Source organism: Mesorhizobium sp. Root102, from assembly GCF_001425625.1.
Taxonomy (GTDB): Bacteria; Pseudomonadota; Alphaproteobacteria; order Rhizobiales; family Rhizobiaceae; genus Mesorhizobium.
In genome coordinates, this window is the sequence record NZ_LMCP01000006.1 from 1 (window position 1) to 110,779 (window position 110,779).

Annotated in this window: 112 protein-coding genes, 1 tRNA gene, 1 pseudogene and 1 riboswitch (1 of these 115 cut by a window edge); of the genes and pseudogenes, 56 read left to right on the forward strand and 58 right to left on the reverse strand. The window is 63.5% G+C overall.

All coding sequences use genetic code 11. The features are described from left to right. The first annotated feature begins 472 nt into the window (after positions 1-472). The gene (locus tag ASD12_RS07370) at positions 473-2,440 is read left to right on the forward strand and encodes a M23 family metallopeptidase (protein ID WP_056583870.1); all 1,968 of its coding nucleotides are present in this window, start codon (positions 473-475) and stop codon (positions 2,438-2,440) included. 12 nt (positions 2,441-2,452) lie between these two features. On the opposite strand, the gene ASD12_RS07375 is transcribed toward ASD12_RS07370, so the two are convergent. Continuing rightward, complete coding sequence (locus ASD12_RS07375; RefSeq protein WP_056583424.1) at positions 2,453-4,012, reverse strand: MFS transporter; 1,560 nt, start codon at positions 4,010-4,012, stop codon at positions 2,453-2,455. Positions 4,013-4,166: 154 nt separating this feature from the next. Between ASD12_RS07375 and ASD12_RS07380 the strand changes: the two genes are divergently transcribed. Next, positions 4,167-4,799 carry a TMEM175 family protein gene (locus ASD12_RS07380; RefSeq protein ID WP_056583426.1) on the forward strand — a complete coding sequence of 211 codons (633 nt, stop codon included), beginning with the start codon at positions 4,167-4,169 and terminating at the stop codon, positions 4,797-4,799. On the opposite strand, the gene ASD12_RS07385 is transcribed toward ASD12_RS07380, so the two are convergent. The 8 genes from ASD12_RS07385 to ASD12_RS07420 form a co-directional block, all read right to left on the reverse strand. After that, on the reverse strand, positions 4,773-6,290 hold the full coding sequence (locus ASD12_RS07385; RefSeq protein ID WP_056583436.1) for a L,D-transpeptidase family protein: 1,518 nt from the start codon (positions 6,288-6,290) through the stop codon (positions 4,773-4,775). The two genes, ASD12_RS07380 and ASD12_RS07385, sit on opposite strands and share 27 nt — an antisense overlap. 151 nt (positions 6,291-6,441) lie before the next feature. Beyond that, positions 6,442-6,807, reverse strand: a complete 366-nt coding sequence (locus tag ASD12_RS07390; protein WP_056583439.1) for an MmcQ/YjbR family DNA-binding protein — start codon at positions 6,805-6,807, stop codon at positions 6,442-6,444. Positions 6,808-6,864: 57 nt separating this feature from the next. Next, a complete protein-coding gene (clpB, locus tag ASD12_RS07395; RefSeq protein ID WP_056583442.1) occupies positions 6,865-9,471 on the reverse strand; it encodes an ATP-dependent chaperone ClpB in 2,607 nt (868 codons plus the stop codon). A gap of 221 nt (positions 9,472-9,692) precedes the next feature. Then, positions 9,693-10,652, reverse strand: coding sequence for a DUF4167 domain-containing protein (locus tag ASD12_RS07400; protein WP_056583444.1), 960 nt, complete (start codon positions 10,650-10,652; stop codon positions 9,693-9,695). A gap of 303 nt (positions 10,653-10,955) precedes the next feature. Next, entirely contained in the window at positions 10,956-11,834 is an 879-nt protein-coding gene (gene prmC, locus ASD12_RS07405; RefSeq protein ID WP_056583447.1) for a peptide chain release factor N(5)-glutamine methyltransferase, read from the reverse strand. Next, on the reverse strand, positions 11,827-12,906 hold the full coding sequence (gene prfA, locus ASD12_RS07410) for a peptide chain release factor 1 (protein ID WP_056583449.1): 1,080 nt from the start codon (positions 12,904-12,906) through the stop codon (positions 11,827-11,829). The genes prmC and prfA overlap by 8 nt, the downstream gene beginning before the upstream one ends. A 10-nt stretch (positions 12,907-12,916) precedes the next feature. After that, on the reverse strand, positions 12,917-15,187 hold the full coding sequence (ptsP, locus tag ASD12_RS07415) for a phosphoenolpyruvate--protein phosphotransferase (RefSeq protein WP_056583452.1): 2,271 nt from the start codon (positions 15,185-15,187) through the stop codon (positions 12,917-12,919). A gap of 83 nt (positions 15,188-15,270) precedes the next feature. Next, positions 15,271-16,524 (reverse strand): aspartate kinase, encoded by a 1,254-nt coding sequence (locus ASD12_RS07420; RefSeq protein WP_056583454.1) that lies wholly within the window; start codon positions 16,522-16,524, stop codon positions 15,271-15,273. Positions 16,525-16,825: 301 nt separating this feature from the next. Between ASD12_RS07420 and ASD12_RS35185 the strand changes: the two genes are divergently transcribed. After that, complete coding sequence (locus tag ASD12_RS35185; protein ID WP_244482776.1) at positions 16,826-17,026, forward strand: hypothetical protein; 201 nt, start codon at positions 16,826-16,828, stop codon at positions 17,024-17,026. Here the strand turns inward: ASD12_RS35185 and ASD12_RS35190 are convergent. After that, entirely contained in the window at positions 16,980-17,330 is a 351-nt protein-coding gene (locus ASD12_RS35190) for a putative glycolipid-binding domain-containing protein (protein WP_348271709.1), read from the reverse strand. The two genes, ASD12_RS35185 and ASD12_RS35190, sit on opposite strands and share 47 nt — an antisense overlap. 98 nt (positions 17,331-17,428) lie before the next feature. Between ASD12_RS35190 and ubiG the strand changes: the two genes are divergently transcribed. After that, the gene (gene ubiG, locus ASD12_RS07430; protein WP_056583457.1) at positions 17,429-18,178 is read left to right on the forward strand and encodes a bifunctional 2-polyprenyl-6-hydroxyphenol methylase/3-demethylubiquinol 3-O-methyltransferase UbiG; all 750 of its coding nucleotides are present in this window, start codon (positions 17,429-17,431) and stop codon (positions 18,176-18,178) included. A gap of 111 nt (positions 18,179-18,289) precedes the next feature. Here the strand turns inward: ubiG and ASD12_RS07435 are convergent, their stop codons facing one another. Continuing rightward, positions 18,290-19,204 carry a DMT family transporter gene (locus ASD12_RS07435; RefSeq protein ID WP_056583874.1) on the reverse strand — a complete coding sequence of 305 codons (915 nt, stop codon included), beginning with the start codon at positions 19,202-19,204 and terminating at the stop codon, positions 18,290-18,292. Positions 19,205-19,301: 97 nt separating this feature from the next. On the opposite strand from ASD12_RS07435, the gene ASD12_RS07440 reads away from it, so the two are divergent. After that, positions 19,302-19,787 carry a MarR family transcriptional regulator gene (locus tag ASD12_RS07440; protein ID WP_056583877.1) on the forward strand — a complete coding sequence of 162 codons (486 nt, stop codon included), beginning with the start codon at positions 19,302-19,304 and terminating at the stop codon, positions 19,785-19,787. Positions 19,788-19,791: 4 nt separating this feature from the next. Here ASD12_RS07440 and ASD12_RS07445 read toward each other — a convergent pair whose 3' ends face one another. Genes ASD12_RS07445 through ASD12_RS07460 form a run of 4 tightly spaced genes read right to left on the reverse strand, consistent with a single transcriptional unit; the run spans position 19,792 to position 22,188 of the window. After that, on the reverse strand, positions 19,792-20,217 hold the full coding sequence (locus ASD12_RS07445; protein ID WP_056583459.1) for a DUF1178 family protein: 426 nt from the start codon (positions 20,215-20,217) through the stop codon (positions 19,792-19,794). Continuing rightward, positions 20,214-21,080, reverse strand: coding sequence for a carbon-nitrogen hydrolase family protein (locus ASD12_RS07450; RefSeq protein WP_082525299.1), 867 nt, complete (start codon positions 21,078-21,080; stop codon positions 20,214-20,216). The genes ASD12_RS07445 and ASD12_RS07450 overlap by 4 nt, the downstream gene beginning before the upstream one ends. Positions 21,081-21,090: 10 nt before the next feature. Beyond that, positions 21,091-21,360, reverse strand: a complete 270-nt coding sequence (grxC, locus tag ASD12_RS07455; protein ID WP_056583465.1) for a glutaredoxin 3 — start codon at positions 21,358-21,360, stop codon at positions 21,091-21,093. Positions 21,361-21,387: 27 nt separating this feature from the next. Continuing rightward, a complete protein-coding gene (locus ASD12_RS07460; protein ID WP_056583468.1) occupies positions 21,388-22,188 on the reverse strand; it encodes a ComF family protein in 801 nt (266 codons plus the stop codon). Positions 22,189-22,252: 64 nt separating this feature from the next. Between ASD12_RS07460 and ASD12_RS07465 the strand changes: the two genes are divergently transcribed. Continuing rightward, entirely contained in the window at positions 22,253-23,128 is an 876-nt protein-coding gene (locus ASD12_RS07465) for a methyltransferase domain-containing protein (protein WP_056583471.1), read from the forward strand. A gap of 88 nt (positions 23,129-23,216) precedes the next feature. Here ASD12_RS07465 and ASD12_RS07470 read toward each other — a convergent pair whose 3' ends face one another. From ASD12_RS07470 to argJ, 5 genes are all read right to left on the reverse strand, one after another. Further along, on the reverse strand, positions 23,217-23,396 hold the full coding sequence (locus ASD12_RS07470) for a Flp family type IVb pilin (RefSeq protein WP_056583474.1): 180 nt from the start codon (positions 23,394-23,396) through the stop codon (positions 23,217-23,219). Between the two features lie 109 nt (positions 23,397-23,505). Then, the gene (locus tag ASD12_RS07475) at positions 23,506-23,820 is read right to left on the reverse strand and encodes a hypothetical protein (RefSeq protein WP_056583880.1); all 315 of its coding nucleotides are present in this window, start codon (positions 23,818-23,820) and stop codon (positions 23,506-23,508) included. Between the two features lie 131 nt (positions 23,821-23,951). Further along, positions 23,952-24,374: an 8-oxo-dGTP diphosphatase MutT gene (gene mutT, locus ASD12_RS07480; protein WP_056583476.1), complete on the reverse strand. Its 423-nt coding sequence runs from the start codon at positions 24,372-24,374 to the stop codon at positions 23,952-23,954. A gap of 26 nt (positions 24,375-24,400) precedes the next feature. Beyond that, the gene (locus ASD12_RS07485) at positions 24,401-25,153 is read right to left on the reverse strand and encodes a GNAT family N-acetyltransferase (RefSeq protein ID WP_056583884.1); all 753 of its coding nucleotides are present in this window, start codon (positions 25,151-25,153) and stop codon (positions 24,401-24,403) included. A 29-nt stretch (positions 25,154-25,182) separates the two neighbouring features. Further along, on the reverse strand, positions 25,183-26,424 hold the full coding sequence (argJ, locus tag ASD12_RS07490) for a bifunctional glutamate N-acetyltransferase/amino-acid acetyltransferase ArgJ (RefSeq protein WP_056583479.1): 1,242 nt from the start codon (positions 26,422-26,424) through the stop codon (positions 25,183-25,185). Between the two features lie 169 nt (positions 26,425-26,593). Between argJ and ASD12_RS07495 the strand changes: the two genes are divergently transcribed. Beyond that, entirely contained in the window at positions 26,594-27,823 is a 1,230-nt protein-coding gene (locus ASD12_RS07495; protein WP_056583481.1) for a caspase domain-containing protein, read from the forward strand. Positions 27,824-27,914: 91 nt separating this feature from the next. Next, on the forward strand, positions 27,915-28,514 hold the full coding sequence (locus ASD12_RS07500) for a TetR/AcrR family transcriptional regulator (protein ID WP_056583484.1): 600 nt from the start codon (positions 27,915-27,917) through the stop codon (positions 28,512-28,514). A 79-nt stretch (positions 28,515-28,593) separates the two neighbouring features. Here ASD12_RS07500 and ASD12_RS07505 read toward each other — a convergent pair whose 3' ends face one another. Then, positions 28,594-29,520, reverse strand: a complete 927-nt coding sequence (locus tag ASD12_RS07505) for a peptidylprolyl isomerase (protein ID WP_056583487.1) — start codon at positions 29,518-29,520, stop codon at positions 28,594-28,596. 248 nt (positions 29,521-29,768) lie between these two features. Here ASD12_RS07505 and secA point away from each other — a divergent pair, with 248 nt between their 5' ends. Next, positions 29,769-32,501 (forward strand): preprotein translocase subunit SecA, encoded by a 2,733-nt coding sequence (secA, locus tag ASD12_RS07510; protein WP_056583490.1) that lies wholly within the window; start codon positions 29,769-29,771, stop codon positions 32,499-32,501. Positions 32,502-32,565: 64 nt separating this feature from the next. Here the strand turns inward: secA and ASD12_RS07515 are convergent, their stop codons facing one another. Then, positions 32,566-35,151, reverse strand: coding sequence for an AAA family ATPase (locus ASD12_RS07515; RefSeq protein WP_056583493.1), 2,586 nt, complete (start codon positions 35,149-35,151; stop codon positions 32,566-32,568). Between the two features lie 244 nt (positions 35,152-35,395). On the opposite strand from ASD12_RS07515, the gene ASD12_RS07520 reads away from it, so the two are divergent. From ASD12_RS07520 to ASD12_RS07540, 5 genes are all read left to right on the forward strand, one after another. After that, entirely contained in the window at positions 35,396-35,668 is a 273-nt protein-coding gene (locus tag ASD12_RS07520) for a DUF4242 domain-containing protein (RefSeq protein WP_056583498.1), read from the forward strand. After that, on the forward strand, positions 35,646-35,954 hold the full coding sequence (locus ASD12_RS32860; protein WP_082525300.1) for a hypothetical protein: 309 nt from the start codon (positions 35,646-35,648) through the stop codon (positions 35,952-35,954). The genes ASD12_RS07520 and ASD12_RS32860 overlap by 23 nt, the downstream gene beginning before the upstream one ends. Before the next feature lie 192 nt (positions 35,955-36,146). Next, positions 36,147-36,647 carry a hypothetical protein gene (locus ASD12_RS07530; protein WP_056583502.1) on the forward strand — a complete coding sequence of 167 codons (501 nt, stop codon included), beginning with the start codon at positions 36,147-36,149 and terminating at the stop codon, positions 36,645-36,647. 396 nt (positions 36,648-37,043) lie between these two features. Continuing rightward, complete coding sequence (locus ASD12_RS07535) at positions 37,044-38,444, forward strand: lipopolysaccharide biosynthesis protein (protein ID WP_056583505.1); 1,401 nt, start codon at positions 37,044-37,046, stop codon at positions 38,442-38,444. Continuing rightward, positions 38,444-39,724 carry a GNAT family N-acetyltransferase gene (locus ASD12_RS07540; RefSeq protein WP_056583509.1) on the forward strand — a complete coding sequence of 427 codons (1,281 nt, stop codon included), beginning with the start codon at positions 38,444-38,446 and terminating at the stop codon, positions 39,722-39,724. Before ASD12_RS07535 ends, ASD12_RS07540 begins: the two co-directional genes overlap by 1 nt. Before the next feature lie 244 nt (positions 39,725-39,968). On the opposite strand, the gene ASD12_RS07545 is transcribed toward ASD12_RS07540, so the two are convergent. Continuing rightward, positions 39,969-40,763 carry an SDR family NAD(P)-dependent oxidoreductase gene (locus ASD12_RS07545; RefSeq protein ID WP_056583511.1) on the reverse strand — a complete coding sequence of 265 codons (795 nt, stop codon included), beginning with the start codon at positions 40,761-40,763 and terminating at the stop codon, positions 39,969-39,971. 248 nt (positions 40,764-41,011) lie between these two features. Here ASD12_RS07545 and ASD12_RS07550 point away from each other — a divergent pair, with 248 nt between their 5' ends. From ASD12_RS07550 to ASD12_RS35195, 4 genes and pseudogenes are all read left to right on the forward strand, one after another. Then, positions 41,012-41,908 (forward strand): LysR family transcriptional regulator, encoded by an 897-nt coding sequence (locus tag ASD12_RS07550; RefSeq protein ID WP_056583513.1) that lies wholly within the window; start codon positions 41,012-41,014, stop codon positions 41,906-41,908. 189 nt (positions 41,909-42,097) lie between these two features. After that, a complete protein-coding gene (locus ASD12_RS07555) occupies positions 42,098-42,700 on the forward strand; it encodes an NADPH-dependent F420 reductase (protein ID WP_056583516.1) in 603 nt (200 codons plus the stop codon). Between the two features lie 3 nt (positions 42,701-42,703). Beyond that, a complete protein-coding gene (locus ASD12_RS07560) occupies positions 42,704-43,207 on the forward strand; it encodes an SRPBCC domain-containing protein (RefSeq protein WP_056583518.1) in 504 nt (167 codons plus the stop codon). 21 nt (positions 43,208-43,228) lie between these two features. Then, a pseudogene (locus ASD12_RS35195) lies at positions 43,229-43,443 on the forward strand (LysR family transcriptional regulator); the annotation flags it as partial. Positions 43,444-43,528: 85 nt separating this feature from the next. Here the strand turns inward: ASD12_RS35195 and ASD12_RS07565 are convergent. Continuing rightward, a tRNA-Leu gene (locus ASD12_RS07565) sits at positions 43,529-43,613 on the reverse strand. A 458-nt stretch (positions 43,614-44,071) separates the two neighbouring features. On the opposite strand from ASD12_RS07565, the gene ASD12_RS07570 reads away from it, so the two are divergent. Together ASD12_RS07570 and ASD12_RS07575 are read left to right on the forward strand one after the other, a co-directional pair. Then, a complete protein-coding gene (locus tag ASD12_RS07570) occupies positions 44,072-44,659 on the forward strand; it encodes a YqaA family protein (protein WP_056583521.1) in 588 nt (195 codons plus the stop codon). Positions 44,660-44,749: 90 nt separating this feature from the next. After that, positions 44,750-45,268 (forward strand): disulfide bond formation protein B, encoded by a 519-nt coding sequence (locus tag ASD12_RS07575; protein ID WP_056583525.1) that lies wholly within the window; start codon positions 44,750-44,752, stop codon positions 45,266-45,268. Between the two features lie 224 nt (positions 45,269-45,492). Here ASD12_RS07575 and ASD12_RS07580 read toward each other — a convergent pair whose 3' ends face one another. After that, complete coding sequence (locus tag ASD12_RS07580) at positions 45,493-46,050, reverse strand: HNH endonuclease (protein ID WP_006328497.1); 558 nt, start codon at positions 46,048-46,050, stop codon at positions 45,493-45,495. 128 nt (positions 46,051-46,178) lie between these two features. Next, entirely contained in the window at positions 46,179-46,820 is a 642-nt protein-coding gene (locus ASD12_RS07585) for a DNA-3-methyladenine glycosylase (RefSeq protein ID WP_056583528.1), read from the reverse strand. A 73-nt stretch (positions 46,821-46,893) separates the two neighbouring features. Here ASD12_RS07585 and gluQRS point away from each other — a divergent pair, with 73 nt between their 5' ends. Together gluQRS and ASD12_RS07595 are read left to right on the forward strand one after the other, a co-directional pair. After that, positions 46,894-47,814 (forward strand): tRNA glutamyl-Q(34) synthetase GluQRS, encoded by a 921-nt coding sequence (gluQRS, locus tag ASD12_RS07590; protein WP_056583887.1) that lies wholly within the window; start codon positions 46,894-46,896, stop codon positions 47,812-47,814. Positions 47,815-47,917: 103 nt separating this feature from the next. Then, a complete protein-coding gene (locus ASD12_RS07595; RefSeq protein WP_056583531.1) occupies positions 47,918-48,814 on the forward strand; it encodes a DMT family transporter in 897 nt (298 codons plus the stop codon). Between the two features lie 60 nt (positions 48,815-48,874). On the opposite strand, the gene ASD12_RS07600 is transcribed toward ASD12_RS07595, so the two are convergent. After that, a complete protein-coding gene (locus ASD12_RS07600; protein WP_200950990.1) occupies positions 48,875-49,723 on the reverse strand; it encodes a YihY/virulence factor BrkB family protein in 849 nt (282 codons plus the stop codon). 58 nt (positions 49,724-49,781) lie between these two features. On the opposite strand from ASD12_RS07600, the gene ASD12_RS07605 reads away from it, so the two are divergent. From ASD12_RS07605 to ASD12_RS07635, 7 genes are all read left to right on the forward strand, one after another. Further along, positions 49,782-50,648 carry an SDR family oxidoreductase gene (locus tag ASD12_RS07605; RefSeq protein WP_082525301.1) on the forward strand — a complete coding sequence of 289 codons (867 nt, stop codon included), beginning with the start codon at positions 49,782-49,784 and terminating at the stop codon, positions 50,646-50,648. A 23-nt stretch (positions 50,649-50,671) separates the two neighbouring features. Beyond that, positions 50,672-50,863, forward strand: coding sequence for a twin transmembrane helix small protein (locus ASD12_RS07610; RefSeq protein ID WP_056583538.1), 192 nt, complete (start codon positions 50,672-50,674; stop codon positions 50,861-50,863). Positions 50,864-50,888: 25 nt separating this feature from the next. Continuing rightward, a complete protein-coding gene (locus ASD12_RS07615) occupies positions 50,889-51,470 on the forward strand; it encodes a cob(I)yrinic acid a,c-diamide adenosyltransferase (protein ID WP_056583543.1) in 582 nt (193 codons plus the stop codon). A gap of 29 nt (positions 51,471-51,499) precedes the next feature. Then, positions 51,500-52,300 carry a rhomboid family intramembrane serine protease gene (locus tag ASD12_RS07620; protein WP_056583546.1) on the forward strand — a complete coding sequence of 267 codons (801 nt, stop codon included), beginning with the start codon at positions 51,500-51,502 and terminating at the stop codon, positions 52,298-52,300. A 181-nt stretch (positions 52,301-52,481) separates the two neighbouring features. Next, a complete protein-coding gene (locus ASD12_RS07625) occupies positions 52,482-53,231 on the forward strand; it encodes an electron transfer flavoprotein subunit beta/FixA family protein (protein WP_056583551.1) in 750 nt (249 codons plus the stop codon). Between the two features lie 23 nt (positions 53,232-53,254). Next, entirely contained in the window at positions 53,255-54,184 is a 930-nt protein-coding gene (locus tag ASD12_RS07630) for an electron transfer flavoprotein subunit alpha/FixB family protein (RefSeq protein WP_056583554.1), read from the forward strand. Positions 54,185-54,300: 116 nt separating this feature from the next. Continuing rightward, positions 54,301-55,179 carry a 3-hydroxybutyryl-CoA dehydrogenase gene (locus tag ASD12_RS07635; protein WP_056583557.1) on the forward strand — a complete coding sequence of 293 codons (879 nt, stop codon included), beginning with the start codon at positions 54,301-54,303 and terminating at the stop codon, positions 55,177-55,179. 44 nt (positions 55,180-55,223) lie between these two features. Here ASD12_RS07635 and ASD12_RS07640 read toward each other — a convergent pair whose 3' ends face one another. From ASD12_RS07640 to ASD12_RS07655, 4 genes are all read right to left on the reverse strand, one after another. Continuing rightward, entirely contained in the window at positions 55,224-57,134 is a 1,911-nt protein-coding gene (locus ASD12_RS07640; protein WP_244482777.1) for a PAS domain S-box protein, read from the reverse strand. Between the two features lie 221 nt (positions 57,135-57,355). Beyond that, positions 57,356-57,994, reverse strand: a complete 639-nt coding sequence (locus ASD12_RS07645) for an NrsF family protein (RefSeq protein ID WP_056583563.1) — start codon at positions 57,992-57,994, stop codon at positions 57,356-57,358. Between the two features lies 1 nt (position 57,995). Further along, the gene (locus tag ASD12_RS07650; RefSeq protein WP_056583565.1) at positions 57,996-58,547 is read right to left on the reverse strand and encodes a sigma-70 family RNA polymerase sigma factor; all 552 of its coding nucleotides are present in this window, start codon (positions 58,545-58,547) and stop codon (positions 57,996-57,998) included. Between the two features lie 111 nt (positions 58,548-58,658). Continuing rightward, positions 58,659-59,675: a hypothetical protein gene (locus tag ASD12_RS07655; RefSeq protein WP_056583569.1), complete on the reverse strand. Its 1,017-nt coding sequence runs from the start codon at positions 59,673-59,675 to the stop codon at positions 58,659-58,661. Between the two features lie 218 nt (positions 59,676-59,893). Here ASD12_RS07655 and ASD12_RS07660 point away from each other — a divergent pair, with 218 nt between their 5' ends. The 5 genes from ASD12_RS07660 (at position 59,894) to ASD12_RS07680 (ending at position 65,628) form a co-directional block, all read left to right on the forward strand. Beyond that, positions 59,894-60,400, forward strand: coding sequence for a GNAT family N-acetyltransferase (locus tag ASD12_RS07660; protein WP_210173852.1), 507 nt, complete (start codon positions 59,894-59,896; stop codon positions 60,398-60,400). Further along, a complete protein-coding gene (locus ASD12_RS07665) occupies positions 60,400-61,626 on the forward strand; it encodes a cytochrome P450 (protein ID WP_056583576.1) in 1,227 nt (408 codons plus the stop codon). Before ASD12_RS07660 ends, ASD12_RS07665 begins: the two co-directional genes overlap by 1 nt. 160 nt (positions 61,627-61,786) lie before the next feature. Continuing rightward, entirely contained in the window at positions 61,787-62,794 is a 1,008-nt protein-coding gene (locus ASD12_RS07670) for an iron ABC transporter substrate-binding protein (RefSeq protein WP_056583577.1), read from the forward strand. Positions 62,795-62,968: 174 nt separating this feature from the next. Further along, the gene (locus ASD12_RS07675; RefSeq protein ID WP_056583578.1) at positions 62,969-64,549 is read left to right on the forward strand and encodes an iron ABC transporter permease; all 1,581 of its coding nucleotides are present in this window, start codon (positions 62,969-62,971) and stop codon (positions 64,547-64,549) included. Further along, positions 64,546-65,628, forward strand: a complete 1,083-nt coding sequence (locus tag ASD12_RS07680; protein WP_056583581.1) for an ABC transporter ATP-binding protein — start codon at positions 64,546-64,548, stop codon at positions 65,626-65,628. The genes ASD12_RS07675 and ASD12_RS07680 overlap by 4 nt, the downstream gene beginning before the upstream one ends. A 47-nt stretch (positions 65,629-65,675) precedes the next feature. On the opposite strand, the gene ASD12_RS07685 is transcribed toward ASD12_RS07680, so the two are convergent. The 5 genes from ASD12_RS07685 to ASD12_RS07705 all read right to left on the reverse strand — a co-directional run bounded on the left by ASD12_RS07685 (position 65,676) and on the right by ASD12_RS07705 (position 71,006). Then, a complete protein-coding gene (locus ASD12_RS07685; RefSeq protein WP_056583583.1) occupies positions 65,676-66,485 on the reverse strand; it encodes a phosphodiesterase in 810 nt (269 codons plus the stop codon). 66 nt (positions 66,486-66,551) lie between these two features. Continuing rightward, positions 66,552-67,652 (reverse strand): sn-glycerol-3-phosphate import ATP-binding protein UgpC, encoded by a 1,101-nt coding sequence (locus ASD12_RS07690; protein ID WP_056583585.1) that lies wholly within the window; start codon positions 67,650-67,652, stop codon positions 66,552-66,554. Between the two features lie 19 nt (positions 67,653-67,671). Further along, the gene (locus ASD12_RS07695) at positions 67,672-68,586 is read right to left on the reverse strand and encodes an ABC transporter permease subunit (protein ID WP_056583588.1); all 915 of its coding nucleotides are present in this window, start codon (positions 68,584-68,586) and stop codon (positions 67,672-67,674) included. A 7-nt stretch (positions 68,587-68,593) separates the two neighbouring features. Beyond that, entirely contained in the window at positions 68,594-69,478 is an 885-nt protein-coding gene (locus ASD12_RS07700; protein WP_056583591.1) for a sugar ABC transporter permease, read from the reverse strand. A gap of 175 nt (positions 69,479-69,653) precedes the next feature. Next, positions 69,654-71,006 carry an extracellular solute-binding protein gene (locus ASD12_RS07705; RefSeq protein ID WP_056583593.1) on the reverse strand — a complete coding sequence of 451 codons (1,353 nt, stop codon included), beginning with the start codon at positions 71,004-71,006 and terminating at the stop codon, positions 69,654-69,656. Between the two features lie 246 nt (positions 71,007-71,252). Here ASD12_RS07705 and ASD12_RS07710 point away from each other — a divergent pair, with 246 nt between their 5' ends. Then, positions 71,253-71,690: a hypothetical protein gene (locus ASD12_RS07710; RefSeq protein ID WP_244482778.1), complete on the forward strand. Its 438-nt coding sequence runs from the start codon at positions 71,253-71,255 to the stop codon at positions 71,688-71,690. Between the two features lie 213 nt (positions 71,691-71,903). Here ASD12_RS07710 and ASD12_RS07715 read toward each other — a convergent pair whose 3' ends face one another. Next, the gene (locus tag ASD12_RS07715; protein WP_056583596.1) at positions 71,904-72,593 is read right to left on the reverse strand and encodes a TlpA disulfide reductase family protein; all 690 of its coding nucleotides are present in this window, start codon (positions 72,591-72,593) and stop codon (positions 71,904-71,906) included. A 35-nt stretch (positions 72,594-72,628) separates the two neighbouring features. On the opposite strand from ASD12_RS07715, the gene argH reads away from it, so the two are divergent. From argH to lysA, 3 genes are all read left to right on the forward strand, one after another. Beyond that, a complete protein-coding gene (gene argH / locus ASD12_RS07720) occupies positions 72,629-74,029 on the forward strand; it encodes an argininosuccinate lyase (protein WP_056583598.1) in 1,401 nt (466 codons plus the stop codon). Between the two features lie 119 nt (positions 74,030-74,148). Beyond that, positions 74,149-74,355: a lipoprotein gene (locus tag ASD12_RS07725; protein WP_056583600.1), complete on the forward strand. Its 207-nt coding sequence runs from the start codon at positions 74,149-74,151 to the stop codon at positions 74,353-74,355. A gap of 68 nt (positions 74,356-74,423) precedes the next feature. Continuing rightward, positions 74,424-75,692 (forward strand): diaminopimelate decarboxylase, encoded by a 1,269-nt coding sequence (gene lysA / locus ASD12_RS07730; protein ID WP_056583602.1) that lies wholly within the window; start codon positions 74,424-74,426, stop codon positions 75,690-75,692. Between the two features lie 32 nt (positions 75,693-75,724). Here the strand turns inward: lysA and ASD12_RS07735 are convergent, their stop codons facing one another. Further along, a complete protein-coding gene (locus tag ASD12_RS07735; protein WP_056583603.1) occupies positions 75,725-76,027 on the reverse strand; it encodes a metalloregulator ArsR/SmtB family transcription factor in 303 nt (100 codons plus the stop codon). A 50-nt stretch (positions 76,028-76,077) separates the two neighbouring features. Here ASD12_RS07735 and ASD12_RS07740 point away from each other — a divergent pair, with 50 nt between their 5' ends. The 3 genes from ASD12_RS07740 (at position 76,078) to ASD12_RS07750 (ending at position 80,158) form a co-directional block, all read left to right on the forward strand. Next, positions 76,078-77,019, forward strand: coding sequence for a threonine/serine dehydratase (locus ASD12_RS07740; protein WP_056583605.1), 942 nt, complete (start codon positions 76,078-76,080; stop codon positions 77,017-77,019). Positions 77,020-77,143: 124 nt separating this feature from the next. After that, positions 77,144-79,735 (forward strand): TIGR02302 family protein, encoded by a 2,592-nt coding sequence (locus ASD12_RS07745; RefSeq protein ID WP_056583608.1) that lies wholly within the window; start codon positions 77,144-77,146, stop codon positions 79,733-79,735. Positions 79,736-79,738: 3 nt separating this feature from the next. After that, a complete protein-coding gene (locus tag ASD12_RS07750) occupies positions 79,739-80,158 on the forward strand; it encodes a glyoxalase superfamily protein (RefSeq protein WP_348271710.1) in 420 nt (139 codons plus the stop codon). Here the strand turns inward: ASD12_RS07750 and ASD12_RS07755 are convergent. Next, a complete protein-coding gene (locus ASD12_RS07755) occupies positions 80,133-81,014 on the reverse strand; it encodes a LysR family transcriptional regulator (RefSeq protein ID WP_056583896.1) in 882 nt (293 codons plus the stop codon). The two genes, ASD12_RS07750 and ASD12_RS07755, sit on opposite strands and share 26 nt — an antisense overlap. A 223-nt stretch (positions 81,015-81,237) precedes the next feature. On the opposite strand from ASD12_RS07755, the gene ASD12_RS07760 reads away from it, so the two are divergent. Further along, on the forward strand, positions 81,238-82,185 hold the full coding sequence (locus ASD12_RS07760; RefSeq protein ID WP_056583610.1) for a DMT family transporter: 948 nt from the start codon (positions 81,238-81,240) through the stop codon (positions 82,183-82,185). Here the strand turns inward: ASD12_RS07760 and ASD12_RS07765 are convergent, their stop codons facing one another. The 3 genes from ASD12_RS07765 to ASD12_RS07775 all read right to left on the reverse strand — a co-directional run bounded on the left by ASD12_RS07765 (position 82,186) and on the right by ASD12_RS07775 (position 83,843). Next, entirely contained in the window at positions 82,186-82,557 is a 372-nt protein-coding gene (locus tag ASD12_RS07765) for a response regulator (protein ID WP_056583899.1), read from the reverse strand. A 74-nt stretch (positions 82,558-82,631) separates the two neighbouring features. Further along, complete coding sequence (gene hpt, locus ASD12_RS07770; protein WP_056583612.1) at positions 82,632-83,174, reverse strand: hypoxanthine phosphoribosyltransferase; 543 nt, start codon at positions 83,172-83,174, stop codon at positions 82,632-82,634. A 24-nt stretch (positions 83,175-83,198) separates the two neighbouring features. After that, the gene (locus ASD12_RS07775) at positions 83,199-83,843 is read right to left on the reverse strand and encodes a hypothetical protein (protein WP_056583618.1); all 645 of its coding nucleotides are present in this window, start codon (positions 83,841-83,843) and stop codon (positions 83,199-83,201) included. Positions 83,844-84,035: 192 nt separating this feature from the next. Between ASD12_RS07775 and ftsE the strand changes: the two genes are divergently transcribed. The 3 genes from ftsE to ASD12_RS07790 all read left to right on the forward strand — a co-directional run bounded on the left by ftsE (position 84,036) and on the right by ASD12_RS07790 (position 86,482). Continuing rightward, on the forward strand, positions 84,036-84,695 hold the full coding sequence (gene ftsE, locus ASD12_RS07780) for a cell division ATP-binding protein FtsE (RefSeq protein ID WP_010911739.1): 660 nt from the start codon (positions 84,036-84,038) through the stop codon (positions 84,693-84,695). Then, positions 84,688-85,683: an ABC transporter permease gene (locus ASD12_RS07785; protein WP_056583622.1), complete on the forward strand. Its 996-nt coding sequence runs from the start codon at positions 84,688-84,690 to the stop codon at positions 85,681-85,683. The genes ftsE and ASD12_RS07785 overlap by 8 nt, the downstream gene beginning before the upstream one ends. 73 nt (positions 85,684-85,756) lie before the next feature. Further along, complete coding sequence (locus ASD12_RS07790; protein ID WP_056583625.1) at positions 85,757-86,482, forward strand: YdcF family protein; 726 nt, start codon at positions 85,757-85,759, stop codon at positions 86,480-86,482. 4 nt (positions 86,483-86,486) lie between these two features. Here the strand turns inward: ASD12_RS07790 and ASD12_RS07795 are convergent, their stop codons facing one another. Both ASD12_RS07795 and ASD12_RS07800 read right to left on the reverse strand, forming a co-directional pair. Further along, positions 86,487-87,137: a pyridoxamine 5'-phosphate oxidase family protein gene (locus tag ASD12_RS07795; protein ID WP_056583628.1), complete on the reverse strand. Its 651-nt coding sequence runs from the start codon at positions 87,135-87,137 to the stop codon at positions 86,487-86,489. Between the two features lie 86 nt (positions 87,138-87,223). After that, the gene (locus tag ASD12_RS07800; protein WP_056583639.1) at positions 87,224-87,694 is read right to left on the reverse strand and encodes a DUF1348 family protein; all 471 of its coding nucleotides are present in this window, start codon (positions 87,692-87,694) and stop codon (positions 87,224-87,226) included. A gap of 308 nt (positions 87,695-88,002) precedes the next feature. Between ASD12_RS07800 and ASD12_RS07805 the strand changes: the two genes are divergently transcribed. Further along, the gene (locus tag ASD12_RS07805; protein ID WP_056583650.1) at positions 88,003-88,803 is read left to right on the forward strand and encodes a 1-acyl-sn-glycerol-3-phosphate acyltransferase; all 801 of its coding nucleotides are present in this window, start codon (positions 88,003-88,005) and stop codon (positions 88,801-88,803) included. Positions 88,804-88,828: 25 nt separating this feature from the next. Here ASD12_RS07805 and ASD12_RS07810 read toward each other — a convergent pair whose 3' ends face one another. The 3 genes from ASD12_RS07810 to ASD12_RS07820 form a co-directional block, all read right to left on the reverse strand. Beyond that, positions 88,829-89,455 carry a LysE family translocator gene (locus tag ASD12_RS07810; protein ID WP_056583654.1) on the reverse strand — a complete coding sequence of 209 codons (627 nt, stop codon included), beginning with the start codon at positions 89,453-89,455 and terminating at the stop codon, positions 88,829-88,831. 92 nt (positions 89,456-89,547) lie between these two features. Continuing rightward, positions 89,548-90,495 (reverse strand): aldo/keto reductase, encoded by a 948-nt coding sequence (locus tag ASD12_RS07815; protein ID WP_056583658.1) that lies wholly within the window; start codon positions 90,493-90,495, stop codon positions 89,548-89,550. A 121-nt stretch (positions 90,496-90,616) separates the two neighbouring features. Next, complete coding sequence (locus ASD12_RS07820; RefSeq protein ID WP_056583661.1) at positions 90,617-91,138, reverse strand: gamma-glutamylcyclotransferase; 522 nt, start codon at positions 91,136-91,138, stop codon at positions 90,617-90,619. Positions 91,139-91,288: 150 nt separating this feature from the next. On the opposite strand from ASD12_RS07820, the gene ASD12_RS07825 reads away from it, so the two are divergent. Both ASD12_RS07825 and ASD12_RS07830 read left to right on the forward strand, forming a co-directional pair. Next, the gene (locus ASD12_RS07825) at positions 91,289-92,287 is read left to right on the forward strand and encodes a DUF2125 domain-containing protein (RefSeq protein WP_056583663.1); all 999 of its coding nucleotides are present in this window, start codon (positions 91,289-91,291) and stop codon (positions 92,285-92,287) included. A gap of 7 nt (positions 92,288-92,294) precedes the next feature. Next, positions 92,295-93,218 carry a sugar kinase gene (locus tag ASD12_RS07830; RefSeq protein WP_056583666.1) on the forward strand — a complete coding sequence of 308 codons (924 nt, stop codon included), beginning with the start codon at positions 92,295-92,297 and terminating at the stop codon, positions 93,216-93,218. A 6-nt stretch (positions 93,219-93,224) separates the two neighbouring features. Here ASD12_RS07830 and ASD12_RS07835 read toward each other — a convergent pair whose 3' ends face one another. Further along, positions 93,225-94,160: a prephenate/arogenate dehydrogenase family protein gene (locus tag ASD12_RS07835; RefSeq protein ID WP_200950992.1), complete on the reverse strand. Its 936-nt coding sequence runs from the start codon at positions 94,158-94,160 to the stop codon at positions 93,225-93,227. A 6-nt stretch (positions 94,161-94,166) separates the two neighbouring features. Then, the gene (hisC, locus tag ASD12_RS07840) at positions 94,167-95,276 is read right to left on the reverse strand and encodes a histidinol-phosphate transaminase (RefSeq protein WP_056583902.1); all 1,110 of its coding nucleotides are present in this window, start codon (positions 95,274-95,276) and stop codon (positions 94,167-94,169) included. Between the two features lie 138 nt (positions 95,277-95,414). Continuing rightward, positions 95,415-95,492: riboswitch (SAM riboswitch) on the forward strand. A 114-nt stretch (positions 95,493-95,606) separates the two neighbouring features. Between hisC and ASD12_RS07845 the strand changes: the two genes are divergently transcribed. Next, entirely contained in the window at positions 95,607-96,776 is a 1,170-nt protein-coding gene (locus ASD12_RS07845) for a homoserine O-acetyltransferase (protein ID WP_056583906.1), read from the forward strand. Next, the gene (gene metW, locus ASD12_RS07850) at positions 96,773-97,387 is read left to right on the forward strand and encodes a methionine biosynthesis protein MetW (RefSeq protein WP_023757246.1); all 615 of its coding nucleotides are present in this window, start codon (positions 96,773-96,775) and stop codon (positions 97,385-97,387) included. Before ASD12_RS07845 ends, metW begins: the two co-directional genes overlap by 4 nt. A 10-nt stretch (positions 97,388-97,397) precedes the next feature. Here the strand turns inward: metW and ASD12_RS07855 are convergent, their stop codons facing one another. Continuing rightward, a complete protein-coding gene (locus tag ASD12_RS07855; RefSeq protein WP_056583670.1) occupies positions 97,398-97,718 on the reverse strand; it encodes a DUF1330 domain-containing protein in 321 nt (106 codons plus the stop codon). A 370-nt stretch (positions 97,719-98,088) separates the two neighbouring features. On the opposite strand from ASD12_RS07855, the gene ASD12_RS07860 reads away from it, so the two are divergent. Further along, on the forward strand, positions 98,089-99,021 hold the full coding sequence (locus ASD12_RS07860; RefSeq protein WP_056583672.1) for a glycosyltransferase family 2 protein: 933 nt from the start codon (positions 98,089-98,091) through the stop codon (positions 99,019-99,021). 12 nt (positions 99,022-99,033) lie between these two features. On the opposite strand, the gene ASD12_RS07865 is transcribed toward ASD12_RS07860, so the two are convergent. From ASD12_RS07865 to ASD12_RS07875, 3 genes are all read right to left on the reverse strand, one after another. Continuing rightward, positions 99,034-99,831, reverse strand: a complete 798-nt coding sequence (locus ASD12_RS07865; RefSeq protein WP_056583909.1) for a DUF1194 domain-containing protein — start codon at positions 99,829-99,831, stop codon at positions 99,034-99,036. An 85-nt stretch (positions 99,832-99,916) separates the two neighbouring features. Next, positions 99,917-101,743, reverse strand: a complete 1,827-nt coding sequence (locus ASD12_RS07870) for an ABC transporter ATP-binding protein/permease (RefSeq protein WP_056583674.1) — start codon at positions 101,741-101,743, stop codon at positions 99,917-99,919. Positions 101,744-101,855: 112 nt separating this feature from the next. Further along, positions 101,856-102,644, reverse strand: coding sequence for a methyltransferase domain-containing protein (locus tag ASD12_RS07875; RefSeq protein WP_056583912.1), 789 nt, complete (start codon positions 102,642-102,644; stop codon positions 101,856-101,858). 176 nt (positions 102,645-102,820) lie between these two features. Here ASD12_RS07875 and gloB point away from each other — a divergent pair, with 176 nt between their 5' ends. Both gloB and ASD12_RS07885 read left to right on the forward strand, forming a co-directional pair. After that, on the forward strand, positions 102,821-103,588 hold the full coding sequence (gene gloB, locus ASD12_RS07880) for a hydroxyacylglutathione hydrolase (protein WP_056583684.1): 768 nt from the start codon (positions 102,821-102,823) through the stop codon (positions 103,586-103,588). Positions 103,589-103,610: 22 nt separating this feature from the next. Continuing rightward, positions 103,611-104,039: a cupin domain-containing protein gene (locus ASD12_RS07885; RefSeq protein WP_056583687.1), complete on the forward strand. Its 429-nt coding sequence runs from the start codon at positions 103,611-103,613 to the stop codon at positions 104,037-104,039. Between the two features lies 1 nt (position 104,040). Here the strand turns inward: ASD12_RS07885 and ASD12_RS07890 are convergent, their stop codons facing one another. The 3 genes from ASD12_RS07890 to ASD12_RS07900 are packed head-to-tail and all read right to left on the reverse strand — an operon-like array spanning position 104,041 to position 106,460. Next, positions 104,041-104,727: a lysoplasmalogenase family protein gene (locus ASD12_RS07890; protein WP_056583691.1), complete on the reverse strand. Its 687-nt coding sequence runs from the start codon at positions 104,725-104,727 to the stop codon at positions 104,041-104,043. Continuing rightward, complete coding sequence (locus ASD12_RS07895; protein ID WP_056583693.1) at positions 104,724-105,638, reverse strand: EamA family transporter; 915 nt, start codon at positions 105,636-105,638, stop codon at positions 104,724-104,726. Before ASD12_RS07895 ends, ASD12_RS07890 begins: the two co-directional genes overlap by 4 nt. A gap of 33 nt (positions 105,639-105,671) precedes the next feature. Next, the gene (locus tag ASD12_RS07900; RefSeq protein WP_056583696.1) at positions 105,672-106,460 is read right to left on the reverse strand and encodes a DUF3108 domain-containing protein; all 789 of its coding nucleotides are present in this window, start codon (positions 106,458-106,460) and stop codon (positions 105,672-105,674) included. Positions 106,461-106,717: 257 nt separating this feature from the next. On the opposite strand from ASD12_RS07900, the gene rpmB reads away from it, so the two are divergent. From rpmB to ASD12_RS07915, 3 genes are all read left to right on the forward strand, one after another. Next, positions 106,718-107,014 (forward strand): 50S ribosomal protein L28, encoded by a 297-nt coding sequence (gene rpmB, locus ASD12_RS07905; protein ID WP_056583698.1) that lies wholly within the window; start codon positions 106,718-106,720, stop codon positions 107,012-107,014. Between the two features lie 161 nt (positions 107,015-107,175). Then, complete coding sequence (locus tag ASD12_RS07910) at positions 107,176-107,856, forward strand: queuosine precursor transporter (protein ID WP_056583702.1); 681 nt, start codon at positions 107,176-107,178, stop codon at positions 107,854-107,856. Between the two features lie 59 nt (positions 107,857-107,915). Then, complete coding sequence (locus ASD12_RS07915) at positions 107,916-108,587, forward strand: hypothetical protein (RefSeq protein WP_056583705.1); 672 nt, start codon at positions 107,916-107,918, stop codon at positions 108,585-108,587. Positions 108,588-108,599: 12 nt separating this feature from the next. Here the strand turns inward: ASD12_RS07915 and ASD12_RS07920 are convergent, their stop codons facing one another. Together ASD12_RS07920 and cobT are read right to left on the reverse strand one after the other, a co-directional pair. Next, entirely contained in the window at positions 108,600-109,628 is a 1,029-nt protein-coding gene (locus ASD12_RS07920) for an esterase-like activity of phytase family protein (protein ID WP_056583707.1), read from the reverse strand. Then, positions 109,625-110,779, reverse strand: the 3' portion of a protein-coding gene (cobT, locus tag ASD12_RS07925) for a cobaltochelatase subunit CobT (protein WP_056583709.1). Its footprint extends 744 nt past the window's final position; the window shows 1,155 of its 1,899 coding nt (coding positions 745-1,899); its start codon lies beyond the right edge, outside the window; it ends in the stop codon at positions 109,625-109,627. The genes ASD12_RS07920 and cobT overlap by 4 nt, the downstream gene beginning before the upstream one ends.

A 110,779-nucleotide genomic window follows, 5' to 3' on the forward strand; every position in this document is an offset into this window, starting at 1 on the left:
AAGCAAACTTCTTCGTCGCCAGCGGCGAGCCGCCCTCGTTGGTGAGGCGTATATAGTCGCCACCAACGAGAACTGTCAACACCGATCAGCGATGTTTTTGAACTTTTTGCGACAGAAATTTCGGACTCGGTCTGTTGACAGCCGACTGCCCCAAGGGAACTCCGACAACACGGGCTGGACGGCCACGAAGGAGCCCTATTGCCGCCGCATTGCCGTTCGACACCAAGCCAACGAAAGCGGGCGCAGCGCCGGCGGCGCAGTGCCTCTTTCAGGAGCGTTATAGGAGTGCGCGATGAGCCTTGCAGAGAAGGTGAACCGCCCCTCCTAGTAGAGCGCTCCATAAGAAAAGTGCGCGAGGGGAATTCGGTCGAAACCTGGCGCTTCGTTGACTTCACCTGCCATGACAGGCAAATGTCACGGCCACAACAAAAGCGACAAGCCGTTCCGCCCGGGGAAGAAGCAGCCTTTCTGGATGCCAGACACGGAAGATGTCATAGCCGAACTCGGCAACGAGCCGCCGCTTATCGCGGACGGCCGCAGCGGCCCGCCCGACCGGCGCGAGGTTTCCGCACGCTGGCTGTCGGGAACCTTTCTCACCGGCGTGACCTCGAGCGTGTTGATGGGCGTGGCGTTGTTCGCCGCTCTTGACGGTCGCCAGCAGCTGGCCACCCCACCCGAGATCGCCGAGTTGATCAGTCTTGCCGGCAACGGCGATTCCGGCGAAGTCGCCAAGACGACCAGGCTGGTGGTGCCGCGCCAGATCGCCAAGGCCAAGGACCGCCGGCGCATGGAAGTGTCGATGGTCACCAAGGTCGGCGACCGCGACGTCATCCACACCATGCCTTTCGTGCAGATCAAGATGGCGCTGGCCGCCGGCCACACCACCAGCCGCGCCTACCCGCCCTTCGATCCGATGCAGGTGTTCGGCGACGATGGCGACGACAGTGCTCAGCCGGCGACAGCCTCTGCCGCTTCCGGCCAGATCTATGGCGCCAAGGTCGAAAGCGAGATGAGCCTGAAGACCGTCGATTTCCCGATCGAGACGGCTTCCTTCGACGAAAAGAGCGACCTGTCCGCCGATGAGGTGGAAAAGGTGGTGCGCGAAGCCGGCACCGACCTCAGCGACGGCGCCGTGCAGGTCGCTTCACTTCACTATGTCGACCCGCAGCGATTCGGCGAAGCCTTTGCCGAGAGCATGGCAGGCTCCTACGACGTCAAGATCGTGCCGGAGAACGTCTCGGTGGCGCCGCGCGCCACCGCCGATGACCAGGCGCCGGCTTTCGCCGAGGAAATCATTCCCTTCACCAAGGATCTCGACGTCACCGAGGCTTTTGCTGATTCGGGCTACACGGGTGAAGACGCTACCGGCATGGCCGAAGCCATCGCCAAGCTGTTGAACGCGACGGCGCTCAAGGCCGGAACCGTGCTGCGTGTCGGCCTCGAGGTTCACGGCGATACCGCCAAGGTCGTGCGCACCAGTGTCTACGACCGGACCCAGCACATCGTCACCATCGCGCTCGACGATCGCGGCCAGTATGTGCCCGCGCAGGAGCCGGATCCAAACCCCGAATTGCTGACGGCCTTCGATGATTCGTCGGCGCCGGTGGTGGTGCGCGGCAACCTGCCCAATGTCTATGACGGCATCTATCGCGCCGCCTATTCCTACGGCATGTCCAAGGCGATGACGAAGCGGCTGATCAAGCTGCTGGCGTCCGACGTCGACTTCCAGTCCCGCCTCAACCCCGCCGATCGCATCGAAGTCCTGTTCTCGCAGCCCGATGGCGACGACCAGACCTCGGACAGTTCCGAGCTTCTCTACGTCTCGGCGACGTTCGGCGGCCAGACGCGCAATTTCTACCGCTTTCAGATGCAGGACGGCGGCACCGACTATTTCGACGAGGACGGCTCGAGCGCCGAGCAGTTCCTGTTGCGCAATCCCCTGCCCGCCGGGAAATTCCGCTCCGGTTTCGGCGCACGCAAGCATCCGATCCTCGGCTATGTCCGCATGCACACCGGCGTCGACTGGTCCGCGCCGATCGGCACGCCGATCATCGCCGCCGGCAACGGCACTGTCGAGAAGGTTGGCTGGGCCGGCGGCTATGGCAAACAGATCATCATCCGTCATGCCAATGGCTATGAGACGTCCTACAATCACCAGAGCGCTTTTGCCAAAGGCATCGAACCGGGAGTGCACGTGCGCCAGGGCCAGACCATCGGCTTTCTCGGCCAGACCGGCCTCGCCACTGGTCCGCATCTTCACTACGAGCTGATCGTCAACGGCACCAAGGTCGATCCGATGCGGGTCCGCTTGCCGGTCGGCAAGGTGCTCAAGGGCGATGACCTCGTCGCCTTCAAGCGTGAACGCGAGCGGATCGACGAACTGCTGAAGCAGGAAGACAGCGATTCGCTGAAAGTTGCGAGCGCCAAGATAGACGGTTGATCGGTCGGCTTTTTAGCCCTGCGGATTCTCGACGCGCCGCGACCATGGCAGCCGCTCACCGGAAATGGTCATCCAGGCGATAACAGCCGCAAGCAGGCAAAGCAGCGTGGTCACCGAAGAGACGGCGGCAAACGCAGCGTCGCTGGCGGCGAGCCTTGCCGCATCGACGGTGGGCGCAAGTCCAACCGTCGCAGGCTCGCCAAAACCTGGAACGCCGGGCGTTGCATTGCCATCCAGTGCATTCGCGTAGACCCAGGCGGCGAGCGAACCCATCGCCGCCACCGCGATCAGACCACCAATGCGCGAGACGGCATTGTTGATGCCGGAAGCCGCACCCGTATCCTTGTCTTCCACCGCCGTCATGATCGCCGCCGACAATGGCGACACCACCAGCGCCATGCCGAGCCCCATCAGCGCCATCAGCGGGAATGTTCCTGTCCAGAAATTGTGGATGCCGGCACGGGTGAGCAAGGCAAGTCCGGCAAAGGCGAAAGCCACGACGAGGCTGCCGCAGGCAATCGGAAAACGCGGGCCGATCCGATCCGACAACTGGCCGACCGGTCCAGACAAAAGTGCGATCGACCCCGACAGCGGCAGGAAGATGAAGCCGACCTCGGCCGTGCTCAGTCCCCAGCCGGCGATCAGCAGCATCGGCAGATAGAAAAGATTGGCCGACAGCGCGAAATAAAGGAAGAACGTCGCGACATTGGCGCCGGCGAAAGCGCCGACGCGAAACAGGCTGAGGTCGATCATCGGCTCACGCTGCCGAAACTCGAAGACGATGAAGACCGCCAGCAATACGACGCCGGCGGCAATGCTCGGCCCGGCCATGTGGCCCTCGCCGCTGGCGCTCATCGAGGTCAGCCCATAGGCGAGCGCGCCGAAAGCCAATGTCGCGAGCGCGGCACCGCCGAGATCCAGGCTGCGTTTCTCCGTCGGCGCGTCGGCTGGAACCTTGGCCAGCAGAAGAGAGATCGAGATCAGGCCGAGCGGCAGGTTGATGGCAAAGATCGCCCGCCAGATGCCGTCGCCAAAAGCCGACAGCACGAAGCCGCCGAGCACCGGACCAAGTGCTGTGGTCAGCGCCGAAGCCGCCGCCCAGATGCCGATGGCGCGGCCGCGTTCCTTTTTCGGGTAGGCCTTGGCGATGATGGCGAGACTGCCGGGCACCATGATTGCCGCACCAATGCCCTGGACGGCACGAAATGCGATCAGCACCACCGCATTCGGCGCCAGCGCACAGGCAAGCGAAGCGACAATGAACAGCGCAATGCCTGCCACGAAGGCGCGGCGCAGGCCGAATCGATCGCCGGCAGCGCCGCCAGCGAGGATCAGCGCCGAGAGCGTCAACGCATAGGCATTGGAAATCCACTGTGCCTCGGCCAGGCTGGCGCCGAGGTTGACGCGGATCGCCGGCGTGGCGATGGCCAGGATCGAACCGTCGATGAAGCCGAGCGCCGAGGCCAGAATTGCCGCGATCAACACAAATCGCCGCTGCGATTGCGGACAGAACGTTCCATTCGTGACCGGGCTGGTCAGCGGGACGGCGGCACCTTCAGTGGGTGAATGCATGGAACCTTGCTTAGACCTCCAGCACACCGGCAACAACCGGCCAGTGGCTTGCTGTCCTTGAAACCAGCCAGTTGACCAGGGTCGCACCCTATCCGAATGCAAACCGCGGCGGCCGTGCTAGGTTTTCCGGAAAGGTGCAGGCGGGGAGACATCGATGAAGCGGCCACTTGAAGCATCGGCGGAGGGACGCGGCCGTATCGTCGGCATCACCGACGGCGTATTCGCCATCGCGCTCACTCTGATCGTTCTCGAAATCAGGGTGTCGGCGCACGAGGCGATCCATTCCGAACGCGAGCTGCTCGCCGCGATCGCTGCACTGGCGCCGCGCTTCCTGACTTATGCCTTGAGCTTCCTGACGCTGACCATCTTCTGGTTCGGCCAGCAGGCGCAGCATGGTCTGATCGCCAAGTCCGACAGACGGCTTGCCACGCTGAACCTCAGCTTTCTCGCCTTTATCGCCCTGCTGCCGTTCTCGACCGACCTGCTGGCCGACTTCCTCGAGTTCAGAACCGCGGTGCTGGTCTACTGGCTCAATCTGCTGATGCTCGGCGTCACGCTGTTCGCCAGCTGGCGCTATGCGGAGAAAAACGGCTTCCTGGCAGAGGATGTCGACGCGGATACCAAACGCACGGTCTATCTGCGCATCGTCAAGGCGCAGATCCTGTGGGCGCTCGGCGCCGCACTCTCACTCATCAGTCCCTTGCTGAGCATCGGCTTCATCCTGGTCGTGCAGTTGGTCTATGCCGCCGCACTTCGGAGTTCACTGCTGCGCAAGGTCATCGGCTGAAGGTCCCCCGACAAACTCCACCGTCACACCCGGCGAAACCAGTTTGGCTAGTTCCCGCGCATCCCAGTTGGTCAGGCGCACGCAGCCATGGCTTTCGGTCTTGCCGATCTTCGATGGGTCCGGGGTGCCGTGGATGCCGTAGGTCGGCTTGTCCAGGGCGATCCAGACCGATCCGACGGGGCCGTTCGGGCCCGGCGGAATGGTCAAGACCTTGTCGTTCTGGCCCTGCTTGAAATTGATGCTTGGGTTGTAGGTGTAGTTCGGATCGAGCGCGACGCGCGACACCGCGTGCGTGCCGGACGGCGACGGCGTATCCGACGAACCGATGGTGGCGGGATAGGCTGCCACCAGCTTACCGCCGGCATCATAGGCGAAAGCCTCTTTCTCGTCCTTGTCGGCGACGATGCGGGCAACCGGCGTCGAGACCAGCCTGCCGAAATTGGCAACCTTGATGATCGTGCCGGGGCGATTGAAGTTGACGTCCGGGTTGAGCGCCTTGAGGTAATTCTCGTCCATGTGGAAGCGCTCCGCCAGCGCCTCGGTCACCGACGTGTAGCCCATGCGATCGAGTTGCGCCTTCTGGCTGTAGTCTTCAGGGATCGAGGCGACATAGGGACCGGCCGCATCTTCCGGCGTGATGGTGTAGTTGGCGAAGGCATCGCCGCCGGATTGCGCAAGTGCCTCCTGGATGCCGACCGCATCGGTCGATCGCAGATTACTGCCGGTGATCTGGTTGTAGGCGGCGAGTGCCTTGTCGACATTCGAACCGAAACGCCCGTCGATGACGCCAGGCGAAGCGCCGCCGCGGTCGAGCAGCACCTGAAGTGCGGCGACATCCTGGCGCGCTCCCAGCGAAAGCGCCGGGGCAACAGTGGTCTTGTCGCCAGCCTTCGGCGGCAGCGCCGCCTGATCGGCTGGCGCGGCCTCTTCGGATTCCGGTTGGGCAGGGTCTATCGAAGCCTCGTTCAGCGGCTGGCGCTTGATCGTACCCGGCTTTGCCGGCTGCGGCGCGTCTGGATAATTGTTGTCGTAGCTGCCATCGTCCTGCGGTGCAGGCGGATAGGCTTCCACGGAATTGTCCCCATAGGGATCGTATTCGTCCGCCGGCGGCGGGATAACCCGGCCTTCCTCTTCCAACTGCTTGCGGCGGAACCGCGCCATGTCTTCCGGATCGTCGAGATAGTAGCGATCGTTGCCGTCGGGGGCGCGGCCCAACTCGCGCAGACGTGTCTCTCGACGCAACGCGCGACGGTCGAGCCGGGTCTGCGGCGGCTGGATGGCGATGACCTTGCCGGTATCGGCGTCGACGATGACGCGATTGCCCCTGGCGTCGTAGTAGATGTCCAGATTGCCGTCCTGGGCGAGCAGGATGCCGCCATCATTGGCGGCACGGACAATCGGCGGTGCGCTGTCCTGTGTCGGCGTGGCGAGCGCGCCTGAAAAGGGCATCCCGGCTGCAAGGGCCGAAAGGGTCAAGATCGTGCGGAACATGGTAGCCAAACTCTCCGGTCCGTAATTGCCGCCGCCCGGCAGTGTCCCTGCAAGGCGAACCCCATCGCCAGCAAACCAGTTACCCACCATATGGTTCCAACATGAACCGGGCATGAAGATGGCGCTTTTCCGGCGCCTCGAGGAATATTAGCTAGCTTGCGGCAAGTCCCAATTCCTTGCGCGCCTGCCTAGTCAACTTCAGGGCGACAAGGCGATGGCTCTCGCGCAGATAGTCCTTCAGCGCAGCATCATCCATGCTCTGGCTTGTCCGACGCTGGATCCACGTCATGCCGCGCGAGGCAAGGTAGGGCGCGGGCCGCAGGCCCGGCTGCTCCTTGAGCACATCATAGGCGATATCAGAGCATTTGAAGGTGACGAAGAGCTGCTGGCCCTGGTCCCAGCCGCCGATCGCGAAGACCTTGGCTCCGACCTTCCAGACATGAGCGCCGCCCCATTGGACGACGTGGCTCGTCGAGGGCAGCGAGGCGCAGAAGCTGTTGTAGTCGTCCAGCGTCATCCGCGCCCCACGTTTGTATGAAAAAGTCGCGCGTCCAGTTGGACGCGCGGCTTTGGATCAGGCTGCCGCTTCCGCCGCGACGATCGTCGGCTTCGAGCGGAAGTTGAGCCGGTCGGAGCCGGCGGTGACCTTGACGGTCGAGCCGTCGAGGATGTCGCCGAGCAGGATCTTCTCTGCCAGCGGATCCTGCAATTCCTTCTGCATCACCCGCTTCAGCGGCCGCGCGCCATAGGCCGGATCGTAGCCCTTGGCCGCCAGCCAGTCGACCGCCTCCTGATCCAGCGACAGCGTGATCTTGCGGTCGACAAGCAGGCTCTCCAGCCGCTTGAGCTGGATCTCGACGATGCGGCCCATATCCTGCCGGCGCAGCCGGTGGAACAGGATCACCTCGTCGACGCGGTTGAGGAACTCCGGCCGGAACGACGCCTTGACGACATTCATCACCTCGTCGCGAACCTGGTCGACATCCTGATCCTCGCCGAGATTGACGAGATATTCGGCGCCCAGGTTCGACGTCATGATGATCAGCGTGTTGCGGAAGTCGACGGTGCGGCCCTGACCGTCTGTCAGGCGGCCGTCATCGAGCACCTGCAACAGCACGTTGAACACATCGGGATGCGCCTTTTCGATCTCATCGAACAGCACGACCTGATAGGGCCTGCGCCGCACAGCCTCGGTCAACGCGCCGCCTTCCTCATAGCCGACATAGCCGGGAGGCGCGCCGATCAGCCGGGCGACCGAGTGCTTTTCCATGAACTCCGACATGTCGATGCGCACCATCGCGCTCTCGTCGTCGAACAGGAAGCTCGCCAGCGCCTTGGTCAGTTCGGTCTTGCCGACGCCCGTCGGTCCGAGGAACATGAACGAGCCGATCGGCCTGTTCGGGTCCTGCAGGCCCGCGCGGGCGCGCCGCACCGCTTTGGAAACGGCTTGCACCGCCTCGCCCTGGCCGACGACGCGCTTGCCGATCTCGTCTTCCATGCGCAGCAGCTTGTCGCGCTCGCCCTGCAGCATCTTGTCGACCGGAATGCCGGTCCAGCGCGAGACGATATGGGCGACGTGGTCTGGAGTGACCACCTCTTCGACCATGCCGACTTTGCCGTCCTGGGCCTCGGCCTCTTTCAGCTTCTTTTCCAGTTCCGGGATCTTGCCATAGGCAAGCTCGCCGGCGCGCTGAAATTCACCCTTGCGCTGGGCAATGGCGAGGTCGTTGCGCGCCTCGTCAAGCTGCTTCTTGAGATCGGCGGCCAACCCGAGCTTCTGCTTCTCGGCCTGCCACTTGGCGGTGATCTCGGTCGATTCCTCCTCGAGGCCGACGAGCTCCTTTTCCAGGCGGGCGAGCCGGTCCTTCGAGGCATCGTCAGTCTCGACCTTCAGCGCCTCGCGCTCGATCTTGAGCTGCATGATGCGGCGATCGATCTCGTCCAGCGCTTCGGGCTTGGAATCGACCTGCATGCGCAGCCGCGATGCGGCTTCGTCGACAAGGTCGATCGCCTTGTCCGGCAGGAAGCGGTCGGCGATGTAGCGATTGGACAGCGTCGCCGCCGCCACCAGCGCCGAATCCGAGATACGCACCTTGTGGTGCTGCTCGTATTTTTCCTTCAGGCCGCGCAGGATCGAAACGGTGTCTTCCACCGTCGGCTCGTCGACGAACACCGGCTGGAAGCGGCGGGCAAGGGCTGCATCTTTCTCGACATGCTTGCGATATTCATCGAGCGTGGTGGCGCCGACGCAGTGCAGTTCGCCGCGTGCCAGCGCCGGCTTCAGGAGGTTAGACGCATCCATGGCACCCTCGGCCTTGCCGGCGCCAACCAGCGTGTGCATCTCGTCGATGAAGAGGATGATCCCGCCAGCGGCAGAGGTGACTTCCGAAAGCACGGCCTTCAGCCGCTCCTCGAACTCGCCGCGGTATTTGGCGCCGGCAATCAGCGCGCCCATGTCGAGCGCCATCAATTGCTTGTCCTTCAACGATTCCGGCACGTCGCCATTGACGATGCGCAGCGCCAGGCCTTCGGCGATCGCCGTCTTGCCGACACCTGGCTCGCCGATCAGCACCGGATTGTTCTTGGTGCGGCGCGACAGCACCTGGATTGTGCGACGGATCTCGTCGTCCCGACCGATGACCGGATCGAGTTTGCCGGCACGGGCATCCGCAGTCAGGTCACGCGCGTATTTCTTCAACGCGTCATAGCCCTGTTCGGCGCTCGCCGAATCGGCGGTGCGGCCCTTGCGGAGGTCATTGATGACCTGGTTGAGCGCCTGCGCTGTGACGCCGCCCTTGGCCAGGATGTCGGCGGTCTTGGCCGACTTTTCCATGGCGAGCGCCTGCAAGAGCCTCTCGACCGTGACAAAGCTATCGCCGGCTTTTTTGGCCAGTTCCTCGGCGGTCGAAAACACTTTTGCCAGCGGCTGCGCCAGGTAGAGCTGGCCATTGCCGCCCTCGACCTTGGGCATCGCCTCGAGCGCCGTTTCGACGCCAAGCTTGACGTCACGGACGTTGCCGCCGGCGCGTTCGATCAGCGAAGCGGCCAGGCCCTCGTCGTCGTCGACGAGCACTTTCAAGATGTGTTCGGGGGTGAACTGCTGGTGGTTGCGGGAGAGCGCCATGGTCTGCGCGGACTGGATAAAGCCGCGCACGCGCTCGGAGTATTTCTCAAGGTTCATATCTGTCTCCTTCCATCACCGGCCCGCTTTGCGGCACCAGATCAGATTGCGGTGACGAATCCGCCCATTCGAGCCGGATCCTGTTCAGCCGAGATATGGTGCATAGGCCATGCTGTCTCAAGACGCCTTGATGTCGGTCAAAGCATAATATTCCATCGCAGCGCAAAATAAAAACGGCGGAGATTTCTCCCCGCCGCTCAACGTCTTGAAGTGTCGTTCTATCAGTTGTCGATATCGACAACGACCGGTTTAGCATTGCCGCTGTCGACCGGGGACGCAGCAGCCTCACCGGCCTCGGCATTATCGCCGCTGCCGTCAACCTGATCGGCATTGACGCGCGGACGGCGCGGGCGGCGCGGGCGACGGGCAGCACCGCTTTCGGCAGCCGCCTCGTTGAGCTCGGCCTGGGCGGCAAGACCTGCCGGCGACAGGATCTCGAACAACGGAGCCGGCTCGACCGCGGCAACGGACTCGGGCGGCGATGCGGCTTCGCCCTGGATCGGGGTCTCGTTGCTCTGGGGTTGACCACCTTGCTCGGCGGACGAACCGAAGTCGCGCTGGCCGTTCTGGCCGTAACCGGCATTGGGGCGACGATCGCGATGGCGTGCGCCATTGTTGTCGCGGCCACCATTGTTGCGCCCGCTATTGTCGCGCCCGGCGTTGTCGCGCCCGGCGTTGTCGCGATTGTCGCGGCCACCTTCCCGGTTGAGCGCAACCTCGGCCGGCACGCCTTCGATGACCGGCTGCGGGCCGGCGCCATGGTTGATCACCGGCACATGGGCGTCGGAAACAGTGCTGCTGTTGTTGCCAGCATTGTCGAAATCGTCGCGATCCTCGTCGCCGTCATCGTCGAAATCATCGCGATTCTGTTGCGCGTTCTGGATCGGCATCTGCGCCTGCGCGGCCGCGATGATGCGATTGTAATGCTCGGCGTGCTGGAGATAGTTCTCCGCCATGACCCGATCGCCGGAGCTGTGCGCATCACGGGCAAGGGTGGCGTATTTTTCGGCGATCTGCTGAGCCGAACCGCGGATCTTCACGTCCGGGCCATTGCTCTCGTAGTTACGCGTCAGGGGGTTTGGTCCCTTGCGATTGTTGTTGTTATTATTGTTATTGTTACCACCGCCGCCGCCACTGTTGTTGCGACCGCGCATGCGCCTGTTCTGCTGTTGTGGCCTCATCAAACTCTCTTCATTTTGAAATTTTCGTAAAACTCTTCACGAACGGAGGCGCTCATGCAGCCAGCCGTTTCGTCTCTTCACCGGCGTTCGCCCGCATCGATTGCGTTGGCGCCACGTGCCATCCTGTTCCGGTTACATCACTTGCCGGACGATTCCCGCACGAAGCTTGGGCATCGTTTGCGCAAGAAGGCAGCTATTTCCAAGGAAAACCGAATCGCTGAGAGCACTGCCTGCTTCGTCTCATCCGGTTAAGGCGACCCTAGCCGTATTCCCCGGCATTGCCAAGCGCTTTTTTGCACTGCGTCAAGGCTTTATCGCTTCAAAGACAATAACCCTGTCGTTTCCGCCGAGGTCACGAAAAGCGCCCCTCGGAACATAGCCGGCCGCAGCGAATATCTCGCGGACCTCATTGTGCTGCGTGTGGCCGATCTCGACCGCAATCCTGCCTTCAGTTTCCAAAAACCTCGCCGCCTCCGCGGCGATGATCCTGTAGGGGTTCAGACCGTCCGCGCCGCCATCCAAGGCCAAGCACGGGTCGAAATTGCGGACTTCGTCCTGCAGATTTCCAATGTCTTCGGAAGGTATATAGGGAGGGTTTGCGACAATTACATGGTACCGGCCGAAAACTTTTTCGAACCAGTCCGACTGAAGCGCCGTGAACCGGCCTGCAAGGCCCAGTTGCCCGGCATTGCGGGCCGCCGTCGCCAACGCGCCCGCGGACAGATCAACGCCGGTGGCCTTAGCTGTCGGCACGGCGCTGAGCAGCGTCAGTGCAATGGCGCCGGTGCCGGTGCCAAGATCGAGGATGCGGCATTCGCCTTCCTGGACTGCCACGGCCCTGACAAAAGGCAGCATCGCCTCGACCAGCGTTTCGGTATCCGGCCGCGGCTCCAGCGTTTCCGGCGACAGCGACAGGCGCAAACCGTAGAATTCACGATAGCCGAGGATACGGTGCACCGGCTCGCCGCCGGCGCGGCGTCGCAAGGCGGCATCGATTTCGGCAACAAGACCAGCGTCGACTTTGCGTTCGGGGTCCGCGATGGCTTGTGTGCGCGTCGTGCCGGAAAAATGCTCGACGATCAGCCTCGCATCGAGCGCCGGATCATCGACCGCGGCGGCGGCAAGCCGAGCCTGCGCTTCCCGCAGCAACTGCCCCAGCGCTTTGGGCAGTTGATCAGCCATCGATGCCGATGTCGGCGAGCAGCTTCGACTGGTGATCGGCGATCAGCGCGTTGATGATCTCGTCGAGTTCGCCCATCATCACCCGGTCGAGTTTGTAGAGCGTCAGGTTGATGCGGTGGTCGGTGACACGGCCTTGCGGGAAATTATAGGTGCGGATGCGTTCCGAGCGGTCACCGGAACCGACCTGTGACTTGCGCGATTCGGAGCGCTCCTCGTCCGCCTTGCCGCGCTCGAGGTCATAGAGCCGGGCACGCAGGATCTGCATCGCCTTGGCGCGGTTCTGATGCTGCGATTTCTCTGCCTGCACCACCATGATGCCGGTCGGCAAATGGGTGATGCGGACAGCGGAATCCGTCGTGTTGACGTGCTGGCCGCCCGAACCCGAGGCGCGCATCGTGTCGATGCGGATGTCTTCGGGCCTGATGTCGATGTCGACCTCTTCGGCTTCGGGCAGCACCGCGACGGTTGCCGCCGACGTGTGGATGCGCCCGCTCGCCTCGGTCGCCGGCACGCGCTGCACGCGGTGCACGCCCGATTCGAATTTCAGATGCGCAAAGACGCCCTTGCCCGACACCGTGGCGATGATTTCCTTGTAGCCGCCAGCATCGCCATCGCTGGCTGAGGCCGTCTCGAAACGCCAGCCGCGTCCGGCGGCGTAGCGCTCATACATGCGAAACAGGTCGCCGGCAAAAAGCGCCGCCTCATCGCCGCCGGTGCCAGCGCGGATTTCAAGAATGGCGTTCTTGTCGTCGGCGGCATCCTTGGGCAGCAGCAGGATCTGGATGTCCTTCTGCAGCGCCTCGATGCGTTCCTCGACCTCCGGCAGATCGGCCTCGGCGAGCGCCCGCATCTCGGCATCGGTACCCTTGTCGGCAAGCATGGCTTCGAGGTCGGCCTGCTCATGCTCGGCCAGGCGCAGTGCCCTGACCTTGGCCACCATGTCCTGGATTTCGGCATATTCGGACGCCATGCGCACATAGGCATCAGCCGCCGGGCCAGCCGACATCTGCGCTTCGAGCATCTCGAAACGCTTGACGACTTGATCCATACGATCGCGGGGCAGGTTGACCATGATGAGGCTGCTACAATGGAATCGAACGGTCGTCGGCAAAAGCCTGCAGCAGCGCCCGCATCGGCAAGCCCTGCGCCGGCGCCATCAGATTGTCGTCGAAGAACGCCTCCAACTCATCCAGCGGCAGTTCCGTCAGCATCGCCTTGACCGGGCCGATCGAGGCCGGCGACATCGAGATCGAGCGGAAGCCGAGGCCGATCAGCGCCATCGCCGAGATCGGCTTGCCGGCGAGCTCGCCGCACAGGGTCACCGGCGTGTGATTGCGGACGCCGGCATCGGCGATCTGCTTCAGGACGCGCAGGAACGGCGCCGACAGCGTGTCGAACCGGTTGGCCAGTTGCGTGTTGCCGCGGTCGACGGCCATGACGAACTGGAACAGATCGTTCGAACCGACCGAGACAAAGTCGACCGCCTTCATCAATTCATCGAGCTGGAACAGTAGCGATGGCACTTCAAGCATCGCCCCCAGCTTCAGGCTGGTCGGCAAATGATGGGCGAAGCGCGACAGATGCCGCACTTCGCGATCGATGATCTCGCGCGCCTGGGCGATCTCGCCAAGTTCGGTCACCATCGGCAGCATCAGCTTGAGCTCGCGCCCGCCACTGGCTTTGAGCAAGGCGCGGATCTGGGTGCGCAGCAACCCAGGCCGGTCAAGCGTCAGGCGAATCGCCCGCCAGCCGAGCGCCGGGTTCTCTTCCTGGATCGCGCCCTTGAAATAGGGCAGCACCTTGTCCCCGCCAATATCGATTGTGCGGAAGGTGACCGGCTTGCCGCGCGCCGCCTCGAGCACGTCACGGTAGAGCTTTTCCTGGGCCTCGGCACGGGGAAATGTCGAGGCGACCATGAATTGCAGTTCGGTGCGGAACAGGCCGATGCCGGCCGCGCCCGCTTCGGCCAGTTGCGGCAGGTCGACGGCAAGGCCGGCATTCATCAACAGGTCGACCTGGACACCGTCCCTGGTCATCGACGGTTTCTTGCGCAGTTCGCGATAGACCTCTTGCCGGCGCGCCCGGAAACGCACCTTTTCGGCATAGGCGGCTTCGAGATCGGGCTGCGGCCGCAAATGGATCACGCCCTCTTCGCCGTCGACGATGATGGCGTCGCCGTTTTCCGCCATGGAAACGGCCCCCTTCATCTGGCCAGCGACGGGGATGCCCATGGCGCGCGCGACGATGACGACATGGCTGGTCGCCGCACCATCCTCGAGCACCAGCCCGCGCATCTTGTCCCTGGGATAGTCGAGCAGCTCGGCGGCGCCCATGGAGCGGGCGACGATGATGGCGTCTTTCGGCAGCGATGCGGCAATATCCTCCGGCCCGCGCCCCATCAACTGGCGCAGCAGCCGGTTGGCGAGATCGTCGAAATCGCTCATCCGCTCACGCAGATAGGGATCGGTCATGTGCAGCATGCGGGCGCGCATGTCGCTCTGCACCTTTTCCACGGCTGCTTCCGCCGTCAGGCCGTTGCGGATCGCCTCTTCCAGCCGGCGCACCCAGCCGCGGTCGTTGGCGAACATGCGATAGGCTTCCAGAACCTGGCGATGCTCGCCCTCGAAGGCGACGTCGCGGCGTTCGAGCATGTCGTCGATCGAGAGCCTGAGCGAGCCGAGCGAGGTCTCAAGCCGGCGGACTTCTTCCTCGCTGTCCTCGTTGAACAGATTGGTGACGACGATGCGAGGCTCGTGCAGCACGACATGGCCAAGCCCGACGCCGTCATTGAAGGACAGGCCGGTGAAGCTGACCGGACGGCGCAAATCGAGTTCGAGGCCGGGCCTGGTCAGCCGCGCCAGATCGCCGGTGGCGATCATCTCGGCGATCACCATCGCCGTGGTTTCCAGCGCCTCGACCTCGTCGTCGCGGTAGTGGCGCATGGTCTTGTTCTGCACAACAAGCACGCCCAGCGTGCGCCCTGCCCGCAGCACCGGCACGCCGAGGAAGGAGTTGTAGATCTCTTCCCCGGTCTCCGGCAGATAGGCGAAAGCCGGATGTTCCTGGGCGTTGGAAAGGTTGAGCGGACGTGCACTGGCCGCGATGGTGCCGACCAGGCCTTGCCCCAGCCGCAACTGCGCCAGGTGGACGGCGTTCGGGTTCAGACCTTCGGTGGCGTAGAGTTCGAGCACCGAATCGGCGCGCAGCACATAGAGCGAGCACACTTCGGCGACCATGTTGGAGGCGATGTCGCGCACGATCCGGTCAAGCCGCTCCTGCGGCTCCAGCGGCTCCTGCATGAGCTCGCGGAGCCGTTTCAGCAAAACGCGCGGGCCACTGGCCTGATCACGCATCGCGGCTTCTTCTCCAATGGGCATCCTGCCCGCCGCAGTTTCCACTGCGACCGGCGCACACGCAACAACTCAAATCGTTCTCGCTACTGCTTATCCAGACCGTAGACGGAATGCAAAGTACGAACCGCAAGTTCGGTGTACGGACCGTCGATCAGGATCGAAATCTTGATCTCGGAGGTCGTGATGGCGCGGATATTGATCGACTTGTCGGCCAGCGCCTTGAAAGCGGTGGCGGCGACGCCGGCATGGCTCCTCATGCCGATGCCGATGACCGAAACCTTCGACATGCCGGCTTCCGACTGCACGACATCGTAGCCGATCGACGCCTTGAGGCGCTCGAGCACGGCCAGCGCCTTGTCGACATCGCCCGACGGCACGGTGAAGGTCATGTCGGTGAACTTGCCGTCCTCGGAAATGTTCTGGACGATCATGTCGACATTGATGTTGGCCTCGGCCAGCGGACCGAAGATGCCGGCGGCAACGCCCGGCCGGTCGCCGACCCGGCGCAGCGAAATCTGCGCCTCGTCCTTGGCATAGGCAATTCCGGTGACGACCTGCTGTTCCACGATCTCTTCCTCGTCGCAAATGAGCGTTCCGGGCGGATTGAGCAAATCCCCCATTCCGGGCGCGTCGGGATCGTCGAAGGACGACCGCACGAAGGTACGCACCCTGTGCACCATGGCAAGCTCGACCGAACGCACCTGCAGTACCTTGGCGCCGAGCGAGGCCATTTCAAGCATTTCCTCGAACGAGATCTTGGCCAGCCGCCGCGCCTTGGGCTCCATGCGCGGATCGGTGGTGTAGACCCCGTCGACGTCGGTGTAGATGTCGCAACGATCGGCCTTGACCGCCGCGGCGATGGCTACCGCACTGGTGTCGGAGCCGCCGCGGCCAAGCGTGGCGATGCGATTGTCCGGGCCGATGCCCTGGAAACCGGCGATCACCGCCACCTGGCCCTCGCCGAAGCGCTTGATCAGGAAGGCGCCATCGATGTCGAGGATGCGCGCCGCGCCATGCGCATTGTCGGTCTTGATCGGGATCTGCCAGCCCTGCCAGGAGCGTGCATGCACGCCCATGTTCTGCAAGGTGATCGCCAGAAGGCCGGCCGTGACCTGTTCGCCGGAAGCGACGACCGCGTCATATTCGCGTGCGTCGTGCATCGGCGAGGCTTCGCGTGTCCAGCCAACCAGTTCATTGGTCTTGCCGGCCATCGCCGAAACGACCACCGCCACCTCATGGCCGGCATCGACCTCGCGTTTGACGTGACGCGCCACATTGCGGATGCGGGCGATGTCGGCGACGGAGGTCCCGCCGAATTTCATCACGATGCGCGCCATGGAAGCGAAATGCCTTTGACTGAAGCCGAATCCCAGCCAAAACAGCGGGGACCCCGAATAGTGGAATGCCGGCTGACGCCGGCCGTTGAATGCGCGGCCTCCTTAGCCAAATGATGAAGGTTTCGCAAGGCTGGCGGCGGATTGCAGGCTTCAAGAAGGCGGCATATCGCGTACCGCCCTGCCGTCGCCTGCGAAATGCTGCCCGTGAGGAATTCCTTTTGGTCCGGTATTACAGATGATTGCTCGTCTTCGACGCGCCATGCGATGGCAATCGCTCCCGCTTGTCATTGGCTTCGTGGTGTTGGCGCTGATCGTTGGCAGCCGTGCCGTGCTGGTCGAAGGCCAGCGAGCCAACCGCGCCGCCGCGCGCGAGGCAATCGAATATCAGGAATTGCTTTCCGGCCGGCGTGAAACCAAGATTGACGTCGACAAGGCCGGCGACGTCCTGCTGTGGTTCACCATTCAGCATCTACAGGCCGTCGGAACTCCTTCGATCGCATAGCGCAACTAGCGCTGCTGAGAAAGCCGTCGATCCGCTCCGCTCGCGTGTGCCAGCCGGCATCGCAATCCACCTCGTAGGCAAGGCAGCACGGCTTGCCGTCCTGGATAACGATGGCTTGCCCCTTGAGCCTATGCCCGCCATCGGTCTGCCAAAGCACGCAGGCATCGTGACCCTCCACGTCCAGCCGACGCCAAAGGATCGAAGCCACCATAGCTGTCATCGTCACCTCCTCGAATTCAAAACGATGCTCTCTCTTTGGCCGGCCAGGCCAATTGTGTTTCACCGCGGCGTTGTCAGCTGACATGCCCTGACAGAATCCGGCTCCCTTCCGGCCGAGGAAAATTGTTGCCTTGACATTCGCGGCTCCACGCCCGACTTCCTAGCGCTCGAGGAGACCAACCGATGCCAGAGCCCCGACGATCGACGATCGATGCCGGAGAAGTGGAACGCTTTTCCGCCCTTGCCGCCGAATGGTGGAACCCGAACGGCAAGTTCCGCCCCCTGCACAAATTCAATCCGGTCCGGCTGTCCTATATCCGCGACCAGATAGCGACGCGCTTCGGCCGCGATCCGCGCGCTGCAAGGCCTTTCGAGGGCCTGCGCATCCTCGACATCGGCTGCGGTGGCGGCCTTTTGTGCGAGCCGATGGCGCGGCTTGGCGCCGACGTTGTGGGAGCGGATGCCTCCGAAACAAACATCGAAGTGGCCAAGCTCCACGCTGCCGAGGGCAATGTCAGCGTCGACTATCGCGCCACGACAGCCGAAGACCTTGCCGACGCTGGCGAAAAATTCGACGTCATCCTCAACATGGAAGTGGTCGAGCATGTCGCAGACATCGACCTGTTCGTCGCCAAATGCGGCGCGATGGTCCGGCCCGGCGGCATCATGTTCGTGGCCACGATCAACCGCACGCTGAAGGCGCTCGGGCTGGCCATCATCGGCGCCGAATATGTGCTGCGCTGGCTGCCGCGGGGCACCCACCAGTTCGGCAGGCTGGTGCGCCCGGAAGAGCTCGAAAAGGCGCTTGGCGGCGCCGGCCTGACCATCATCGACCGCACCGGAGTCACCTACAATCCGCTTGCCGACCGCTGGGCGCGGTCGAAGGACATGGACGTCAACTACATGGTCCTGGCGGAAAAAGGCTCGGTCTGATCCTGTTCAGAATCGAGCGGCTGATAGCCGCCGCGCCAGTAGATCACCTTGGGCGGCTCGGCCGACACCCGGTGGCGAAGAGAGCCGGCGCCGGCTGAGGCGCAAGCGCGCTCACGCTGCCTGGCTTTGTGCCTTCCTGCTGGGCTGACTTTGCGCCATGGTGGTGATGAACACACCGGCGATGATGATGAGTGCGCCCGCCCAGGTCAGCAGCTGATAGTGCTCGCCGAGGAAGATGGTGCCGGCAAACAGGCCGACGGCCGCCGCCACATAGCCGATCTGGCTGAGATAGACCGGACCGCCAACCGCCTGCAGCCTAAAGAAAAAGGCGAACATCGCCGATGCCGACGCAGCCTGCGCGACGACGACCAGCGGCACGCCACCGAGGGGAGCGAAGGCCTTGACGCCGAACAGGGCGAGAATGCCGACAAACAGCATCGCCGCCGACGCCAAATGGCTGCCTACGGCAAGCTCGATCGGGCCGGTGCCTTCCGGCCAGGCGACCGTGCGGTAGATGTTGCCGGCGGCCAGGCTGACCGGAATGAGCAGCCCCATCACCACCCAGAACAAATCGGCCGGTTGGCCGGCCTCGCCGCGAGTGACCGCCACCATGACGGCGCCGACAAAGCCGACGGCGATGCCGACAATCCCCAGAATGTTGGGGCGCCGGACACGCAACAGGATCGAGAACACCAGTGTGATGACAGGCGACAGTGTGAACATGATGCCGGTGTAGCCGGCGCCCAGATGCGGGATGGCCGAGAACATCAGCAGATTGGGGACGGCATAGGACACCGCCGCGGTGACGAAGAAATAGCGCAATTTGTGCGCGGTGAGCCGGACGCGCTGACCGCGAGCCAAGAGCACGCACAGCAAGACGCCGCCGGCGCCGAGCGAAATGACCAAGGCCCAGACCATGGCCGGAACGCCGGCAGCCGTGGCGAGCTTACCGAACGGCAGTGTCAGGCCGAGCAGGCCGCCGGTGACGACCAGCAGGCCGAGCGCCGAATCCCAGAGAAGTTTCATCATCGAACCCTGTCGCGCGCGGCCCTTGGCCAGCATTGCATCTTGCGATAAGATAACGAAAAGATTCTTAACGTCAAGATATATGATGGTGAGACAATTGGACAGGGCAGCAAGAGCGATTGAGCAATGGAAGCGGGAGCGGCCCGATCTGGATGTCTCGCCGATGGCCGTGCTCGGGCGGCTGAACGAGGCCTCCTCGCTGATCGCCCGCGAGCGCCTGGCGCCGTTGTTTGCCCGTTATGGATTGCAGTCGGGAGAGTTCGATGTGCTGGCGACACTGCGGCGCTCGGGATCACCTTACGCGCTGACGCCGACCGCTCTCTATGAAGCGACAATGGTCACATCGGGTGCGATGACCAACAGGCTCGACCGGCTCGAAACGTCCGGATTGATCCTGCGCGGGCCGCACCCCAACGATCGGCGCGGCATTGTCGTGCGGTTGACTGAAAAGGGTCTCGCTTTGATCGACGAGGCGATCACTGCCCACGTTGCCAATGAGCACGAGGTTCTCGCGGGCCTTACACAGGCGGAACGGGAAACGCTGTCCCGTCTGCTTGAGAAATTGATCGGCAGCGTGAGTTGACTTCTCAGTTGCGGTCGTCCGGAAACACCGGAATCGGCATGAACTCGACGCCGTCCTCGGCCAGGCTCTTGGCCTCGTCCAGCGTCGCTTCACCATAGATGCCGCGCGCGTCGCTTTCACCGAAATGGATTTTTCGCGCTTCCTCGGCGAACTTGTCGCCGACATAGTCGGCATTCTCGCGCACCTTCTCGGCCATCGCCTTCAGCTGCGCCAAAGCCTGCTTCTGCGCCTCGCCCATGGCGAGCGCTATCGTTTCCTGCTTGCGCGCCGTGGAAACCGCCGGCGCCATCAGCGCTTTCTGCACCTTGTGCGAGCCACAGGTCGGGCAGTCGACAAAGCCGCGCTTCTTCTGGGTGTCGAAATCGTCATTGCTACGAAACCAGCCTTCGAATTCGTGCTCGTGCTCGCAGATGAGGGCAAAACGGATCAAGAGGCTGCACCCCTGAGCCGCGGCGCCTCGCCCAAGCCGGCATTGACGGCGAAATCCCGCGCATTTTTGAGGTTGGGAATCTTCTTGCGCGCGGCAAGCGACTGCGTCGGGTCGATCTCGGCGACGATCACCGCCGGCTCGTCATGCGCGGCTTCGGCGATGATACGGCCCCACGGATCGACGATCAGCGAATGACCGTAGGTCTCGCGGCCATCTTCATGCAAGCCGCCTTGCGCGGCAGCGACGACATAGGCGCCGTTCTCGATGGCGCGGGCCCTGAGCAGCACGTGCCAGTGCGCCTCGCCCGTCTGGCGGGTGAAGGCAGCCGGCACCGAAAGCAGATCTGCGCCGGCCAGTGCCTCGGCGCGGAACAATTGCGGGAACCGCAAATCGTAGCAGACCGCGAAACCCAGTTTCGCGCCGTCGAGGTCGGTGACGACGGCCTCGGTGCCCGGTTCATAGGCGGCGGATTCACGCCACGACTCGCCATTGTCGAGATCGACGTCGAACATGTGGATCTTGTCGTAGGTGGCGAGCGTGGCGCCGTCCGGGCCGAACAGCAGTGCTCGGTTGGCGAGCTTGCCGTCCGCACGCAGGATGGCGGTCGAGCCTATATGCAGGAAGACGCCGAGCTCCTTGGCCAGCTTGCGCGCGGTCGAAACGACGATGTCCTTGTCCTCCGAGGTGAAGGAGGCGGCGCGCGCTTGCTTGTCGCGGATCAGCGCGCCGGTCATTTCCGGCGTCTGTATATAGATCGCGCCCAGGCTTGCGGCTTCACGCACCAGCCGTTCGAGATCGACCGCGTTGCGCTCGGGGCTCTCGCCTGAACGCATCTGGATCGCAGCCGCCTTGAAAACACCCATCGTCATATCCTCAAATAGTCGCGCCGTTGGCGAGCAGTTTGTCCAGCCGGCCTTCGGCCTCCAGCTCGTGGAGGTCGTCGCAGCCGCCGACATGCGTATCGCCGATGAAAATCTGCGGAAAGGTCGAGCGGCCGTGGGCGCGGGAGATCATCTCCTGGCGCAGTTCCGGCGAGAAGGAGGCATCGTGCTCGGTAAAGGCGACGCCCTTGCGCTCGAGCAGCCGCTTGGCTGCCGTGCAATAGCCGCACATCATGCGGGTGTAGATGGTGACATCGGCCATGACGAATTTCCGCTGTTCGTTACCGACTTATATAGTCGCGGACTCGTCCGCCCGAAAGTCCCCCGGCAACACACGGGCAAAGGTCAGCACGTCGACGGCGGCCGCACCTCCCCTTTTCAATGCCTTCGTGGCGGAACGCACGGTGGCGCCGGTGGTGTAGACGTCGTCGATCAAGAGCACCCTGCGGCCGGCAATCTCGATTTCCGCCTCGGCGGGCACCCGGAAGGCCGCCCGCACATTCTCCTCGCGTTCCTGCCGCTCCAGCCCAACCTGCTGGCGGGTGAGTTTTACGCGCCGCACCGCCGAGGGAGCGAAGGGCAATTCACTGAGCGCCGAGACCGCCCTCGCCAGTTCCGCCGATTGGTTGAACCGCCGCCTGAAAAAGCGCCGCCAGTGCAGCGGCACCGGCACCACCACCTCCGCCTCGGCGATGAGATCAGCACCCGCGCGCACCATCCAGCGCGCCATCCATGGCGCGAGATCAGTGCGGTCCTGGTATTTCAGCCCTTGCACCATCTGGCGGGCGACGCCGGAATAGGCCACCGCCGCCCGCGCGCGCTCGAAGGGCGGCGGATCGGCAATTGCCTCGGCCGACAGAAAGCCTTCGCCCATATGGTGGGTGAACGGCGTGCCCATCACCGGGCACCATGGCCGTTCCAGCAGTCTGAGCTTCGGCCAGCAGGCGCCGCAAAGCACGCCGGGCTGCGAGACATGCCGGCGGCAGCCGGCGCAGACCGGCGGAAACAGGATGCGCGCCGGCCAGCCGAGGGCCGATCGGGCGAAACGCTTGATCTCGATGGGCTTGATCTTGGACATCGGATCGGCCACGTGGTTGGTTCTCCGCGCCATCATACCAACTATATCAGGGCGTGGACAAACAAGGATCTGCCCGTTGCAGCCGATAATGGATACCTCCCTGTGGCTGGCGCACAAGCGGCGCGCGCTCACCCATCCGGTTGACGGCGCGGACTTCCTCATGCGTCGCACCGCCGAGGATCTTGCCGACCGGCTGGGTGCCGTCGAGCGCCGGTTCGGCAAGGCGGCTGTGCTGTTTTGCCAGACGCCGGCGGCAGCCGAAACGCTCGCCGAAAGCGGCAAGGTCGCCGACATTGTCCGCGTCGAGACCGATACGGCTTTCCTGAGTGGTGGCGGCGCCGGCTTGATCGCACCGCTCGAAACCGTGCCGTTCGAGCCGGAGAGCCTCGATCTGGCGGTTTCGCTTCTGTCGTTGCAGGCGATGAACGACATTCCCGGCATGCTGATCCAAATCCGCCGCGCGTTGCGGCCGGACGGGCTTTTCCTCGGCGCCTTTGCCGGCGCTGGCACGCTTTTCGAGCTACGCGAAAGCCTGCTTGCGGCCGAGACCGAGCTTTACGGCGGCGCCAGCCCGCGCGTCATCCCGTTCACCGACGTGCGCGATGCCGGTACGCTTCTGCAGCGCGCCGGTCTCGCTCTGCCGGTCGCCGACGTCGAGACGGTGACGGTGCGCTACGCCAGCCTGTTTAACCTGATGGCGGATCTGCGAGCCATGGGCGAGACCAATGCGCTCACCGATCGTAGCCGGCGGCCGGGCTCACGCAAGCTGTTTGCGCGCGCGGCGGAAATCTACGCCGAGCGATTTTCCGACCCCGACGGCCGCATGAGGGCAAGTTTCTCGATCGTCTGGATGTCAGGCTGGGCGCCCGACGCATCGCAGCAAAAACCGCTTAAGCCGGGTTCAGCCAAGGTCTCGTTGAAGGCAATCCTGGAGGCTCCCGGCGGGCAATGATCCTGTCCGCAGGCGCGGAAAGCTAATGCATACCGCCCAGAAGTGGCCCCGGTTTTGGGAGAACGACATGCATGAAAAAACCTACATCTCAGGGTGTGAAGGCGTTCGCAAGCCTGCTGTTGTTGTCGCTGAACAGCCAGATGATCGAGTTGGAGACCTGGCCGATACCGCCGACGATGGCCAGCGACAGCACGGCGACGATCAGGCCATATTCGACGGCCGTCGCACCCTTCTCGTCCTTCAGAAAACGCCGCAGCACTGCTTTCATGACCTCAACCCCTCTGACCAGAACCTTACCGCCGATCTGTTAAGAAAGGTTAACGGCAAAGGCTTAACAGGCGGTGAAGCCGCCGCCTTGCCGAAATCTCTTAACCATGTCAGCAGTCGCCGCTGCTTCTGCCATTGGACCTGATGATGCAGACAGAACTGGGTTGCGGCTGCAGCACGCTACGGCGCAGCGTATAGGTTTCGCGATGGACCGAGCCGGTGGCCGTCATGTCCAGCCCGCCAGCAAAATCATCGCGGGACGACAGCGAGCGTGTCTGGCTGTCGAGGAACGGGGTTGCGATCAGCGCCAGCGCCACCGCGGCCGAACCGAACAGCAGCGTGATGCGCAATATGCCCATGCCCGCGTCGGCGGCGCGAAAGCTGCGCTCGGGCCGGATCGAGTCCCAATCCCTGTCTAGGCTCATGCTATCGCTCCCCAGCGAATCGGCGGCGCGGCCGCGAACGGCCATGCTTCAACTTTTCATGATGAGATAAATCTTCCATTAACGCTGGCTGATACGTCGCCACGGCCAGGAAGCGGCCGGACGGTAGCCCCTCAAAGAAGATCGATGAGGAAGGGGATCAGCGGCGCATCGGCCGGCGGCATTTGGTAGTCGCGCATCTGCTTTGGCCGCACCCATTTCAACGCCTGCCCTTCCCTGGGCTGTGCGATGCCGCGAAAGCGGCGGCAGATGAACAGCGGCATCAGCAGGTGGAAATCGTCATAGGAATGACTGGCAAAGGTAAGCGGCGCCAGGCACGGAATGTCGGTTTCGATGCCGATCTCCTCGTGCAGCTCGCGAATAATGCATTGTTCGGGCGTTTCCCCGGGCTCGACCTTGCCACCGGGAAACTCCCACAGCCCGGCAAGCTGCTTGCCCTCGGGCCGCTGCGCCAGCAGCACGCGGCCGTCGGCATCGACCAGCGCGCAGGCGGCGACCAGGAGCAGGCGCTTGCCGGCGGTCGTCCCGCCACTCATGCCATCACATCATTCATGCCATCACTTCATTCTTGACCCGGCGGCCGGCGGTAGTGGTAGCGATAGACTTCCTCGAAGCCGAGCGAATGGTAGAGCGCCAACGCCGCCACATTGCCGGCCTCAACCTGCAGCCAGGCTTCCCGCGCGCCACGCAGCCGCGCCCATTTCAGCGCCGACAGGATCAGGTTGCGGCCGTGGCCCTTGTTGCGCGCCGACTTGTCGGTGGCGACCTCGAACAGGCCGGCAAGATCGCCGTCGTGCACGCAGATCAGCGTCGCCAGCGCTTCGGCGCCATCCTCGAGCGCGAACAGTCCGGCCTCCGGCTGGATGGCACCGATGATCTCGGACAGGCCGGGCCGCAGCGAAACATCCGAACCGCTGACCTTGAGCGACGCGCCGATGAAGCGGCTGATGTCCTTCAGCGGAATCTGGTCCATGGCGGCATCGAGTTGTGCGTCGGCCAGCGGCAGCCGCATGACCAGCGACTCGTCGAACCGGCTCCAGCCCTCGCGGTCGAGATGGCTGGCGAGGTCCGGACCCGACAGTGGCGACATGCGGAACGTCAGCGGCCTGCCATAGGCATCGAAACGGCGGCTGGCCCGGCCGATACGGTCGGCCATGTGCTGGGTGTCGCCGGGATCGAGCGGGTTGACCGAGTTCAGACGCTTGGCCGGATGGCCGGCGGTCAGCCGCACCACCCAGGTGCCGTCATAGTGGACGGCGGCTGCCGGCCAGGCACGAAAGCCGGCCGCCTCGTAGCGGCGCACGATCGCCAGCATGCTTGCCGGATGCCTGGAGCCCAAAACCATCAGCTCCGATAATCGCCATTGATGGCGACATATTCCTTGGTGAGATCGCAGGTCCACACCGTCGCCTTGCCGCGGCCGATGCCGATATCGGCTCGGATACGGATGTCGTCGCGCTTCATGTAGGCCGACGTCGCCTGCTCGGAGTAGCCGGGGTCGCGCTCGCCTTCATGCGCGAGCCGGTTGTCGCCGAACCAGATCGACAGCCGGTCGCGATCGGCGGGTTCGCCGGCCTTGCCGACGGCCATGACGACGCGGCCCCAATTGGCATCCTCGCCGGCGACCGCCGTCTTGACCAGCGGCGAATTGGCGATCGACAGCGCGATGCGCTTGGCCGAACGCGCCGATTTGGCGCCGGTGACGGTGACTTCGACCTGCTTGCGGGCGCCCTCGCCGTCGCGCACCACTTGCAGCGCCAGCGATTTCAGCACCTTGCCGAGCGCCCGGCGGAACGCGCCGAGACGGGCATCCTTGGGGTCGGTTATCTCGGGCGCGCCGCGCTTGGCGGCCTTGCCGGTGGCGAAGATCAGCAGCGTGTCGCTGGTCGAGGTGTCGCTGTCGACGGTGACCGCGTTGAAGGTCTTGGCCGTGCCGCGCGACAACAGGTCCTGCAGGACGGGTGCGGCGATCGGCGCGTCGGTGGCAATGAAGGAAAGCATCGTTGCCATGTCGGGCGCGATCATGCCGGCGCCCTTGGAAATGCCGTTGATGGTGACATCGGTATCGCCGAGCTTGACGGTCGCTGTCGCCACTTTCGGATAGGTATCCGTGGTCATGATCGCCTTTGCCGCTTCGGTCCACAGCTCAGGCTTGCCATTGCTGACCAGCCCCGCGAGCAGATGGCTGAATTTGCTGGTGTCGAGCGGCTCGCCGATGACACCGGTCGAGGCCAGGAAAACCTCGCCTGCCTTGCAGCCGGCCGCCTTCGCCGCCGCCTCGCCGGTCAGGGCGGTCGACTCGCGGCCCTTCTTGCCGGTGAAGGCGTTGGCGTTGCCGGAATTGACGACCAGCACCCGCGCCTTGCCGGCACCGAGATTCTGCCGGCAGAAATCGACCGGCGCCGAGGGACATTTCGATTTCGTGAACACGCCGGCGACCGTAGTGCCTTCATCGAAAACCATGGTCAGCAGATCGGTGCGGTTCTTATACTTTATCCCCGCCTCGGCGGTGGCGATGCGCACCCCCTCGATTTCTGGCATCTTGGGGTATTTCTTCGGCGCAAGCGGCGAAATCGTCGTGGACATAGGGGCCTCGGGCGGGAAAATCGCAAGGGAAGGCCGGTTTGCCCGATACGCCGCGCCGGCGCAAGGGCGTTTTCGTCGCTCTTGCCGGAGGCGGGAGCCCACTCGGGATTAAGCTTGCATTTCAAATCTGTTGGCGCCGCCGGGGCCGATGGCGTTATGATCCTGCCCCATGGGCAGGCTTGCGATCCTCGCATGGGCATTTCTGGGACTTTTGCTGCTGAGCGCGAATGCACAGCCGCAGCGGCGCGTGGCGCTTGTCATCGGCAACGGCACTTACGCCGAAGCCGGCACGCTGGCCAATCCGGTCAACGACGCGCTCGACATCGCCGACAAGCTGCGTTCCATCGGCTTCGAGGTCATCGAAGGCAATGATCTCGGCAAGCGTGAGCTCGAACGCAGCATCGGCGAGTTCTCCGACGCGCTCGAAGGCGCCGGCGTCGGGCTTTTCTATTATGCCGGCCACGGCTTGCAGGTCGACGGGCGCAACTACATCGTGCCGGTCGACGCCAAGTTGGACGTGCCGGTCAAGCTCCAGCTCGAGGCCGTTCCGATCGACGAAATCCTCGACATCATGGAACAGCAAACCAAGGTCAGCCTGGTGTTTCTCGATGCCTGCCGCAACAATCCGTTTGCCCGCAGCTTGAGCCGCACCGCAACCACACGCTCGGCGACGGCGCTGGCCGGGCTGGTGCAGTTCGATTCGACGCGCGGCTCGTTCATTGCCTTCTCGACGGCACCTGGCGCCGTTGCCATGGACGGAAGCGGGCGCAACTCGCCTTTTGCCGCCGCCCTGCTGCGCCACATCGCCGAACCTGGCCAGAGCATCAACGACATGATGATCGCGGTACGCCGCGACGTGGTTTCGCAAACCCGCGAGGCCCAACGCCCCTGGGAGCAGGGCTCGCTGCTCGAACGCTTCGAATTCGTCTCCGAGGGACAACCTGCAGAGCCGCAAAAGCCGGCCGCCGCTCCGATGCCCGCGACCGAAGTTGCCGTGCTCGATCGCTCGGTGGGCGACGACAAGGGATCGATCGAAAAGTTCCTGCGCCAGGATTATCTGACGCCGGACACCAAGGCGATGAGCGAGACCGTCAAGCGGCTCTACGGCCCGTCGGCCACCATTTTCGGCACAAGCTACGACGCCGAGGCCATCGCCAAGGTCAAGGCCGACTGGTTCGCGCAATGGGCCTCCTGGTCGCTTGGCCTGGAGCCCGGCAGCCTGGAGGTCACTCCACATGGCGAGGATGGCGCCGAGGCTGTCTTTGCGATGCGCTACGACTATCTTCCAAAGGACAAGTCGGCGGCACGCCTGATCGGCAGGGCGCGCGTCACGCTTGGACTGGTCAAGGCAGAGGGCGGCTGGCGCATCGAATCCGAGACATCGCAAGCGATGCAGTAAGCATCATCTTTGATCCGTCAAAAACGGTCCGTTTCGTTTCACCGCGACCTCGCCTATATTGCCGGCGAAATTGTTGGCGAGGATGACAGAAATGGCCGAGGACGCCGACCCGGCGCGCAAATCGATCGGTGCGCGGCGCAACCCCGCCAGCGCCGATGCCATTCTCGAAGCAGCCGAGGCTGTGCTGGTCGAGGCCGGTTATGCCGGTTTCTCGATCGAGGCGGTGGCGCGGCGGGCCCGCGCCGGCAAACCCACCATCTATCGCTGGTGGCCGAGCAAGGCCGCATTGCTGCTCGAAGTCTACCAGCGCCAGAAACGCGTCGATGTTCCCGATACCGGGCGACTGGAAGAGGATCTCGTCGGCTTCCTGAAAAACCTGTTCGCCCACTGGCGAGAGACATCGTCGGGCAGCGTGTTCAGGTCGCTGATCGCCGAGGCGCAGTCGGATGATACGGCGGCCGCGGCCCTTGCCGACTATGCGCTGGGCCGACGCTCCCATACCGGCCGGATGGTCGAACGTGCCAGGGCAAGGGGCGAAATCGGCGCCGGCATCGATTCGGCTGTTGTCGCCGACCTGATCGCCTCCTTCGCCTGGAAGCATCTGTTGACCAACCGGCTCGACGAGGACGAAGCGACCATACGCAAGGCAGTCAACTACGTGATGCGCGGCATAGCGGCGCCGGCTGGGTAAAACCGGTCGGCACCGGCAGATAAAAAAGAGGCACGGCAACCCTGGCTGCCGCGCCCCTTTCAAAAAAGTTCTTTCAGGCCTACTTGGCGCTTTCCAGCGTATCGACCGCCTTTTTCAGGTTCGCGTCGGGGATCTCGACCTTGGCGCCGGCGCGCAGCGACTTGACCAGCGCGAAATACTTGTCGCGGATGACCGCCTGCTTGGCCTGGTCCTTGACGTCGTTGAAGGCCGGCGGCTGCTTGGTGCGCTTGTCCTCGAGCTTGATGACATGCCAGCCGAACTGCGACTGCACCGGCTGCTCGGTGTATTTACCGACTTCGAGCGCGAAGGCCGCCTTGTCGAATTCCGGCACCATCTGGCCAGGTCCGAACCAGCCGAGATCGCCGCCGCTGGTCTTGCCTGAGGGATCGCTGGTGTGCTCGTTGGCGAGCTTCTGGAAGTCGGCGCCGCCGTCGAGCTGCTTGATGATGGCCTCGGCCTCTTCCTTCGTCTTCACGAGGATGTGACGGGCATGCACCTCGTTGGTGGGCGGCGTGTTGGCGATTTCCTGGTCGTAGCGAGCGCGAACCTCGGCGTCGGTGACCTTGTCGACGACGCCCTTCTCGACCATCTCGCCATGCAGCGCACGCTGCTGCAGGAAGGCCATGCGGCGCTGGAAGTCGGGGTCCTTATCGAGCCCGGTGGTAATGGCCTGGGCGGCCATGACGCGGATTTCGATGGCAGCAGAAAGCGCCGCTGCACGGCGCTGCTCGGGCGGCAGTTGCGAGAACTGCTGCGATAGCTCGCCTTCGGCAAGCACGAGGTCGGCCTCGGTCAAGGGCTGGCCGTTGACCGTGGCGATCACGGTATTCGGATCGACAGGTGCCGCGGGCGCCGCGGCTGGTGCTGCTGCATCCGCTGAAGCGGGAGCGGTTTGTTGCGCCATCAGCGGCGACAGCGAAAGGGCCGACAGGCCGAAGGCCAGACCAAGGCTGGCGAGCGACGCGCGGCGGAACAACAAGGACATAAGATGACTCCGGTGGGGATTGTAAGGAGGGGGTGGCTTCCAGATCAGCCAGATTGTGGCGGAATTTGGCGCGCCCGGCAGGGCCAGCGCGGCGTTGACATCAGTTGAGCCCCCTCTTATCTGTCCAACGACTTTGCGTCCAGAACCGTTTTCCGGGCGCTTTTTGTGTTTGTCCACGTTCACGTGGAATTGATGGGGCCGGCCGGCGCTCATCACAAGATTGAGAATTCTATCGAAAGGACCATTGGATGGTCAGTCTCGGCGGTCTCGCGCGTAAGGTTTTCGGTTCCTCCAACGACCGTCGGGTCAAATCGACCCGGCCTCGTGTCGAGGCGATCAATGCCATGGAAAACGAGATGCGGGCGCTCTCCGACGAGGAGTTGGTCGGCCGCACCGCGAAATTCCGTCAGGACATCGCCAACGGCGCCACGCTTGATGACCTTTTGGTGCCAGCCTTTGCCACCGCCCGCGAGGCAGCGCGCCGCGTACTCGGCATGCGCCCCTTCGATGTCCAGCTGATCGGCGGCATGGTGCTGCACAATGGCGGCATTGCCGAGATGCGCACCGGCGAGGGCAAGACCCTGGTCGCGACGCTGCCGGTCTACCTCAACGCGCTTGCCGGCAAGGGCGTCCACGTCGTCACCGTCAACGACTATCTCGCCACCCGCGACTCCGAATGGATGGGCCGCGTCTACAAGTTCCTCGGCCTCTCGGTCGGCGTTATCGTCCACGGCCTGTCCGACGAGGAGCGCAGCGCCGCCTACGCCGCCGATGTCACCTACGCCACCAACAATGAGCTCGGCTTCGACTATCTGCGCGACAACATGAAATACGAGCGCGCCCAGATGGTGCAGCGCGGTCACAATTACGCGATCGTCGACGAAGTCGATTCCATTCTGGTCGACGAGGCGCGCACGCCGCTGATCATTTCCGGTCCGCTCGAGGACCGTTCGGAAATGTACAACACCATCGACACATTCATCATCCAGCTGCAGCCGCAGGATTATGAGATCGACGAGAAGCAGAAGACCTCGATCTTCACCGAGGAAGGCACCGAGAAGCTCGAGAACCTGCTGCGCGACGCCGACCTGCTCAAGGGCGAGTCGCTCTACGACGTCGAGAACGTCGCCATCGTCCACCATGTCAACAATGCGCTGAAGGCGCACCGGCTGTTCCAGAAGGACAAGGACTACATCGTGCGTAACGGCGAGATCGTCATCATCGACGAGTTCACCGGTCGCATGATGCCGGGCCGCCGCTATTCGGAAGGCCTGCACCAGGCGCTCGAAGCCAAGGAGCATGTGGCGATCCAGCCGGAGAACCAGACGCTCGCCTCCGTCACCTTCCAGAACTACTTCCGCCTCTACAAGAAGCTTTCCGGCATGACCGGCACAGCGCTGACCGAGGCAGAGGAATTCGGCAACATCTACGGCCTCGAAGTCACCGAGATCCCGACCAATTTGCCGGTCATCCGCATCGACGAGGACGACGAGGTCTACCGGACGGTCGAGGAGAAATACAAGGCGATCGTCAGGGAGATCCGCGAAGCCAGCGCCAAGGGCCAGCCGACGCTGGTCGGCACCACCTCCATTGAAAAGTCCGAGCAGCTGGCCGAGCGCCTGCGCAAGGAAGGCTTCACGGATTTCGAAGTGCTGAACGCCCGCCACCACGAGCGCGAGGCGGCGATCGTCGCCCAGGCTGGCAAGCCCGGCGCCATCACCATCGCCACCAACATGGCCGGCCGCGGCACCGACATCAAGCTCGGCGGCAATGCCGAGATGCGTATTGAAGACGAACTCGGGGACATGCCGGCCGGACCCGAGCGCGAGGCCCGGGAGAAGGAAATCCACGCCGACGTCGAGCGGCTGAAGGACAAGGCGCTGGCCGCCGGCGGGCTCTATGTGCTCGCCACTGAACGCCACGAATCGCGCCGCATCGACAACCAGCTCAGAGGCCGCTCCGGTCGTCAGGGCGATCCCGGCCGTTCGAAGTTCTTCCTGTCGCTGCAGGATGACCTAATGCGCATCTTCGGCTCCGAGCGCATGGACGGCATGCTGCAGAAGCTCGGCCTCAAGGAAGACGAGGCGATCATCCATCCCTGGATCAACAAGGCGCTGGAAAAGGCGCAGAAGAAGGTCGAGGCGCGCAACTTCGACATCCGCAAGAACCTTTTGAAATATGACGACGTCTCCAACGACCAGCGCAAGGTGGTGTTCGAGCAGCGCATCGAGCTGATGGATGGCGAGGGCCTTTCTGAGACCATTGGCGAGATGCGCGAAGGCGTCATCGACGAGATCGTCGCCAAGGCCATTCCCGAAAACGCCTATGCCGAGCAGTGGGATGTGGCCGGCCTGAAGGCCGAAGTCGCCGAATTCCTCAATCTCGACCTGCCGATCGAAGACTGGGCCAAGGAAGAGGGTATCGCCGAGGACGACATCCGCGAGCGCATCACCCAGGCCGCCGACGCCGCCGCCAAGGAGCGCGCCGAGCGCTTCGGCCCCGAGGTGATGGGCTATGTCGAACGTTCGGTGGTGCTGCAGACGCTCGACCATCTGTGGCGCGAGCACATCGTCAATCTCGACCATCTGCGTTCGGTCGTCGGCTTCCGCGGCTACGCCCAGCGCGATCCGCTGCAGGAGTACAAGAGCGAGGCGTTCGAGCTGTTCCAGGCGATGCTGGGCAATCTGCGCCAGGCCGTCACCGCGCAGCTGATGCGCGTCGAACTGGTCCGCCAGGCCGCCGAAGCGCCGCCGCCCGAGGCGCCTGACATGTTCGGCACCCATATCGACGGCACCACCGGCGAGAACGACTTCGAAGGCGGCGAGACCGCCCTTCTGGTCCGCCCGGAGGTCGCTACGATCGTCGCTCCCGAGGATCGCGACCCCAACAACCAGGCTACCTGGGGCAAGGTCGGCCGCAATGAAGCCTGCCCCTGCGGCTCCGGCAAGAAGTACAAGCACTGCCACGGGGCATTCGCCTGATCATTTGATAGGTCGGCGCGCGAAGGATCGCCGACCTTCGATCCCGTCCTCCCGAACACACTTCCTATAGCAACCCTGATTCGCGTGCCGCCGCAGTGGCTTCACCGCGCGAAACGGCCTCCAGCTTGCCCAGCACCGCCGAGACATGGTGATCGACTGTTTTCGGCGAAATGGTTAGCTGCTCGGCGATCCGCTTGTTGGAAAAGCCGCGTTCGATCAGCTGCAGCACTTCCATCTGCCGCTGGGTCAGGCCGGCCTGATTTTCGCGCGTCGTGCGGCGCGGCCCCCGGGCGATATAGACGCCGTTGCGCCGCATCGTTTCGCGCACATGCTGGGCCACCGGTCTGGCGCCAAGGTTTTCGAAAATCTCCAGCGCCAAACGCTGTGCTTCCTCGTCACCCTGGGTGAGCGCAAGTCCGCGTTCATAGGGTGCGTTGAGGTCCGCCCAAAGTGACGCGGCCGCCCGCCAGTCTCCGGCCAGAAGCAGTCGGTAGGGCGCGGCCATGCCTGATGTATCGCCGGGGTCGGCATCCGGAGCCAGCTTCTGCCGCCATGTCGCCAGCTCGCTGAATACCGCGCGTGTCGGCGACAGGCCCTCGGCAAGATCGATCAGCCGCAGCGCCTCTTGCCCGTCGCCTTGCCCTAGCCATGCCTGCTCGGCCATGACGGCCGCATAGGGCGCCAGCCGCTGCAGCTCCATTCCCTTTTCCAGGAACTGTTTCATTTCCTGGAAAAGCGGTTCTGCTGAAGGATCGCCACGCCGTATCCGGAGTTTCGCCAGTGCAATCAGCGCGGGATAGCGGACCAGCATGGTCGCATGGTCGTTGGACAGCACATCGAGCGCCTCGGTAGCGGCCTCTTCCCATTGCCCCTGGCGCAGCTGCAACTGCGCCAGCACGCCGCGCATATAGTCACGCCAGGTGACGAGATCGTTTTCAACGCAATAGTTGATGCCGCGATCCAGGAAGGACTGTGCCGCGTCGAAGCCAAGCTGGTTCATCTCGCTGCAGGCGCTGTTGGTGAAGGCGCGCGCCGCATGTTCCTGAAAATTCTGCTCGAGTGCGATCTCCAGGCTGCGGGCAAGGTGCAGCCGCCCCGCCGCCGGATCCAGCCACTGCTCGGAGCTGCCAAGATTGTTAAGCGCGTGGCAGACGATGTCGGCCCGGTTCATGCGCTCGGCAAGGTCGACCGCCTTTTCGCCAAGCAGCAAGGCCTCGTCCAGCCTCTCGGCCAGCATCGCCAGTTGCGAGAGGTTGGAGTAGGCCATGGCGAGTTCGGCGCCGGCCGGCACGGTTTCCAGCAGTGCCACCGCCTGCTCGCCGAAGACGTCGGCGGCCTTGCGGTCACCTATCAGATAGGCAAAGCGCGACAACCATCTGAGGCTGTCGCCTTCCTTCGCCTTGTTGCCTTGAGCCTGATGCAGGAGGCGCGCATGGCCCTGTGCCTCGATGGCCTCTTCGATCTGGCCAATGAGATGGCATTCGAAGGCATATTTCTCGTAGAGCACGGCGCGGTCCACCGCTGGCAGGCTGTTGGCATGCCGCAGGGCGACCTCATAGTAGCCGGCGGCGTCACGATGCGCGCCGACGCGGGATGCTTCGCGCGCGGCAAGCGGCGCGAATTCGCGCACGGCTTCCAGATTGTGCGCCTCCACCGCGTGATGCACCAGGCGACCCGCGGAGACATCGCTGTTTTCGAGCAGCGCGGCCAACGCGCGCTGGTTGAATTGCCGCCTGCGGCTCGTCGTCAGCATCATTTCAACCGCGCGGCGGGCGATCTCGTGGCGGAAGGCATAGCCGTCGCCCATATCATCCAGCAGGCCGGCGGAGACGCATTCCGCCAGCTGCCCGGCGCTGGCGACGCCGCACAGGCCCTGCAACGCCCACGCATCGGCGCGCCTTGGAAACACCGACACCGCGTCGAGCATCGAGCGGGCGCCGGCAGACAGCCGCTCGGCCCGCGCCAGCACGGCGTCGCGCACGCTGGCGGGCGGTGTCGTTTCACTTTCGGCGCACAACAATTCGGTGACGAAAAATGCGTTGCCGGCCGTCGCCCTATAAATGGCGTCGCCATCGCGGCCCGCCGCATCGGCCAGCGACAGCACCGCCGCCTCGCTGAGCAGCGGCACGTCGATGCGCGCGACATTGGCCGCAGGGATTTCACCCAGCGCGCGGCGCACGCGCATCTGTGCTTCGCTGCGGTCGTTGCGCGCCGTCACCAGAAGCAAGATGTGGGTGTTGACGATGCGCCGGCCGAGAAAGCGAACGAAATCCAGCGTCGCGTCGTCGGCCCAGTGCAGATCCTCGATCACCAGCAGGCTTGGCTGCGTCTTGGTCTCGAATATCTCGAGCGCATCCGAAAACAGCGGCAATCTTTGTCCTTGCCGGTGGTCGATCGCTTGCGGGAGCGCCCATTGCGCCTCACGGGCAAGATCATAGAGCGGCCCGAGCGGATCGGGTATCGACAGATCCTCGCAGGCGCTGCGCAAGATGCGTGTGCCTTCTGCCGCGCGGCCGATGAAGGCCTCGACGAGCGACGTCTTGCCGGCGCCCGCTTCTCCCCCCAGCGCCGCCACCCGGCCACGGCCGCGTGCTGCTTCCATTAACAGGCCGTCCAGTAGCTCCAGCTGTGTCTGCCGTTCCAGAAGCATTGTCATTCTCTCGCAAGATTGGGGGATTGCCACCATGGTGGGTGCCGCCACGATAGCCTTGGGCGAGAGCGTTGCAATGTGACTTTCCACACATTGGAGTGACTCTCTCCACAAATAACGTCGCCAACATAGGGAATCGTCCCGCCAAAAATAGGGAATGGCTCCGATGCGCGCTCTTGTCGAACGTGATCATTGTCCAGTCGCGCTCGGACCGAGCGTGAATCAATACGAAAAGGAACTTCCCATGCCTCGTTATGTGGTGGAACGCACATTTCCGGACGGTCTCACCGTGCCGATCACCGAAGTCGGCGCCGATGCGCTCGGCGGCGTCGTCATGCGCAACGCCGAAAAAGGCGTCACCTGGGTGCAGTCCTTCGTGTCGCTCGACAAGAAGCACAGTTTCTGCATCTACGACGGCCCCTCGCCGGAGGCGATCCGCAGCGCGGCCCATAAGAATTCGCTGCCGGTCGACAAGATCATGGAGGTGCGGGTTCTTGACCCTTACTTCTACTGTTGAGTCCCCAAATGATCGGCAATTCGATGAGCATCAAACTGCCCTTAGCGGCAATGGCGAGCTGCTTGCTGGCCTGCCGGTCGGTGAACCCGCGCCTGTCATGGGAGACGCCGACCAAGCAACCTCCCTGCTCGGCCGTCTATGGCGGTTCGCGGCGAACCTGCCTTCGCATCTGTATGGCGGGCGGCGGCGATTGCCCCCGGAAGACGATTATCTGAGGCGCGACATCGGCCTCTCGGAGCACGATATCCAGCGGGAATACTGGCAATATTACTGGTGGGACCACTGATTTCGTGCAGCCATTTTGAACCGCTGAAAGACATTTCGAAAACTGCAAAGGCCGCCTGACAGCGACCTGCACAAACCGGACGGACGGTCCGTTCCGGATTGCAAAACCAGGCGCTGCAGCGTTGAAACACGCCCGGCCTCACGGCCGGCCGTGGACCTCCCTGTCGCGTCATCAACAACAAACGGAAAGACCATGACCATAACTCTTTGGATCGGGCGCTTCGCCGCCCTCGCCGTCCTGTCGATGGCAGCCACTGCCGCCCAAGCCCGCGACGCCAACAGGCTGGCCGACATGGTGCTGACGGCCAACAGCCGCTTTGAGAACGTGGCTGCGGCAACCGCCGAGGGCTATGCGCCGATCCCTTGCGCCAGCGGCATCACCGGCGGCGCCATGGGCATCCACTACGTCAATCCCACCTATCTCAAGGATGACGCGATCGATGTCGCCAAGCCCGAGGCGGTGATGTACGAGCCAATGGCCGACGGGACGCTGAAACTGGTGGCGGTCGAATACATCACCTCGAAAGGCCCGGCCTCGCTCGGCGGACAGCTGTTCAACTTCAACAGCGCCCCCAACCGCTACGGCCTCGGCCCGTTCTACGAACTGCATGTCTGGGCCTGGAAACAGAACCCAACCGGCACCTTCGCCGACATGAACCCGAACGTGTCCTGCGATGCGATGAAGGGGATGTGACACTCCCCATGTGACACCTCTGGCACCGCATACCCGGTGCCTGGCCTTCCCCCATTGCGGGGGGGAGGGGCGAGCGCAACACCGACCCGGCTTCCTATGCTTCCCGGCGTTCGCTCGCCTTTCGTCATGCCGCCCTGAACTACGAATGCGCGTGCCGCGCATCGGCCGCCTGGCGGCCCTCCGCTATGGCTCCCTGCCCTTCGGGCGTTCAGACCCTTCAAAGGCCCACTAGGCCTTCTTTCCCGAAGGCGACCGGGGTCTTCACCGTTCGTCGCTCGAAAAGCCAAATCGTTGGCTTTTCGTCCGCTGCGCGGGCCGCTCCTCACCCAACCGTTTCTTAATGTGTCTCCGCTACACAAGAGCCTGAAAAGAAGCGGAAAACGGAGAGAAATCGGGGTGCGCTTTTCCGCGGCCACGACAGCCGGGCGGTTCTTGCCGCAGCGTTTGGCGCTGCGCATGAGGCCGCTGCTTGGCCGTATCGACGCCGTGCTGTTCACCGCCGACGAGCGCGGCGAGGCCGGCCGCATGTCGGTCATCGCCTTCTCCATCCGCATCGTCAGCGCCGTCATCGCCTTCATCAGCCAGGTGCTGATGGCGCGCTGGATGGGCTCGTTCGAATACGGCATCTTCGTTCTCGTCTGGGTGACGATGGTGATCGTCGGCAACCTCGCCTGCCTCGGCTTCCACACCTCGGTCATCCGCTTCATTCCCGAATATCGCGAGCGCGGCCTGATGGACGAACTGCGCGGCATCGTTCTGGCCAGCCGCCTGTTCGTGCTGATCGCCTCCACGCTCATCGCCGGGCTCGGCGCGCTCGGCGTCTGGCTGGCGGCACCCTGGATCGAAAACTACTATGTGATACCGTTCATCCTCGGCGTAATCTGCCTGCCGATGATCGCCATGTCCGACCTGCTGTCGGGACTGGCACGCGCCAACAGCTGGGCGCTGTTTGCGCTGTCGCCGACCTACCTGGTGCGACCCATCCAGATCCTGCTGTTCATGGCGCTGATGCTGGCGGCCGGCTACGCCCCCGATGCCAGGACGGCGATCTTCGCCTCGATCGCGGCCACCTATCTCACCACGCTGGGCCAGCTCATCGGCGTCACCCAGCGCATGGAACGGCAGATCCCAGCCGGACCGATGAAGGTCCATTTCGCGCAATGGTTCATCGTTTCGCTGCCGATCTTCCTGGTCGAGAGCTTCTTCTTTCTGCTCACCAATGCCGACGTGCTGATGGTCGGCGCCTACATGGATCCCAACGACGTCGCTGTCTACTTCGCCACGGTGAAGACGCTGGCGCTGGTGCATTTCGTCTATTTCGCCGTCAAGGCCGGCGTAGCCCAGCGCTATGCGCAGTTCACCCATGGCGACCCGCAAAGGCTCGCCGCCTTTGCCCGCGAGACGGTGTCGTGGACGTTCTGGCCCTCGCTCTTGATGGCGCTGCTGGTGCTGGCGCTCGGCGAGCCGATGCTGGTGCTGTTCGGCCCTGAATTCAGCAGTGGCTATCCCTTGCTGTTCCTGCTCGTCTTCGGCGTCGTGGCGCGCGCCGCCGTCGGCCCCTGCGAAAGCCTGCTGACGATGAGCGGCAACCAGAACATCTGCGCCGCCGTCTATGCCATGACGCTGGTCTTCAACATCGCGCTCAACGTGGTGCTGATCCCAATATTCGGCCTGTGGGGCGCGGCCATGGCCACCGCCTTTGCCATGATCTTCGAAGCCGGCGCGCTGTCCTTCACGGTTTGGCGCAAGCTCGGCATCGTCATGCTTATCTTCGTGCCTGCGAAAGGAGCCCCGTGATGGCCGCCATCCCGTTGCTTGAGGAAACCAGCGGCGGCACCGCCGGCGCCATGGTGTCCGGCCTTGCCGGGCTGACCCGTGACGCCGACCCGGCCCATATCGAGATCCTCGCCAACAACCGGCCCGAGCGCAAACTCGCCATCTACCCGGCATCGGCCGGCTTCGACTTAGTCGAGGAACTGGATTATCTCTGCGCCCGTACGGTCGAGCCCAACGTGTTCTTCAACCCGCGCTTCCTGGCGCCCGCCATGCCGCGGCTGGAGGATCGCGAGGTGCGGCTGGCGGTCATCCGCGACGGCGACGAATACCGCAATCGGCTGCGCCTTTTGGTGCCGTTCTCGGTAGAACGGCCGGTGGTGCCGCTCGGCGTTCCGGTGATGCGCACATGGTCGAGCCCGTTCGGTCCGCTCGGCACACCGCTAGTCGACCGCGACGATCCGGTCGGTGTCATCGAGGACTTCTTCTCGATGCTGTCGCGCCCGCATCTCAAGCTGCCGAAAGTGTTGGTCCTAGCCGATATCCGGCTCGATGGCCCGGTGGCGAGCCTGCTTGCAACCGTGGCCGAGACGCGCGGCCTGATGCTGGTCACCACTGGTCAGACCCAGCGCCCGGCGCTCGAGAGCGAGCTCGATGGCGATGACTATCTGAAGGCCTCGCTGCGTTCGCACCATTATCGCGAGTTCCGCCGCCTGAAGCGGCGCCTTGGCGACCTCGGCAAGCTGGAGCATGTCGTGGCGCGCGGACCTGAAGACATCCGCCACGCCATCGAAAGTTTCCTGACGCTGGAAGCGGCCGGCTGGAAAGGCCGCGAACGCACCGCCATGGCGATCGACCGCTACCGCGCCGCCTTCGCCCGCGAGGCCGTGCATCGGCTGGCCGAGCAGGACATGTGCCGCATCCATTCGCTGACGCTCGACGGCCGCACCATCGCCTGCCTGATCGTCTTCATCGAAGCCGGCGTCGCCTACACCTGGAAGACGGCCTATGACGAGACGCTGGCCAGCTATTCGCCCGGCACGCTGCTGATGATCGAGGTTACCAGGCAGCATCTCGACGACCCCAACATCATGATGACCGATTCCTGCGCGGTGCCCGACCATCCGGTGATGAGCAGGCTGTGGGCCGAGCGCAAGCCGATGGGCACGCTGGTCATCGGCCTGACGCCGGACGCCGACCGCCTCACCCGCCAGGCCGCCTCGCAGCTGCACCTCTACCGTGAAACCCGCAACATGGCCCGCCTGCTACGCAACCGGATGAAGAGTTTGTTGGGACGGCGGTAGAACGCCGGTCCAAAATCGTGGATTGGTTGCCGGGAGAAAAAAGTACGGTGCGCCTTCCGGCACTGAGCCGAACCGACAATGGTCTTCCTTCGCCGAGGCTTCGGAGGACACTCCTGCCCTAGCCGGAATCGAACCAGCGCTCCTTGCGGAACTCGATTTTGAGAGACCGGATATGCCCTGTCCTTTGTATCCGGCAGTATCCTCCGCTCAGAATCTGTATCCGCCGACTTACGTTTGACACCCATTAGACGATTGACCGAAGGACACCGCCGTCGACGCGCAGACCAGCGCCGCTTGTCGCCGACGCTTGCTCCGAACAGACGTAGATGACCATGTTTGCGACTTCTTCGGTCGTCGCGAACCGATTGATCAGTGTCGTCGGGCGCATCGTCTTCAAGAACACCTGCTCCGCCGCGTCCTGTGTTATGCCTTGCGAGTGCGCCAACTCATTCATCATCCTGGACAGGATTTCCGACCTTGTTGGACCGGGGAGGACCGCATTGACCGTCACGCCCGTCCCGGCCACCGCTTCTGCGAGGCCCCTGGAGATGGCGAGTTGCGCCGTCTTGGTCATGCCGTAGTCGATCATCTCTTTGGGAACGTTCAGGGCGGACTCGCTGCTGATGAAGACGACACGTCCCCAGCTCCGCTCGACCATCTTAGGGACGTAGTGGCGTGCGGCGCGAACGCCGCTCATGACGTTGAGCTGGAAGAGGCTTAGCCAGTCGTCATCGGCGAGATCAAAGAAGGTCTTCGGGCGGGCTGTGCCTACATTGTTGACGAGGATATCCGCATCAGGCGCCTGCGCGAACAAGACTCCGGCTCCTTCGGCTGTTTCCAGGTCGGCGGCAACGCCCGTCAAATCAGACGCTGGGAAGAGCTCACGAAGCTCGCGAAGAGCCGTGGCGACGCGTTCCTCGCCGCGCCCGTTGATCACGACCGAAGCGCCCGCGCGCGCCAAGCCTTCCGCGATGGCGCGCCCGATGCCCGCCGTGGAACCCGTTACGACGGCCTTGCGGCCCTTAAGGTCAATATTCATGAGTCTGCTCCTGCAATTTGGACTGCGATAGTTGGGTTTCTTACTTGATGCGTGAGACGTTGCGGCGGGATTGGCGATTTCTCGACAGGGGCTGTGCATCAGCGCACCACTCGGGTATTTCGAGTATGCTTTCATTCGCGCTGCTGGGGAGGTACAGAAGCATTGGCACCGCATGGCAAGAGTTAGCCATAACCCAGGCCGGGTTGTGATTCAGAGATTGCGCACCCTTCGGTGCAAGGTTGCATCATATGATCGAATGGGATCACGTTCGCTTCTTTCTAGCCGTCGCACGCGAAGGCTCGGTTCGGGCCGCAGCCGAGCGCCTCAAGGTAAACCACTCGACCGTGCTTCGGCACATAGCCCTGCTGGAGGAGCGCCTCGGCGCACAAATGTTCGAGAAGCTGCCTTCAGGCTATCGTCTGACGGATGCTGGTGGGGAGGTCCTCGAATACGCGGTTCAGATGGAGGCGTCCTCGAATCAGCTGGATGCACGCGTCTCCGGTCACGACCAGGGCGTGAGCGGGCTTCTGCGCGTGACGCTGCCGCCGCCCCTCGCGACGAACTTGCTCATGCCGGACTTCGCCGACTTTGCACGCCTGCATCCCGAGATCGAAATGGACATACTGTCCATAGACCAGCCGGTGAATCTGACCAATCGAGAGGCCGACGTTGCGATTCGAGTCGTCTACGACCGCGATACCCTGCCGTCCAACCTGCACGGCCTGAAGGGGCCGGAACTGTACGGCGGTGTCTACATATCCCACGATCTGCTGTCCGCGTTGCGCGGGGGCGCGCCAGATCGCGTCCGATGGATCGTGAGGAATTGGGATGGTGTCTCGGACTGGGCACGTAAAGGAGACATACCCACTTCGCACGTGCCGTTCAGGACCACGGACGGTGTGACGCAGCTTCTCGCGGTTCAACAGGGACTCGGGATGGCGGCGCTGTCCTGCTTCGTCGGAGATGCCGATCCTTTGCTCGCGAGGGCGCCGGGAACCACCCTGCGCAGGTTTGGAACGCTGTGGCTCCTCACGTACGGCGAGACGCGCAAGACCAAGCGTGTGCGTCTGTTCATGGAGTTCATATCTCCTAGGCTCGCCGCGTATGCACCACTTCTGGGCGGGCAATCCCACATCGGCGGGTGACGGATAGGCGGAGCCACCCGCGAACGGTGCGCCAATGCACAGCCCCTGTCGACAAATTGCCAATCCCGATTGGGGGCCCCCGACCCCAGTTAAGCTCCAGAGGCCACCGGCAGGTCGCCGCACCGATAAGGCCGCGTTGCATTGTTGGGCGTGCCGCCGACCTCAGCAGAAACGAACTGGAGATTTGAAATGACATACGCAATCATAGGTGCCGGGGCCGTCGGCCCAGCGCTCGCGAAAATGTTCGCCCGCAAGGGTATAGAGGTGGCCATAGCAAGCACCCGCGCGCCCGATGCGCTCGCGCCGCTCGTAAAGGCCATTGGCCCTACGGTCACTGCTGTCTCCCTGGATGAAGCCGTCACGGCCGATATCATCCTCCTAGCCGTTCCCTTTTGGGCACACCGTGACGTAGCGAATGCGGCTGCAGATTGGCAGGGTAAGATCATTATCGATGTCACAAACGCATACGGCGTCTCCCCAAGCGATTTGGGCAACCTCCCGTCTTCGGCTGTGATCGCCAAGGCGTTTGGCGCTGCAATGCTGGTCAAGGCGTTCAACCACCTGCCTGCAGGCGTCCTCGCGCAGGCCCCCACCGTCGATGGCGGGCGGCGAGTGATTTTCCTGTCCAGCGACAAGGACAGCGCCATTCCGGTGGTGTCCGCCCTGGTCGAGCAACTCGGTTACGCACCGGTCAACCTGGGAGCACTCACAGAGGGTGGGCTGCTCGTCCAGGCGCGCGGAAACTCCTGGGGATCACTCATTTTTAAAGATCTCTTCAAGAAGGAGAATTGAGCGATGTATGATCGTGTGAAATGGCCTGACCATTTCGACCCGAAGATTTCGGCGATCTACGCGCTCAATGACGTTGACGTGAAAGCGCCGCCTGAAGTTGTGTGGGAACTGCTGATCGATGCCGAGAACTGGTCGAGCTACTTTGCTCCTGAGGACCAAGTCAAGATCCTGACCGGCGAGCCCAAACTGGCGCTCGGAACCCGATACAGCCGGGTGACGGTTGGATTTCCGATGAGCCTGGTGGTGACGGAGTGCGAGCCCGGCCACAGGCTTGCGTGGAAGACGGTGGTCGACGGCGACGAGACCGGTTCAACCGCGTATCACGGCTGGGTTATCACTCCCACCGAGGCGGGTTGCCATGTACTGACGGAAGAGACGCAGCAGGGCCCCTGGTTCCTCGACGTGCTTGGACACAAGCACCCCGGTGGGCTCTACCGCTATCACCAGCAGTGGGTCGACGACCTTGCTCGTGCTGCCGAGGCAGTAGCGGCGCGGACGGCCCGCTAATCCCGATCTGTCTTCGCCGCTCTCGGCATCACGACGCTGCCGTGTTTCGTCGAGATGCCGATCCTCAATTGGAGAGGGTGCCAGGTACCGACCTACACCTGTATGGACCGGTCTGGCTTTTCACTCAGGGGGAGACACGCAAGACGAAGCGCGTGCGGCTCTTCACAGAGTTCGTATCCCACAGGCTCGCCGCCTACGCTCCGCTTCTCGCGGGGCTGTCGATATCGCGCGACTGACGCCGGGCAGGCCAACATCGAACGCGGACGATGCGCCACCGGTCCGCCGCGCTAGCCCGCTGAGTTTTGACCTGATTTTGAAGGGTGGTGCGGGTGGTCGGAATCGAACCGACACTCCTTGCGGAACCGGATTTTGAGTCCGGCGCGTCTACCAGTTCCACCACACCCGCACATTTGCCGCCGATTCTAGCCGACGCTCTCGGCACCTATACTGCACCTAGAGCGAAAACCGAATATCGTCAGCCACTTTTCCTTCCTTCTCAAACCCCTGAAAACACGCCGTTCTCAACTCGTCGTGCTTCCTGTGAATTGGTAGACAAACCACTCTTTGAGTCGAGCGCGTCTACCAATTCCGCCATAGGGGCTCAGGCCGGGCAGCCTGGATGGCGCGGGACTATACGGTTGGAGGCCTGTTCGTCAACTGGCCAATTGTTGCCGGCCCCAGATGCGACCAAACTGCGCCTTTCGATTTCGTGACGGGGCTGCCATTGTGCAGCGCGGAAAATCTTTCTAGACAGGCGGCGCATCAAGTGCCGCGCGTCTGACAGGATGGATGGCGCGCGCTTTGAGTCTTTGTTTTGTCCCGAAAACTCTGCGCACGTTTGGGCGACATGCATTAGGAGTGCCGATGCTTCGCGGACTTTACGACTGGACCTTGTCGCTGGCGGCCCGCAAATCCGCCGAATGGTGGCTGGCCTTCATCGCTTTTGTCGAAAGCTCGGTGTTCCTGGTGCCGGCCGACGTGCTCTATTTGCCGATGGCGCTGTCGCGGCCTGATCGCGCCTACCGCTATGCGCTGATCGCCACCGTCGCCTCGGTGCTGGGCGGCATCGCCGGCTGGTTCATCGGCCACTACGCCTATGACGCGGTGGCGAGGCCGATCCTTGAATTCTACGGCAAATATGACGAATTCGAGAAGCTGCGTGCGGGGGCGGGCGTCGGCTTCATCATCCTGATGCTGATCACTTCCGGGGCCGCCCATCTGCCGCCGATCAAGGTGGTGACGATCCTGTCCGGCGTCATCGGCGTCAATCTGGCGCTGTTCATCGTGCTGGCGATCGTGGCGCGCGGCGCCCGCTTCCTGCTGCTGGCCTGGCTGCTGCGCCGTTATGGCGAGCCGATCCGCGAATTCATCGAAAAGCGCCTTGGCCTGATCGCCGGCGGCGGCGCCGCCGCCCTGATTTTGCTCTATATCGTCGTCAAATACGCGTTCTAGTCCATGCCGCGCAAAAATGCCCAGCGGTTTTGGGACAACGACATGGATAAATGGAATAAGCGGGCGGCGAACTCAACGGACGAAAAACCCATGACAGCGACCATGAATGCCGACACCGGACGCCAGCGGACGCGCACGGCCCTGTTCCTAGCCGTCGCCATGGCCGCCACCGTTGGCTCGGCGCTCGGCTTCCAATATCTCGGTGGCTACATCCCTTGCCACCTCTGCCTGGAACAGCGCACGCCCTACTACATCGGCGTGCCGCTGATGATGCTGGCGGTGATTGCATCGATGCTGCACGCACCTAGCTGGTTGACGCGCGGCCTGCTGGCCGTCGGCGGCCTGCTGATGCTCTACGGCCTCTATCTCGGCGTCTACCACTCAGGCGTCGAATGGGCCTGGTGGGCCGGCCCGACCGATTGCACCGCGGGCGCCGGACCGGTCGACACCGGGGGCAAGGGCGTGCTCGACGCGCTCGACAAATTCGTGCCGCCGTCCTGCGACAAGGCCGCTTTGCGTATCCTCGGCCTGTCGCTGGCCGGCTGGAACGCCATCGCCAGCCTGGTCCTGGCCGCTATCGCCTTCCGCGGCGCCCTCACCCGCGACTGAGCCAACGCGAGATCATTTGAGCCATCGCGAGATCGTTCAAGAATTCGGCAGGCTGAGTCGTTTGGACTGATTGTCGAGAACCGGAGCGGAGCGGACATCCCGCATGTCCACGAAACGTGGTTCCGGTTTTCCGATAAGGACATGCGGCAAAGCAAAGTATCCGCGAGCATCGGAAGCGCAGACGATCGTTCCAGACGGCCAGCCTCCCGAATTCTCGGACGATCTCAGGGTTCGAGTTCGACATCCCAGTAGAGATAATCCATCCAGCTTTCATGCAGATGGTTGGGCGGGAACAGGCGGCCATTGTTGTGCAGATCGTGCACCGTCGGCTGGAAAGGCTTCTGCAGTGGCCACATCTTGGCATGCGCCGGCATCATGCCGCCCTTCCTCAAATTGCAGGGCGAGCAGGCGGCAACGACATTCTCCCATGTCGTCGCACCGCCGCGGTGGCGGGGGATGACGTGATCGAAGGTCAGATCCTCAGGCGTGCCGCAATACTGGCACTGGAAACGGTCGCGCAGGAAGACGTTGAAGCGGGTGAACGCCGGATGCCTGGACGGCTTCACATAGGCCTTCAGGCTGACCACGCTCGGCAGCTTCATCGAGAAGGTCGGCGAGGAGACGGCGTGCTCGTATTCGGCGACGATGTTCACCCGGTCGAGGAACACCGCCTTGATGGCGTCCTGCCACGACCAGAGCGACAAGGGGTAATAGCTGAGCGGACGGTAATCCGCATTCAGCACCAGTGCTGGAAGCCCATCCGGAGATACGGCGACCGTCACGTGTTTACCTCCTTGGTTCTAGACCCGAACGGCGCGGATACTGTAAGCCCGACATGACAGGGATGTGAAGCGGATTGTCGCGTCGCCGAAGCGCCAAAAATACATGATTTTCATGCTTTTTTGCGGATTCAGGTCGGTGGCGCGGCATCCCGCCCTCTGGTTTCGCGATAATAGGACCAGAAAAGCCGTGATGCGACACCTCGCCACGGGCTCCATGATTCGGCCAAGGCGATCAGGGTTTTCTCCGGCGGACGCGGCTCGATGCCGAGCGCGTGGCCGACGGCCGTCTGTAGCGCGACGTCGCGCGCGGGGAAGATGTCGGGGTGTCCGGCGGCAAACAACAGGTATACTTCCGCCGTCCATGGACCGATGCCGGACACCGCCGTCATCGTCGTGATCGCCTCCTGGGCATCGAGCGAACAGACGTGATGCAGGTCGAGGCCGTCGACCACGGCCTGGGCAACAGCGATCAGGCCGCGCTGCTTCGGCCGCGACAGGCCGGCCTCGCGAAACATGTCTTCGCCGGCGGCAAGGATCGCCTGCGGCGTCAGCGGATCGACGAGCTTGGTCAGCCGGCCGAAGATGGCATCGGCGCTGGCGCGGGACACTTGCTGTGAGACGACGATCGACGCCAGGCTCCGAAACCCCGGCTCGGACAGCCGCAGCGGCACCTCGCCGGCCATGCCGCGCACCTTTTCCAGGCGCGGGTCGATCACGCAAAGCGCATCGAGCCCTCGGGCAATGTCGTCTGATGTCACGATACGCTGCATGCTTTCTTGTTCCCTGACCGTCGACAGGGTAGCAATTGGCGAAGCGCCGCAAAACATGATTGCCGCCGAAGAGATGACACTCCTGACATTCCGCTTCGCTCCCAGCCCCAACGGCGACCTGCATCTCGGCCACGCCTATTCGGCGCTGCTCAACCAGAAGCTGGCGGCACAGGCAGACGGCCGCCTGCTGCTGCGCATCGAGGATATCGACACGGCGCGCTGCACGCCGCAATTCGAGGCAGGCATGCTTGCCGACCTCAAATGGCTGGGGCTTGGCTGGGAAGAGCCGGTGCGCCGCCAGTCCGAGCATTTCGCCGAATACCAGGCGGTGCTCAGGCGGCTGATCGCGGAAGAACTCGTCTATCCCGCCTTCATGAGCCGTGGGGAAATCCGCGCTTTCATCACCGACAGTGAAGGGCAAGGGCGCGACTGGCCGCGCGATCCCGACGGCGTGCCGCTCTACCCCGCAGCCGACAAGGCGCTGCCGGTCAAGGAACGCAAGCGACGGATCGCCGAGAATGCGCCCTTCGCCTGGCGGCTGGATGTCGATGCCGCCATGGCGCGTGTCGGCAAGGACCTGTCATGGAGCGAATTCGTCGATGAGAGCCTTTTCGCGACCCGATCGGTCGAAGCCCGCCCGCGGGACTGGGGCGACGTGATCGTGGCGCGCCGCGACATCCCGACCAGCTACCACCTCGCGGTCGTCATGGACGATGCCCTGCAAGGCGTCAGCCATGTCGTGCGCGGGCAGGATCTGTTTTCCGCGACCGGCGTGCAGCGCCTGCTCCAGGAACTCCTCGGACTGCCGCAGCCTGCCTATTTCCATCATCGCCTCGTCCTCGGGCCGGATGGACGAAAGCTGTCCAAGAGCCTCGGCGACACTGGCCTTGCCGCCTTGCGCCATGCCGGCGCATCACCCGATGACGTCAGGCGGATGGTAGGGCTTGAGCGCGGCGCGGCCGAGGTAACGCATGTCGAACTTGACGCCCGTTGAATTCCGGTGATGCATGGATCAATGGTTTCGTTTTGCGCGCCGGGTTGAAGCGCAGTAGAGCAGCGCCACGGTCAACTCCCTCCAGCGCGGCGGTCTGCGGAACATGCACAGCATCAAGCGGTTCATCCCCGCCACCTTCGTCGTGTTGTGGGCAACCGGCTTCATCGGCGCGCGCTACGCCATGCCATGGGCGGAGCCGTTCACCTTCCTCGCCGCACGGTTCGTCATCGCCGCCATCCTGCTGGCCGTTCTGACGCTTGTGCTGGGTTCGAAGAGAGCCACCCGCGAGGAGGCGTTGCATGCCACCGGCGCCGGCATACTGATGCACGGCGTCTATCTCGGCGCCGTATTCTGGGCCATCCACAGAGGCATGCCGGCCGGCTTTTCGGCGCTGATCGTCGGCCTGCAGCCGCTGATCACGGCGGTGCTTGCCGGCAAGTTTCTCGGCGAGGCGATCCTGCCGCGCCACTGGGCCGGCCTCGGCATCGGCCTCATCGGCATCGTCATCGTGCTGTGGCCAAAGCTCGGTGCGCTGGGCGGCGGCGTAACAGTGGCGACGCTGACCGCTTCGCTGGTCTCGGTGCTCGGCATGAGCGCCGGCACCATCTGGCAGAAGCGCTTCGCTTCCGGCGGCGACCTCGTCGCGGCGACCATGTGGCAATATGTCGGCGGCGCGGCTGTGATGATCCTGGCCGCACTGGCCTTCGAGACGCACACGGTCGTCATCAATGGCGAACTGATCTTCGCCATGGCCTGGCTGGTGCTGGTGCTGTCGCTCGGCGCCATCTTCCTGCTGATGGTGATGATCCGCGACGGCGAGATGTCGAAAGTGGCCTCGCTGTTCTACCTGGTGCCCGCGGTGACGGCCCTCATCGCCTGGGCCTTGTTCGACGAGCAGCTCAATGCGCTGCAGATTGTCGGCATGGCCATCACGACATTCGGCGTCGGCCTGGCAACCGCTCGGCCGAACAAGGGAGGAATTGTAGAACTGAGGAATTGAGTAACCCAAGCGGCAGCCCATTCTTCAATTCTTCAATTCCTCTATCCGCCCAGCATCGACTCATCCGACCCGGGCGCGTGCCTCCAGATAGCGGCTGATCGCGGCATTGAGTTCGCCGCCAAGGATGAAGATCGCCGAGACCATGTAGAGGAAGACCACGGCGATCATGATCGAGGCAAGGCCGGCATAGGTCGTCACATAGGACGAGAAGTGATCGAGATAGGCGGCGAAGATGGTCGAACCGATAAGCCATGCCGCCAGCGTGAAGATGATGCCCGGCACCAGCGAGACGAAACGGCGTTTGCCTGCCGGCAGCCAGAAATGCACGGCAAACAATCCGCCGACAATGACCACGGAGGCGATGACATAGCGCCATAGCGTGATCGTGCCCATGTAGGGCTTGATGCCGTCGATATGGGCTTCGGCGAGCCGCGCCAGCAGCGGCGCGAACACCAGGAGCACGCTGATCGCCAGGAAACCGGCGGTGGCGATGAGAACGAAGATGATGCTCTGCACCCGGCGGTAGATGATGCCGCGCGTTTCCGAGACGCGATAGGCGCGGTTGAGCGACGTGCGCAGCGCCTCGATGCCGTTCGAGGCAAAGTAGGCGGCCAGCACCACGCCATAGGTCAAAAGATCGGTTCGCCGGACGGTCAGCACATTGAGCACTTCGCGCGCGATCGGCTTGGCGATCTGTTCGGGCCAGGTGTCGAAGACGAGGTGCACGGCCGTGTCGGAGAACGCCTGCGCGCCGAGGAAGCTCGCCAGCGTCGTGGCGAAGATCAGGAACGGGAACAGCGCCATCAGCGAGGTGATCGCCAGATGGCTGGCCATCGCCCAGCCGTCATCGGTGTTGAAATGGCCAAGCGCATCGTAGAGAACCCGCTTGAGGGCTACGATCTTCCGCATCAAGAACCGCGCCCTCCAATTGTCTCCACGCCGGGAATATGGGAAGGGATTGCGGCAAATGGCAACCCTTGACGAAACTACGCACAGTCCGGCGCAGGAATTGCGCTCGATCATCGTCACCGGCGCATCCTCGGGAATAGGCGCGTACTGCGCCCGTGCGTTGAAGGCCGAAGGCTGGCGGGTGTTCGCGACGGCGCGCAAGCCGCAGGACATCGCCGCGCTCGAAGCCGACGGCATCGAGGCCTTCTATCTCGATTATTGCGAGCCGGACTCCATCGCCGCGCTGGTGACGGCGGTGCTCGACCGGACCGGCGGCCGACTCGACGCCCTGTTCAACAATGGCGCCTATGCTCAGCCGGGCGCCGTCGAGGATCTGCCCGTTGCTGCGCTCAAGCAGCAGTTCGAGGCGAATTTCTTCGGCTGGCATGACCTGACCCGCCGGCTGGTGCCGGTGATGCGCCGCCAGGGTCACGGCCGCATGGTCCACTGCTCGTCGATCCTCGGCCTGACGCCAGTGCGTTTTCGCGGCGCCTATTCGGCGTCGAAACACGCCTTGGAGGCCCTGATGCTCTGCCAGCGCCAGGAACTGGCCGGTAGCGGCGTCCATGTTTCGCTGATCGAACCAGGGCCGGTGAAGTCAAGGATCGCCAGCAATGGCCTCACCTGGTTTCTCAGGAACATCGACCACGAGAATTCCGTGCACCGCGTGGATTATGCAGCGCAACTCGAGCGGCTGCGGGCCGGCGGCAGCCAATCGGCCTTGAAGCCAGGGCCGGAAGTGGTTCACGCGGCGCTGCGCCATGCACTTCTGTCGCGGCGCCCGCGCCCGCACTATGTGGTAACAGTGCCGGCCAGGATCGGTGCGGTCCTCAAACGCATCCTGCCCGCGTCGATGCTCTACCGCATCCTTGCCAAACGCGCCTGAATCAACCGAACTGGGAACACACCATGGCATCCGTCTTCAACATTCTCGCCATTCTGGTCATGGTCGCCGTGGTGATCGTGCTTGTTCGCGGCCTCATCAACATGATGCGCGGCGGCTCAGGCGTCACCTCGAACAAGCTCATGCAGGCGCGCGTCATGCTACAGGCCGTGGCGCTGGTGCTGATCCTGCTGGCGGTGTATTTCACCCGCAAATGAGGATATCGGCAGCCGGGGAGGCGAAATGGTCAAGCTCAACAAGATCTACACCCGCACCGGCGACGATGGCACCACGGGTCTCGGCACCGGCGAACGGCGGCTGAAATCCGATCTGCGGGTGGACGCTTACGGCACGGTCGACGAAGCCAATGCCTGCATAGGCATCGCCAGGGTCCACACGGCATCGGCCCACCCGGCGATCGACGCCATGCTTTCCCGCATCCAGAACGATCTATTCGACCTCGGCGCCGATCTCGCCGTGCCCGACGACGGCAAGCCGCTCGGCTATGAGCCGCTTCGCATCATCGCCGTGCAGACCGACCGGGTCGAGAAGGACATCGACCTGCTCAACAAGGAGCTTCAGCCGCTCAAATCCTTCGTGCTCAATGGCGGCACGCCGGCAGCGGCGGCACTTCACCTTGCCCGCACCGTGGCGCGGCGAGCCGAAAGGCTGATGGTGGAGCTGGCCCAGAACCCGCGCGAACACGTCAACCGCGATGGACTAAAATACATCAACCGCGTCTCGGATTTCCTGTTTGTCGCCGCCCGGGCGGTCAATGACAACGGAAACGCCGACGTGCTATGGGTTCCCGGCAAGAACCGCTGATTGTCGAAGGCGGAAGAGGGCCCCGGGGCATGTTCATCCCGCTTTACGACACCAACAGGCTGCGGCACATCCGCCTGCAATATGTGACGATCGGACTGATCGTGGTCAACGCCCTGGTCTACCTCGCCACCGCGCTCGGCGGCGAGAATTTCTCCAATGCCGCCGTGCTTGGTCTCGGCTTCATCCCGTCGGTCGTCCATGACACCGCCGAGCTTGATCCCCGTTTTATCGTCATCCCCGAAAGCCTGAGCTACCTCACCTATTCCTTCCTGCACGCCGACATCTTTCACCTCGGCGGCAACATGCTGTTCCTGTGGGTGTTCGGCGACAATGTCGAGGATGCGCTGGGCCACATCCGCTACCTCATCTTCTATCTGCTCTGCGCCGTTGCGGGAGCCGCCTTCCAGGGCCTTGTCGCCTGGGATTCCCAGGTACCGCTGATCGGGGCCTCCGGCGCCATCGCCGGCGTGGTCGTCGCCTATCTGATCCTTTATCCCAGGGTGAAGGTCTGGGTGCTGGCGTTTGCCCGTATCCCGCTGCGCATCCCGGCCTTCATCCCGCTCATCCTGTGGGTGCTGTTCCAGGTGGTGATGTTTGCCGCCGGCGGCGAGGACCAGATTTCCTGGGCCTGCCACATCGGCGGCATCATCGCCGGCGCCGTTCTGGTGCTTGTCTTGCGCAGCCGCGGCGTGCCGCTGTTTGCCGGCGCTGACGAGGATGCCGCGGTCGCCGCTCCCAACCAGCCGCAGGCCACTGCTGAACCGGTGGCGCCTGAGCCACCCGCCGCAACACCGCGTTGGGGGCGCGGAAACGCTTCCAGTTCGGACTGAACCGATTTGAGCGGCTTGCCGCGTATTGACGTGCAGGGTTGCCGCAACTACGGAAACGTCTCCGCTCCGGCTTAAGGCGGTCAAAGACCAGAATTTCCATCCGGAATGTCGGCTTTCGACAACTCAGAAAGGGCGCAGGCTGTTATAGCGCGCCCAACTAGCGTGAAGAGGTGACAGGCAAATGAAGATCCTTGTGCCCGTGAAGCGGGTTGTGGATGCGAACGTCAAGGTTCGCGTGAAGGCTGACGGGTCGGCGGTGGAGCTCGCCAACGTCAAGATGGCGATGAACCCGTTCGACGAGATCGCTGTTGAAGAAGCAATCCGGCTGAAGGAAGCCGGCAAGGCGGAAGAAATCATCGTCGTCTCGATCGGCCCGCAGCAGGCGCAGGAAACCCTGCGCACCGCGCTCGCCATGGGCGCCGACCGCGCCATTCTGGTCAAGACCGACGAACAGACCGAGCCGCTCGGTGTCGCCAAGGTGCTGAAGGGCGTCGTCGACGCTGAGCAGCCCGGCCTCGTCATCCTCGGCAAGCAGGCGATCGACGACGATTCCAACCAGACCGGCCAGATGCTGGCGGCACTGCTGGGTTGGGCGCAGGGCACCTTCGCCTCCAAGATCGTGCTCGACGGCGACAAAGCCAAGGTGACGCGCGAAGTCGACGGCGGCCTGCAGACCGTGGAACTGAAGATGCCGGCGATCGTCACCGCCGACCTTCGCCTCAACCAGCCGCGCTATGCCTCCTTGCCCAACATCATGAAGGCCAAGAAAAAGCAGCTCGACGAGAAGAGCCCGGCCGACTACGGCGCCGACGTCAAGCCACGGCTGAAGGTCATCAAGACCGAGGAGCCGAGTGGCCGTAAGGCAGGCGTCAAGGTCAAGAGCGTCGCCGAGTTGGTGGACAAGCTCAAGAACGAAGCCGGCGTATTGTAAGCGATCGGGAAAGGAACAGACAAATGACAATTCTCCTCATCGCCGAACACGACAACGCCAGTCTTTCCGACCAAACCGCCAAGGCGCTGTCTGCCGCCTTGCAGATTGGCTCGGACGTGCATGTGCTGGTTGCCGGCAAGGGCGCCAAGCCGGCAGCGGACGCTGCCGCCAAACTGAAGGGCGTGAGCAAGGTGCTGCTCGCCGAAGCCGACGAGCTTGCCGAGCACCTTGCCGAACCGACAGCAGCACTCGTTGTGTCACTGGCAGGCGCGTATGACACCATCATCGCGCCGGCGACCTCGTCGGGCAAGAATGTCGCGCCGCGCGTGGCAGCGCTCCTCGATGTCGCGCAGGTGTCCGAGATCATCGAAGTCGTATCGCCCGACACCTTCAAGCGGCCGATCTATGCCGGCAACGCCATCCAGACGGTGCAGTCGACCGACGCCAAGAAGGTGATCACGGTGCGCACGGCCTCCTTCCAGGCAACCCCCGAGGGCGGCTCGGCCGCGGTCGAGACCGTCAAGGCGGCAGCCAACCCCGGCCTGTCCTCCTTCGTCGAGAACAAGCTTTCCGAGACCGACCGTCCGGAACTGACCTCGGCCAAGATCATCATCTCGGGTGGTCGTGCGTTGGGTTCGGCGGAGAAGTTCCAGGAAGTCATCCTGCCGGTTGCCGACAAGCTCGGTGCCGCCGTCGGTGCCTCCCGCGCCGCGGTCGACGCCGGCTATGCGCCGAACGACTGGCAGGTCGGCCAGACCGGCAAGGTGGTTGCCCCCGATCTCTACATTGCGGTGGGCATCTCCGGCGCCATCCAGCACCTCGCCGGCATGAAGGATTCGAAGGTCATCGTCGCCATCAACAAGGACGAGGAGGCGCCGATTTTCCAGGTTGCCGACTACGGCCTCGTCGGAGATCTCTTCGTCATTCTGCCGGAGCTGCAAAAGGCGCTTTGACGCTTTCTGCCAAAGCGTATTAAATGGCGAGGGTGGGGTAGACGAAGTCGCCCCGCCCTTTTAGTTTGCACCGCACAAAAAGCAGGCCGCAAAGGCCTTTTGACGGGATCGGTGTAATGAGCAAGATCGAGACGATCGGCATCATCGGCGCGGGCCAGATGGGCGGCGGCATCGCCCATGTCTCCGCGCTTTCGGGCTACAAGGTGCTGATCTACGATATATCGCCCGACCGTATCGAGAAGGGTATCGCCACGATCAGCGGCAACATGGCCCGCCAGGTGGGGTCCGGCAAGCTCGACGAAAAGTTGCGCAACGACGCGATGGGCCGCATTTCGGCTGCCCCGGCGATGGCTGATCTTGCCGGCGCCGACCTGGTGATCGAAGCGGCGACCGAGGACGAGACGGTCAAGCGCAAGATCTACGCCCAGCTCTGTCCGCAGCTCAATCCCGAAGCCATCCTGGCGACCAACACCTCGTCGATCTCGATCACGCGGCTTGCCGCGCAGACAGACCGGCCGGAGCGCTTCATCGGCATACATTTCATGAACCCGGTGCCGTTGATGAAGCTGGTCGAGCTGGTGCGCGGCATCGCCACCGAGGACCAGACCTTCGAGGCAGCCAAGACCTACGTGAAGCGGCTCGACAAGACGATCACGGTCTCGGAGGATTTTCCGGCCTTCATCGTCAACCGCATCCTGCTGCCGATGATCAACGAGGCGATCTACACGCTCTATGAGGGCGTCGGCTCGGTCGATGCCATCGATACCGCCATGCGGCTCGGCGCCAACCATCCTATGGGGCCGCTGCAGTTGGCAGACTTCATCGGGCTCGATACCTGCCTGTCGATCATGCAGGTGCTGCATGACGGCCTGTCGGACTCGAAATACCGCCCTTGTCCGCTGCTGGTGAAATATGTCGAGGCCGGCTGGCTCGGCCGCAAGACCGGGCGTGGTTTTTACGATTATCGCGGCGAGCATCCCGTACCGACGCGCTAGTCAGGTTCGCGTCAGCGAACAGGCCGCCGGCCGATTGACCCTGATCAGGACGCGGCAGCCAGCGGCTCTGTCTTGTTGTCGACCCCATCCGGCGCGACGGAAACGCATCCACGGCCGGCCGCCTTGGCGGCATAGCAAGCAGCGTCGGCTCTCGCGATGATTTCGTCGACCTCGCCACAATTGGCGCCGATCGCAGCCAACCCGATGCTGGCGCCGATCAGGTGGGGACGGCCGTCCCAAGTGAAATCCAGGCCGGCTATCGCATCGATGATGGATCGCGCCACAATCTTGGCGCGGGCGGCCAAACCCGATTTCAGGATGACCGCGAATTCGTCGCCGCCCAGACGCGCGACGATGTCTTCGGGGCCAAGGACGCCGCGGATAGCCTCGGCGACCCGCTTGAGCAAGGCGTCTCCTGCCGCGTGGCCGCCGGTGTCGTTGACCAGTTTGAAGTGATCGAGGTCAACGAACATGAACTGATGTCCGCCGCCTCCGGCCAACACTGTCGTACAGTCCTTGCGCGCCTGAGCGACCAGTTCCTCCATCGTGCGGATGAAGCTCGAGCGATTGGCAAGGCCGGTCAGCGCGTCATGCGCGGCGGCGTGGGCAAGCTGTCGCTGCAGCGCGCGCGCATCGGTGAAATCCTGGAAGACGATGACCAGTCCGCAGAACTCGTTCCGCTCGTTCATGATCGGCGACACGACCTGACGGATGCTGCATCGCGTGTCGTCGCGCCGGATGAGGACGGCGCGGCTGTTCTGGTCGGAAGGGGCCTGGCCGATCGCCGGCCGGGTTACGCCGATCCTGTGACCCGTCTCCTCGTCTACCGCCCAGTAGACATGACCGAGCATCTTGCCGAGGGCCTCGCCGCCGGAAACTCCGGTCAGCTTTTCGGCGACCGGATTCATGAAGGTGACGCGGTTCGCCGCGTCGGTGCAGATAACGGCATCACCGATCGACTGGAGCGTTACCCTGAGTCGCTCCTTCTCATCGGCGAGCATTGTCGCCGACACAGCGAGGCGCTCTTCAGTCTCCTTGCGCCGGGTGATGTCGGTCAGGCTGCCAATGGCCCTGATCAGCCTCCCCTCGGCGTCACGCTCGATGACCTTGCCGCGGTCGAGGATCCACATCCAGTGGCCGTCCTTGTGGCGCATCCTGAACTCGGCTTCGAAGAATGGCGTCTTGCCGTCGAGATGGGCGCGATCCGCCTCGGCGACGGTCTGGCGATCGTCGGGATGGATCATCGTCAGCCAATGGTCGGGATCGCCATCGAGCTCGCCATCCGCATAACCAAGCATCCTGACCCAGGTCGAGGAATAGGTCGTGCCGCCCTTGCGCATGTCGAGGTCCCAGACGCCTTGGCCGGCGCCGGCGAGAGCGAAATTCCAGCGCGTTTCCGCTTCGGCGATGCGCGCCTCGGCCTGTTTGCGTGCGTCGATGTTCTCGATCTGCGAGACGAGATAGAGCGGACGGCCGCTTTTCTCGTCACGAATGACGGAACCGGCAAGATGGGCCCAGACGGGCGTGTCGTCCTTCCGCAGGTAACGCTTCTCGAATTGGAAGGCGTCGACGGTGCCGGCCTTTAGACCATCCATCGTTTCCCGCCCGATCTGCAGATCGTCGGGATGCGTGATCTGGAAAAAGGTCAGCGCCTCGATCTCCTCGCGGTTGTAGCCAAGCATGGCGGCAAAGGCCGGATTGGCCTCGAGAATGCTCCCGTCGAGACCGACAACGGCGATACCGATCGCCGAATCCTTCATCGCGCGGCGGAAGCGCTCTTCGCTCTGCGCGATCTGCCGGCGGTCCTTGGTGATCCGGCGAGCGAACAGGGCGGCGAGGAAGAGGGCACCCACCGCCACCGCTACAGAGATCCGCAGCCAGAGTTTCAGCGCGTCAGGGCCGGGATCCAGTCGCGACAACACCATCGAGGCAACCGCGGCACAGAGGCCGGCCACGAGCAGCGCCGACCCTGCGTGCCCAAGAAATCGTCGGCCGATCAATCCTCGCCACATCGCGATACGTGCCACCCCCGTGCGCAAGCTGATGTTGTCGCGCTGAGCCTGATGGATTGGCTTTAAGGAAAGGTTGCCTGCGGCATGCCGGCGCCATCGCTAACCGACAAACATTGCCGGCATGATTAAGGATCGGTGTGCACGGAGCGCGATCGCGGCGGGCACTACCAGCGCACGAAAAATCGCCCGCCGAGCGCGCCGAGCAGCGCCAGCACCGCGATGGCGATAGTGTACCAGGTGGCGACGAAAAGCGGCGAATCGTCAAAGCAGTGCGCGGCGTAGAAGGTCGCCGCCAGTCCGCCGGCGAGCAGGCCAGCGACCGCCCCGGCAAGCACCGGCCGTGTCGGCGCGCCGTAGCGCAGCATCCACAGGAAGATGGCAAGCGGGCCGATGCCGATCAGCGGAATGAAGCCCATGCAGATCATCATGTTGGAGCCGATCATCCTTGTCCCCCACAGCGCCTCCGGCACCATGAAAAGCTCCAGAACCACAGCCACGGCCACCAGCACTGGCGCCGCAGCCATCCAGGCCATTGCCCGGCCCGTCGAGGCACCCGGTGTCGACAAGGCGCGCACCAGGGCAAAGGCGCTGACCGCAAGCACGATGGTGAAAACAAATTTGGAAAGAAAGCGCATCGTGTGCGCAGCCGTCATGAAGTCCGGGCGCGGGCCGATGGTCAGCAGGAAAACGATGGCCGCGATCACCGCTGCCGCACAGGCGGCCATCCACCAGGCCGATTGCAGCGGCATCGCCTTGCTGCGGGCATCGGCGTCCAGCGCCTTGATGAGATCGTCCGTCCTCATGTCATTCCCGTCCGAATCGCCCCTGCCCGAATCGCTTGGCTATCGCGGCAAGTCCCCGATGCAGCGACACACGCACCGCCGTCTCGCTGATGCCGAACTTTGCCGCCGTCTCCCCGATAGACCGCCCTTCTACCGACACGGCCGAGACCACGGAGCGTTGCGCCGGCGACAGGCCGTCCAATGCCCGGTTGATGTCGCGCTCGCTGACGGTCTCCGCTTCCGGCTCGGCGAATGTCTCGGCGATATCGTCGACATCGATCTCGATGCGCCGCCCACGCCGCCGGAACGCGTCGATGAGCTTGAAGCGGGCGATCGCATAGATCCATGGCAACACCGGCGCATCCTGGCGCCAGGTATGCCGTTTCACATGGATGGCCAACAAGGTTTCCTGCACGACATCCTCGGGATCGACCCCGCCCTGCACGATCTTGCGCCGGACAAAACCGCGCACCAGCGCGGCAATCCGGTGCAGAAAGTCGGTATAGGCCTTTTCGTCTCCCGCGATCGCGGCCCGCATCAGCCGGGAAAGCTCGGCCTCATCCTTGCCGCTCACAAGAGTTACTCCCCCGGTTTTCGCGTCTCGGCGCTGATTTGTTACGTGGCCGGCGAAATAATGTCCAAGCCAAACTACCGGCAAATCACGAAAGTTTGCAGGCTCCCGTTCCTACTTGGCACCGAGCGTGACGCCCCAGAAATATCTGAAGCCCTTTCGAACCGTTAGCTTCACCCGCTTCCGACGATACTTGTTTCTCAGGCGGCCCAGGATTTGGAGATGTGTCTTGTCGATGTCCGGACTTGACGTGGGATCGTTGGCATAGGGCAGCAGCACCAATGCCTCCGCATGCATATCGGCATAAGGCTGAGAATCATACGTATCGAAAGGTGTCGGAGGATAGTTCAACACAGTGGGATTGGTGTTGATCTCGAACACCTGGATGCGACCATCGACAATGGTGTAGTCAATCCGACCGTACGAAATCCTGGCCTTCTCGAAGATTGGCGACAATTCGCCTGCGTGCGGATTGTCGCGAACGTATGCGGCGTGCTCGGCCAGTTGCTGCCCCGACATACCTTTGCCCGGGTCCTTGATGAACCACTCCTCGCTGGCGAAGCAGTGCTGCGAATAGCTGCGCGCACCGATGCGATAGCTTGCGTATTTTCTGTAGCTGCCGTCGGGCGCCGGTTTTGATCCGAACTCCACCACCATGGGACGAACGAAGTTCATCTTGCCCAAATTCGAAAGCTCCTGGTCAAGCTCCGCTCGTGACGGCAGCAGCCGCGGCGTCTTGTAGGTCGCCCCAGCCTCGTCACGCAGGAACACGGGAAAACGTATCCCTTCTGGCAGAAGTTCGGGCCGGTATACGTTGAAATCATTTGTGCCGTCCGAAAACAGCATGCGCAGCAACTCGAAACGCTGAACACTTTGGCGGGGATGATTGAGTTGGAAGAGATCGGGCTGCTGCGACTTCATGCGCTCGCTGAGAATGGCGCTTGCTTCAATCTCGGCTTCGCTGAGGCGGTCCAAATCCGTCCAGATAACCGTGCCTTTGGGGATTCCAAGCAGATGCCGTCCTTCGTCATGCGGAACGAAGCGAACAAAATCCTGCAAATCCGCTCGAAAATAGAGTAGCAGACTTGCCAGAGTGTTGGCATGTGAACGATGGCAAACATAGAAGATCATGAGACACCCCCCTTCCTCATGCGTGTTATAAAGGCCGACATCAGGAAATCGTCCATTTGAGCAGCCATTCTAAGATGATAAAGGTCACATTTCGTCAACTCGTTGCAGACGACATATTGGACATGGCTGCGATGGAGACCGCAGCCTGGGGATCCCTTGGAGCCAACGAAGAAGCGATCCGGGCTCGCCTTTCACTTGGACATACAATGATTGTCGCCATGGTCGACAACCTCATCGCTGGTGCGATCTGCTTCGTGGCAACCAGCCAGGACCCTCGCGATACCGCAAATTTTCCAAAGACCTTCGCTGCTTATTCTTCGCTTGCGGCAAGCGAGCCGACACGATCTCTCTACGTCTACAACCTTGGTGTGCGGCCCGAGTTTCGCGGCTCAGACATGGCACGCCGTCTCTTGTCGGAATTGATCGACCACGGCCGCCGGGTCGGCACGCGTTGGTTGGTCGGCGATGGACGTTGCCCGTCTTACGCCGGAGCGCAGGGCGATTTTCCCGACAAGGTTCGGCCGGATCCGGCGTTTCGCCATACCATCGATGACTGGCATCGGACAGGCGTGATGCCGTCCGTGCAGGCGATAACAAAGGACCCGCTGCTGCGGTTCTACAGGCGCGTTCTGCGATGTGAGTTTCTGCATCTGGCGCCCGACTTTCTGCCCGAGGACCTGAGTTCCGGTGGGTTTCGCGTCATCTTCGCCGTGGATCTTGCCTGATGACGGGCCAGGCTGATCTTTTTGATCCGATCGCCCATGGCAGCGATCCGTTCCCCGAATTCGCCCGTCGTCGGAGTTCGGGAGGCGCCAGTTGGGGAAAGCCTCCCTATCCCGAGGTCGGTGAAGCCTTCTACGTATTCAGCCACGCGCTTGTCTCGCAGGCCTTGAAGCACCCTTTGTTGCTGCAAGCACCACCGGGTGCCTATCAGGAAGTCCGGCAGAAGATCAGTGCGAACCCGGCACTGGATCTGTTGACCCGTTCCATGCTGCTGTCCGACCCGCCACGGCATATGCAGTTGCGCCGTCCATTGGCAGGCTCGCTGACCTTTTCCGCAAGCACAGGGTTGGTTGACCGGCTTATGGCCAAGGCCTCGGAGCTTGTGCAGGCAGCTGTCCAAAAACCGGAATTCGATGCGATTCGCGATATAGGGCTGCCGCTGTCATTTTCGGGCTTGGAGCAGATCCTTGGCATCGACATGGACGACCCCTGGAAGATTGGCGCCGATGCACAGCTCATGGCCAATGCCCTGGAAATAAGGGCTGGAGGCGTCGACGAGCGGGCGAGCCAGGCCTGCCGCCGGTTGGAGGCATGGGTATCGCACGCAGTAGAAAGTGGTGCTATCCGCCCAAATGGCATTTCAGCCCAGATGCTTGCCGAGGTGAAAGCCGGCAGGTGGTCGAGAGACGATGCCATCGCAAACATCGTGTTCCTGCTCTTTGCCGGGCAGGCCACGGTCGTCGATACATTCGGCAACGCGCTGGTCGCGCTTGCAAGGTTCCCGGAACAGCTTTTGCTGCTTGAAGATCAGATAATCAGTTGGTTGTCGGCAGCCGAAGAGTTGCTCCGTTTTTGCGCTCCGATTCACTATGCCGGAGCGCGCATTGCCGCGGAAGATTTGCAATTTGGTGGGGCGACCATAAAAGCCGGCCAGGCTGTCGTACCCGTCCTGGCTAGCGCCAATCGGGACGTTTCGGTTTTTCCAGCTGGTGACCAACTGGATTTGGGTTCCGGCATTTCGTCGGCCCTTGCGTTCGGCACCGGACTGCATGCCTGTCTGGGTCAACACGTCGCCCGGATAGAATTGGCTGTGCTGCTGGAGGCCCTGTTCACCCAAGCCAAGGGCTGGCGCCCAGACATGGCCAGGGTCGTCAGGCGGCATTCGGTGCTTTTCTACGGTCTGCAAGCCGCACCCTTGATCCGGTCGGCGGATCAACCGTCGGTTTGAATTCGGCACCCAATTGTTCGCGCCACTTCATCACGTGGAATTGTAAGCCGAAATGAAGCGTTTGCGCTTCAGCGACCGATTGAATCAGGTCATCAATGTTGACTATAGAAGTCATGTATTGGTAGGTGGATTGGTGCCAACCCGAATTTAGGACAATGCCATGAAATACGCTCTTTCCACCCTCGTCGGCGCCACCGCGCTGGCAATCAGCCTGATCGGCGGCCCGGCGATGGCGGAAGATGATGGCATCATTGTCTATAACGCCCAGCACGAAAACCTGACCAAGGCGTGGGTCGAAGGCTTCACCAAGGAAACCGGCATCAAGGTCACCGTCCGCAATGGCGGCGACAGCGACTTCTCCAACCAGATCGTCGCCGAGGGCGCTGCTTCGCCGGCCGACGTCTTCCTGACAGAAAACTCGCCGGCCATGGTGCTGGTCGAGACGTCAGGCCTGTTCGCGCCGGTCGACGCCGACACGCTGGCACAGGTTCCCCAGGACTATCAGCCGATCAGCGGCAAATGGGTCGGCATCGCCGCGCGCAGCACGGTCTTTGCCTACAACAAGACCAAGCTGACTGCCGACCAGTTGCCCAAGTCGATGCTTGACCTCGCCGATCCGAGCTGGAAGGGCCGGTGGGCCGCCTCCCCCTCGGGCGCCGATTTCCAGGCCATCGTCAGCGCGCTGCTCCAGCTCAAGGGGGAGGCCGCCACGGCGGACTGGCTGAAGGCGATGAGAACCAATTTCATCGCCTACAAGGGCAACAGCACGGTGATGAAGGCGGTCAATGCCGGCGAGATCGAAGGCGGCGTGATCTACCACTATTACTATTTCGGCGATCAGGCCAAGACAGGCGAAAACAGCAAGAATGTCGAGCTGCACTATTTCAAGAACCAGGACCCGGGTGCCTTTGTCTCGATTTCCGGCGGCGGCGTGCTGGCCTCGAGCAAGCATCCGAAGGAAGCCCAGGCCTTCCTGAAATGGGTTACCGGCAAGGGTGGCCAGGAGATCCTGAAGACCGGCGATTCCTTCGAATACGCGGTCGGCAAGGGTGCCGAGTCCAATCCGAAGCTGGTGCCGCTGGCCGATCTGCAGGCGCCGAAGGTCGACGCAACGACATTGAATTCGAAGAAGGTCACCGACCTGATGACCGCAGCCGGCTTGCTTTAGTTGCCGTTCGTCCTAAAAGGACAACCGACCGCGCTCCCGCGGGGAATTCACTTTCCGCGGGAGTGCTTTGTTTTTCGAGATTGCATTCGTCCATGACGACACGCTGTGTTCCCGACCGCAATCGCGGTCCTTCAATAGCTGCCACCGGGCGGCAGCGGCGCGGCGCCTGAACTGATGCAGTCCGCGGTCGATCTCGCGCCCTCGGGCCTGCCTTCGGACACAGGCCGAAGCACGCTGCGGCGCACGGCGCCATGGATAGTGATCGCAGCCGTCTTCGTTTCACTGCTGTCGCTGCTGCCGCTTGCCTTCATCATCTGGATCGCTGTGCAAACCGGCTGGGAAACCGTCTCGGCGCTGGTCTTTCGGCCGCGCGTCGGCGAGCTTCTGGTCAACACCGGCATGCTGGTGTTGCTGGCCGTGCCGATCGCCATCGTGCTGTCGGTTGCGCTGGCCTGGCTGACCGAGCGCAGCAATCTGCCTGGCGCCCGGCTCTGGTCCTGGCTGTGCGTGGCGCCGCTGGCCATCCCCGCTTTCGTGCACAGCTATGCGTGGATCACCATGGTGCCGCGGCTGCACGGTCTTTGGGCTGGCGTGCTGATTTCCGTCATCGCCTATTTCCCGTTCCTCTATCTGACGGTGTCGGCGGCACTGCGCCGCCTCGATCCTGCCCTGGAGGACGCCGCGGCGGCGCTCGGCCTTGGACCCTGGCGTGTCTTCCTGCGTGTCGTGCTGCCACAACTGCGTCTCGCCATCTGCGGCGGCTCGCTGCTGGTCGGACTGCATCTGCTGGCCGAGTATGGCCTCTATGTCTTCATCCGCTTCGATACCTTCACCACGGCGATCGTCGACCAGTTCCAGTCCACCTTCAACGGACCGGCAGCCAACATGCTGGCCGGCGTGCTGGTGAGCTGCTGCTTCGTGCTGCTCGGCATCGAAGTGCTCGTGCGCGGCGAGGAGCGCTATGCCCGCGTCGGCTCCGGCGCCGCGCGCTCTCAGCAGCGCACGCGTCTCGGTCGCGCCACCATCCCCAGCCTGTTGTTGCTCCTCGCCACCACACTGCTGGCCCTTGGCGTGCCGTTCGTCACCATCGGCCGCTGGCTTGTCGCCGGCGGCATGGAAGTCTGGCGCTTCGACGAGATTGGCCTGGCGCTCGGCCAGACGCTGTTCCTGGCGCTTGCCGGCGCGTTGCTGGCCACCGTTGCCGCCATGCCGATGGCCTGGATCTCGATCCGCGCGCCGGGACCGCTGCAGCGCCTGCTGGAGAGTTGCAACTACATTGTCGGCTCGCTGCCCGGGGTCGTCATTGCGCTGGCGCTGGTCACCGTCACCGTGCGCATCGCGCTGCCGCTCTACCAGACCCTGTTCACCATCCTGGTTGCCTATGCGCTGATGTTCCTGCCGCGAGCCCTGGTCAGCCTGCGGGCGTCGATCGCCCAGGCGCCGGTCGAGCTCGAACGCGCCGCCTCGAGCCTCGGCCGGCCGCCGCTTAATGCGCTGTGGTCGACGACGATCCGCCTTTCGGCGCCGGGTGCCGCGGCCGGCATGGCGCTGGTGGCGCTCGGCATCATGAACGAACTGACCGCGACCCAGATGCTGGCGCCGAACGGCACCCGCACGCTGGCGATGGCATTCTGGTCGTACAGCGGCGAGATTGATTATGCCTCGGCGGCGCCCTACGCCTTCATCATGGTGGCGATGTCGCTGCCCCTGACCTGGCTGCTCTATGTCCAGTCGAAACGGATGGCCGGACGATGAGCTTTCTCGAAATCAGTGGCCTGCACAAGCATTACGGACCGGTGGCGGCACTTGCCGGTGTCGATCTGAGTGTCGTCAGCGGCAGCCGCACCGCGATCGTCGGCCCGTCCGGCTGCGGCAAGACGACCTTGCTGCGGCTGATCGCCGGTTTCGAGGCGCCGGACCAGGGCCGCATCGCGCTCGACGGCGAAGTACTGGCCAATGGCGGCAATGCCGTGCCGGCGCACCGCCGCGGCATCGGCGTGGTGGCGCAGGACGGCGCCCTGTTTCCGCATCTGACCATCGGCGACAACATCGGTTTCGGCATCAGCCGCGGCGACGACAAGCGCTCCGAGCGCATCGTCGAACTCGCCTACATCGTCGGACTGGACAAGGCGATCCTCAAACGCCGCCCGCATGAGCTCTCCGGCGGCCAGCAGCAGCGTGTGGCGCTGGCCCGCGCCATGGCGATGAAGCCCCGGCTGATGCTTCTCGACGAGCCGTTCTCGGCGCTGGACACCGGCCTGCGCGCCTCGATGCGCAAGGCGGTGGCGGAGCTTCTGGAAGCGGCCGGCATCACCACCATCCTGGTGACGCACGACCAGGCCGAGGCGCTGTCCTTCGCCAGCCAGGTGGCGGTGATGCGCGACGGCAAGTTCTCGCAGGTCGACACGCCGCGCGAGCTCTATCTCAGACCCAGGGACAGGATGATCGCCGAGTTCCTCGGCGACGCCATCATCCTGCCGGCAAAGATATCGGGCGGTTTCGCCAACTCGCCGCTCGGCCGCATCCCGGTCGACACCGCCGACAATCGCGACGTGGCCCGCATCATGCTGCGGCCCGAGCAGATCGCCCTGAAAAGAACGTCGCGCGAGGGGATGTCGGGCACGCCCGATATGCTGTTCGGCGAAGTGACGGAATCGGAATTCGGCGGCTCGATGTGCACGATCGCGGTGCGGCTCTTGAACAATGCCGATCCGCCCGATGCGGCCGCGATCGGCAACACGCCGCTGGTCCTGCGCAAACCGGGCATGGACACGCCAGCGGTCGGCGAGATCGTCCGGCTGACGGTATCGGGGAAGGCGCATGTCTTCGCCTGATTGATCGAAGGCGCTGCCACACCGCGCTTCAGCGCGGGGTGGTCGGCTCACGCCGTGAGGCGTTCGCCGGTTTCACTGGAATAGATCGGCCATTGTTCGAGAAAATCGCAGCCATGCACGACCACGTGCTCGTTGGCGCTGTCGATGAGGACGACCGCGTAGGAAGGCGGCGCCTGCTCGACAATCTCGCTCGATCTGTGGAGCGCGAGCTCGAACCTGGCATGCAGGCCGCGCTGCGCCGAGAACGGGATGCCGGCGACCGTGCCGGCAATGTCGCGATGGACGTGGCCGAAGAAGATGTGGCGGACATTGCCATGGCGCCGCAGCAGGCCCAGCAGCCGTTCGGGCTGCTCAAGGGCCAGCGGATCGAGCTGCGGCAGGCCTAGCGCGACCGGCGGATGATGCATGAAGACATAGGCGGGCCCGCCGGCCGTCTCTTCGAGCCGGGCTTCGAGCCAGGCTAGCCGCCTGTCGCACAATTCGCCTTCGATGCGCCCTTCCGCCAGGCAGTCGAGAAACAGCAGCACCTCGTCGGCCGTTTGATGAGTAGACTGCACGAAGCCGTTCTCATCGACCGGAACCTCGGGAAAGGCTGCGACCAGATTGGCTCGCCGGTCGTGATTCCCCGGCAGCAGCCGCCAGGGCACCGACAGCGTGCTCAGGGCTGTCCTGAGATCGGCATAGCTTTCGGGCGCGCCGGTCTCGGTCAGGTCGCCGGTGAAGATGCAAAGTGCGGCATCGGCGTGATGCGCATTGATGTGCGCGATGCATGAAGCCAGCCGCTGATGCAGGTCGGCGCCATAGCGGCGCTCGCCTTGCCGGCCAAGGTGGATATCGGTGACCTGGATAATTTTCATTGCGTGTTTCTTGGATTTTCCGATGGCGCCTGCCCCGTCATCGACGACAATGGCTGGCTTCAGAAATCAGAGTGCCGGTTCCGGCACCGAAGCCTTGAAGACTTCGAGGCGGGTTCCCGTATCCGACGAGAAGAAATGCAGATCATCCGGCGAGATCTTCAGGCCGACCGCACTGCCGGGCTCGGGGTGGACGGCCTCCGACGTCATCACCGAAAACGACGCGCCGTCGAGGTCGACATAGATGACGCGGCCCGCGCCCAGTTCCTCAACCAGATCGACGGTCGCATTGAGCGCGCCTGCCGTGCCCGGCGCCACCAGCCGCACGGCTTCCGGCCGAATGCCCATCGCTACCTTCGTGCCGACCGGCAACCCCGCGCGTGCCATGGTCAGGTGCCGGCTGCCACCGAGCAATGACAGCCCGTCGAGTTCGACCGTGCCTTCGAGAATGTTCATCGCCGGCGCACCGACGAAAGTGGCGACGAAGCGGCTGGCCGGTCGGCTGTAGATCTCGGCAGGAGTGCCGACCTGCTCGACGCGTCCGCCGTTCATGACCACCAACCGGTCGGCGAGCGTCATCGCCTCGACCTGGTCATGCGTGACGAAGACGGAGGTGGCGTTCAGCCGGCGATGCAGCTTGCGGATTTCCGAGCGCATCTGGACGCGCAGCTTGGCATCGAGGTTGGACAGCGGCTCGTCGAACAGGAACACCTTGGGCTCGCGGATCATCGCCCGGCCCATGGCGACACGCTGCCTCTGGCCGCCGGAAAGGGCCATCGGCTTGCGGTCGAGCAGGTGTTCAAGCTCCAGCGTGCGGGCAACCGCCTGGATGCGCTGTGTACGCTCCGCCGCCGGAACGCCCGCGACTTTCAGCGAATAGCCGATGTTCTGCGCCACGCTCATATGCGGATAGAGCGCGTAGTTCTGGAACACCATGGCGCAGCCGCGCTCGCGCGGTTCCAGTTTGTTGACGACGGTGCCGTCGATCGCGATCTCGCCGCCGGATATGTCCTCAAGCCCGGCGATCATCCGCAGCAGCGTGGACTTGCCGCAGCCCGATGGCCCGAGGATGACGACGAACTCGCCCGACGCGATGTCGAGGTCGACGCCGTGCACGACCTGCATCTTGGCGTAGCTTTTCTTGACGTCGCGAATGGTGATGGAGGCCATCTTTCGTCTCCTTTCCAGGTCACTTTTCGGTGGCGATCAGGCCGCGCACGAACCAGCGCTGCATGAGCACCACGACAATCAGGGGCGGCAGCATGACGATAAGGGTTCCGGCCATGGCGATGTTCCATTCCGGAATGCCGCCGACATTGGGGATGAGCTGCTTGAGTTCGGTGACCGCCGTCGCATGCGACTGGTCGGTGGTGATGAGCAGCGGCCACAGATACTGGTTCCACGCCCACAGGAACATGATGGTCCCAAGTGCGGCCATGTTGTTGCGCGACAGCGGCAGCAGGATATCGACGAAGAAGCGCAGGGCGCCGGCGCCATCCATGCGCGCGGCCTCGGTCAGCTCATCCGGAACAGTCAGGAAGAACTGCCGGTACAGAAAAGTGCCGGTGGCGGTCGCGATCAGCGGCAGGATCAGCCCGGAATAGGAATTGAGCAGCCCGAGGCTGAGCGAAACCTGGACGCCCGACACTTTTTCGATCAGCCAGCTCAGACCGGTCACATCGAGGATGGCCTGATAGGGCGACAGCACGTTGGCGACAACCGCGTAGGTCGGCACGATGCGCACTTCCAGCGGCAGCATCAGCGTTACGAAGATCAGCCAGAAGATGAAGGTGCGGCCGGGATAGCGGAAATAGACGATCGAGAAGGCGGTCAGCGCCGAGATGATCACCTTGCCCGCCGCGACACCGGCGGCCATGATGAAACTGTTCAGAAGCTTGGGGCCGAGGTCGGCCGTCGTCCATGCCGTCTTGATGTTGAGCCAGAAGTCGCTGCCCGGCAGCAGCGACATCGGCACGTCGTTGACATCTTTGAGATTGTGCGACGCGGCGATGGCGACGACCGCGAACGGTGCGATGCAAAGCACGAAGCCGACGAACAGGATTACATGCGTGAAGAAATTGAGGAACGGGGTGCGCTCTACCATGTCAGCCTCACCTGTAGTGCACACGCCGCTCGATGAAGCGGAACTGGAAGATGGTCAGCACGACGATGAGCACCATCAGGATGATGCTCTGTGCGGCAGCACCCGAATAGTCGAGGCCTTTGAAGCCGTCGGAATAGATCTTATAGACCATCAGATTGGTGGCGTTCGCCGGTCCGCCCGAGGTCATGATGTCGACGATGCCGAAGGAATCCTGGAAGCTCTCGGTGATGTTGATGACCAGCAGGAAGAAGATCGTCGGTGTGATCAGCGGAAACTGGATGTCCCAGAAGCGCCTGATGACGCCGGAGCCGTCCATCGCCGCCGCCTCGATCAGCGAACGCGGGATGGCCTGGAACGCGGCGAGGAAGAAGATGAAATTGTAGCCGACATATTTCCAGGAAAAGGCGATGATGATCGAAGCCATGGCGTCAGTGCCGTCAAGGCCGGGATCCCAGAAGCCGGGCCAAACCTGGTTGACGACGGCCATGAAGCCGGCTTCCGGCGCCAAGATGAAGCGGAACGCCATGGCCAGCGCCGGCGCGGCGATGCCGTAGGGCCAGATCAGCACCACGCGGTAGAAGCGCGACCCGGTAAGTTGCCGATCGGTCAAGGCGGCCAGCACGAGGCCGACGAACATCGCAAGCCCGGTGCTGATGCCGGCAAAGACAAGACTGGCGGTGATCGAGTTCCAGTAGTCGGCGTTGGACAGGATCGAGCGGAAATTGTCGAGCCCGACCCAGATGTTGCCGCCGCCCCAGGGCTGCTGCAGCGTCAGCGACCAGTACACGGCCTGACCGGCGGGCCAGTAGAAGAACGTGAAGATCAAGAGGAGTTGCGGCACCGCGAAAAGGATGCCGATCGTCCAGCTGCCAAAGGTAACGCGTTTTTCCATCGGTCCGCCGATGCCGCTCAATGGCGGCTTAGAGCAAGATTAATAACGAAATGGCCGCCCGTCGACCCAAGCATGATCCCGAAAAGTGGAAACCCGTTTTAGCGGACAAACGGTTTCCGTTTGTCCAGAGATCATGCTCGGAGAAGACCGGCGGGCGGCCACGCAAATTACGGGATCAGGGCAGGGTCTTGCCCGGATAGGTCTGCTGGAAGCGGTCGAGGATGGCGTCGCCATTCTTGACCAGCGTGTCGAGGCCTTCCTGGACGCTGACCTTGTTAGCGAAGATCGCCTGCATCTGCGTGCCGAACTCGGCGCGGATCTGGGTGAAATTGCCCAGCCGCACACCGCGGGTGATCTCGGTCGGCTCGGACGCGGTCAAGCTGGCGATCGCGATCTCACGGCCCTTGAAGGGCGCCTTGTCGTAGAAGCCGGTGGACTTCATGTAGTCGAAGCCCGACTTGGTCACCGGGATGTAGCCAGTGTTGGTCGACCAGAACAAAGCGGTCTTGGGGTCGTGGATAAAGTTGAGGAACGCTGCCGCGCCCTTGTATTCGGCATCCGACTTGCCCGAGAGGACCCACAGCGAAGCGCCGCCGACGAGCGAATTCTTGCGCTCTGTGCCGGCATAGACCGGTAGTTCGGCGACATCCCAGTTCATGCCTGCCTTCTGCGTCTTGCCGACGGTGCCGTGATCGCCGACCGAGGTCAGGATGACCTGGCAGGTGCCGGACGCGAAGGCCTGGACCATATCCTGGCCGAGATCCTTGGATTTGATCTTGATCAGGCCGGCATCATACCACTTCTTCAGATCGGTGACGTACTGGACGAACTTGGTCTTGTTGACTTCCAGACGGGCATCGGGGCCGTCATAGCCGTTGTTCTTGGTGGCGACCGGCTGATTGTGGAGGGCCGAGAACTGCTCCATCAGCTGCCAGCTTTCATTGGCAGAGATGTTGATCGCCATCGGGCATTCGTAGCCGGCGTCCTTCATCGCCTGGAGGTCGGCGCCGACATCTTCCCAGGTCTTCGGCGCTTGGGTCTTGCCGATCTTGGCGAAGGCATCCTTGTTCCAATACATTAGCGCCGTCGAGGAATTGAACGGGAAGGACAGCATCTCGCCCTTCGAGGTCGCATAGTAACGCGCGATGCCGGGGAAATAGTCGGCGTAGTCGATCTTGTAGCCGTTTTCTTCCATCAGCTTGTCGGCAGGCTTGTAGGCGCCCGACAGCATCATGGTGGCGGTGCCGACATCATAGACCTGAACGACGGCGGGCTGCTTGCCGGCGCGGAAGGCGGCGATCGTGTTCTGCAGCGTGGCGTCATAATTGCCCTGGCTGGTGCAGACGACTTCATAGTCGGTCTGCGAGGCATTGAAATTCTTGCACAGCGTGTCGACGACGCGGGCCAGATCGCCCGAAAGGCCGAACCAGAAATCGAATTTTACCGGCTCTGCGACGGCAGGCATGGCAAGCGCGATGCTGAGCGCTCCTGCGGCAAGGGCAGCGAAGCCCCGCTTGATGATGGTCATGGTTTCTTCCCTCTTGAGTGGCTGTTGACAAGGGTCTTGCGCAAGTCCTTGGCCGCTCTCTTAGAGAAGGTATGTGACAGTTCTGTTGTGGCCCTTCAGGCCTGTGGACAGCCCGTCTCTCCTCCCCTCCGGCGGTTGCGCCGGCATGAAGATGTCATGCCGGCGCTCCAGGTAGCTAGGGCGGCTGCCGCGGACGTAAAGACCCTGAAGAACAGTCATGATTATCCGGCTAAAGGGATGAATGAAATGCTGGCGCCACAGCTGACGCATGTTCCACTCGCTGAGCGCCAGGCCATGCGCGACGAGCCGCGCGATAGCGCCACCCATCAGCGCCTGGCTGCCGCCACACCGGCACTTGGCCAGATCGAAATCGGCGGCAAGGCTTCACGCGAAAGCGCCGGCGAAACGCTCACCATCGTCGCCTTGAACGTCGAACGGCTGTGCCATGGCGATGCCATAGCGGCCACGCTTGCCGGCCGGGCTCCCGACGTCGTGCTGCTGTCCGAGGTCGACGAAGGCATGGCGCACTCAGGCAATGGCCATCCTTTGCGCGTCCTTGCCGACCGGCTCGGCCATGCCTTCGCCTATGGCGTTGAATCGTCGAGCTCGGCGGCGGCAACGAGGCTGAGCGGGCCGCAACCGGCGCGGTCCAGAATACAGAAGGCTTCCATGGCAACGCCGTGACCAGCGCCATCCCGCTGCTTCGCCCTTTCCTGGTCCCCTCGACGCGGCGCCTCATCGAGGAATTCGGCGACCTGACCGGTGTCGTCGCCCAGCAAGGACGCCGCTCGGGTGCGTGACAGAAGCGTGCTGGCCTTCGCGCCCACGCCCGCGCTCGGTTTGAACAGAGCTTGATCGACCGAAAGGGCGTAGCGGTTTTGGGATAACGACGCGCTTTTAGAGGCTTTCCGGCTTGAGTGCCGTCTCGACCAAACGCCTGGCGTCCGGCCCCGACCATTCAGCCGGGCCGTTCATATGGGCGATCAGGCAGCCTTCGCCGTCGATCAGCATGGTGACGGGAAGGCCGAGCGCCAGGCCGCGCGTCTTGAGGTCATTGAACAGCGCCATCGTCGAATCCCGGTAGTAGCCGAGCGTCGTAACGCCGGTATCGTTGAGGAACTTCTTCGGCTTCACATCGTCGCCGGCATCGACATTGACGGCGACCACTTGAAAGGCCTCGCTGCCCTTTTCTTTCTGCAGTGCATCGAGCGCCGGCATTTCGGCACGGCACGGCGCGCACCATGTCGCCCACAGATTGAGCAACACCGTCTTGCCGGCATGATCGGCAAGCGTCATCGGCTTGCCATCCGGGCCATTGAAGGCGAGGCTCTTCAAGGATTGCGGCGGATCGGCCGGCAAAAGTGCGGCGACCTCACCGGTGGCGGAGGCCGCGACCTTCTTGGCGCGGTCGCTCTTGGCAGCGCAGGCGACGTCGTCCTTGCTCTCGCCGACGGCAGCTTGTGCCGGTGCATTGTTGCCAGACCGGCTCTCGCTGACATATACCGCGACCGCGCCGGCCAGCGCGCCCGCCGCCAAGGCGGCGAGGATCAGGCGCGGGGCCGGGAAGAATCTATTACCGTCTGTCATTTTCTCAAAACTGCTCCGAAGCACGGGTTATAGCCATGAGCGACAAGAAAACCAGCAACCAGATGTGGGGCGGACGTTTTGCCTCGGGTCCGGCCGCGATCATGGAAGCCATCAATGCGTCGATCTCGTTCGACCGCAAACTCTATGCCCAGGACATCAAAGGCTCGATCGCCCATAGTGAGATGCTGGCGCAAACGGGCATTATTTCGGCGGCCGATCAAGAAAAAATCGCTCACGGGCTGAACACAATCCTGAAAGAGATCGAGGCCGGCACCTTCGAGTTCTCGACCCGACTCGAAGACATCCACATGAATATCGAGGCACGCCTTGCCGATCTGATCGGCCCGGCGGCCGGCCGGCTGCACACCGCCCGCTCGCGCAACGACCAGGTGGCGGTCGATCTGAGGCTGTGGGTCAAGGGTGAGTGCTTTCGCGTCGCCGAGGCACTGAAAGGGCTGATCGAGGCGCTGCTCGAGCGGGCCGAGGAGCATGCCGCGACGGTGATGCCGGGCTTCACCCATATGCAGGCGGCACAACCGGTGACCTTCGGCCATCACTGCATGGCTTATGTCGAGATGTTTTCGCGCGACCTGTCGCGTGTGCGCGACGCCATCGAACGGATGGATGAGAGCCCGCTCGGTGCCGCGGCCCTTGCCGGCACCAGCTTCCCGATCGACCGTCACCAGACGGCCAAGGCACTCGGCTTCCGCGAGCCGATGCGCAATTCGCTGGACAGCGTCTCGGATCGCGATTTCGCGCTCGAGTTCCTCGGCATGGCGGCGATCTGCGCCACGCATCTGTCGCGGCTGGCCGAGGAGATCATCATCTGGTCGACGCCGCAGTTCGGCTTCGTCAGGCTGTCGGACTCGTTTTCCACCGGCTCCTCGATCATGCCGCAAAAGAAGAATCCCGACGCCGCCGAACTGGTGCGCGGCAAGACTGGCCGTGTCACCGGCCACCTTGTCGGCCTGCTGACGGTGATGAAGGGCATGCCTTTGACCTATGGCAAGGACATGCAGGAAGACAAGGAATCGGTATTCGATGCCGCCGAGACGCTCGACCTGATGCTGGCGGCGATGACCGGCATGGTCTCGGACATGACGGTCAACGCAGCCGCGATGAAGAAGGCCGCCGGCGCCGGCCACGCGACGGCGACCGACCTCGCCGACTGGCTGGTACGCACGCTCGGCCTGCCGTTCCGGGAGGCGCATCATGTTACCGGCCGGGCGGTGGCGTTGGCCGAAGACAAGAAAGTGGGGCTGGAGAAGCTCTCGCTGGAGGATTTGCAGTCGATCAATCCCGGCATCACGGCGGACATATTTTCGGTGCTGGCGGTGCAGAACTCGGTCAAGAGCCGCACCAGCTTCGGCGGCACCGCGCCGTCGGAAGTGAGGAAGCAGATCCGCGCCTGGAAAAAGCGACTGGCGAAAGCATGATGCCGGATATTGCAACCAGCAATATCCCGGGGATATTGCGACCAGCAATATCCGGGGTGCAATGCGCTGAGAACTCGGCTAAAAGCGGCGGCTGGCAAACGTTTCGGACGGATGGATCGATGACCGGAAGCAGGATTTTGGTGACGCTGACGCTGCTGGTTGCGATCGCGGCCGTTTCGGCCTGCGGCAGGAGGGGCGGTCTCGACACGCCCTATGAAGCAGCCGTGCAAGCGCGCAAGGATGCCTCCAAGGCCCACCAGCCTGTCCCGCCGGAGCCGGAAAAACCGGTCGTGGACAAGAAGTTCATCCTCGACCCGCTGATCTAGCCGATGACACCGGAGTTGGTCTTTCCAAATCCGGTCTCATCGTGCCCCAACCTTCCGGAACCACTCTCGTGAACCATTTCGACTACCGCGACGGCGTGCTCTATGCCGAGGACGTGGCGATCCCCGACATCGCCGCACAGGTCGGCACGCCGTTCTACTGCTATTCGACGGCCACGTTGACCAGACACTACCGGGTGTTTGCGCAGGCCTTTGCCGGGCTCCACGCGCTGGTGTGCTACGCCATGAAGGCCAATTCCAACCAGGCTGTTCTGCGGACGCTGGCGAAGCTCGGCGCCGGCGCCGACGTGGTTTCGGAAGGCGAATTGCGCCGGGCGCTGGCCGCCGGCATTCCGGCGGGCAAGATCCTGTTTTCCGGCGTCGGCAAGACGGCGCGCGAAATGGACTTTGCCCTTGCCGCCGGCATCCTGTGCTTCAACGTCGAATCCGAGCCTGAACTCGAGCTGCTGTCGGCGCGAGCCGCCGCACTTGGCAAGGTGGCGCCGATCTCGCTGCGCATCAATCCCGACGTCGACGCCAAGACCCACAAGAAGATTTCCACCGGCAAGGCCGAGAACAAGTTCGGCATTCCATGGCAGAAGGCGCGTCAGGTCTATGCCCGCGCGGCAAAGCTTCCCGGCATCAAGATCACCGGCATCGACACCCACATCGGCAGCCAGATCACCGAACTGCAGCCTTTCGACGACGCCTTCGCCCTGCTCGTCGATCTGGTCGGCGCGCTGCGTGCCGACGGCCATGCCATCGAGCATGTCGATCTCGGCGGCGGTCTCGGCATTCCCTATCGCGTAGACAACAACCCGCCGCCGCTGCCCGATGCTTATGCCCAGATCGTCAGGAAGCATGTCACCACGCTCGGACTGAAGGTGATGTTCGAGCCGGGCCGGCTGATATCAGGCAATGCCGGCATCCTCGTCTCGGAAGTGATCTTCGTGAAGGAGGGCGACGCCAAGAACTTCCTCGTCGTCGACGCCGCCATGAACGATCTCATCAGGCCGACGCTTTACGATGCCTTCCACGACATCCGTCCGGTCGTGCAGCCGCCGGCCGACACGCCGCGCATGATGGTCGATGTGGTCGGCCCGGTCTGCGAGACCGGCGATTACATTGGCCTCGATCGCGATCTGCCCAGGCTGAAGGCCGGCGACCTGATTGCCGTCTCCACCGCCGGCGCCTATGGCGCGGTGCAGGCCGGCACCTACAACACCCGCCTGCTGGTGCCGGAGGTGCTGGTCGACGGCGACCGGTTCCACGTCGTGCGTCCACGGCTGACCTATGACGATCTGATCGGGCTGGATTCCGTGCCTGACTGGCTTGCATAGAAGCTGCCCGGCCCAGATACCGGCCGGCAACGCTACAACCGGCTCCGGATGAGCGCCCTGATGTCGGCGATCCTGTCCTCGTCGCGGCGGTAGAACGTCCATTGCTTGATGCGCCTGGCGCGCAGCAGGCCGGCCTGGGTGAGCACGCGCATGTGCTCACTGAGCGTCGCTTGCGTTATGCCGAGCTTTTCGGCGATCAGCAGCGCGCAAACGCCGTCCTCGACCAGATCGCCATCCGCCTGGGCTGGGAAATGCGCGCGCGGATCCTTCAGCCAGTCGAGGATCCGCAGTCTGCGTTCATTGGCGATCGCCTTGAAGACATCAACCTCTTGCATTTAGCCATTTTGCCAAGTTACTAATTGCTGTCAATCCCGAGGAGGTCACCATGTCGCAGGGCAATACTGTCACACGCGAGCGCATTGCCGCGATGGAACCGCGCATCCGCCCCTATCTGCGCCATACACCGGTGCTGCGCGTCGACATGGCCGACTTCGACCGTGCGCCGCTGGCGGTCGACCTGAAGCTCGAATGCCTGCAGCATTCCGGCTCCTTCAAGGCGCGCGGCGCCTTCACCAACCTGCTGGAGCGTGCGGTTCCAAAGGCCGGTGTCGTTGCCGCATCCGGCGGCAATCATGGTGCGGCCGTCGCCTATGCCGCCATGCGGCTGGGCCACAAGGCGACCATCTTCGTTCCCGAAGTGAGCCCGGCGGCCAAGCTGGAGCGGATCCGCAGCTACGGCGCCGAGCTGATCGTCGGCGGCGCCCGCTACGCCGAGGCGCTGGCCGCCAGCGAACGTTTCGCCGAGGAAACCGGCGCCTTGCAGATCCATGCCTTCAACCAGGAGGAAACGCTGGTCGGCCAGGGCACGCTCGGGCTCGAAATCGAGAGCGACTTGCCTGAGATCGACACGCTGCTGGTCGCTGTCGGCGGCGGCGGCCTGATCGGCGGCATCGCTGCTTGGTTTGCCGGCCGCATCCGCATCATCGCCGTCGAGCCGGAAGGGGCTCCGACGCTTCATCACGCCTTCGAGGCCGGACACCCTGTCGACGCGCCAGCCGAGGGCATCGCCGCCGATTCGCTGGCGCCAAAGCGCGTCGGCGAAATGATGTTCCCGATCGCCGAGGCCTTTGTCGAACGCTCGATCCTGGTCAGCGACGACGACATCATCGCCGCGCAGAAGGCGCTGTGGAATCGGGTCCGCATCATCTCCGAGCCGGGTGGCGCAGCCGCCTTTGCCGCGATCCTGTCCGGCCGCTATGTGCCAGCACCGGGCGAACGCGTCGCCGTGCTGGTCTGCGGGGCGAATGCCAACCCCGCAACCTTCTGACTGCAATGCGGAATTATGACGGTCGACTTCACGTTTTTCCGAACTGCCTCGCCTTTGCCGTGTTTGCTGGTATTCTTTGAGTCGTGAGGCGTTGGGCTATCCTGCCCGCCCCGTGGAAGGGCCGATGACGGAACGACCCACCTTCAGCAGCGATCGCGGCCTGGCCGGGCGCCTTGCCTTGAGCCGGCTGGCGACGCGGGCCTCGATGATGGTCGAGCGTGGCTGGCCGTTGCTGCTTCCGCTCGTCATCATCGCAAGCCTGTTCCTCAGCGTCTCCTGGCTCGGCCTCTTCTCCCGGCTGCCAGATATGGCGCGCATCGGCCTTGTCGCCGCCTTCGGAGTCGCCGCACTAGGTGCGCTCTACCCGCTGCGCTTCTTCCGCCTGCCTGGCGCCGCCGAAATCGACCGCCGCATCGAGGCGGCCAATCAATTGTTGCACAGCCCGGTGCTGGTGCAGACCGACCGGCCAAGTGGCCGGGAAAGCAGCTTCTCGCAAGCGCTGTGGCGCGAACACCAGAAGCGCATGGCCGGAAAGCTCAACAGCCTCGGCGCCGACCTGCCGCGCACGCGCGTGCCAGAACGTGACCCCTGGGGGCTGCGCGCCGTGGCGGCACTTGTGCTCGTTACCGCCTTCGCCTTCTCCTTCGGGCCGACGGGTGGCAGGATCAGCGACGGGTTCAATGCCCATGGTGCGCATGACGCCGTGCCGCCGCGCATCGACGCCTGGGTGACGCCGCCGGCCTATACCGGCAAGCCGCCGATCTTTTTGACCGCCGACGCCAACCAGGCGACGCCGACCTTCACCGTTCCCGAAGGCAGCGACGTCTCGCTGCGGGTGACCGGCGGCTCAGGCGATGAAACGCTCGGCTACGCCGACAACAATGGCAATTCCCGCGCCATCGACCCGGCCGGCCCGCAGGTCGCCGCCAAGCCGGCGGCAAGCCCGGCGACGCCGTCCAAGGTACGTCAATTCACCGGCAAGCTGACCAGCGACGGCACGCTGACGCTGACATCGGGCGAGGACCAGCTCGGCCGCTGGGCCTTCGCGGTCATAGCGGACAAGCCGCCGCAGATTGGCTTCGTCGGCGAGCCGAAGCGCGCCGCCAACGGCGCTTTCGAACTCAACTACCAGATCGACGACGACTACGGTGCCGCCACCGCCAAGGCGGTGTTCGCGCTCGCCGATCCGCAGGCGCCCAAGGCACATCCGCTCTATGGCCCGCCTGAGATGCCGCTGTCGCTGCCCCGTCGTGGTGGCAAGTCGAACGCCGCCAGGACCTCGAAGGATCTGACCGAGCATGTCTGGGCGGGCAGCAGCATCAAGCTGACGCTGGTTGCCACAGACGATGCCGGGCACACCGCATCGAGCGAGACCAAGACGCTGCTGATGCCGGAGCGGCCTTTCGCCAATCCGCTGGCGCGCGCGGTGATCGAGCAGCGCCGCCTGCTGGCGCTCGACGCCAACGCCAAGCCGCGCGTGCTCGACCTGATGGACGCCATCACGCTGCGGCCGGAAGACACATTCGACAACATGTCCCACTACCTCGCCATCATGAGCGCCCGCAGCCGGCTGAAGATGGCCGACAGCGACGATCAATTGCGCAACGAGGTCTCCTATCTCTGGGAAATCGCACTCGGTATCGAGGAAGGCAATCTGTCGGCCGCGGAAAAGCGGCTGCGCCAGGCGCAGCAGGCACTGCAGGACGCCATCAAGAATGGCGCCAGCGACGCTGAAATCGAAAAGGCGATGAAGGAACTGCGCGAGGCGATGAACCAGTTCCTGCAGGAATTCGCGGAGCGCGCCAAGCAGAACCCCAATGCACCGCAGATGCAGCAGAACGGCCAGGAACTGCGCCAGAGCGGCATCGACCGCATGATGGACCAGATCGAGAATCTGGCGAAATCTGGCGATCGCGACAAGGCGCAGCAATTGCTGTCGCAACTGCAGGACATGATGAACAATCTCCAGGCCGGCCGTCAGCAGCAAGGCGGCCAGCAGGACAGCGAGATGCGCCAACAGATGGACAAGCTTGGCGAGATCCTGCGGCGCCAGCAGGAGATGATGAACGACACCTTCCGCATGGACCAGATGCAGCGCGGCGAGCGCCAGCGTGGACAGAACCGCGACGAGCAGCTCGGCGAAGGCGGCGGCCAGGATGAGGACAAGCCAGGGATCGGCGAGAACTCCGATCCGCTCGGCCGGCAAAAGCCGATGACACCACAGGAATTCGCCGACGCGCTGAAACAGCTGCAGCAGGGCCAGGGCCAGCTGAAAAGCGACCTCGAGCAGCTGAAGAAGGGACTCGAAGGCATGGGCATGGAGCCCAACGAAGGATTTGGCGAGGCCGGCAAGTCCATGGGCAATGCCGAACAGGCGCTCGGCGAAGGCGCAGGTGACGAGGCTGTCGGCCATCAGGGCCGGGCGCTGGAAGCGCTGCGCAAGGGCGCCAAGGACATGATGAAGCAGATGCAGGCCATGCAGGGCGACCAGGGCGGTAGCGAGGACGGCGGCCGCCAGCAGAACGCCGATCGTGATCCGCTCGGCCGGCCACGCGCCAGCCAGGGTCCCGATTTCGGCGATTCAGTGAAGGTGCCCGACGAGATCGACGTGCAGCGTGCCCGCCAGATTCTGGAAGCGATCCGCAAGCGGCTCGGCAATACGCTGAGCCCCGACATCGAGCGCAGCTATCTCGAACGGCTGCTCGAGCTGAAATAGGGATTGCCGCCCTGCCTCCCCCGAAACCCTCTCGAACGGTTGCGTCACCATGCCCAAACTTGGCGCTGTCACGCCCATCTGCGCATCTTCGACATTGCCAAGGCGCGTGAATTCTATGTCGGCTTCCTCGGCTTCGAGGTGCAGTGGGAGCATTGCTTCGACGACAACGCACCGCTCTACATGGCGGTCGGCCGCGACGGCTGCGTCCTTCATCTCGGCGAACACCACGGCGATGGCGCGCCTGGCATTGCCGTGCGCATCAAGGTCGAGGACATCGCGGCACTGCAGGGCGAATTGGCGGCCAAGAATTACCGCTTCGCCAGGCCGGGCCTCGAAGAGACGCCGTGGAAGACCCGCGAGGTATCGGTCGCCGATCCGTTCGGCGATCGCCTGCTTTCTACGAGGATGCGGCGGGCTGACTGAGCCGGTTGACGAACGCTTCGCGGATAGCCTCCTGCATGCCGTCGATCGCCTCGCCTGACGCATTCGGGTTGCGGTGCATCACCACATTCGAGGAATCGATGGCCCCGAACCCGTCCGCGGTCGTCAGCTCACGGCAGCCGTCGGGAATGTTGCTGCGCGAAATCGGCGCGATCGCCAGCCCGGAGGTGACGGCGAGCTTGAGACCGCCGGTGGTGTCGCTGGTATAGGCAACACGATAGGCAAGATCGCGTTGCTCCAGTGATTTGATGGCGAAGTCCTTGCACCAGCCGGCCCGGTTGTAGAGTGCGATCGGCACCGGCTGCTCCTCATGCATGTGGTGCAGGGTCGACGTCACCCACACTGTAGGGTCGTGCATCAGCACTTCGCCGCCGGCAGGATCCTGCCATTCGAACACCACGCACAGATCGAGTTCGCCGGCGGCAAGCGCCGCTATCTGTGCCCCCGAATGCGCGTAGCGCACGGTGACCTCGACCTGCGTGTGACGCTTCGAAAAAGCGCCGAGCGCGCGCGACAGGATGGCGTGGCCATATTCCTCGGGAATGCCGATGCGAACCGGCCCGCCAAGCGGCGCTGCCGCCATCGACGCCGCCGTCTCGTCGAGCAGCGAGACAATGCGGCGGGCGTTGACGATAAGTTCGCCGCCGCGCCGTGTCAGTGCGACGCCGCGCGAACCGCGCTCGAACAGACTGTCGCCGATCAGCGCTTCGAGCTTCTTCATCTGCATCGACACCGCCGACTGGGTGCGGCCAGCCTGCTCCGCCGCCTTGGTGAAATTGCCAGTCTCGGCAATCGCCACGAAGGTGCGCAGGAGATCGCTGTCGAGGGTCGGTCGCATGAAATCCACCATAAGGAAATTTGATCACTGGTATCATTCCAATTCGTTTGCAACATGTCAAACGCGGGATGATAGTGGCCTCACCCATTGGATATGCGGCTGCGAAATCAGCCGCGGACCAATCAAGAGTCCTCACTCGTGCCCGCTGCCCGAAACGGTGGCGGGTTCTTTTTAGCTTGCAGCAAGCGTGCTTGCGGTGGCGGTACTGGAGCCTGGAACACTCATGCAGAACCGGATGTTGCGCGGCATCCTGAGCCTGTGCCTGGGCGTGCTGGTCTTCTCGCTGCAGGATCCGCTCGTCAAAGCCGTGTCGAGTGGTTATCCGGTGACCGAGGTCATGGCGATCCGCTCGATCGTCGCTCTGCCGATCCTGATCTTTCTGGTCCAAGCCGATGTCGGCCTGCGGGCGATCCTGTCGAAGCGATTCGGCATGCTGACGGTGCGCGCCTTCATCCAGTTCACCTCCTATACGGTGTACTACCTGGCCATCGCTGCTTTGCCGCTGGCCGACGCGGTGGCGCTCTATTTCATGGCGCCGCTGTTCATCATGGCGCTGGCCGGGCCGTATCTTGGAGAGCGCGTCTCCTGGCGGACGCTGGCGACCGTGCTGATCGGGCTATTCGGCGTCCTCGTGATGCTGCGCCCGGGCGCCGGCCTGTTCGACTGGGCAGCGCTGCTTTCACTGGGTTCGGCGGCGCTCTATGGTTTTTCGCAGCTGATGGCCCGCAAGATCGGCGATACCGAATCGTCCACCGTGATGGCCTTCTATCAGAACGGCGCCTATCTGGTTGGCGCCGCCGTGGTTGCCGGCGCGTTTCACCTTGCCGGCATAACCCACGCCGCCCACCCGAGCCTGGAATTCCTGGTGCGGCCCTGGCTGTGGCCGACGCTGCCGGATTTTCTCAAGATGGCGGCCTGCGGTTTCGTCGCTTCCGCCGGCATGATCCTGCTGTCGCAGGCCTACCGGATGGCGCCGGCCAACCGCGTTGCCACCTTCGAATACACCGGCATCCTGTGGTCGCCGCTGTGGGGTTTCCTGTTCTTCGCCGAAGTACCACGGTCGACGACCGTGATCGGTGCTGCCTTGATCATCGGCGCCGGCCTGCTGGCGCTCAACACCGAACGGCGCAAGAGCGCTGCACCCGTGCTCACTGCTGCCGATCCAGTCTGATCAGGCGAAGCAGATCAGCGCCCGTTCGACGCGAGAACGGATTTCGGCCAGCGTAAAAGGCTTCTGCACGATATCGAGGATAATGCCGTTCAATTCCTCGGCACGCTCGCGCTGGTCGGCGTAGCCGGTCATCAGCACGATCTTCATCGATGGGAAGAGCGATGCCGCCGCGATCGCCATCTCGATGCCGTCCATCTCCGGCATGCGGATGTCGGAGACGACAAGATCGTAGCCGCCACGCGCGGCCTGGATCAGCGAAAGCCCCTGCGCGCCGTCCGCCGCGATATCGATTGTGTGCCCGGCGCGTTCAAGCGCGCGGGCGGCCAGGGTGCGGACGGACTCGTCGTCCTCGACGATCAGAAGCTTTGCCATGGCCGGCATATTTGGCGCTGAAAAGTTGACTTTTCCTGAAGGAGCGCAGCATCGCCAAGCATTTTTGATGCCGCTCAGACATCCCCTTTGACGACGCCGACAAACGGCAGCTCACGAAAAGCGTGGGCAACGTCCATGCCGTAGCCGACGACGAAATAGTCGGGGCAGTCGAAGCCGACATAGTCGGCATTGAGCGCGGTCTGGCGGCGCATGCGCTTGTCGAGCAGCACGGCGATGGAACAGCTCTTGGCGCCCCGCGACAGCATCAGATCGCGGGTGAAGCTCAGCGTCTTGCCCGATTCGAGAATGTCGTCGATCAACAGCACGTCGCGGCCGGCGACCTCATTGTCGATGTCGCGCAGCACCCTCACCTCGCCGCTGGTGGTGCCGGCGCCGTAGCTGGAGATGAAGATGAACTCGACCTCGGGCGACAGGCCGACATCGTGCATGGCGCGAATGAGATCGGCGGCGAAGATGAACGAGCCCTTCAGCACCGAGATCACCAGCAGATCGTGATAGTCGTGGCCGGCGATCTCCTTGGCGAGCTCGAGATTGCGCCGCGCGATCGCCGATGCCGAAAACAGGACTTCGATGTCCTTGCCGCGCACGATGGGCATTGGTGGTCTTCCCCCGGTGATCGCCTATTGGGCGAAAGTAACCAAAATGGTTCTTACGCCGTTCTTAGGCACGTCGAGCCGGCTGGCAAAGCCGAATCTTTCACCGGACGCCAGCACACGGCCGGATGTCCCCAACGTATAGCGGGTTGTGCGCCCGTCATTGCCGGTCACCCGGATTTCGAGCGGCGGCAGTTGCACTGGTTTCGCACCGTCATTGGCGGCCTCGCCATCGACGTACAGCGCGGGGCTCGCCCCGGAGGCATCGACGCGTGACGTGACGCCTGAAATGCTGAGCGCCGACACCTGCGCGCCGGACAGGAACGGCACCTGGCGCACCAGCGCGTGCCCGCCGGAAACCCAGAAGGCGGCCAACGCGGCGCCGATGCCAGCGATCCAGAAGATCGGCCCGCCGCGCAAGGCCGGCGGCCGTTCCGTCGCGGCCTCGGGCTTGCGCAACATGTCCATGCCCTTGATGGGCGGTGTGACGATCGCGCGCGGCGGCGGCGAAACGCTTTCCATGGCGGGGACAAGACGCGGCATCACCACGTAGTCGGCATCGACGATGTCGGCAGCCGAACCACGCATGAACCGGTCCGTAGCGGCAATTGCCGCCGGATCGGTCATGATTTCGCCGGAAACCGGGCGCGCGGTTCGATCGTCAGCCATCATGGCCCCAGCATTGCAGCACGTGTTCGCTTTTCGTTTCTTTTGCGTAAACACAAATGGTTAACGCTTCCCCACCGGAGCCCTCGTGACGAGCCGAAACAACTCAGGAATTAACCGCCGGTTAACCATGCCGGCCGATGGTCTTTACCCAGAACAGGCCGGCTTGCTGCCGCCAAGAAATTCAGGTCGTCGAAATTGATTCGTTTCGAAAATGTCGGCCTCCGCTATGGCATGGGTCCGGAAATCCTCCGCGACATCTCCCTGCACATCCCGGAGCGCTCCTTCCAGTTCCTCAGCGGCCCTTCGGGCGCCGGCAAGACGACCTTGTTGCGCCTGCTGTTCATGTCGCTGAAGCCGACGCGCGGGCTGATCACCATCTTCGGCAAGGATCGCTCGCGCATCTCGCGTACCGAACTGCCGCATCTGCGCCGCCGCATCGGCGTGGTGTTCCAGGATTTTCGCCTGCTCGACCACATGACCACCTACGAGAACGTCGCGCTGCCGTTGCGCGTACGCGGGCGCGAGGAGGCGAGCTACCGCACCGATGTCACCGAATTGTTGAAGTGGGTCGGGCTGGGCGAACGCATGCATGTGCTGCCGCCGGTTCTGTCCGGCGGCGAGAAACAGCGCGCCGCGATCGCGCGGGCGCTGATCGAGCAGCCGGAAATCCTGCTGGCCGACGAGCCGACCGGCAATGTCGATCCGCCGCTGGCGCGACGTCTGCTGCGGCTGTTCATCGAGCTCAACCGTCTGGGCACCGCCGTGGTGATCGCCACCCACGACCTCGGCCTGATGGAACAGGTCGACGCGCGCCGCATGATCCTGGCCGGCGGAAGGCTGGACATCTATGACTGAGCTGTCCGCCGACCATCTTGTGGAACGAGAGCAGGACGCCGAGGCGACCGAGGCAAAGCCGCGCGCCCAGCGCAGGATGGCGCCGATCGTGCCGGCGCAGAACATAGCCGGCCGGGCGCTGGTGCTGGTCATCGCCATCATGACCTTCCTGTCCTGCCTGACCTTCGGCGCGGTGACGCTGGTGCGCGACACGGCTTCCGTCTGGGAGAACCAGATTTCGCGCGAGGCGACGATCCAGATCAAGCCGGTCGACGGCCTCGACATGGAGGCAGCCCTTGCCCAGGCCTCGCAGATCGCCGGCGAGTTTCCCGGCGTCAAGGCGACCCGGATCATCGATCGCGAAGCGACCGCGCGGCTCCTGGAGCCGTGGCTGGGCTCTGGCCTCAACATCGACGAGCTGCCGGTGCCGCGCCTGATCATCGTCACCATCGACGAGAACAGCCCGCCTGATTTCGCCGCCATGCGCGCCGCGATCACGCCGAAACTGCCGAGTGCATCGCTCGACGATCACCGCACCTGGGTCGACCGGCTGGTCGCCATGGCCCGCACCACGGTGACCATCGGCATCGCCGTGCTGGCGCTGATGCTGTCGGCGACGGTGCTGACGGTGGTGTTCGCCACACGCGGCGCCATGGCCGGCAACGGCCACATCATCGAGGTGCTGCATTTCGTCGGCGCCGAGGCACAATTCATCGCACGCGAATTCCGCCGACATTTCCTGGTGACCGGCATGAAGGGCGCGGCGGCTGGCGGTGCCGCGGCAGTGCTCGTCTTCATCGTCTTTTCCTGTTGGTCGTCGCGCAATATGGCGACGCCGCAGGCCGACCAGGCGACCGCCCTGTTCGGCAATTTCGCAATCGGGTCGGCGGGCTATCTCGGTGTCGTCTTGATGGTGCTGGTGATCGGCGGGCTCACGGCTGCCACGTCCCACGCCACCGTCGTTGCCTATCTCAGCGACATCGAAGTCCGCCAACCGGATGCAGGGTGATCACGGATGGAGAATTCACGTAACGCAAAGTGCGTCTTTTACCTACCCAAGGCCGCATTTCAGGACTAACCATATGGCGATGGACGCGCGGGATTCGACCGGTACGGCTGGACAGATGCCAGTGGTGGTTGCCCGTTCGCATGACCGCCGCACGGTGAGCCGTCTGAGGGCCGTGTTGCGTATATCCGCTCTCTCTGTGCTCGTCCTCGCAACTTTGTTTGCCGGCGGCTTCGGCTGGTTCGCCAACAAGGTCAGCCATCTGACGACGCCGGCCAATCCGGCCAGGGCAGACGCTATCATCGTGCTGACCGGCGGCCAGTCCCGCCTCGACGCCGCGATGGATCTGCTGGCGTCCGGCAAGGGCGAGCGGTTGCTGATCAGCGGCGTGCATCCTTCCGCCAGCCGTCGCCAGTTGCAGGCGGCGACCGGTGGCGACAAGCGGCTGTTCTCCTGCTGCGTCGACATCGACCGCGCCGCGCTCGACACGATCGGCAATGCCGAGGAAAGCGCCAAATGGGTCGAGAGCCACGCCTATGGCACAGTGATCCTCGTCACCAACAATTATCATATGCCGCGCAGCCTGCTTGAGATGGGCCGGCTGCTGCATGGCGCCAAGCTCGAGCCCTATCCGGTGGTCAATTCCAACCTCGACAATGGCGGCTGGCTGACCAAGCCGCGGGCGTTGCGCGTGCTGTTCACCGAATACAACAAATATCTGCTGGCGCTCGCACGCGGCATCGTGCCGGTCAAGCCGACGCCCAACGGTATCGCGCTGGCCGAAACCGCTGCCGGCGGCTGAACCATTATTCCCCGGCGGCCGCGCCTGCCCCGGCGGCGGCGCCTGAATTCCCCTTGAGCCGTGCGACCTCCTGTTCGAGGCGCTCGATCCGCTTATCTCGCTCGCCGAGTGCGGCCGCCACGTCGGCCGCCTCGAACCGTTGCGGGATATGCTGAGGACAATTGGCATCCCAGGCCGAGACCGTGAACAGGATGACCTGCTCGGGGCGCGCCTTGTAATCCTGTGGCATCAGCTTCGCCATCAACTCGGCATCGTTCTCGACGACGCGCGCCGTGCCCCAGAGCTTGATGCGCTGGCGGTGCATATAGTCGATGAGGAACAGGAAGGCCTGCGGGTTGTCGGCCAGATTGCCCTGCGTGATGAACTGCCGGTTGCCAGCAAAATCCGCGAAGCCGATCATGTTTTCATCCAGTACCTTGAGGAAGCCGGCGGGTCCACCGCGATGCTGGATGTAGGGCTGGCCCTCGCCATTGGCCGTCGACAGGAAGACGCTGGTCTGCATCTCGATGAAGGCAGCAAGGTCAGGGGTGACGACAGCTTGCCAGCCGCCACGCTCCTCGACGCGGGCATAGGATTGGCGCGAGCCCTTGCGGGCCTGGATCGCCTTGACCGTCGGCGTGAAGGCGACGTCGCTGGTGAAAGCATGCGCGTTCATCGAAACCTCCTTGCCCGGAACAGGGCCTACGATGGTTCACGCAATTCCGGACGGAAAACCCGTTTCACATTTTTCCTGGAATTGTTCTAAAGCCCGAGTTCAGACAGTGTTGGGTGATCGTCCGGACGGCGGCCGAGCGGCCAATGATACTTACGATCAGCCTCGCCGATCGGCAGGTCGTTGATGCTGGCGATGCGCAGGCGCATCAGCCCGTGTTCGTCGAATTCCCAATTCTCATTGCCATAACTGCGGAACCATGAACCGCTGTCGTCGCGCCATTCATAGGCGAAGCGCACGGCGATGCGATTGCCGTGGAAAGCCCAGATCTCCTTGATCAGCCGGTAGTCGAGTTCCCTGCTCCATTTTCGCGTCAGGAAAGCCTGGATGGCATCGCGGCCTTGCAGGAATTCGGCACGGTTGCGCCAGCGGCTGTCCGTCGTATAGGCAAGCGCGACCCGTGCCGGGTCGCGCGAGTTCCAGGCATCCTCGGCCATGCGCACCTTCTGCGCTGCGGTCTCGGCGGTGAACGGCGGCAGTGGCGGGCGGGCTTCGGACATGACAACTCCTTTACGAGGCCATGCTACAGGCAGGCCGACAGACGCGATATAATGCCTTCCATCATTCAAATGCAGATGACATATTCGTAACCTGTCCTTCCATTTTCTGGAAGAAATTATAGATCGCCTCGAAGCCATGTCGCTCTTTCCCCACGCGTGAAGGAGCGATTGGCGCGACTGATGTAGCGGAACCGGACCGGTCACCGATCGACGGATCGCTCTCTTCGCCGTTCAGAGTGCCCGGAGGCCATTTCCTTTTTCCCCGTGCTTGGTGTAACCAACGCACACCTCCTCACCGGGCCTCCCCAATGCTCTATGTCCGATCGCTGACGTTCAATTTCGTCTTCTACGTCAACCTGATCGTCCAGATGATCCTCTGGACCCCCTATTATTTCCTGTCGCCCCGTCACCGCGCCTGGTTCGTGCCCAAATTCTGGTCGCGCACCTCGATGTGGCTCTATGGCAAGATCGCCGGAACGAAGAGCGACATCACCGGCCAGGAAAACCTGCCCGAAGGCTCCTTCATCCTGGCGCCCAAGCACCAGTCGTTCTGGGACGCGATCGCCTTCTTCCCCTTCCTTCAGGACCCACTCTACATCCTCAAGCGCGAGCTGACCTGGATCCCGTTCTTTGGCTGGTACATCATGAAGATGCGCATGATCCCGGTTCATCGCGGCAGCCGTTCGAAGGCGCTGAAGGCCGTGGTCGCCGCGACCAAGGAGGAGATGGCGCGCAATCCCCGCCAGTTGATCATCTATCCCGAGGGCACGCGCCGTGCGCCGGGCGACGAACCGGCCTACAAATACGGCATCGTCGAAATCTATGCACAGCTTGGCGTCCCGGTGGTGCCGGTCGCCCATGTCGCCGGTCTCTATTGGCCGCGCCGCAAATTCCTGCGCTATCCCGGCACCATCAAGGCGCGCTTCCTGCCGCCGATTCCACCGGGACTGGGCAAGGAAGAATTCATGGCCCGGCTGATCGGTGAAACCGAGGCCGCCTGCGACCAGTTCCTGATTGATGCGGCGCGCGGCCCGAACCCACCTGCCTTGCCGCCGACGGCGGTGAAAAGGCTGCAAGAGTTGGATGCGGCTGCAAGAACCAAAGTCTGAACCGGAAGTCTCCGGCCGGCAGGTCTCAGCCGAACACGGCCAGCGCGGTGGTCAACACCAGCGTCGCGGCAAAGACCAGATTGATGATCCGCGAGGCCGCCGGCCGGCGCAGGAAGCGCGCGAACGCTGCCCCCGCGACAAGCCACAGAGCATGGATGGCAACGATCATCAGGGCGAGAACCGCCAGATTCAGCCACAGACCAAGCTCAGCAGCGTCCAGTTTCGACGAAGCACCGGCGAACACGGCGGCGATCGCCACATAGGCCTTTGGATTGGCGATCGCGAGAAGAAACCCGGCCAGCCATGTTGGACGCGAAGCCCCGGCGGCGCGCGTCGCCAGCGGCGGCGCCGTCGCGATCTTGAAGGCGAGATAGAGGATGTAGGCCGTGGAAGCGACAGCCAGCAACGGCGCTAGCTTCGGCACCGACATCAGCACCGCCATGACCCCGGTCGCGACGACCAAAAGCACGGTGATCGTGCCCAGGATGATGCCCCAGGCATAGCCCAGCGAGTGGCGCAAACCACAGGCCGCACCGACCGCGGTGACGCTTATCGTTGCCGGTCCCGGGCTGCCCATGACGACGGCCGAGGCAAGCACCAGCGCGAGCAGCTGACGCCAAAGGTCCGGCTGCAAAAGAAGCGGCTCAGTCATCTCACCCTCTGCCTTGCCCCGTGCAAAGGGACGGTATGGCAAGGCAAGAGGGTCGTCTTGGACGTTCGTGCGAGGAGCGGCCGCCGAAAACGTTAGCCGCTCGCTTTGTCGAGTTCGGCCATGTCGGCGGCGCTCAGTTTCAGCGACGCCGCCTTGATCAGGCTGTCCATCTGCTCGGGTTTGGTGGCGCTAGCGATCGGCGCGGTGACGCCTGGCCGTGCGATAACCCAGGCAAGCGCCACCTCAGCCTGCTTGACCGAATGCCTGGCAGACACCGCATCAAGCGCTGCAAGGATGCGCATGCCGCGCGCATTGAGGTAGTCTTTCACCCCACCGCCACGCGGGCTTTGGCCGAGATCGGCCTCGCTGCGGTATTTGCCGCTGAGAAAACCCTTGGCCAGGCTGAAATAGGTAATGACGCCAATGTCTTCGGCCACGCACAGATCGCGCAGCGGGCCGTCAAAGGACGAGCGATCGTAGAGATTGTATTCCGGCTGCAGCACCTCGTAGCGCGGCAGGCTGCGCAGGCTGGCCACATCGAGCGCGGCACGCAACTGGCCGGCATCGAGGTTCGAGCAGCCAGCATAGCGGATCTTGCCCTTGGCGAGCAGCTTCTCGTAAGCGCCGAGCGTTTCCTCATAGGGCGTCGTCGGGTCTGGCCAATGTGACAGATAGAGGTCGATGACATCGGTCCGGAGCCGCTTCAGCGATGCGTCGACGGCCTTTTCGATGTATGCGGCGGACAGGTCCTTGTGCCCCTGCCCCATATCCGAACCGACCTTGGTGATCACCACGACCTTGTCACGATTGCCACGGTCTTTCATCCACTTACCGATGATGGTTTCCGACTCACCGCCCTTGTGACCGGAGACCCAGCGCGAATAAGCGTCCGCCGTATCGACGGCATTGAGGCCGGCGCCGACGAAACGGTCGAGCAGGTCGAACGAGGTTTTCTCGTCGGCGGTCCAGCCGAAGACGTTGCCGCCCAGGACCAGCGGCGCGATGGACAGGTCGGTACGACCGAGGCGGCGTTTCTGCAAGGCGGATCTCCGGGATGATTGGGGCGGACGAATGGCGACCGCGCGCTGAGGTTCGTGGTCTAACCTAGGTCTTGCCTGATCGAGGTCAAAGGCCTGGCCGGCTTTTTCCGCAGAGCCAGCTTCACAAAGGCGCGACCTGCCTGGCGACATCCTCCAGCCAGTGGTCGCGGATGCCCAGCGCCTCGAGATGCTCCAGCGTGCTGAGCACATAGTCCTCGTTGTTGCCGGACTGGCCGACCGCGCCGCGCACCACGGCCGCCGCATCCGCCGCATCGAGTGCGCCGGCATATTGCTCATGCTGGCGGTCGACGATGTAGGCTACAGCGTCGACTGTGCTACCGCCGTCTAGGCGAATCTTGAGCAAGCGCTCGAGATAGACGTTGGTGACCAGCTCGCGCTCGCGCAGATAGGTGATGGCCTCGTCGCGCAAGTCGCCGGGAACGCGGAACGCCAGGCCGATGCAGGAGCCGCCGCGGTCGAGGCCGAGCACCAGCCCCGGTCGTTCACGCGTGCCGCGATGCACGAAGGAATAGACGCAGAGCGACCGGCGGTAGCCATGCAGGCGAGCGCGTTGGGTCTCGACATGCGCGAAACCCGGCCGCCAGATCAGCGAACCATAGCCAAACACCCAAAAATCGCCCATATCGCCGCGCCTGATTGCAAAAGATGCCAACACCGCACCGGGACCGATGTTTTTTCTGCCCGTCCCGTCTAACTATTCGTCTCTGTCTACCTATCGTTGGCGGAATCGACTGTCCGTCCGCAACACCCATGCGTTAACGAGAGCCAAAGCATGACGTCAAGTGACGAACGCCAGCCGAGTAACCGTCGCCGCCTGTTGTGGCTTGCCGCGTTCATCGTTGTGCTGTTTGCCATCTACAGCGGCGGCTGGTTCTATCTGGCCGACCGCGTCAGGAATGAGGCCGACAAGGCGGTTGCCACGCTCAACAAGACCGGTGTCGAAGCCGGCTGCGCCAATCTGCAAGTCAGCGGCTATCCCCTGAGCTTTACCGTCTCCTGCGACAACCTGGCCTACGAGGACGATGCCAGGAACATCGCCGCTTCGGCCGGTAGCTTCAACGCGGCCGCCCAGATCATCCGGCCTCTGTCACCGGTTGCCAATCTGCGCGGTCCGCTCAGGACCTCCGTTCCGGACATGGTGCCGCTCTGGATCGACTGGGACAATCTGCAAGCCAACGTCAAATTGTGGTGGCCGCTGCCGCGGCGGATTTCTCTGGAAGCGGAGGGCCTGTCCGGCCAGACCGATCCGGCCGACGACACCGATCCGGTGCAACTGTTCAGCGCCGGCAAGGCATCAGGTCAGTTGCAGCCGAATGGCAAGGACATTGACTATATCGGCAGTTTTGGCGATCTGGAGATCGATCCCAATGCGATCGGCGGGCGCGTGCTGCCGGCGCTCGACGTCAGCGGCGACGTCACGCTAAAGAACGGCGTCGCGCTGATCGGCACGCAGGTGAAGAGCCTGCGCGGCCAGGCGATCGAAATCCGCAGCCTCGACCTGTCGTCGGGGACGGCGCGCATCACTGTTTCGGGACCGCTCTCGGTCGATGCCGAGGGCCTGATCAACGCCAATCTGATGATCAGGCTGAAGGACCCGAAGGCGGTGGCGGCCATCCTGGGCGCCGCCATAACGGAGCAGAAAAGCCAGATCGAGCAGGGCTTTGCCGCCCTGGCGGTGCTCGGCAACGAACCGTCGATGCCGCTGAAGGTGGTCAAGGGCAAGGCCTCGCTCGGCTTCATTCCGCTGGGCAAGATCAAGCCGGTGGAATAGCGCTGCCATGGCAAGACCCGTGAAGCTGCTGAGCGTTGGCGCACTGACGCTGGACACCATCCTGCGTGTCGAGACATTGCCCGTGCATCAGGGCAAGTTCATCGCCTCCGATGGAGTCCAGATCGCCTCGGGCATGGCCACGAGCGCTGCCTGCGCAGCCCACCGCCTGGGCGCCGATGTATCGCTGTGGGCGAGTGCCGGCGACGATACCGTCGCCGACCAGCTCATCGCCGGCATCGAGGCCGAAGGCGTCGATTGCACCTTTGTGCGCCGCGTCAGAGGCGCGAGCTCGGCGCTGGCCTCGATCCTGGTCGACGCGCATGGCGAGCGCATCATCGTGCCGTTCTATGACAGGCTTGCCCAGGCCGATCCCGAAGCCTTGCCGGTCGCTAACCTCATGGCATTCGACGCCGTACTGGTCGATGTCCGCTGGCCGGGTGCGGCGGCACTTGCCCTGAAGGCGGCGCGGACCGGTGGCCGTCCGGCGATCCTCGATGCCGACACCGCGCCGCTGGAGGTCCTGGAACAGCTGTTGCCGCTCGCCACGCACATCGTCGCTTCGGAGCCGGCGGCGCGCATTGTCTGCGGCCAGGCGCTCGATCCGGAAACGGCTTGCGCCGATCTCGCCAGCCGCACTGACGCCTTTGTCGCGGTGACCGGCGGCGCGGCGGGGAGTTGGTGGCACGACCGTTCCGCAGGCTGTGTGCGCCATGTCGCGGCGCCGAGGATCAACGCGGTGGATACGCTCGCCGCCGGCGATGTCTTTCATGGCGCCTTCGCCGTCGGGCTGGCGGAAGCCATGCCGGTCGAGCAGGCTTTGCGCTTTGCCAGTGCGGCCGCCGCGCTCAAATGCCTGCGCTTCGGCGGCAGGCTGGGCGCGCCGAACCGCGCCGAGACTCTGGCCATGGTTGCCGCGACCTGGCCTGCCTGAAACAGTTCAGCTCTTGGCCGGGTGCTCTACCGCCTGCCGGCCAAAATCGGGCACGTCGATGTCCTGGCCGGCCTCGATGATCGAGCGGCGCACGGCGCGGGTGCGGGTGAACAGGTCGAAGAGTTTTTCGCCATCGCCCCAGCGGATCGCGCGCTGCAGCGACGCCAGATCTTCCGAGAACCGCGCCAGCATTTCGAGGATGGCGTCCTTGTTGTGCAGGCACACATCGCGCCACATGGTCGGGTCGGAAGCGGCAAGGCGGGTGAAGTCGCGAAAGCCGGAAGCGGAATATTTGATTACTTCGGACTTGGTCACCGACTGCAGGTCATCGGCGGTGCCGACGATGTTGTAGGCGATGATGTGCGGCAGGTGCGAGACGATGGCCAGCGTCATGTCGTGATGCTGGGGATCCATCGTGTCGATGTTGGCGCCGCAGCGGCGCCAGAATTCCGACAGCCTTTCCAGCGCATCCGGGTCGGTGTCGGGCAGCGGTGTGAAGATGCACCAGCGATTGTCGAACAGGTCGGCGAAACCGGCATCGGGGCCGGATTTTTCCGTGCCCGCCAGTGGGTGGCCGGGAATGAAATGGACGCCGGCTGGCACATAAGGCTGCATCTGCGCGATGACCGATGCCTTGGTCGAGCCGACATCGGTAAGGATCGCACCCTTCTTCAGCGCCGGCGCGATTTCCTCGGCCACCGCGCCGGATGAGCCGACCGGCACCGAGACGATGACCAGATCGGCATCGCGGACCGCCTCTCTTGCATCCGTGGTGTAGGAGGAGCCGAGCCCAAGCTCCTCTGCCCGCGCCAGCGTCGCCGCACTACGGGTCGAGATGACTACGTGACGGGCCAGACCCTCGCGGCGGATGACGCGGGCCAGCGACGAGCCGATCAGGCCGATGCCGACCAGCGCGATCTTCTCAAACATCGGTGATGTCATGGTGTTCTAGCTTTTCAGGAATATCGTGAGAGCGGCGACAACGCCGCGATTGGCCTCTTCGGTGCCGACGGTCATGCGCAGCGCGTTGGGAAAGCCATAGCCGGAAACGCGCCGCAATATATAGCCGCGCGCCGTCAGATAGTCGTCCGCCGCCGCTGCGGAATGTTTCTCATCCTCGGGAAAATGAATGAGGATGAAATTGCCCACGCTGGGCGTCACCCGCAACCCGAGCCCGGCCATCTGTTCGCTCAGCCAGGCCAGCCAGGTTTCGTTGTGCGCCACGCTGCGCTCGACATGGGCGCGGTCGCGGATCGCGGCGATGCCGGCTTCGATCGCCGTCGCATTGACGTTGAAGGGGCCACGCACGCGGTTGATGGCGTCGACGATGTGCATCGGCGCGTACATCCAGCCGATCCGCGCTCCACCAAGGCCTATCTTGGAGAAGGTTCGGGTCATCACCACGTTCTCGGCGCTGCCGACCAGCTCGATGCCGGCTTCGTAGTCGTTGCGCCGAACATATTCGGCATAGGCCGCGTCGAGCACCAGAAGCACGTTCTTCGGCAGTGCGGCATGGAGGCGCCGCACCTCCTGGAACGGCACATAGGTGCCGGTCGGGTTGTTGGGATTGGCGAGGAACACGATCTTGGTGCGCGGCGTGACGGCGGCCAGGATGGCGTCGATATCAGCGCGCTCGTCTTTTTCCTTGATCGTCACCGGAACGGCGCCAGCCGACTGGATGTAGATCTTGTAGACCATGAAGGCGTGTTCGGTGATGACGGCCTCGTCGCCGGGCGCCAGATAGGTCTGCGCCAGCAGGCCGAGGATCTCGTCGGAACCGTTGGAACAGATAATGTTGGCTGGGTTGAGGCCATGCACCTCGGCGATCGCTTCGCGTAGCCGCCTGGCGGTGCCGTCGGGATAGATGTCGAGCTTGCCGGCAATCTCGCGCGCGGCTTCGATCGCCTTCGGCGACGGACCTAGCGGATTCTCGTTCGAGGACAACTTGTAGACCTTGGCGACGCCGACGGGTGCCGTGCTCTTGCCCGGCACATAGGCGTCGATGTCCATGATGCCCGCGCGTGGGGTTGGACGTGCCTTGTCCGGTATCTGGTTCATGTCGCAAAAATCCGTCGAGAGCGCTTCCTGAGGGAAGCCGCAGCGGAAATACAAGCCGTGGCCCGCAATGTCGAGAGGTGACAGCCTCCGGACCAAGGCGGGCCGTTGACGCCGGCGCGCCACAGCCCTAGAAAGGGTACAAACACCCGTGGTGATTTGGCCGGTCGGCTTGCAGCCACGTTAAACAACTTGCTAAAGGGCCGTTTGCATCCTGTAACCGGCTTTGCGACTGCAATGCCGGTTTTTTGTTGTCCGCGCCGGCCGGACACCCACATCGGCATCGATTTTCGAAAAGCACGGTGCGTGGATTCAAAGTGTGAGATGGATGTCATGGCCGTTCTGCGCGCCCGCAAAACCAACAACGAGGCCGACCAGCCGTCGAGCCCGGTTTTGCGTTTTGGGTCCGACAAGCCGCTCAAGCTGGACGCCGGCACGCTGCTGTCGCCGTTCCAGATCGCCTACCAGACCTACGGCACGCTGAACGATGCTCGCTCCAACGCCATCCTCGTCTGCCACGCACTGACCGGCGACCAGCACGTCGCCAGCACCAATCCGGTGACCGGCAAGCCGGGCTGGTGGGAGGTGCTGATCGGCCCCGGCAAGATCATCGACACCAACCGCTTCTTCGTCATCTGCTCCAACGTCATCGGCGGTTGTCTGGGGTCCACCGGACCTGCCTCGACCAATCCCGCCACCGGCAAGCCCTATGGGCTCGACCTGCCGATCATCACCATCCGTGACATGGTGCGCGCGCAGCAGATGCTGATCGACCATTTCGGCATCGAGAAACTGTTTTGCGTGCTCGGCGGCTCGATGGGCGGCATGCAGGTGCTGGAATGGGCGTCGAGCTATCCGGAGCGCGTCTTCTCGGCGCTGCCGATCGCCACCGGCGCGCGCCATTCCTCGCAGAACATCGCCTTCCACGAGGTCGGCCGGCAAGCCGTCATGGCCGATCCGGACTGGCATGGCGGCAAATATTTCGAGCACGGCAAACGCCCGGAAAAGGGCCTGGCGGTGGCGCGCATGGCCGCCCACATCACCTATCTGTCGGAAGCCGCCCTGCACCGGAAATTCGGCCGCAATCTGCAGGATCGCGAAGCGCTGACCTTCGGCTTCGATGCCGACTTCCAGATCGAAAGCTATCTGCGCCACCAGGGCATGACCTTCGTCGACCGCTTCGACGCCAATTCCTACCTCTACATGACGCGGTCGATGGACTATTTCGACCTCGCCGCCGACCATGGCGGCCGGCTGGCCGACGCCTTCGCCGGCACCAAAACCCGCTTCTGCCTGGTGTCCTTCACCTCGGACTGGCTGTTCCCCACCGAGGAGAGCCGCTCGATCGTGCATGCGCTCAACGCGGCCGGCGCATCGGTATCCTTCGTCGAGATCGAGACCGACCGCGGCCACGATGCCTTCCTGCTCGACGAGCCGGAACTGTTTGCGGCCATCAACGGCTTCATCGGCTCGGCGGCCCGGGCGAGAGGACTCACATCATGAGTGTCAACCGCGACCAGCGCGTCGACCTCGAGGTCGTCGCCAACCTCATCCCGCCACAGTCGCGCGTCCTTGATGTCGGTTCGGGCGACGGCTCGCTGCTCGAGCTGCTTCAGGACACCAAGCAGGTCGACGGCCGTGGGCTTGAGCTGTCGCAGCGCGGCGTCAACGAATGTGTGGCGCGCGGCCTGTCGGTCATACAGGGCGATGCCGACAAGGACCTCGAATTCTATCCCGACAAGGGTTTTGACTTCGTTGTCCTGTCGCAGACGCTGCAGGCCACACGCAACCCGAAGCTGGTGCTCGACGAATTGCTCAGGATCGGCAACCGCGCCATCGTGTCCTTCCCCAATTTCGGTCATTGGAGGGTGCGCCTGTCGCTGTTCATCCAGGGGCGCATGCCGGTGACCAAGGACCTGCCCTATTCCTGGTACGACACGCCCAACATCCACTTCTGCACCATCCGCGACTTCGTCAATTTGTGCGACGAACTCGGCGCGACCGTGGAGAAGGCGACGGCGCTCGACGCCAATGGCCAGAAGATCGGCCTGTCGATGCCGTGGTGGTTCTGGAACTTCTTCGGCCAGCAGGCGGTGTTCTTGCTGAAGCGGTAGTAGCCGCTCGCTATTTCAGGACATCCGTGGCCTTGTGCTGATGTTCGACGCCGTCGGCGAACACCACATCGGCCTCCGAATTGTCCGTGCGCAGCGCCAGTATCGCCTGGTAGGCTGATGAATTGTACCAGCCATGCACGTGCTGCCTGTCGGGGAATTCGATGATGATCAGATGGCCAGGCCAGTTGTTCTCGATCACCTCCACATCGCCGCCATGAACCAGAAAACGGCCGCCGAAAGGTTCCAGCGTGGCATCGATCTTGTGCAGATATTCGATGATCTGCGGACCCATTGTGGCTTGGCGCATATGGGCGACGGCGTAAGCGGTCATGACTGAATTCCCCTTTCAATCGAAGCCGCGTTGCGGGCCTCGCAAGGGCAATCTGACCAAACGTCGAGCGCGAAGCGATTACGTCTGAAGTAATGGTATACATGCTATCGTATGGCAGCCGGCCGATTTCCGCTGGTGATTCGCAAACGCCCAGTCTGGCAATGCTGTTGCAATTGGAACGCTAACATCGGGAATTCGTTATCTCGCGTGAGTTGAGTGCTGGCACAGTGCGTGACACAGGAAACTGTTTTTTTGTAGCGTCGCGTCGAAGATGATGACCGGAAAGGAAAGTCGGATCCATTCGACCGTTCTGAAAATCGAAAAGTCCTGGATAGACACGCAACCCCGCGCAGGAAACGGCTGACACGACATGGCCGGGATCGATCCAACACCTCTCATCACGGTCATAACGCCGACTCACAATCGGCGCGAAACGGTATTGCGCGCCGTGGAAAGCGTGCTGTCCCAGGGCATGCCGAGGCTCGAGCATATTGTTGTCGATGACGGCTCGACCGATGGAACCGAGGCGGCGCTCGCCCGCATTCAAGACCCGCGGCTGATCTATGTCGGGGCGAAATGGCGAGGCGCCAACGCCGCCAGGAATGCCGGCATCGAGCGGGCGCGGGCGCCCGTCGTGACATTTCTCGATTCGGACGACGTCTACCTGCCGCACCGGCTTGAACAGACCCTGGCCTGGTTCGATGACAATCCCGCACTTCAGGTGCTGATCAGCTCTTTTGTCTCCCTGAAGGGCAACCGCGCCACCAACTGCATCAACCACGATGCATTCGTCAGCCCAACAATGCTGGAGCGGACACTGGTCGCGCAGACGATCTTCATTGCCGGCTCCGCGATAACGGCTCGCCGCGAGGCCTTGCTTGGCATTGGCGGCTATGACAGCGACATCACCCGGATGCAGGACCGGGAATTGCTGCTGCGGCTTGCCCGCCGCCATGGCGCTCAATTGTCCGAGGATATCGACTGGACGAAATACAATTCGGAGAACTCGATTTCGGGCCGCCGTGACGGTTATGTCGAAGCCTATGCGAACCTGATGGGCAAACACCCGCACATTGCCCACGCCTACCCGCATATTCCGCCCTACATGATCTCGCGGCAGATCATTGCCGATATTCTCAGAGGCCGGATGCCAGAGGCATTCAAGGGCTACATGGCCAATCGCTCGTCGAAAGCGCTCGGCTACTCACTACCTGAGCTGATGCACGGTTATGTCCATGGCCGACGCTGGCGCCGCGATCTCTACAATGAGTTTCGCGACAAGTTTGGCGCCCGGCCGGCCTAAATTCGGCAAGACTCACCGGTCGAGTTCCGGAAAATACGGATCGGACAGGAACCGCCTGTCCCGCTCGCCTTGCAGACAATCGATCGGCGCGGCGGCGTCGACGGAAATGACCCTGTCCTGAATGCCGCTCACTTCGAGGATCAGCTTGCGCCGGATGGCTGTCGAGAATTCAGTGGCCGCATAGATCGGCAACACGAAGGAACCGGGCCCTCCGGTCACGCATTGCGCATAATACTGGTCGAGATGGCTGAAGGTTGGCGAAGGGCTGATCAGGATCGGCAACCCGTTGATGACGATGCCTTTTGCGGTCGCCGCATCACGCGTGGCGGTGACCGGCGGCCCGATATTGTTCGGGCCGTCGCCGGAAATATCGATGACGCTGCGTTCGCCATCGAAAGAAGTGCGATCGAAAAGCTCGGCGCCGAAAGCCAGCGCACCGGAAATCGAGGTGCCGCGGAAGCTCCGGAACGGGCGGGCCGCGACCTTGTCGGCAAAGCTGTTGGCGCTCTCGGCGCTGTCGATGATCTGCCAGCCGATGACCGCGTCGTCGCGCACCGTGCCGGCCCATTCGAAATAGGTGAGCGCGATGCGGCCCGTGGCGCCGGCGCGGACAGCCCGGATGAAGTCGGGATGCCTCAGCGCTTCGACATAACCGGCGCGCTGCAGGGCGAACTCCTTCTCGTCCATCGACAGCGAGATGTCGACCGCCAGCACCAGTTCGACGTCGACGGCCAGCGCATCCGTCGGCGAGGCGGCGGGCGCGGCCTGGGCGCAGGCAAGACAGGCAAGCAGGCGCAGAGCATCAAGCATGTCCGTCGCCAAGGTTGTTTCTCCCGAACAGCTTCCCTCGCGATCACGGCAAAATAAAGCTTGGCATCAGCAAGCCGATATCGGCCTATGTCTTGCGGCGAGCGGCGATTGGCGGCGGTTCGATCGCGCCGGCCCTGACGCGGGCGGGCTTCAGCGCCGGTGCACCGGAATCCTTGACGATCGTCAACGCGCGCGGAAAGAATTGATTGTTGTGCAGGCCGCGCCCAATGTTGAGGATCGCGGTCCCCGGTAAACGCTTTTCGAGCATCGACAGCACGCGTCTTAGCGACGGCCCGTCGAACGCATCCAGCGCTTCGTCGATGATCACCCATTTCGGCTGCCGCAAGGCGAGCCTGGCGAAGGCCACCGAGCGCTGTTCGTCATCGCCCAGTTCGTGGTCCCAGCGCCCGGCGCGGTCGAGCGACGAAGACAGTCGCTCAAGACCGACCTCGGCAAGCACCTCCGAAATGTCGGCATCGCTCGCCGGCGCAACTCCGTTCGGGTGGTCGAGGACCTCGCGCAACGTGCCGACCGGAAAATAGGGGACGCGCGGCACGAAAATGGGGGTTTCGCCCGCCGGCAGGCCGATCCGTCCGCTTCCCCATGGCCACAGGCCGGCAATGGCGCGGAAGAACAGCGTCTTGCCGGCGCCCCTGTCGCCGGTGATCATGACGCGCTCGCCGGGACGGATTTCGACATGCTGGTCGGCGAGCTTGGTGCAGCCCCCCGGCGAAGCCACTTCGAGCGTCTCGAAAGTCAGGCTGCCGTTGGCGTTTTCGCCGAAGGCGATGCGCCTTTCCGTGTCGTGCAACACATCGGTTTCGTCGAGCGCAATGCGGAAATCGGCGACGCGCATTAGCGTGGCGCGCCAATCGGCGATGCTGCCGATGTTGTTGATGAACCAGCGCAGGGACGAGTGGACCTGGTTGAATGCACCGACCGCCATCATCAGCCCGCCAAAGCTGATATCCCCTGCGAAATAGACCGGCGAGGCGACCAGGATGGGTGCCACGACGGTGATCCAGCCATAGGTGTCGGTCACCCAGGAGAGGTTGATCTGGGCGGTGTAGATGCGCCGCATGGCGCCCAGCACCGTGCCGAGGTCGAGTTCAAGCCGCCGCCTGGCGTCGGCCTCGCCATGATACAGCGCAATGGCATCGACGTTCTCGTTGACGCGCACCATCGAGGAGCGCAGCTCGGCTTCGCGTGTGTAGCGGTCGCTGTTCAGGCGGATGAGCGGGCGCCCGACCAGCCAGCTCAGCCAGGAGGCGATGCCGGCATAGAGGATGGCGGCCCAGACCATGTAGCCCGGTATGGCGAGCGACGTTCCGCCGATGTGGAACACGAAGCCCGAGGACAGCTGCCACAGCACGCCGACGAAGGACACGAGCAGTATGCACGACTGCAGCAGGCCGACGCCGAGATCGGTCGACAGGTCGGAAAGATGCGCGGCGTCCTGCTGCATGCGCTGGTCTGGATTGACGCCGATGGCGCCGGCATTGGCCAGCCGGAAGGCGCGCGCCGGCCGCATCCACTGGTCGATCAGGTCCAGCGTCAGCGCCTCGCGCAGCTTGAGCCTGATCATCTGGTTGAGCCAGGTCTGGCCGATATTGAGCACCAGCAGCCCGCCGGCGATCATGGCGAAGACGAGGAGCTGGTGCACGAAGGCCGTCATGTCACGGCGCGCGAGCGCATCGTAGAAAGGCTGATTCCAGCGATTGAGCAGAACCTGGCCGATCGACGTTGCTATGATCACGGCCATGATACCGACGGATGTCCAGAGCAACCACTTGCGAACCGGCGATCCCGCCAGCGCCCGCCTGATCGTCGCCACCTGATCGCTCAGGGCACTGGCTTCGACCGCCACGGCAACCGGCTGAGCGGCGGCGGCATTGTCCGATTGATCAGCCATAGCCGAGGTCCTTGCGTTCAGTGCCGAAACCGGTTGGGGAGACTTGAAGGCATCCGTCGTGTCCACTTGCGACAGGTAGGCAGGGAGACGACGCCAGGCACTGTTGCCGTGATCACGAAGCCGTCACCCGCGCAACCGATGGCTTGGTGTCCCCGGCCCCATTGCGACGGCCAAGTCGGGTGGCGCCATGCGGCGACAGCACCGGCACGAAGACACGGCGCGAGGCGCGCTGGACGACCGGCACACCTTGATAGAGCCGCTTCTGTGCCTCGACGACGATGACCCCGGAAAAGATCGGCCACAGTCGCCGGCCGGCGCGTTCCAGCACATTGTGGAACCGCATCATGAAACGGCGCCGCGATGGCGGGAAGAACAGCGCATCGGACCAGGCGGCAGGTGTGAAATTCGCCTCGCGCAGCAGTTCGGTGAGCTGGCCACGCGAAAAAGGCCGGCCATTGCCGAACGGCGTGTGCTCGAAGCGCGCCCAGACACCGCGCCGGTTGGGCACGACGATGACCACGCGGCCGGCCGGCGACAGCACACGCCAGATCTCGTTCAGCGTCTCCCGCGGGTTCTCGACATGTTCGAGCGAATGGACGAGCAGCATGCGGTCGATGCAGGAATCGACCAGCGGCAGTTCCTCGTCGAAGACCAGTGCCGTCGCGGTAGGCCCTGTCGCCGGCCACACCACCGCGCCTTGCGTTGCCGGCATGAAGGCGAAGACCCGCTCGGCGTTGGTGCCGAACCGCTCCAGCCACGGCAAGGTATAGCCGAGGCCGACCAGCCGCTCGTTGGGCACGGCTGCCCATATCGACGACAACGCCATGGTGATCGAACGCTCGGCGAACCGGCCGAGCGTTGTCGAATAGAAGGAGCGAAGATCGACGATGTCGGAATGCATGGCAGGGATGTAGCCGCGATATCGGCGGGTTTCAACAAAAGGCCTCGATGAGCCCGAGATTCCGGGAATGACGTTCGACATCCGGGATGTTGTTCAACATCCCGGATGGTGCTCAATATCCGGGATGACATCCGCACGTCGGCGCCCTATGTCTGCAGCGACAATGGAGACATGCGATGCCGGTCGAAATCGAACAGTTCATGTGCCGCAGCGATAATTTCGGCGTGCTGGTGCATGACCCCAAAAGCGGCCAGACCGCGATCATCGACGCCCCCGAGGAGGCACCGATCCTGGCCGCGCTCAAGCGCACCGGCTGGACGCCGACGATGATCCTGACCACGCATCACCATGTCGATCACGTCGAGGCCAATCTGGCGCTGAAGGAGCGCTTCAAACTGCGCATCGTCGGCCCGGAAGCGGAGAAGGCCAAGATTCCCGGGATCGACGAAACCGTCGAAGACGGATCCGTCGTTCATCTCGGCGATGAGCGGATCGAGGTGATTGCCACGCCCGGCCACACCGCCGGCCACGTCTCCTACTACTTGCCAGCTTCGAGTGTGGCGTTCACCGCCGACACGCTGTTTGCACTGGGATGCGGGCGGCTGTTCGAATGCAAGCCGCCGGTCATGTATGATTCGCTGAACAAGCTGGCTGCACTTCCAGCTGAAACGGTCATCTATTGCGGCCACGAATACACGCTCTCCAACGCTCGTTTCGCGCTGACCGTCGATCCGACCAATTCAGCGCTGAAGGAACGCGCCGCCAAGATCGAGGCGCTTCGCACCGCCGACAAGCCGACGCTGCCGACGACGATCGGCGAGGAACTGTCGACCAATCCCTTCCTGCGCTGGCACGATCCGGCGATCCGCAAGCATCTCGGACTGGAGAAAGCCTCGGACGCCGAGGTCTTTGCCGAGATCCGCAAGCGCAAGGACAATTTCTGAACACCAGGGGGTTGCGGAGACGATGACCATCTCTGCCGAAATCATCGCGACGCTCGGCCTGAAACCGCATCCGGAAGGCGGCTGGTACGCCGAGACCTTTCGCGATGGCGCTGGCGGTGCGCGCGGCCATTCGACCGCGATCTATTTCCTGCTGGAACAGCATCAGGTTTCGGCCTGGCACCGGGTCAAGGACGCTGCCGAGGTCTGGCACTTCCATGCCGGCGCCCCGCTGGCGCTGGCGATGTGGGAAGAAGGCAGCCCCGTTGTGGAACAGGTGCTCGGCATCGATCTTGCAGCCGGTGAACGCCCGCAGATCGTCGTGCCGGCAGGCTGGTGGCAATCGGCGCGCAGTCTGGGCGAGTGGACGCTGGTCGGCTGCACCGTCGCGCCGGGCTTCGAGTTTGCCGCCTTCGAACTGGCCGCACCCGACTGGCAGCCGAAACAACCCTAACTCAATAAGAAACCTGATTTAGCAGAAACCCCAAGGTGATCGCGAGTTGGGCGGCGTAGTAGAGCGCCCAGACCGCAAAACGCATCCAGGCGCGGTGCGGCGAGATGGCGGCCACCAGGAATTTCTCCGTGGCAAGCAACCCGTCTGATGCCATGAACAGTGCGGCGCCGCCGATCACCCAGAAGTTGCTTGTCGTCAGCGCCGAGACGCCCGTTGCCAGTATCGCCGCGACATAGACGGTGATCGGGGCACGCAGGCCGGGGCCGACGCGGCGCCAGAGCGCCGCCAGCATGACGATCGCAAACACCGCCATGGCGAGCGCGATCGCCCCGCGCCAGGATTCAGCGCCAAGCAACTCCAACCCGCCGCCGCTGCGCAGGAACAGCGCGACATAAACGATGTGGGCGACGAGAAAACTGGCCAGCCCGCCGAGAAATGTCCTTTCGCCATCGCGCGAGAGGAAGGCGTCGCCGACGGCGCTGAGCGCGAGCGCGGAGACCAGCAGCAGCGGGCCGCCTTGCAGCGCCGCCAGCACGGCAAGCATCGCGACGGCGAGTGTCTTTGCCGCCGAGCGGGCGAGCGTTGGCGGCATGCCGAGTGTAAATGCATAGATCACCGCCGCCGCCAGCGAAAAGATCAGTGTTGCATTGGCGTTGGCGTCGATGCCGCCCGCAAACGGCATCGTCATGCCTGGGCTCCGCCTTCGGATGCCCGGGCTCCGCTTTCGCTCGCGGCTGGCTTGCGCAGGAACAGCGACTTTGCCGCCAGCGCCGCGCCGCCGGTGATCAGCACGCAGGCGGAAAGGATGCGCAGCGACGGCTCGGCGACGCCGGCTGCGATCAGCACCAGCGTCGACAACAGCGGCGCCGCATAGCTTGCAGCACCCAGCACCTGGATGTTGCCGCGCTTGACGCCGATGTCCCAGGCATAGAAGGCAGCACCCACCGGCATCAGGCCAAGGCCGAGCACGGCCAGCCACTGGCCGGCGCCGTCAGGCAGAACCGTTTGTTCCAGCGCCAGGTGGCAGGCGAGCGACAGCACTGCGGTCGCCGCGCAGAACCAGGTGACGATGCTGGTCGGCACCGACGGGAAGCGCCGCGACAACAGCGAATAGGACGACCACAGCAAAGCGCAGACGGCAGCCATGGCATAGCCGAAGGCATAGCGGGCGTCGAAGGCCAGGCCACCGCCCTTGGTGACGATCAGCACCGTGCCGGCAAGGCCGAGCAGCGCACCGACGACATGGTTCCAGGCCAGCCGTTCGCCCGGCATCAGCGCCGAGCCGAGCACGATCAGCAGCGGCCACAGATAAGCGATCAGGCTCGCCTCGACCGCCGGCGCATTGCGCAACGCGGTGAAATAGAAGAAGTGGTAGCCGAACAGGCCGGCAATGCCGATCAGCCACACCTGCGGCGGTATCTTCTGGCTCTTGTCGGGCGCCGGCATGAACAGCCGTGCGACGAGCCCGACGCCGGTGCCGATCGAGAAGGTGATTGCCGACAAGAGGAACGGCGGCACCTGGCCCGAGGCATCCGTGAGCAGCGCCAGCAACGCCCACATGGCGACCGCCGAAAAGCCGATCAGTGTTGCGCGCCCCATTATGTCTCCAGTGGCGCGCGTATGGCGCCAAGCCTATTGTGCCGCTTCGAAACGCCTGGCGCTGATGGTCAAGGTGCCGATCTGAGTGCCCACCGTGGCGTGGATCGGCGCATATACGCCGGTTTGGCCGAGCGGTGCAAACGTCACCATCATGCGGCTTTTGTTCTTGAGATAGTTGAGCGCCTTGCGACCCTTGCGATAACCCGCCACCGGCTCGAAACCCATCTGGCAGGTGATGGTGTCCCCCTTGTAGCCCGGCACCGAGATCGTGCCTTTCGAAGCGTAGGTCAGCGCCAGGTTGGCGCGCATCTCGCCATCATAGAACTTCACCGTGCGGCCGCAGACCTGGTCGAGGCTGTCGGCATGGATGACGGTGGCGGCCATCGGATCGAGCACCGATGCCAGGTCGCTGGCGCCGAGCGGCACCCAGCTCTTGGGATCGCGCTTGCCCGGAGCCGGGATGACCTGCGTCGAGGTGACCGCGCCATTGGCAAAACGGATATCGACCACCGATGCCTTCTTGCCGGAGGTGTAGTCGGCACGGAACGCCTGCGGCACCATCTTCTTGCCCGCAATCGTGCCTTTGGATGAGATCGTGCCACGCGTGTCGTCGAACAGCTTGGCGAGCCCGGCCGCGGTGACGCTGCCTTCGATCGCGTAGGCGCCGTTCTCATAATGGCTGGAAAACGTTGATTTCGCTATCGAAAAACCAAGGAACGACACCGTGTACTCGCCCTTGAACGACTGCGGCGAGGCAGCTGATGCGGCGGACGGCAAGGCAACGGCAAGCATGGCGGCAAGGGCTTGTGACGAACGAACCATGGCGGGATCGGGTCCTTGATTTTCGGCCGGAGGCGGGCAACTCCGGCCTGGCATGTCCCTATCAGACCGCTTATAGGAAGAAATCCGGCCTTAATATGAAATGCCGGGCGCTTCCGTGGGGAAGCCGGAGCTTGACGCCTCGGCGAAATGCAACTATGGAACGCCAACTTTTTCCATAAGGCCGCCTGACCAGAACCGCGCGCCACCCGGCGTGGGCACAAAGGTTTGGCAGACCCCGAGAACTGAAGGTTAGAACCATGTCCCGCACCTGCGAACTCACTGCCAAGGCAGTCATGTCCGGCAACAATGTGAGCCACGCCAACAACAAGACCAAGCGTCGCTTCCTGCCGAATCTCGTCAATGTGACGCTGATTTCGGAAGCGCTGAACCAGAACGTGCGCCTGCGCATCTCGGCCAACGCGCTGCGTTCGGTCGAACATCGCGGCGGCCTCGACGCCTTCCTGGCCAAGGCCGACGTCAAGGAATTGTCGCAGCGCGCCCGTCTGTTGAAGAAGCAGATCGCCAAGAAAATCGCCGAGCAGCCTGCTGCCTGACATCGTTTAAAGGCGGGGGACGACCGCCCTGGCCAACCTCTTGTTGGCCTTGAGCATCGGATCGAACCCGCAAGGTTTCGGCAATCCGATGCTCAAATACGAAGCGAGCATCGCCCGGATGGGCATGATGCTCCGCTGGTTCCATTACCCAGGATAAAAAAATGACTTCCTTCTCGCGATACCTGCCATTCGTGGCCGCCATGGCGCTTGTCGTCGTTGCGTCGAACATTCTTGTGCAATTCCCGGTGCAGGGCCAGATCGGCGGCCTGTCGCTGGCCGACCTTTTGACCTGGGGCGCCTTCACCTACCCCTTCTCCTTCCTGGTCACCGACCTCGCCAACCGCCGCTACGGGCCCGCTGTGGCGCGCAGGATCGTCTTTGTCGGCTTCATGACGGCGGTGGTCTGCTCGATCCTTGTCCCGCCCTTCCTGTTCCGCCACGGCCTGATCGAATTCGAGACCGCCGCGGACCGGCTGGTGCGGATCGCAGCCGCCTCCGGCGCGGCGTTCCTTGCCGCGCAATTGCTCGATGTCACCGTCTTCAACCGGCTGCGCCGGCAGAGCTGGTGGCGGGCGCCGATCGTCGGCACGCTGGTCGGGTCGGTGTTCGACACCGCTGTGTTCTTCACCGTCGCTTTCTCGACCGCCTTCGCCTTTGCTGGTCCGAGCGACGGCTTTGCGCTCGAGACGGCGCCGCTGATGGGCGTCTTCCATGTCGACGCCATGCGCTGGGTTTCGTGGGCGCTTGGTGATCTCTCGGTGAAGCTGATCATCGCCGTGGTGGCATTGATCCCCTACCGACTGCTCGCCGCCCACTGGAGCCAGCCGGCGGTTGCGGCTTAACCCATGATCCCGAAAAGTGGGACCCGGTTTTCGGAGAAGATCATGGTCGGACAAAGATCATGATCCCCTGGGTCCAGCTCGATTCGGCAAAGACCCCGGATGGCAGGCAGGAACTTCGCCTCAAGCGGCGTGGCACCGAATTCTCGATCATGCTGGGCACCAACGAGCTGATGAACAGCCGCCTCAGCGGCTCTGAGGAAGCGCTGGCAAAACTATCATGCGAGCGGATTGCCGGCCACCGGCAGCCAAGAATCCTCATCGGCGGCCTTGGCATGGGCTTTACCTTGCGCGCCGCACTCGCCGAACTCGACGATGATGCCGGCATCGTCGTCGCCGAACTGGTGCCAGCCGTCGTCGCCTGGGCACGCGGTCCGATGGCCGAGGTCTTTGGCGGCTGTCTCGACGATCCGCGCGTCGCCATCCAGGAGACCGATGTCGGGCAGCTGATACGCTCGGAGCCCGCGGCATGGGACGCCATCCTGCTCGATGTCGACAACGGCCCGGAAGGCATCGTCCACAAATCCAACGATGCGCTCTACAGCCTGGAAGGCCTCGGAGACGCACGCACCGCTCTCAGGCCAAGCGGCGTGGTGGCGGTGTGGTCGCAAGGCCCCGACAGCGGCTTCACGCGGCGCCTGAAGCAGGCAGGCTTCGCGGTCGAGGAGGTCAACACCCGCGCCAACGGCAAACGCGGCGCGCGCCATGTCATCTGGATCGCCACCAGGACATAGAGCCGGCGGGGCTCAATCCTGGTGCAGGATGAATTCCAGATAGAGGTTGCGCTGCAGGATCGAGTGGTTGTCGTCGGAGATCAGCGACACCATCAGCGCACCATCGTCGCGGGTCCAGACGTCGAGCCCTTCCATATTGTCGATCTGGTAGCCCATGTCGGCCTCCAGCAGCACCGGCCCGTCGGCGACGGCGCCTTTCTCGACGCTTTCGCCATAGATGCGCCGCAGCCGCATCTTGACGCCGCTGGCCATCGAAAAGCTGCGCTCCAGAAGCAGCAGATCGCCATCCGGCAGGAAGGCGCCGTCGGTGATGTCGAAATCACCGTTGCGCTTGACGGTGAAGACGCCCTTGTGCGGCCCTTCGATGATGGCGGCATAGATGTTGCCGGCTTTGTCGAGGCTCTTCTCGGAGACCACGACCAGCCCGCCCTGATGCTGGCCGTTGGCATCGGCATGGGTGACGGTCTCGAAGCCGCGATTCTGGCGCAGCTCCCGGGCCGGAACCACGAAATCCAGCTGCTTGAACTGCGCCTTCATATCGGCCGGGTCGATCTCGAACTGGGCGACGCGGTGGTTGCGCTCGAAGCCGACCGTGGCGATGCCGTCCTTGACCGCAAGGCCTTCCGCATCGACCTCCCATTTCTTGTCGATCGGCCCGCCGGTCTCGTCGACCATCTGCTGCATGCGGAAATTCTGGATGCCGGACGGCCGCTTGTCGGCGTCGCGGACCACCGTGCCGAAGAACCAGAACCCGGTATCGGCAACGCCGATGAAATCGCCGCCGGCTTTCAGGAAACGGAAGGCCGACAGCGCACCGAAATCGCGCGTCGGCGAGGTCATCTCCAGCCCGCCGACGAATTCGAGCGGGCCGAACTGCTTGTCGGCATGGCCAATGTGGAATTCGCTGATCGGGCGGGCCGACACCTCGACCGGTTCGACGGAGCTTGAGCCAGCCGAACCTGCTGCCGCCGAAGCGACGCCGGAAAACAGGGCGATGGCGGCGAAAAGCGTCTGCCGTAAGCCGCCGCGCGAAAAGATCATCCGGCGCGCCGCATGCCGCCGCGCCGCGTGTCGCGCGCGCTTTCCTCGGCGAACAGCGAAGCCAACTGCTCGGTCATGGCGCCGGCCAGTTCCTCGGCATCGACGATGGTGACGGCACGGCGATAGTAGCGCGTGACGTCATGGCCGATGCCGATGGCCAGCAGTTCCACCGGCGAACGTGTCTCGATCAGTTCGATGACGGCGCGCAGATGGCGCTCGAGATAGTTGCCCGGATTGACCGACAGCGTCGAATCGTCGACCGGCGCGCCGTCCGAGATCATCATCAGGATCTTGCGCTGTTCCGGTCGGGCAATCAGCCGGTTGTGCGCCCACAGCAGCGCCTCGCCGTCGATGTTTTCCTTGAGCAGGCCTTCGCGCATCATCAGCCCGAGATTGCGCCGTGCCCGCCGCCACGGATGGTCGGCGGACTTGTAGATGATGTGGCGCAGATCGTTGAGCCGGCCGGGGTTCGGCGGCTTGCCGTCCTTCAGCCACTTCTCGCGCGCTTGTCCGCCCTTCCACGCCCGCGTGGTGAAGCCGAGGATCTCGACCGAGACGCCGCAGCGTTCCAGCGTACGCGCCAGGATGTCGGCGCAGGTGGCGGCGACCGTGATCGGCCGGCCGCGCATCGAGCCGGAATTATCGAGCACCAGCGTCACCACCGTGTCGCGGAATTTGGTGTCGCGCTCCTGCTTGAACGACAGCGGCTGCATCGGATCGATGACGACCCGCACCAGCCTTGCCGGGTCGAGGTAACCCTCTTCCAGGTCGAAATCCCACGACCGGTTCTGCTGCGCCATCAGCCGGCGCTGCAGCCGGTTAGCCAGCCGACCGACGACGCCGGACAGATTGGCAAGCTGCTTGTCGAGGAAGGCGCGCAGCCGGTCGAGCTCTTCTTCTTCGCAAAGCTCCTCGGCGCCGACCGTCTCGTCGAAGGCAGTGGTGAAGACCTTGTAGTCGATTTCCTTCGGCAGATTGGTGAAGGGATTGTCGTTACGGCGCGCCTCGCCGGGTGTTTCGGCATCGGCGTCGTCATCGTCGGACAGATCGTCCGCGGTGGCGTCGGAGGCTTCCGTCTCGGCCGACTGCTCGTCATCGGCCGAAGCCTCGGCATCCTCGGACTGCGACTGCTCGGAGCCGGAATCCTCTTC

What these genes read in the sequence shown, in the direction of transcription:
- ASD12_RS07370 (WP_056583870.1), top strand. Translation starts at nt 473, where the DNA reads ATGCCAGACACGGAAGATGTCATAGCCGAACTCGGCAACGAGCCGCCG.
- ASD12_RS07375 (WP_056583424.1), bottom strand. Translation starts at nt 4,012, where the DNA reads ATGCATTCACCCACTGAAGGTGCCGCCGTCCCGCTGACCAGCCCGGTC.
- ASD12_RS07380 (WP_056583426.1), top strand. Translation starts at nt 4,167, where the DNA reads ATGAAGCGGCCACTTGAAGCATCGGCGGAGGGACGCGGCCGTATCGTC.
- ASD12_RS07385 (WP_056583436.1), bottom strand. Translation starts at nt 6,290, where the DNA reads ATGTTCCGCACGATCTTGACCCTTTCGGCCCTTGCAGCCGGGATGCCC.
- ASD12_RS07390 (WP_056583439.1), bottom strand. Translation starts at nt 6,807, where the DNA reads ATGACGCTGGACGACTACAACAGCTTCTGCGCCTCGCTGCCCTCGACG.
- clpB (WP_056583442.1), bottom strand. Translation starts at nt 9,471, where the DNA reads ATGAACCTTGAGAAATACTCCGAGCGCGTGCGCGGCTTTATCCAGTCC.
- ASD12_RS07400 (WP_056583444.1), bottom strand. Translation starts at nt 10,652, where the DNA reads ATGAGGCCACAACAGCAGAACAGGCGCATGCGCGGTCGCAACAACAGT.
- prmC (WP_056583447.1), bottom strand. Translation starts at nt 11,834, where the DNA reads ATGGCTGATCAACTGCCCAAAGCGCTGGGGCAGTTGCTGCGGGAAGCG.
- prfA (WP_056583449.1), bottom strand. Translation starts at nt 12,906, where the DNA reads ATGGTCAACCTGCCCCGCGATCGTATGGATCAAGTCGTCAAGCGTTTC.
- ptsP (WP_056583452.1), bottom strand. Translation starts at nt 15,187, where the DNA reads ATGCGTGATCAGGCCAGTGGCCCGCGCGTTTTGCTGAAACGGCTCCGC.
- ASD12_RS07420 (WP_056583454.1), bottom strand. Translation starts at nt 16,524, where the DNA reads ATGGCGCGCATCGTGATGAAATTCGGCGGGACCTCCGTCGCCGACATC.
- ASD12_RS35190 (WP_348271709.1), bottom strand. Translation starts at nt 17,330, where the DNA reads ATGTCAGCTGACAACGCCGCGGTGAAACACAATTGGCCTGGCCGGCCA.
- ubiG (WP_056583457.1), top strand. Translation starts at nt 17,429, where the DNA reads ATGCCAGAGCCCCGACGATCGACGATCGATGCCGGAGAAGTGGAACGC.
- ASD12_RS07435 (WP_056583874.1), bottom strand. Translation starts at nt 19,204, where the DNA reads ATGAAACTTCTCTGGGATTCGGCGCTCGGCCTGCTGGTCGTCACCGGC.
- ASD12_RS07450 (WP_082525299.1), bottom strand. Translation starts at nt 21,080, where the DNA reads ATGGGTGTTTTCAAGGCGGCTGCGATCCAGATGCGTTCAGGCGAGAGC.
- grxC (WP_056583465.1), bottom strand. Translation starts at nt 21,360, where the DNA reads ATGGCCGATGTCACCATCTACACCCGCATGATGTGCGGCTATTGCACG.
- ASD12_RS07470 (WP_056583474.1), bottom strand. Translation starts at nt 23,396, where the DNA reads ATGAAAGCAGTGCTGCGGCGTTTTCTGAAGGACGAGAAGGGTGCGACG.
- ASD12_RS07475 (WP_056583880.1), bottom strand. Translation starts at nt 23,820, where the DNA reads ATGAGCCTAGACAGGGATTGGGACTCGATCCGGCCCGAGCGCAGCTTT.
- mutT (WP_056583476.1), bottom strand. Translation starts at nt 24,374, where the DNA reads ATGAGTGGCGGGACGACCGCCGGCAAGCGCCTGCTCCTGGTCGCCGCC.
- ASD12_RS07485 (WP_056583884.1), bottom strand. Translation starts at nt 25,153, where the DNA reads ATGCTGGCGATCGTGCGCCGCTACGAGGCGGCCGGCTTTCGTGCCTGG.
- argJ (WP_056583479.1), bottom strand. Translation starts at nt 26,424, where the DNA reads ATGTCCACGACGATTTCGCCGCTTGCGCCGAAGAAATACCCCAAGATG.
- ASD12_RS07495 (WP_056583481.1), top strand. Translation starts at nt 26,594, where the DNA reads ATGGGCAGGCTTGCGATCCTCGCATGGGCATTTCTGGGACTTTTGCTG.
- ASD12_RS07500 (WP_056583484.1), top strand. Translation starts at nt 27,915, where the DNA reads ATGGCCGAGGACGCCGACCCGGCGCGCAAATCGATCGGTGCGCGGCGC.
- ASD12_RS07505 (WP_056583487.1), bottom strand. Translation starts at nt 29,520, where the DNA reads ATGTCCTTGTTGTTCCGCCGCGCGTCGCTCGCCAGCCTTGGTCTGGCC.
- secA (WP_056583490.1), top strand. Translation starts at nt 29,769, where the DNA reads ATGGTCAGTCTCGGCGGTCTCGCGCGTAAGGTTTTCGGTTCCTCCAAC.
- ASD12_RS07515 (WP_056583493.1), bottom strand. Translation starts at nt 35,151, where the DNA reads ATGCTTCTGGAACGGCAGACACAGCTGGAGCTACTGGACGGCCTGTTA.
- ASD12_RS07520 (WP_056583498.1), top strand. Translation starts at nt 35,396, where the DNA reads ATGCCTCGTTATGTGGTGGAACGCACATTTCCGGACGGTCTCACCGTG.
- ASD12_RS07530 (WP_056583502.1), top strand. Translation starts at nt 36,147, where the DNA reads ATGACCATAACTCTTTGGATCGGGCGCTTCGCCGCCCTCGCCGTCCTG.
- ASD12_RS07540 (WP_056583509.1), top strand. Translation starts at nt 38,444, where the DNA reads ATGGCCGCCATCCCGTTGCTTGAGGAAACCAGCGGCGGCACCGCCGGC.
- ASD12_RS07545 (WP_056583511.1), bottom strand. Translation starts at nt 40,763, where the DNA reads ATGAATATTGACCTTAAGGGCCGCAAGGCCGTCGTAACGGGTTCCACG.
- ASD12_RS07550 (WP_056583513.1), top strand. Translation starts at nt 41,012, where the DNA reads ATGATCGAATGGGATCACGTTCGCTTCTTTCTAGCCGTCGCACGCGAA.
- ASD12_RS07555 (WP_056583516.1), top strand. Translation starts at nt 42,098, where the DNA reads ATGACATACGCAATCATAGGTGCCGGGGCCGTCGGCCCAGCGCTCGCG.
- ASD12_RS07560 (WP_056583518.1), top strand. Translation starts at nt 42,704, where the DNA reads ATGTATGATCGTGTGAAATGGCCTGACCATTTCGACCCGAAGATTTCG.
- ASD12_RS07570 (WP_056583521.1), top strand. Translation starts at nt 44,072, where the DNA reads ATGCTTCGCGGACTTTACGACTGGACCTTGTCGCTGGCGGCCCGCAAA.
- ASD12_RS07575 (WP_056583525.1), top strand. Translation starts at nt 44,750, where the DNA reads ATGACAGCGACCATGAATGCCGACACCGGACGCCAGCGGACGCGCACG.
- ASD12_RS07585 (WP_056583528.1), bottom strand. Translation starts at nt 46,820, where the DNA reads ATGCAGCGTATCGTGACATCAGACGACATTGCCCGAGGGCTCGATGCG.
- gluQRS (WP_056583887.1), top strand. Translation starts at nt 46,894, where the DNA reads ATGACACTCCTGACATTCCGCTTCGCTCCCAGCCCCAACGGCGACCTG.
- ASD12_RS07595 (WP_056583531.1), top strand. Translation starts at nt 47,918, where the DNA reads ATGCACAGCATCAAGCGGTTCATCCCCGCCACCTTCGTCGTGTTGTGG.
- ASD12_RS07600 (WP_200950990.1), bottom strand. Translation starts at nt 49,723, where the DNA reads ATGCGGAAGATCGTAGCCCTCAAGCGGGTTCTCTACGATGCGCTTGGC.
- ASD12_RS07605 (WP_082525301.1), top strand. Translation starts at nt 49,782, where the DNA reads ATGGCAACCCTTGACGAAACTACGCACAGTCCGGCGCAGGAATTGCGC.
- ASD12_RS07610 (WP_056583538.1), top strand. Translation starts at nt 50,672, where the DNA reads ATGGCATCCGTCTTCAACATTCTCGCCATTCTGGTCATGGTCGCCGTG.
- ASD12_RS07615 (WP_056583543.1), top strand. Translation starts at nt 50,889, where the DNA reads ATGGTCAAGCTCAACAAGATCTACACCCGCACCGGCGACGATGGCACC.
- ASD12_RS07620 (WP_056583546.1), top strand. Translation starts at nt 51,500, where the DNA reads ATGTTCATCCCGCTTTACGACACCAACAGGCTGCGGCACATCCGCCTG.
- ASD12_RS07625 (WP_056583551.1), top strand. Translation starts at nt 52,482, where the DNA reads ATGAAGATCCTTGTGCCCGTGAAGCGGGTTGTGGATGCGAACGTCAAG.
- ASD12_RS07630 (WP_056583554.1), top strand. Translation starts at nt 53,255, where the DNA reads ATGACAATTCTCCTCATCGCCGAACACGACAACGCCAGTCTTTCCGAC.
- ASD12_RS07635 (WP_056583557.1), top strand. Translation starts at nt 54,301, where the DNA reads ATGAGCAAGATCGAGACGATCGGCATCATCGGCGCGGGCCAGATGGGC.
- ASD12_RS07645 (WP_056583563.1), bottom strand. Translation starts at nt 57,994, where the DNA reads ATGAGGACGGACGATCTCATCAAGGCGCTGGACGCCGATGCCCGCAGC.
- ASD12_RS07655 (WP_056583569.1), bottom strand. Translation starts at nt 59,675, where the DNA reads ATGATCTTCTATGTTTGCCATCGTTCACATGCCAACACTCTGGCAAGT.
- ASD12_RS07660 (WP_210173852.1), top strand. Translation starts at nt 59,894, where the DNA reads ATGGTCGACAACCTCATCGCTGGTGCGATCTGCTTCGTGGCAACCAGC.
- ASD12_RS07665 (WP_056583576.1), top strand. Translation starts at nt 60,400, where the DNA reads ATGACGGGCCAGGCTGATCTTTTTGATCCGATCGCCCATGGCAGCGAT.
- ASD12_RS07670 (WP_056583577.1), top strand. Translation starts at nt 61,787, where the DNA reads ATGAAATACGCTCTTTCCACCCTCGTCGGCGCCACCGCGCTGGCAATC.
- ASD12_RS07675 (WP_056583578.1), top strand. Translation starts at nt 62,969, where the DNA reads ATGCAGTCCGCGGTCGATCTCGCGCCCTCGGGCCTGCCTTCGGACACA.
- ASD12_RS07680 (WP_056583581.1), top strand. Translation starts at nt 64,546, where the DNA reads ATGAGCTTTCTCGAAATCAGTGGCCTGCACAAGCATTACGGACCGGTG.
- ASD12_RS07685 (WP_056583583.1), bottom strand. Translation starts at nt 66,485, where the DNA reads ATGAAAATTATCCAGGTCACCGATATCCACCTTGGCCGGCAAGGCGAG.
- ASD12_RS07690 (WP_056583585.1), bottom strand. Translation starts at nt 67,652, where the DNA reads ATGGCCTCCATCACCATTCGCGACGTCAAGAAAAGCTACGCCAAGATG.
- ASD12_RS07695 (WP_056583588.1), bottom strand. Translation starts at nt 68,586, where the DNA reads ATGGTAGAGCGCACCCCGTTCCTCAATTTCTTCACGCATGTAATCCTG.
- ASD12_RS07700 (WP_056583591.1), bottom strand. Translation starts at nt 69,478, where the DNA reads ATGGAAAAACGCGTTACCTTTGGCAGCTGGACGATCGGCATCCTTTTC.
- ASD12_RS07705 (WP_056583593.1), bottom strand. Translation starts at nt 71,006, where the DNA reads ATGACCATCATCAAGCGGGGCTTCGCTGCCCTTGCCGCAGGAGCGCTC.
- ASD12_RS07710 (WP_244482778.1), top strand. Translation starts at nt 71,253, where the DNA reads ATGCTGGCGCCACAGCTGACGCATGTTCCACTCGCTGAGCGCCAGGCC.
- ASD12_RS07715 (WP_056583596.1), bottom strand. Translation starts at nt 72,593, where the DNA reads ATGACAGACGGTAATAGATTCTTCCCGGCCCCGCGCCTGATCCTCGCC.
- argH (WP_056583598.1), top strand. Translation starts at nt 72,629, where the DNA reads ATGAGCGACAAGAAAACCAGCAACCAGATGTGGGGCGGACGTTTTGCC.
- ASD12_RS07725 (WP_056583600.1), top strand. Translation starts at nt 74,149, where the DNA reads ATGACCGGAAGCAGGATTTTGGTGACGCTGACGCTGCTGGTTGCGATC.
- ASD12_RS07735 (WP_056583603.1), bottom strand. Translation starts at nt 76,027, where the DNA reads ATGCAAGAGGTTGATGTCTTCAAGGCGATCGCCAATGAACGCAGACTG.
- ASD12_RS07740 (WP_056583605.1), top strand. Translation starts at nt 76,078, where the DNA reads ATGTCGCAGGGCAATACTGTCACACGCGAGCGCATTGCCGCGATGGAA.
- ASD12_RS07745 (WP_056583608.1), top strand. Translation starts at nt 77,144, where the DNA reads ATGACGGAACGACCCACCTTCAGCAGCGATCGCGGCCTGGCCGGGCGC.
- ASD12_RS07755 (WP_056583896.1), bottom strand. Translation starts at nt 81,014, where the DNA reads ATGCGACCGACCCTCGACAGCGATCTCCTGCGCACCTTCGTGGCGATT.
- ASD12_RS07760 (WP_056583610.1), top strand. Translation starts at nt 81,238, where the DNA reads ATGCAGAACCGGATGTTGCGCGGCATCCTGAGCCTGTGCCTGGGCGTG.
- ASD12_RS07765 (WP_056583899.1), bottom strand. Translation starts at nt 82,557, where the DNA reads ATGGCAAAGCTTCTGATCGTCGAGGACGACGAGTCCGTCCGCACCCTG.
- hpt (WP_056583612.1), bottom strand. Translation starts at nt 83,174, where the DNA reads ATGCCCATCGTGCGCGGCAAGGACATCGAAGTCCTGTTTTCGGCATCG.
- ASD12_RS07775 (WP_056583618.1), bottom strand. Translation starts at nt 83,843, where the DNA reads ATGATGGCTGACGATCGAACCGCGCGCCCGGTTTCCGGCGAAATCATG.
- ASD12_RS07785 (WP_056583622.1), top strand. Translation starts at nt 84,688, where the DNA reads ATGACTGAGCTGTCCGCCGACCATCTTGTGGAACGAGAGCAGGACGCC.
- ASD12_RS07790 (WP_056583625.1), top strand. Translation starts at nt 85,757, where the DNA reads ATGGCGATGGACGCGCGGGATTCGACCGGTACGGCTGGACAGATGCCA.
- ASD12_RS07795 (WP_056583628.1), bottom strand. Translation starts at nt 87,137, where the DNA reads ATGAACGCGCATGCTTTCACCAGCGACGTCGCCTTCACGCCGACGGTC.
- ASD12_RS07800 (WP_056583639.1), bottom strand. Translation starts at nt 87,694, where the DNA reads ATGTCCGAAGCCCGCCCGCCACTGCCGCCGTTCACCGCCGAGACCGCA.
- ASD12_RS07805 (WP_056583650.1), top strand. Translation starts at nt 88,003, where the DNA reads ATGCTCTATGTCCGATCGCTGACGTTCAATTTCGTCTTCTACGTCAAC.
- ASD12_RS07810 (WP_056583654.1), bottom strand. Translation starts at nt 89,455, where the DNA reads ATGACTGAGCCGCTTCTTTTGCAGCCGGACCTTTGGCGTCAGCTGCTC.
- ASD12_RS07820 (WP_056583661.1), bottom strand. Translation starts at nt 91,138, where the DNA reads ATGGGCGATTTTTGGGTGTTTGGCTATGGTTCGCTGATCTGGCGGCCG.
- ASD12_RS07825 (WP_056583663.1), top strand. Translation starts at nt 91,289, where the DNA reads ATGACGTCAAGTGACGAACGCCAGCCGAGTAACCGTCGCCGCCTGTTG.
- ASD12_RS07830 (WP_056583666.1), top strand. Translation starts at nt 92,295, where the DNA reads ATGGCAAGACCCGTGAAGCTGCTGAGCGTTGGCGCACTGACGCTGGAC.
- ASD12_RS07835 (WP_200950992.1), bottom strand. Translation starts at nt 94,160, where the DNA reads ATGACATCACCGATGTTTGAGAAGATCGCGCTGGTCGGCATCGGCCTG.
- hisC (WP_056583902.1), bottom strand. Translation starts at nt 95,276, where the DNA reads ATGAACCAGATACCGGACAAGGCACGTCCAACCCCACGCGCGGGCATC.
- ASD12_RS07845 (WP_056583906.1), top strand. Translation starts at nt 95,607, where the DNA reads ATGGCCGTTCTGCGCGCCCGCAAAACCAACAACGAGGCCGACCAGCCG.
- metW (WP_023757246.1), top strand. Translation starts at nt 96,773, where the DNA reads ATGAGTGTCAACCGCGACCAGCGCGTCGACCTCGAGGTCGTCGCCAAC.
- ASD12_RS07855 (WP_056583670.1), bottom strand. Translation starts at nt 97,718, where the DNA reads ATGACCGCTTACGCCGTCGCCCATATGCGCCAAGCCACAATGGGTCCG.
- ASD12_RS07860 (WP_056583672.1), top strand. Translation starts at nt 98,089, where the DNA reads ATGGCCGGGATCGATCCAACACCTCTCATCACGGTCATAACGCCGACT.
- ASD12_RS07865 (WP_056583909.1), bottom strand. Translation starts at nt 99,831, where the DNA reads ATGCTTGATGCTCTGCGCCTGCTTGCCTGTCTTGCCTGCGCCCAGGCC.
- ASD12_RS07870 (WP_056583674.1), bottom strand. Translation starts at nt 101,743, where the DNA reads ATGGCTGATCAATCGGACAATGCCGCCGCCGCTCAGCCGGTTGCCGTG.
- ASD12_RS07875 (WP_056583912.1), bottom strand. Translation starts at nt 102,644, where the DNA reads ATGCATTCCGACATCGTCGATCTTCGCTCCTTCTATTCGACAACGCTC.
- gloB (WP_056583684.1), top strand. Translation starts at nt 102,821, where the DNA reads ATGCCGGTCGAAATCGAACAGTTCATGTGCCGCAGCGATAATTTCGGC.
- ASD12_RS07885 (WP_056583687.1), top strand. Translation starts at nt 103,611, where the DNA reads ATGACCATCTCTGCCGAAATCATCGCGACGCTCGGCCTGAAACCGCAT.
- ASD12_RS07890 (WP_056583691.1), bottom strand. Translation starts at nt 104,727, where the DNA reads ATGACGATGCCGTTTGCGGGCGGCATCGACGCCAACGCCAATGCAACA.
- ASD12_RS07895 (WP_056583693.1), bottom strand. Translation starts at nt 105,638, where the DNA reads ATGGGGCGCGCAACACTGATCGGCTTTTCGGCGGTCGCCATGTGGGCG.
- ASD12_RS07900 (WP_056583696.1), bottom strand. Translation starts at nt 106,460, where the DNA reads ATGGTTCGTTCGTCACAAGCCCTTGCCGCCATGCTTGCCGTTGCCTTG.
- rpmB (WP_056583698.1), top strand. Translation starts at nt 106,718, where the DNA reads ATGTCCCGCACCTGCGAACTCACTGCCAAGGCAGTCATGTCCGGCAAC.
- ASD12_RS07910 (WP_056583702.1), top strand. Translation starts at nt 107,176, where the DNA reads ATGACTTCCTTCTCGCGATACCTGCCATTCGTGGCCGCCATGGCGCTT.
- ASD12_RS07915 (WP_056583705.1), top strand. Translation starts at nt 107,916, where the DNA reads ATGATCCCCTGGGTCCAGCTCGATTCGGCAAAGACCCCGGATGGCAGG.
- ASD12_RS07920 (WP_056583707.1), bottom strand. Translation starts at nt 109,628, where the DNA reads ATGATCTTTTCGCGCGGCGGCTTACGGCAGACGCTTTTCGCCGCCATC.